This is a genomic window from Enterococcus quebecensis (genome assembly GCF_001730365.1).
Taxonomy (GTDB): Bacteria; Bacillota; Bacilli; order Lactobacillales; family Enterococcaceae; genus Enterococcus_L; species Enterococcus_L quebecensis.
Map to the genome: position 1 here is coordinate 173,015 of NZ_MIKB01000013.1, position 115,343 is coordinate 288,357.

Genomic DNA, 115,343 nt, shown 5'->3' on the forward strand with positions numbered 1-115,343 from the left:
AAAAACAAGCAGTAAATCGGTTTCTACTCCGATTTACTGCTTGTTTTTTATTACTACTTTAATTCATCTTCACTATATTTAAATTAAGCTGGTGGTATGAATTGGATAATTTTTTTGTTGAAATGTGAGTAACCACACGCAATTGACATAACAATTAATAGTAACTCCAACTCAAAGCCATCAACAAAACCACTTCCGGCCTTTAACATAAAAATTGCTGAGCCTAAAATAGCAATAAATCCCAGCGAAACCAATGGTACTAGTAAACCAATAATCATGAAAATACCACCGCCTACTTCAATTAGGGCAATAATTATAGGCATGAACGATGGTAATCCCAACCCAACAAAGAATTCTGTCGTTCCTTTCAGATCTGAAAACTTTGCCACACCATGTAAAACCATAGTGATACCTAATGTTATTCTTATTAGTAAAAGACTAGTACTTGTTGCATTTTTTAACTGCATTAATTTTGTAACCTCCTTTAATTGATGGTTAATTATATCATACACTAAATTCACTTACAATAAGTAAGTGAATATTTTTTATTTTTAATCGATTACAGTATTATTCATTCCTTCTATCAACTATTTACCTTATTGTATGTTCATTTTTCAGTATAATAAAAACACTTAACTAAATTGCTAAGTGTTTAATAATCATTTTTTATTTTGCTTTTCATCTTTTAATAAGCTCATCAATTCAAATCCAGTGTTCATTTTAGAATAAATCGAGCAAACGACAAACCGTTCTTTGCCTGCGAATTCCACCATTTTATAGCGTCCTGAAGATGCTGGTATATGATGATGACCATGAATCGCCCCAATGATGTTATATTCCTCAAATAACTGTTTAATTTTTGGATCTGAGCATACATAGTTTTTCTTATACGATTTGCTTTTTGGTGAAAGCATACTAAGTTCGTTGAACAAAGGCGCATGAGAAACGATTACTGTTGGTATATCGTAATCATTATTTAGTAAGTAGTTTAATGAATTTAGAATAAACTTTTGTTGTTCTTTTTTCCGTTTCACTAGTGCAACGGGGATTGTGAGTCCTATATATCGAATACCATTATGAACAATACTACTATTATTTAACACGTTCACTTTAGGAAAGCGTTTTCCAAGTTCTACTTTAACACATTCATAATAAATATGATTCCCTGTTGGTAACTTGTCCCAAGAATCATCTGGATTTCGCATAAGTTCTTTAAACCACTCGTTTTTGAAAAATGGTGTCCATTTTTCCCACTCTTGATCCTCTTTATTTGGACTGTCTGGCAATACAGCTGCTAATTCATGATTTCCTATAACGTAAAGCCCTTTGATTTCTTCGTTCACTACATGAGAATCAGCAATATCTCCAACTAAGATATTGAAGTTTTTATTATTGAATGGAAGTGTTCCGTCAATCGTATGAATGTCAGAAACAACATTGACTACATTTGGATTTTCTGTTGGAAGAACATTTTCAAAATATTGTTCTAGTTCTCTAGGATCAACACTATGTGCATTGTAATTTTTCCTAACCTCAGATAACTCTTTCCCAACTTCTGATCGTAAAAGCAACTTATTATTTGCAGGTGTGGTTTGTTTCGCAACAATAATTGAATTTTCTATTCTTTGTTTTATTTCTTGTGGTAGTAAATCTAAAGCAGGTTGAATATCTGATTCAATTGTTAAATGTTTATCCGAAATAAAATGATCTTTCCCGTTTGTTTCTAGTAAATATACATGCTTGCCATCAGTTGTTATTGGTAATTCTTGAGTAAGTTGGACAATAAAATTAAGGTATTCTGAAACATATCCGGATATTCCTGTTTTTACATTTTCACTAAATAAAAACTTACCTGGAAGATTAGCAGACAGTGCCCCAGTTTCATCATGCTGCAATAAGCGCCCTAAAATTTGAATCTCTAGCAAGGGATCTTCAAATATTGCATTATACGCTTGAATAACTTTAGCAGAGTTCTTATTCACTCGTTTGTTTGTCATTTGAAAAATACTTAGTTTAAGATAGGTTTCCAGATTGACTTTATGGGATCTGATATATTGATGAACCTCTTCTGGATGAAGCAGATATTGAATCGCTGCACGTTGGATATAATTTCTTGCTGTATCATAAGGAATGGCTGAATAGACAAGATCTCCTATGGAAGATACGTTTAACGAGTTTTCTTTTATGTTGTAAGTTAATTGGAAGTACTCGTTTTTGAATATTGTTTTGTTGACTGGACGTCGTTTGTTTTCTGGGTATAGATCCAGACGGCTTGCGAGTTTTGGTGGTAGTATAGTTTCTACTCTTGATGGTGAAAAAGATGTTTGTTTGCTTATACTTAAGGAATTTTTCTCTTTATTTGATTTCATTGTTGCACCTCCTTTGTCAAAGTGATTATTTCTCCTATCGGATGAATTATTTTTGTTTAGGATATCCAAACAGATACATTATTATCTATTGTCGATAATAGTAATTTTCTGCAGGATATGCTCCTCCTTGTTGCGCTAAAATAAGTCTTGGTTTTGTAGTATCTGAATTGTCTCCATCAGGATTTTCAAAACCGATCTTAAAAAATCCTATCGGAGTTGATCCTCCCATTTCTCCAGTTGATAAACTAGCATATGGGATTTTACTGGTTTTGTCAGAATCTTTTATTGTGTGAATTGTTTGATTTTTATTCGTTGTTCCATCAGCATTTATTACTAGAGTATCCCCAGTTCCGTTTTGCCAAGTTCCAACTAAGCTAGCAATGTCACCATTATTGATTGCTTCTATATCTAAATCTTCCTGAATAGAAGTTGATGACGTTGGCGTATTTTCAAGTTGATTCAAATAATCCTCATTAGCTTCAAAAAAAATAATAGCATCATCGAGCTGTACATTTGCTAAAACACTCTTTACTTCACTACTACACCAGAAATACATATAGCTTTGTGTGCCGTATGCATCATTTATGTTTGGGAGCAGTGTTGAATTTTCTAAAATGAACGATTGATTTGGATTTTTTGTGTCTGTTTTTAACACTGCGGAATAACCGTTATTTTTAAGATACTCATTGCCTTTTGTATTTGTGACAATCAAATACGTGTATACGTTGTTTGGCGCTTTTAATCCATATGGATTTTGTTCTGTAGAGCTGCTGCTTTGAGTAGATTCATTAGATTGGGAAGTTGTAGAATTATTTATAATTGGCTTTGCTGTTGAAGTAGATTGTGTAGAGAGCTCTTTGTTGCTCTTACAAGATACTAATATTAGTAATACAACTAAAATCCATCCAGAAATCTTCCATTTCATTTTCTCAACACTCCTATATTCATATGTTGTCTGTCTCTTTTACTCTTACATTATTTTTTTATACTTATCATAATCATTCACTGTACAACTATCCAATCGATTTTTTTTACAAAATTTATTGTTTCTTCTAGATCAAAAAACCTTTTAGCATAGATCTCATCTAATAACTCCTTAGGTAAATAATCAGAGTACTTTGTTTTAAAAGGCTCTATTTCTACTATTAGCTTTAAAAGCTCTCTCTCTGTTAAAGAAAAATCTTCTATTTGTTTTAATAATCCATGAATATTCTTGTCATAAGTAAACTTAATCCGACCATAATAATCTCTTCCTTTAACCGTTACTCCTAAATATTTCATCACCCAATAAATTGTCGTCGCAACTTCTGTTGAAGCAAAAGTTTCCATTATATATTCATTTCGATCATTAAATATCGCTCGATTTTTTCTAGTCAGACCTTTAAAATGATAAACTTTACGGCTATCCTTTAAGAGTAAAGATGCCTCTTCATCGATATACTCAAACTCTACATCATTACAGAGTAGCTCCATAATTTTCTCACCGATTTTCTCATGAAAACGACTTCCATCTCCCAAATAACTAGTTGCTCTTCCTTGCTTACCTGAGACTACATAACATTTATTCAACTTATCATCCAGTGAAATTATTTTCCAAATTTGACCTGCTAATATAATCTGATCATTTTCTCCCACAAATGGCGTCTTATGTATCTGACCAATTGCTTTAGAACCATGAAAAACCTGATATTCTTCTGGCGACATAAAAATTGCATAGAAATCTTTACCTCTAAGTAATTTCTCTCCTTCGATTCCAACAACAACCTCACTAGTTTTATCAAATAATTCTAAAATATCTATTTTAATCAAATGCTTAACTAGCAAGACCACTTTTTCTTCTTCTAAAGTATGAAAAGCTGGATTAGCCAAAATTCTTCTATAAAGTTCATTTCCGTTAATTCCATTACCTTGCGCACATATTGAGATTATCTGTTGAATAGCAATATCGTACGGTAAAATAAAATCTGTGGCAGGTTCTATCCATTTTTCTAAAACTAACTCCATAATTGCTAATGACTGAAGTAAATTATCTTCGTCTGTCGCATACAACTGTAAAGTTTGTTCAGATCCTGACTGTCTTCCTGAACGGCCTAGTCGTTGCTTCAAAGAAGAGACTGAAAAAGTACTATCAAGTTGAATAATCAAATCAACAGATCCGATATCAATTCCTAACTCTAATGTACTAGTTGAAACAATCGATTTAGGTACCTTTGCTTCTTGCATCATTTTCTCTACATACTCACGCTCTTTTTTATCAATAGATGAATGATGCGCATAATAAGTTTCTCCCACACCTTCCCTTTTGGCTAATCGATTCAAAAATACTTTAACTTCTTCCACTTTACTTCGGCTATTGCAAAAAATGATTGCTTTGGAATCTCGAGTGAGTTCACGAATATCTTCAAGTAAGTCAACTCTTAGCATCTTCGTCTCTTCGTTCTTAAATGCCATTAAAGAATACAGTAGCTTCTTATCTGAACCTTTTTCTTCAATAATTGTGACATTGTCTGGATCATAGTAATCTACCCATTTTTTGACAACTTCATAATCATCAATTGTTGCGGACAATCCAATCACTCTATAATTGGTTTCATTCAATTCTTTTACTCTTGAAAGCAAAGATTGTAGATGAACACCTCTATCTGATCCTATAAATGAATGGATCTCATCAATCACTACATATTCTACATACTTGAATATTTTCCCGACATCATTAGGATAATTAATAAATAGACTTTCAATTGATTCAGGCGTTATTTGTAAAATTTCTGTAGGCTTACTCCTAAATTTCTTCTTTATGGATGCGGAGACGTCTCCATGCCACTTTGTAATACCAACCCCTAAAGAATCGGAAAGTTCTGTTACACGTTCAAATTGATTGTTAATCAGCGCCTTCAAAGGAGAAACATAAATGACTCTTAATCCTGTTGTCTTATTTCTTTCAATATCAGATAAAATTGGAAGTAATGCAGCTTCTGTCTTACCAGATGCCGTGGCAGATGAAAGGATAATATTCTTTTTGGTCGTCAATATTGCAGGTATGGCTTTTTCCTGAATAGGAGTAAATTGCTTCCACTTCATCTCCCAAATTTTTTTCTGCATATTTTTTGATAATAGTTCAAATGTACTCATACTCTGCTATCCTTCACTAACTGAAAAACGTGACTTGTTTTTTTTAACTTTTTCTTCCTCAATTTGTTGAACAAAAATCGTTTCACGATCAAAAGTTGGATTTTGTTGTAGTATGTTTAAAGCACCTAGGAATCGACGAATAATATCTCCAACTGTTAGAAAGTCTTCTGCACCAGGTAAATTATACATTTCGATCATATAATTTTTTATCTCATTTTCAGTAATTGTTGTTTCATATGAATAATGAGCGGCATGGATATCGCGCAATCGTTGTAATAAAATAAACACCTCATCATTTTTTAAAGGGGTCAAACGAATAACAGGTTGTTCAAAATCTCGATACTCATCTGTTTCATATTGGTTTATTTCTAACCTTCTTTTTAACGCACCGTAGCTATACAGTCCTCGACGTTCATCCTCTAAAAACTCATTTGTCCCTGAAAAAGTGATGTAAAGTCCTTCAACATTTCCTTGAAGAATATCGTTATACATTTTCAAAATAGTTTCGTAATTTTTTTCTCTTGTCTGTACATGAGTGATCTTATATAAATTGATTGCTTCATCAAAATTCACGACTAGCCCACTATAGCCAATCAATTTGATGAATTGAGATAAAACTTTTAAATAGTTATACCAATTATCATCAGCAATAATTTCTCTTAATCCCAAATCATTTTTTGCTTCTGTTCTCGTTCCATATTCGCCCCGAAGCCATTTTAATGCGCATCTTTGGAGCTCAACATTTTCCTGTAAAAATCCTGTAAAATACTGAATCAATATTCTAGAAAACTCGAATCCACCAGTAAATTCATCAAGTTGATTTACAACATCCTTGATCTTTTCTTCAACTGCTTTTACAACCTCAAATGTTTCGATAGCATCAAAATCGAGTCCCATCTCATTTAATACTTCTTTTTGACATTCATTTATCCAACGATCAATAATTTTAGGCAATGCATTTCCTTCTGGTTGGGTTGCTGTTGATAAATTCTTGATCAACTCGGCATAAATAGATACCGCTTTACCTTCACTTCCATATAATCTTCTTTCGGGTGAAAAATCTGCTGATGCTACAACAAATTTCTCATTGAATGCCAATTGTTTAATGAAACCTTGGATAAAACTTTTCCCACTACCAAAAGAACCCACAAAAAAGCGAACAACTGATAATCCGCTTTTGATATTATCTAAATCTGTCATAATCTGCTTTGCTTCTTCCGTTCTTCCAACCATGATATGTTGAATACCCCTTGTAGGTACAACTCCTCCGTTAAGAGAATTTAAAATTACTAAGGAATCCCTTTTTCTAATATTCATACTTTTTCTATCTCCTTCATCTTAGTTATAATACTTTGGAATTCTTCATATAATTCAATTACACTATCTTTCTCCTCTATTAGATTATCATCTAAACGATCTAAACTTTTTTCATTTATATCTGTTATCAAAATACTAAGCATCTGACCATGTTTCTTGGCGAAGTGTTCGGCGTCCTTATTTTCAATTGTTAGATTTTTAAACAAACTGAGAAATGAACGTTCGATTGGATGAAGAGTTTCTGCAAACTCTTCAATTATTTTTTCATCGATTTCAACAGATTGAGCAAAAAAATCATTACTGTTAATGCTTGTTGTTTTTTCGACTTGAATTTTAGAGATTCTTTCCATATCATCTTGGCTATCATAGTCTTCAATCCGTTTGTTTACCTCGCTTACTAAAGCATCTGTTTCTTTTTGAAGTTGCTTGATTCTTTCATCATCAAACACAATTACAACTTGCTGCTTTTTCTCAACTTGTAAAGGTTGTGGAATTAAGCTTCCAAATGCAGATGTTTCTGGTTCCATCACTTGTTTAAATCTTTTTTTGTTTTTTAAAGTATTCATATATTCCAACATCTCATCATGAAGAGCAGTATGAAAAGGATTATTTTTTATTTCTAATTGACGTTTTTCTCCTTGAATTACTCGAGTAACATTTTCAGCTAACTTAAAGAACGCCGAAATATCTTCGTATGCTCTGTCCGTTGCATATATGTGTCGTTCTGAATATGTTTTTACAGAAGTCTCTCTTAAAATAACCATTCCAGAGAACAAATAGGCTTGTCGGCTTTCTGTTTTTTCTTCAAAATAAACATCTATGATTTTAAGAGACTCTTTTTCATAAAAGTCATTTAACAAAAACGTACACGTTTTAAATGTTTTGTAAATCTGAGAACGATTTGCCTTAAAGAACTTTGTTTCACGATAGTATTTTAAGTATGTTTTCCAAACGGACATAGATATAGTAGAAATCTCTTTTTCTTCTTTTAAATTTGAGTATAGAGGAGGAGTATAACGTTCATTTATCCATTTTTTAGTTAAATCAGTTTGATTTAGTTCAAGCAACATATCGAAGATGACTTCTTTTAAACGATCAACCCTATATTTTTCTTTATATGCTTCATGTAGGTGTACTAACATACTGACATTAAAAGCTGCATTTTCATTAAAAGAATAATTTAGCAATTCATAAGTAAATAAGTATATATATGACAAGTCCACATCTAAAAAGTTTAAATTCAAAGCGTTCGTTCTCCAATAAAAATACCAAGCTTTTTGTTCATTGTTCAAATCAGAAAAAGTAGTGTAATAACTCGTTAATTCAACTGGTTCACAATAACTACCTGAACTATTTTTATATTTCAATGAATCCCTAATGAATTCTTTTGCACCGAGTGTGCTATATGAATAACTATTCCGATTTGGATCAGCTATCGCTTTTAACAATTCTTCAGGTGTTGTTAGATGGCGATATTCAGCTAAAATGATGTCTGATTCATTGTAGAATAATTCTTTTTTACTAGAATAACGATTTGTATTGTATTGTTCTTCTTTCACAAAAATTTTGTCATCTATTTTATTTTGTACACCTTTCTTTTCCATTCGTATTTTTTCTTCTTTTGACGATTTTACTATTTCAGCCACTACTTGATTCTTAACGTTTCTTTGCTGAATTTTTATAGTTTCAGCAGGATCTATTTTTTTCTCCCTAATGATTTTTTCTGGCTTTACTTTCATTTTTTTATTTTTATCTTCCGAATTATGCTGAAAAGATTTGAAGTGAGTGAGTAGCTTTTTCTTGATAGCCAAAACTAGTGGGCTAATCTGGTTCCACCAACTAAAAATTGACTGCTTAATCTGGTCAATTTTGTCATAATCTAAATGAACTTTATTGATTGTATCTTCCCACAAAGTGGTTTTAGATTGTTTAATCTTATTTCCTAAAGAAAAAATGCCTAAACCTATCAAAGCTACTATGGTACCGGAAGTGAAATCATTGCTTGAAACAATTCCACCTAATACACCAAAAAAGAGCCAAAAACCGCCAAATAAATTAAGTATTATCCCTATTAATTTCTTCATCTTCAATCTCCTCAAAATAAATCGAATCAAAAAATTTCATATATTTATTAATATTATTGTAACAAATTTCGTAACAGAATACACGACAATTAGATTGATTTTAATTTCACTGAGTTTTACAATAGTGGTAATCCAATAGTTATCCACTTCATTTAGAAAGAAGGAACGTTTTATGAAAGATACTTTTATTGCTTTAGATGTAGAAACAGCCAATAACAACAGACAAAGTATATGCTCAATTGGACTTGTTAAATTTGAAAATGGTCTAATAACAGATGAGTTCTATAGTCTGATTAATCCTGAAGAAGAATTTGATTCTTTTAATACTAGTATTCATGGAATCGATTATGATCTGGTAAAAGAATCGCCTTCATATAAAATATTACGACCTAAACTAATTGAATTTATTGAAGATTCACCAATTGTTTGTCACTTTGCTCAGTTTGATACTGGTGCTATTCGTGACGCAAATAGTAAATATGATTTAGAAAATTTTGAATTTAACTATCTTTGCACTTACCAACTTTCTCGTGCTTTATTAACAAGGTTATCTTATAAACTAAAAAATTTGGCAAAAGAGTTTAATATTTCTTTTAAGCATCATGATGCATTAGAAGACGCCCGAGCATGTGGACTATTATTACTTGAGCTAGCTAAATTAAACTCTAGTATGACAATAGAAGAGCTTTTAGAGCATGCTAATTATAAACATTTAGGTAAAGTTACCCATTCTGATTTTAGCGGATTTAGAAAAAAAGCTAATTCATCTTCTAAAAATTTGACTCTTTCTCTTACTGAAGCTGATTCTAGTACTTTTAATCAAGATCATGAATTTTATCAAAAAAATATTGTTTTCACTGGAACTCTCGCTTCGATGAATAGACGTGATGCTATGCAGCTTGTAAAAAATATTGGCGGTACACCACAGAATGGTGTGAATCAACAAACCAATTTTTTAGTTATGGGTGAACAAGACTTATCGAAAGTTGATAGTTCCGGCAAAAGCTCTAAGATAAAGAAGGCTGAGGGAATGTTAGCTAGAGGGTTAGATGTTCAATTATTAGGAGAAAATGATTTTCTGAAACTAATGAATGAGTAATTTATTAATAAATTTTGATTTGAAAAAGGATTTCTCCTTGAGAAATCCTTTTTTTCTTTATCTAGAAAGTCTTCTAACTGAACCATCTTCCATTTCAAGAATAACTGTTTCTATTACTTTATCAACTATTTGTTGGACACTGATATATGAGGAGCAATGAAATAAAACAAAGAATTTACGATTATTACTATTATCAATCTTATCATTGATTACATTCAAACAAATTCGATTAGAAATTGTTACAATTTCAGGAAGGTTTACAATGGAGTCAACTCCAATTATGTTCTTAATCGGTTCCTCAGGACAAGAAAAATACTGAATGGAATAATAATCAGAACAATTAAGTTGATCTGTGTAAGTTTTTTTATGGACCAAATAATCAAAAATTGGTCTAACAATATCTTTTTTAAAAGCATATTGTATAAGTTCTACAATTTTGTCTCCACTGTATCTTGTATGAGCTTCAATTATAAATAAACCAAGATGATTAATTTTAACTTCTAAAAATGCTGGACCAAATTCAATTCCCAATACATCGACAATTTTTTCTATTTTCCCTTGATAGCTATTCAATATCATTTCACTTTGAGGTGCTGGAACAACATGTCCCGATTCAACTACTGTATCTTTAAAAAGAAACTTTTCTGTAATTCCGATAATATGAACATTTTTATCAAATACTAACATTTCAATTGAATACTCTTTTCCATCAATATATTGTTCCAATAATACCTCCCCAGTATTGCTCAATGTTTGAACTATTTCAAAGTATTCTTTTAGGTCGGTATCTTTTTCAATCACCTTTACTCCAACACTACCAGCAAGATTATTAGGTTTTAGAACGATTTTTTTATTATGTTTATGAAAAAAAGCCTGCGCTTCTTCAAGTGTTTTACACATTTCAAAATCTGTTTGATCTAGCCCAGCTTTACGTAGTATTTTTCTTGTTCTGTTTTTATCAATAGTCAATCGAACAACATCTTCTTTAACTCCAAATAACGCATATTTTTCAGCTATTTTACTGACGGAAAGTAACGCAACTTCTCTAAAACTAAAAATATAACGAATATTAGTCTTCGAATTATGTTTTTCAAAACAAGCTAAAAGATCATTATAATTACTGATATCTACATAATCTTTAGTAATTGTTTCCGGAACAAGTTTTTCATGTGTTTCAAACATCTCTTGTGTATCGACTATAATAACATCAAGATTCAGCTCTTTACAACTTTCTAACGTATTAGTAATTGTTGATGTTGCAATTCCTACAAGAAAAAGGCTTTCTTTCATAACTTAAATCCTCCTAAACTGCTTCAATTTCATAATAATTTTGGATGTATTCCAACGTTTTTTGAAGTTCTCTTAATGTTTTACATTGTAGATAGACTATAGCTGAAAAGAAAATAGAGGATCGTTCACCTTCCATTTTATCTCCTACATTGTAAAAATTTTCAACTTTTACAATTGAATTATTCTCATTTTTTGTAGGTATTTTCAATTTTTGAATCGTACCATTTTCACCAGGCAATCCGACCCAAGCAAAGAAACCACTCACTTCTTGTTTGTTTTTTATAGTTTCTAAGTCTCCAAAAATACAGCTTGAAAGTGAAACACCATATTTTTGGTAGATTGTTTCCTGAATGCCTGCCCCACCAATTCGAGTAGTAATTTCTCCAAAATACATTTTTCCCATTTGGTCTGTATAGGTCTCTAAATGAATTACTTCATTTTCCATATGCAACTGTTTTATAATTTCTTTCAGTATCTTTAAAATTTCTTTAACTTCTTTATTTTCTGAAGTTAAAATAACGGAACCGTTTAGCCCGCCTAAGTGACCCAGTAACGGAGAAAAATAGCGAGAAATAGATTGGAATACAATTTTTCCATTTGAAATTACTGCATCACAATGATATTCGTTTTGAATTTTGATAAATTCTTCTGCTATAACTGGCTCTTGATTGGAAAAAATTTCTTCGATATCTGGACTTTCAGGATCAAATGAGTTTTCTAGCTTTATTGTCTTTTTTGTTCCAGAACCAACTGCTGGTTTTACAACAATTGGATAATCCGACGTTTCAACAAGATAAGTTAATTCCTCTACATTAGCAATTGAAAAAAATTCGCCTATTTTGATATGCTGCTTTAAAAGATTTTTCATGGTTAGTTTGTTAGACGTTGCTAATCCAATCGTTATACTTGATCCAACGATGCCAAAGTATGAGCGAAGAAAACCAGCTGCAAACAAACTTTTTTCAGTAGTTGCTATAATCTCATCTATTTTTTGTTCTTGTTCTATCTGTAAAAATTTTTGTTTCAAAGTTTTAATATCAAAGTATGAACTAATTCCATAGAAACTACAATATGAGGAATCGTACAAAGGACGGTATTCTTCCTTTCCCAATATTGATATCTTAATATCTGATTTTTCATTGATATCAGCTAATTTATCAATAATTTTAGTTTTATCAGAATTTAAAACGAGAATATGCATTTTGCACCTCCTAATTAGTGGTAAAAAGTTATGATGTTATTTTTTGTATCAAGTATCACATATGACAGTGGATCATTTTTAATAGCTCCAACATTTATCAAATACTTCTTATTAGGATCTAAAAATATTGGTTTTGAATAGGTAAAATCTATTTTTATTGGTTGACTATCAACAACTTCAAAAAATGCGTCATGATGACTGTGACCATAAAATAAGCAAAAAGGATTCCGGATATCTACATTTGGGCACCATAAATCATAGTCAATTTCTTCCCACACAAATTGTTGACCATGGATAAATAAAAAACGTTCTTCTAATAGTACTGTTTCCTGCATATTGTTCAGTAGTTCGTATAGTTTTCTAGGCAACTTCTCAGAAGGAACTAACTGCTCCAGTCGTTCCTCCTGATTACCTTTAATCATCCTAACAGAATCTAATACTTCAGTCATTTTAGGATTATAGTAAAGAACTTGATCAAGAGTTTCAAAACGAAACGTTTCTAATTTTGATTTTGAAACAAGTACTTCAAAGATATCTCCCAAACAAATAACTGGCTTACTTATATATATAGATAACACTTTCAACAAATGCTCCAGATTATCATGAATATCAGATAGGATAATGTATTCTGTCATCGTTGATTTTCACTTCTGTCAAAATGAAGGTTCAAATAATCGAGAATATGCTGATTGAATTCTAATTTTCCAGGAATAACATTTTTCCCATCTATCAACGCCGGAATAAAATGGTTCCCTGTGATCTTTTGCATCACTACTCTCTCTGTTCTAGTTTTCGGTAAATTTATACAAATGTAATCCAAACCCAACTGAGTCATTCTTTCTCTCACACTTCTACAGTATGGACAGGTTTCACGTTGAAACAATGTCAGCATGTTATTTTCCTCCTCGCACAAAGACTTCTTGTATTGCTTTTGAACTGACGCCTAATGGAAATTCTGCACCTAGTTGGATAAGGGCACGTTCAATAGCTCCAAAAACTGCATATAGATCCAATTCATCGATATAGCCGATATGACCTACTCGAATCATCTTTCCTTTAAAAATACCTTGCCCTCCCGTAATTGACAAGTTAAACTCTGTTTCAAGTTGTGAAAGTAGCTTTTGTGTATCAATTCCTTCTGGGGCCAGGGCTGAAGTCACAGCATTACTTCGATAAATTGGTTTATCGACAAATAAAATAAAACCTAATGCATTTAATGCTCGCTGAGCTGCTAAAGCAATCTGCTTTTGTTGAACTAGCAAAGTACCACTTCCGATATCTTCAATCATAGACAAAGACTCCTCCAATGACAGTAGTAACGATACGCTAGCACTTGCGGAGGCGAATGGAAAGAACTGTTTCAATCTTGTAAACGAAAAATAATAAGCTGAAGAATTCGTTTGATCAATTTTTGACCATGCTTTATCCGAAATACCTACAAAAGTCAATCCTGGCGCCATCATGAAACCTTTATGAGATGCTGCAATAACAATATCCAGTCCCCATTCATCCATTAATAACTCATTGACAATCAAACCACTTATAGCATCGACAACGACTAAAACCTCTGTCTTCTTAAACAGTGCAGCAATTTCTTTAACAGGATTGATCATTCCCGTAGATGTCTCACTAAAAACAACAAATACACCTTTCAAATCAGGATTTTCTTTATATATTTCTGCAACTTCAGCTAGAGAAAATTCTGCTCCCCATTCCTTTTCATAAACAAGTGTATTCAAAGCATTGTGTTCACAAATTGTACGGAAACGTTCACCAAAATAGCCATTAGACAGAACCAAAACCTTATCATTTTTGTCAAAAGAATTCGTGACACTAGCTTCCATACCTCCTGTTCCTGAACATGAAATAGTATACACATCATTTTTTGTTTGAAAAATATTTTTTAATTTAGGATTTATCCGTTCCATCAACTCTTTCATATGTGAAGCGCGATGATGGATTAAATCTCTTGCACCAGCTAGACGAATATTACTTGGAGACGAGGTAGGTCCTGGCGTTGCCATTCTATATTTATACATATCTTCTTCCTTTCTTCCAGAGACACCATATAGTTTACATCAATAATTTAGATAAATTTCTCGTTGTGAGGTTCTTAAATCAAAATCAAAAAATACCAACCGATGCTTTTCAGGTAAAATGAGTTTTCTGTTCATATAAGCTAAGGATTGACTGTTGCCCAACAAAATATTTTTTATGTGAGCCATTCCATTAGGATCTCTTGTCAACTCAAAATGATTATCTTTGGTCCCAGAAGGGTATAATTTTTCTAAAAAGAAAAGCAAATCCTTTATAACACCCTTTTCAAATCGCATAGTAACTAGAGCTGTTGTACTTCCTTTAGCACATATTGAAACCATGCCATCTTTTTCTACACTTTGCATTAAATGCTCATTAACCATAGATGTAATATCCTGATAAAATTCAAATCCTTCTGAAAAAACTGAGATTTGTTTTAACATAATAATTCCGCCTTGATTTTGCCATTTCCAAAAAGATCGACAGTAGGTATTCCCTTCAAACAGGTTAAAACTTCTTTCAAGGATTGATCATAAACATTACGATCACTCATATCAAGATAGTTATTCCAATGATTTTTAACGATCTCAATATTTTTTTGTAACATTTCTATAGATGTAGGTGTTTCCAACATACGTAAGGCAATTTCTTTTTGAACACTTGGCATAATAATTTTCTTGAGTTGAGCTATTATTTCTGGCGAACTAAATGTGACAAAATCTGCTAGAATTTCTGGTGGAACTGGCATTTTATGTCTTGTTGACCAAATAGTTGCTTGATTTTTGCGAACCTCATCCTCTAAAGAAAGCTTAGTTACCAATTCAGGATATTTTGAAATCGTTCCTAATCCTAGATGAGGATAATCTGGCCACCCTTTTGCCATTAAACAATTATCTTTCACCCAAAGGAATGTTTTATCCCCACTGAAGAAATTGTAACCGTGATCTCTAACTAGTTCTAGAAGAACAGTTGATTTCCCAGCACCTTTTGGCCCAGTTATTAAAATCACCTCACCATTTTTTTCGGCACTTGCTGCATGTACAACAATACTTCCGTGCAACTCCTCATTTTTTAGAACCAAATCACGAATCAGTTCAATCAAAATCATTTCTTCTCTCTGATTTGGTTCCAAAGAGCAATAAACTTCAATGTTTTTCAATTCCTTATGGTAGATTAAAGAAACATCTGCTTCTTTAGAATAAAAGTATTCGATGGTACCAGTAGTTCGTTTTTCAACAAAAATGCTGAAAAAATCTGATGCACTTTTCCTAATATAAAGATTGTCAACTCTTTCTTCAGTTTGGAAAAACTGTTTTGGCTCTTTGGTTCTTGAGACTTTAATAGTTGCTAATGCTGATCCATCTTTTTTTCCAAAATCTGTGCTAAAATGTGTGCTAAAAAAATGAATTACCTTTCCCATTAAAACATCACTTTTCTCATCTGTTGTAATTGTCAATACTGTATTTAAAAACGTTAATGTACAATCCATCAAAAATCTTCCTTACTTATTGTATTTTTTATTTTTCTTTCATTTTCTAGCATATCATACATGCCTTGTAATCTAAATATCTCCGACATTGGAGCAATTTCATCTTCAACTACTGTTGTTTTTTCAAATTCAATAATTTTGTCAAAAGTGGCCTTAATAGAATTCACTGCACTTCGAAGTCCTTGATTCGCAAAAATAACCATACGAATTCCTAACTTATATAACTCATTCAAATCAATATCTGGATAAGTTGTTGGAACAATAATCAACGGCAGCTTTCCTATATACCCTTTGGCAAACTCTTTAATCTCTTTTGCATCCGTAGCTTTCGAATGAATCAATAAAGCATCTGCTCCAGCTTTTTCATAAAGTTCAGCTCTTTCTAATGCTTTTTCCATTCCCTCGCCAGCAATCAATGACTCGATACGAGCTACTGCGCAAAAATCAGGATTTTCTTGAGTTATTTTAATTGAACGAATTTTTTCACAGAAATCGATTCTATCGGCGAGAACTTGATTATTCTCAATAAATGAATTCATCTTAGGAAAAAGTTTGTCTTCAATACAAATAGCATCTACTCCTACACTCTCATATTTTTCGACCATTCTGACTGTATTATTTAGACCGCCATATCCTGAATCACAATCGCAAAGAACAGGTATCTTAGTTGATTCTCGGATGTTTTCGACTACTTGAAGATTTTCAGACATTGTTAATATATTGGCATCAGGCACTGCTTGACTAGCAGAAATTTCCAGTCCACTGGCCCAAACAGCATCATAGCCAGCTTCTTCTGCCAGCTTTGCAGTCAAACCGTTATGAACCCCCATCACTTTTGCCACTTTATTTCCATTTAATAATTCTTTAAATTTCTTCATATTTTCCTCCGTTTTTGTTTAATAATGACTCAATATATTCAGTACTGACCTTTTTTGGTTTTCGCTTTCCTAATTGGACTGCTAATGTTAATAATGCTTCCTTATTTTCAAAATTCTGCAAAAGATCATAATAATAATAATGCAAGTTACCTATTCCCGTAACTAGCTCTGGTTGTCCAATTTTTAGGTCTTTTTCTAAGATATCTGTTCTTACAAATTCAGCTATCACTATCAGCTCATGTAAATCAATTGTTGTAGTTCCTTTTCTAAATGCATAAGCCCCCAACTGTTCTGTGGCCAAATTTCCCGCCCCGCGAGCCATGGAGCATAAAGACGTATCTACAAAAGTTGCTCCCGCATTTATTGCCGCTAAAACATTAGCAAATGCTAGACCTAAGTTATTGTGTCCATGAAAGCCAAGATCAAAATGTGCAATTTTACTCAACTCAGTAAATATTTCAGTTACATCCTCTGGTAAAAAATGACCAAAAGAGTCTGCAATACATAGCAAATCAATATTTAATTGATTTAATTTTCCGACAATTCCTCGTAATAAATCAACCTCAATATAACTAGCGCTCATTAAATTAACAGAGATATTGAATCCCATTTGTTTGAATTTTGTCAACTTCTTATAAATTTTTTCAATATCATGAGGATAACTCGCAATTCTAAGCCATTCGATATTCGCTTTTTGTAAGTCCTCATAATCAATTTCTTCTAAATTAGATGCGACTATCATTGCAGCATATTTAGATTGTTTCAGTTTAGGCATGTTTTGAATAATTGATGCGGTTAAATGATTAAATATCCCGGTATTTGAACTTTGATTACTCCCAGAACCACCAATATATCCTATTTCGATAATATCAATACCGGATTTGTCCAATTTAGAAACAATATGTTTTGCATCCTTAGTAGAAAAATTCCAATTATTTTGATTCCCACCGTCTCGAAGAGTGCAATCGATTATCTTCATTGTCAATCCTCCCTTACTTTATAGTTTTAGAAAATCTAGCTACAATCTCCTGTGGTGTATGAACTACTCTATTTCCAACTCCCTCGGTTCGCTGCTTAATTTTGCAGTGAATAAAAGCTGGTAATAGGAGTTGCTCTGGCCACTGAGCGATAGAATGTTCCACTATAAAACCAGATCGATAACCTAAACTTTTTGTTGCTTCTACCTGATTCATTAAACCAATTGTTTTTTGACCACCTGTACTTTCATGAACACCATTATCAAGAACTACATGAAGCAAATTTTTTGGTTCAAAAAATCCAATCATTGTAGTAATTCCGTAATTCATCAAAAAAGATCCATCACCATCCAAGATAATAATCATTTTTTCTGGAAGACTTAACGCAAGCCCCAGTGCAATTGGTGCCGCCATTCCCATTGAACCGACTAAATAAAAATTTTCTATTCGATCTTTAAAATTATATAAGTCTCTTGTCACATAGCCATTTGAACTGACAATCAATGCATCTGGATACTTTGTTAAAAGCTTTGCTAAAATCGTTTCCTTCTCCATCTGTTCATTCTCCATTTCTTAATATTGATCCTTTACTAAAATAACAAACGTCTTATTTTTAGTATGCCACTTTTCAATTTGCTCTGTAAGCGAGGATAGATTTTCCTCATCCAATATAAAATATGGAATATTTACGGAGTCAAGTATAGATGTAATTTTATCTCCGATAATATTGTGCTCAACTGCATCATTTCCATATCCACGCCAACTCATAACAATCAAAAGTGGTACATCATAGATCAGATTAAAAGATGTCAAAACGTTCAAAGAGTAGCCTAATCCCGAGTTTTGCATAAATACAGCTGCCTTTTTCCCTGCAAGAACAGCTCCAGAAGCTAAACCTAAAGCAGAATCTTCTCGTATTGCAGGGTAATACTCTTTCTCTTCCTTTTCAAGAAAAGAAAAGGTCTCTTTCAACAAACTGCAAGGAACCCCTGTAAAAAAATTATAACCTTCAGACTCCAACTTTTTCATCAATATATTTGACCCTTTGTTCATAATCAACCTCATTTCGTGTTATTTTTATATTCTCATGAGAATGATTAAATTGTAACTTGATTTTGATTATAAAAAAAATTCGTTTTCGAATATTTCTAGGAGGCTTTCATGACCATAGGAGAAAATATTAGGTATTGGAGAAAAAAACGTAGACTGACACAAAAACAACTATGCAACCTTATTTGCTCACAGTCACAACTGAGTAAAATCGAACGAGATTGCGAAAAACCCAGTATTGACATTATCAGTGATATTGCAAAGAAGTTAAATATTTCTATCTTAAATTTAGTTCAAAATAACGATAGCTTTCTCAAGTCATTTTCTAATAAAAAAAAAGAAATTCTTTTATCACTATTACAAAATAACAAAAAAGAATATCATCATTTATTACAATGGTTTCTTCGATTTTCCTATAACAGAGAAGTAGAAGAAGCATATCTAATTCTGTATGGTTACATTCAAATTACCGAAGAGAAGCCATTTTCTATGAAAGATATTGAAAATATCCAGCTTCAAATTAGAGATAATCATTTTGAATCATCGGAAATCTCAAAAATCTTTGTTCTTGTATTTAAGCTCTATTATTCTAAACAAAGAAATTACTTAAACTTAGAACAAGAACTGGAGAAAATAAAACGCTTATTATTATACCAAAATAATTACGATGATCTTTTTATTTTTCTTTTAATACACCTTATCCTTAAGACTTTTGATGAAAGTGTTTATTCTATTAATCTACTAAATCAATTATTGATCCACACTTTATTATGTAATGAGATTGATTTTGATTCTTTAGTTATTTTATTAAACTTTGTCATAATAGTGACTAAAGAAAAACATCCAAAAAGCTCACAACACTATAAAAAGATTTTAGTTCTGTTGATTAAATTATACGCGGACTAATTCATTAATTTAATCATTCTCATGAACATAATCTCTTTTAGCAAAGACAAAGAAAACAACGCCTAGAATTGTAATAAAAAATAAGATAACAAAAATATTTGTATAATTTTTTACAGAATAATAATCAATTAGTTTTCCTCCAACAATTGGTCCAATCGCCCTACCTGTCCGAACAAAATCAGATAGACTAAAATAAATCCCTTTATTTTTACTAGGGGATATCTCATCAACTAATGAATCAAATCTAGAACCGAATAACAACTCACCAATGCTAAAAATACAAACTGCACTCACTAAAACGATTGTATTTACAAAAAAAGCAAAAAACAACAAACTAGAAGCAATAAGTACATTGCTTATCATCAAAACATGGTATGGATTCATATTCTTTGTCCATTTTAAAACTGCAAATTGGCAGACTAAAACTGTCCCTGCATTTAATGAAACTAAATAGGAATAAAGCTTAACTCCATTTTTTACTGAACCTGTTAGTGAAAGATATTGTGAAATAGTAGAAGTCAGTTGAGAATAGCCAAAGTAAATAAACATCATGGCAAAAATCAATAGAATAAACTGACTATTATTTTTAACCAGTTGCATAAAATTCAGTGAATATTTTTCTTCAACTAAATGATTTTTCCCCTTGCTCTTATGGTCTTCTTTTTCTACAATAACTAATAATAATAACCCATAAACAATGTAAACTATTCCGAGTAAAACAAATGCTACTAAAGACCTCTTGAAATCAAAAATCGTTCCTAAAAGTGGTCCCACTAATGCTCCAACATTGATTGCTGTATAGCGCAAATTGAATACTATTAATTTGTTTTCAGTAGTAACTTCTTTAGAAAGAATTGTTTTTAATGCCGGTTCAAAAAGTGAATAAAGCAACCCACTTAGACCATTTAATAAAAGAAAAGAATAGTAATTTCCTGCAAAGAAATATAGAATAAATATAGCTCCCCAAATTATAGGAACAATTTTTACGATTCTGCTCACACCAACCTTTTCTATTATCATCCCTGAAAATAAGCAAAAAAGAATATTAACGATTGGATTAATACTTAAAATAAATCCGATTTGTATCGCATCCATTGTTCCCAAATAGGATAAGTAAATAGCTAAAAATGGTGTACTCATATAGTAAGCTACACGTGTAACCAAAATACCACATAATATCGAATAAATTTTTTTACCCATTTTTACACCTCGTTCTTTTTTTTATTCATTTAATATAATATAATGTTCTCAATAAAAAAAACTTTTTTGTGTCTAATTAACACAAAAAAAAGGAGTTAAACATGAATTTTGGTCCTACTATTAAAAAAATTAGAGTAGCAAAAAATATTTCTCAGGAAACCTTATCTAAGGGAATCATGGAACGTTCCAATTTATCCCGATTCGAAAATGGTCACTATTCTCCATCCTATAATGTTATTCCTCTATTGCTAGAACGTTTGAATATGGATTACGAAGAGCTAATGTTTTTAGCAAAGAACTATCAAATATCATCACTAGAAAAATTAAATACCAAAATTATGCAAGCTATCAACACTTATGATAAAACAGCCTTAATCAGCCTAAGTCAAGAAACATATAAACAGAGTAAAATTTCCACTAATATTCAGTATCGGCACCTCTATCTTTTGACATTAGCCTTTTTACAAAAATATTTTAATGTTAAAGAACATGATTTCGATTTTGACATGCTAATAAATACAGAAATTTTAAGTTATTTCACAAAAACAGACAGTTGGTATATTTATGAATTTCGCTTACTGAACAATTTTTTGCATTATTTTAACCATGAAAGTATTCTTCATTTACTTCCTATGGCCGAACAGCAACTTATCAAGTATACGCATATGCAGAATACACATAGTCTTCACCAACACCTTTGGCAAAATGCAGGAATGTATTTTTTTGAAAAGAAAGAGTATAAGAATGCTTTGCATTACTTTGAAAAAGCAATCAGCTTATCTAACTCCAAAAGATTGCTATTTGAAAAAATAGAAGCTACAATATATCATCAATTATGTCTTAATACTCAATCAGATGAAACCTTTGATATCGACATATACCTATATATACTTGAACAATTTGGTTTTGATAAATCTGCTAGTCACTTAAAGAAAATTATGAATAGAATTAACTAAAATCTAGTTCTATTGCACAGTTAAAAAAATTGTATTACCCTATTTTGACTTTTATTTTAAACAAGTATAATCAATAACTCTTTAATTTAAGCTAGGCTTTTTTTAACAAACATAATCCTTTACAAAGATCAAATTATCTCCATTTCAATTTTATATTCTTAAAAATAATTAACTTTGTTAAAAAACGAAAAACAGCTATAAATGTTGATATTTCAACATTTATAGCTGTCATTAATTTCTAACTAGTTGATCCTTCCAATAACAATTTTTGATTGAGATAAATTGAAATATCAGTCACATCAACAGGTTTAAGTTTCGGTGTATAAAAATTGACTTTCGTGGGCGAACGTTTGGTAAGTATATTAGCAAATTTACTTCTTTCAAGAAATCTCATTTAATATTAATCACCCAGCATCTATATTTCTAAATTTTAGTCTATTTAAAAGAAATGATAAATCGGATATTTTTTCACAAAATCTTGCTGCTCTTTATCCATAGAATTATATTGAAGTTCCGCACCTAACTTATTATCAACTAAAACATATGCTCCAAATCTAATTTCATTAGGTAAATCTGAATTTTCAGCAATACTCAGCAGTTCAATTTGCTCATTTTTTTCAATTGTTCCTAATCGTTTCTTTATTTGATATAAATTCAATTTTTGGGTTATCTCATCAATAAAACCTGTTTCTAAATCTGATTCAATAATCCATTTTGCAAAGTCTAAAGCAGTATTTATAAGTTTTCCAGCTCTTTCTATATTACTTTTTTTTAATAAATCGAAAGCTTCAATGAGCTTTAACATAAATATATTTGCATCATCAATTATGCTAGTACTAAGTTCTAATTCTTTATATGACGGCAGAAATACATCAAATCTTACATTATCTGCATAAGCCAAAACATCAACACTTAAGAGTGAATAAATTGAAGCTTTCCTTCTAATCCCTTCCTCATCAATAGCTGTAACTATAAGGTCATTTTGAAAATGATCTTCAATTTGATATACGCCCTTAGTATCCTTAATCTGATTAAATATTAGTGCCAACTTCAATTTACCTATTACTAGCATAGCAATTGATGGTATATTTTCTTTTAGTGAACCTACGTTTTTTCCTTTTAAAAGAGCTACTTTTAATATATCCAAATCTCTTCTTTCTTGGTTAGTTAACTCAGATAAATCTAAATCTTCAGCAATCCCTAGATAATCTAAAAGCCTAACAATATCTTTAAAATATTGTAACCTTTTTTCTTCTGTATTCATATCAAATGTAGTAAAATCAAAATTTGCTTTCTCTAAATCTAACCAAAATTCATTAATATAAAATCCTTTATTTCTTATTAATTTAATTAAAAATTCTAAGCTGCGGGTCAATTCTCTTACTTTGTCTGTACCTTTAAAATCTATATTAAAAGTTTTCTTTTCATCACTTATAATTAAGCTTATATTACTTCCCAGATATAGAACTATTCCATCTTTTCTATATTCTCGAGTGGCTTCTTTATAATATATCTTATTATCTACAGAAAACACTAAATTATCTTTTTCAAGTAAAAATATTTCTTCCATTTCTCCATCTATAGGGATGGGGATAGCGTACCCCGGTACCTTCGCATAAATATAAATATTGTTTAACTCATTAAATTCAGCAATTTCCCTTACATTTTCTAGCCCTTTTCCAGAAATTGTTAACTCATAATTTTCATCTGGATATATATTTCTTAAGTCACTAATGGTTAAAGGCTTAATATGTGAAAAACTGGCTTGTTTTTTACTGTTCATTTGAAAATTACTAACAATTCCTAAAATCTTACTTTGATCTTTTGGGAGTGATTTCAATTGAATAGTTTTTGTATTTTGCGACTTCTTAGTGCCAGATAAATAGGTTCTTATTTTCAAAGGTTCTAAAGGAGCATAATAAATACGAGATTCTCCCAATTTATTGATATATATTACAAAATATATCACGCCACCATCGGATAAGTAGTTTTTTAAATCTACAATTTCTACAGCGTATTTAATGGTTTGTTCTGAAAGATTTTCACTAGCCTTTCCCTTAACCTGTACAGAAACCCGTCCTTCTAAATTTTTCTTCTGCTTTCCTTTCTCATTAAATATGATAATAGTACCATCCCAAGAAGGTTCTTTATCATTTTCATTAATGTAAGGAAGTAAATACTCATTCAAGGTAATGACTTTTTTTAGATCAGTTATAGAAAGCAACTCTATATCTATTGCATTCAATTCTTATATCACTCCTGTTCTAAACGATCAAATTTCTTTCACAACTCTCATTATAACAAAAGTCTGAACTAATAAATATCACTTAAAAAAAAAGCTTCTACATAAAAAAATACTTAATAAACATTACTCAAACCATTTTCTTACTTGTTCCATCATACGTCAATTGTAAGTTTTAGTGTATAAAAGAGGAACTTTCCTGAACCTATATTTGGACTGTATCATAAAATATTGCTACTTTTACCACAAATGATTAATAATATTTTTTTGATGTTATTTGAACATATTTAACTATTTCCACTTTTTTTCACTCGATTTACATTTGCCATAATAGTCTTCATTCCTAATATTTTTGCTAAAAATACTCTGTGGCTTCCATCTTCTGTTACAAAATATTTATCTTTATCTGAGTCATAAATAACGTACATATCCTTATATCTAGGATTTGAATATATATTATAAAATTCTGTTTCATCTTTTTCAAAAGTTCTTATCAAACGATCTATCTTCCCATGCTTTATTTCGGCAGAAGCTCTCCCCTCCATTACTATTTTAAAAGGTTGATACCAGTTGGAAAAACTACGAAATCTCATTATTCCACTAATTTTCTCTACTTCAATTTCTTCCCAAACCTCATTGGAATAATCCGAATGAAAGTATAGCTGTTCATCGAAATCCATCAATAAAGATTTTAATTGTTCCTCTGTTAACGGATTAAATTTAGAAAATATAAAATTAAGTCTATTGAGTCTTTTTTTTTCATCTAAAACTTTAAGATTTAAAGTATCTTTCTCTTCCTTATCACAGCCATCAAGAAAAGGAAGTCTCTGTAAATCATCTCTAAAAAAATCTCTTTTTTTCTTAAAATATTCAACCTTCACTAAAAACAAATTCGACGTCGGATTTGTTTTTGTTATATAATCTTTTACGATTTCTTTATCTGAATTACCAAAAATAATAACACCTTTATAGTTCCATGCTTTCATCATTTTAAACCTCCTTTTCAAGTTCTTTACTTAAAACTGCTAACACAATTTCTGCATTTTTTTCTTCTGTATATTGTTTTCTTTGGGACAAACGAAAGTTATTTTCTATAAATTTTTGAATAACTTTACTATTACCTTTTTTTGGAAAAGAAATAGTAAATAGAGGAAAATTGGTGTTTCTAACTCCATAACTAATTCCGACTGTTGCTTCATCGACCCCACTGGAATAAAGTAATTCACAACACCATTTCTTTAAAGCATTATACTTTTTCTGTTGTGCCTTATTTAAAGTCTTGTTAGTTGAAGGAGAAGTATATGACAATTTATCTCTGTTATCGATAAATTGTGTCAAATAGGTATATGTCAGACAAATTTCTTTTGAACCAATAAATAAATCTTCTACATCTGTATTCATATAATCACATAATTGACATACTGTAGTATAATCAAACGATCTTTCTCCTATTTCAAACTTATAAATATTTTGTGGTGCAATTCTCAAATAGTCAGCAATGTTCTTTTGCGTTAGTCCTACTGATTCTCTCATTCTTTTAAAATTAGTACCTATTTCCTTTTTCCCTTTGCATACTGGATCATTAATCTCAACAGTTGCTAAAAATTCTTGAATTGAGCTCTTTGTATATTTCATAAATACCTCCTCTAAGTTGTAAAAATAATCATATTTATATTAAATGCTATTTACCATTAAATACCTTATTTAGAAAAACTTCATCTACATTTTGGTCTATTTTCAAATCTTTAAACATAGCTGCATAAATATTTACCATACGCTCATTTGTTTGCATAGAATCAACCGCTCCATACTCCAAATATGCGTGAAATTTTTTCACAGCATCCATGACTTCTTTCGAATCATAAAAAGTTGCTGTGATTCCATTCATTGCTGCTGAATATTCTTCACATTTGACATCATATCTATAACTAATCATTTGAACTAAAGTATCATATTTTTTGCTCCATAAATCATATTCTCTATGTGACTTCTCCATTTGCTTTTGAAACTCTTTATTCTGCTTGTCTAGTCTCATGGAGTAAGCTAAGGATATAAATACACCAATCAATCCTAAAGCACCACCAATAATTCCATCAATTGTTACATTCATCAAAATACTCTCCTTCTCAGTTATTTGTAAGTTTCTATTGGCCACATAATCTCACCACTAAAGTCCAATTCTTCAGTGATTTCTTCATCTAATTCATAATCAAACAGCTTACATTCTTCTATTAATCTACTTATCATCAAGTTTCTTAATAATAAAATTGGCTTTTCTGAACAAATAGAATCTTTTAAGTACACTGTGATTTCTTCAGTATTGAAAGAAGCACTGTTCATAAGCAACATTTTAATCTTCAATTCTTTTGAGAGTAAGTATTTACCTTTATTATACTTATACCAAAAGAATAAAAAATGTTTCATATATTTTTGGATAGATTCTATCTCCTTACTATCTGAACGTTCAACATTCTTAATTCTTTCACCAACCTCTTCAATAAATTCCACAGCCAATTTTCTAGGAATTAACAAGCTAGGTTCTCTTGAACATATATAATAGTTTTGAATAAACTCAAGTGGATATTCTTCATCTACCAATTCAAGAACACTCTTCCCTAATTTCACATAGTTATCATATCTACTCTTTAATTCAATGTTATCCTTTAAAAGATAGTCTAAAGTAACCCCAAACTCTGTTCTTAATTTTTTAAATTTTCCAATGATGGCGTATACTTTTCGTTCTCCCACTGCACAATGATTTTTGTTGAAACACAAATTTTTTCAGCTAATTGCTCTTGTGTCATACCTTTAATTTTTCGTTCTTCTCTTATTTTTAAATGTACTCCCATCTGTCGAACCCTCCAATCTCAAAAAGTTCCAAATAGCCACCTATGTCATGTAATACAGCTTCTAGTTCTTCTAATAAATCTAAATGATTAACAGGATCCCTCTTTTCTTTAATCCCTAAATAACCTGCGCTATCATCATATATTCGTCTGTAGAATTGTTCCTCATTGTATGACCTATTATTATCTACCATCCAACGTTTACAAATGTCATAGGCTGCCTTACAATTATGGTAACTATCATCTTCAATTTTTAAATGATCCTCATAACAACGCATAATTAAATCATATTTTGGTGTTACAACCCAATCATTACTTCGTACAACTTCATATTTGTTAACAAACTCAGTAATATTTTCAACAGAGCAATCGTCACTTATATCTTTGCCAAACCTATAGTATCTCTCTCCATTGTTCATAGTTGGTTCTATTTCTTCAGAAACTAAATCCTCTATTGATACATCATATAATTCGCTTAGAAATGCCAAAACCTTTGGATCAATACTAGAAATTCCTGATTCCCAACGTTTAATTGTTTCCACTTGAAATGTTAATCCAATAGATTCCTCAATAATTTGCACTAACTTTTTCTTTGATAAACCTTTGTTTTTTCTCTCAATTTCAATTTGTTCATTTAATCTCATTCAATTTCCTCCCCTATTCACTATTCAATTCATAGATATATCTTACCAACATACGCGTATCTTATGAAGGAAGCTGAGTAGTGTAAAACACGTTATTTACTTCCTTTTCTAATATATTTATGGTGTTTCAGCTTTTAAATTTTATTGAATGACAATTCATTAGTCTTAAAAATAATACTTTACTCTATCTATTGAATTATATTTTCTCTTACGCGCTTTTATATACATATCTAATCCATCACCTTCTAGACGATCATTTAAAAATTCACTCCTCCATTTGGTACTAGATTCTACTTGTCCCTCAGTGAGCAATTTCTCAAATCCTCTGCTAAGAAGAATGCTGTGTATAAACTCAGCAGGTTGACTGGGATAAAAAAATTTATATTTTGTATATTCATCATTGCTTATAGGAAAAGCGATTAGCTCTATCCCTTTTAAAGTCAAATCATCTATTAAAAGATTTAACATTTGTGTAATCCAACCCCAAAAACAATAAAAATCTCTAACTATTTCACTATACTTATCGAAGTCGTTCATCATATTTCTTGAACTATTTAAATTTTTAAATTGTTTTTGCTCTTCTGATAACCTCTCAAATAGGTTATTTAACACTTTAGATTGTCTACCATATACTCTATGATAATCACAAAATTCTAAATAAATTTTTTCATTAGAGGAGATTAAATGATGAAGGTCATTTTCAAAATCTTGAACAGCTTTTCTTGGGAAAAGCACCATTTCTTCTCTTTGAACTAAATTATATTTGTTTAAAAACTCTTTACCGCTTACTTCATCAGTTAAGCTTAGCAACAGTTTCATCATTTCAATAAGTGATTCATTTTCTTTAATATGTACCTTACTATTATCTAATAAGTTGTCCATATCTATTTCAAGGATTGAACATAGCTCCTTCAATTTTCCAGTTGGAAAATTTCCTGTTCCTTGCTCACATTTCGCTATAATATTTTTATTTAAGCCTAATTTTTCGGCTAGCACATCCTGAGTTAAATTTTTATTTTTACGCGCTTCCCACAATTTATTGCCTAACCTTATCTTTCTCTCCTTCATAATTATTCTCCTCTCTATAAATAACGATACTTCTTAACATATTCATGACCAAATAGATTATTTGCTATTTTTTCCTCATACATTGCTTGACCAATATTATTTGTAAACCAATACAATTCTTCACTCAAACTTTCCTTAACTAATAGTAACTCTTGTGTGTCAAATATTAATCTCGGATCTAGTAAACTTCTTGTACCTATTGAATCATCTTCAATCTTAACTTTTGCTATCCAATTAATATCATCATCTTCTCTACCTTGTTCTATCCATTCAAATAAAAGATACACCATCGGAAAAATTGAACGATTTTTATAATTAGATAAATATGAATTCATACCTTTAAGCTCCAAATCATATCTAGGAACCATGTCTATATTATTTATTGGACTAATAAAATATAATGATAATAAATCATAATAATTGTTCATATGAGTATAGTCCTGAACGTCTTTTCCCAAGTTTAAAAGTTCTTCATCAGAATCAATAAGAGGACTAACTTCTTCATTTAACAACTCTGAACTACTGATGCGAAATACTTCGCTTAAGCACTGAATTTCTATAATTTTAGGAGGTTTTACTTGATTTTCCCATCTTTGAATTGTCCTTTCAGATACATTCAATTGTGTAATTTCAGAAAGCTTTTCTACTAAGTCTAATTGCGTCCACCCATTTCTCTTTCTTTCATACCTTATTTTGTCATTTATTTTCATAAAATCGCTCCTTTCAAGTCATAACTATATTTTAAAATAAAAAAGTTTTTATAAGAAGCATCCCATTGACCTAAATACCGGACAAAAAACAATAATTTTTATTAAAAAAAGCCAGAGCCCAAACAAGGCTTCTGGCTTCTATTCAAAAAATTATTCACAACTGCCTTCCGGCAATAATTTTTTATTGATACAGTCCCAATAATCAGCCACAATAAGATTTTTGACTAGTCAATTTCAAAGTGACTTCCTCTTAGCTTTTACAATGATGCAGATTATTATTGGTCTTTCGCAGTGAAGGCTTGTTTACCAATACTAATAATTTTAGTCTTTTTCTTCTTAAGCTCATCAATAATATTAATGGCATCGATATCTTTTGCGGTATATCCCATTATCACTTGTTCGTTTGATGTAACATTCGAAATTTTTGTGAATAAAGCTTCCATATCTTGCTCTATAATGCTATGTTGATTTGGTTCATCAAAGATAATTAATCCTGGATGATTTCCTTTGTTTTTATTTGAGGTTTCTAACAAAGCAATTGTAAACGCCCAAATTCCTCTAATATGATCACTTGCAGAAGAATCAAATTTCATATCATAACCCATAACTTCTGGAAGAAGTGTCTTATCCGAAATTTGTATTTTATCATAATCGTTTGTACTCTTGTAACCAAAAGCTTTAAGATTACTCACAAATTTTACTCGCAGATCATTCAATATTAGTTTGTCATTTGTAGATAGAACCTCTTTGTCTTGATTGCTTCTATCTTCTAAATATTGTTTCCATTGAATTCCAAGGTCATTAAAAAAATTTTTTATTTCTGCAAATTCTTGCTTCACAAATTTTAATTTTCGAACTTCCTCAGTCAAAATAACTTTTTTATATACGTCGCTCTCAGAGTATTCTCCACTAAGACTGTATATATCATTCCTAAGAGTCTTAATTAAAACTCTTAATTGTTTTCCTTTGAGCTCTAATTCTTTCTTTTTATATTCTAATTGGCTTACTTTATTTTTTTTCTGTTCTACTATTGCTTGAAATAAGACCAATTGAGATTTTAAGTGGCTTATATTTTCCTCTGAACTCATGACATTAGTTGGAACATCAACATCTAGCAATGTATCCTCTATACTCTGATGACATGTCGGACAAATTTTCTCAAATACAGAAAATTTTTCTTTTGAACCAAATTCTACTAGCTTAGAAATATCCTGATTATTTCGAATATCATCTTGAATAATTTCTATACCATTTATCAATTTTTTTATTTCATATTTTTCTAAGGTAATGTCTTTATTGATTAATGAAACTTTTTTTTCAAATTCTTGCAAATCCTCCAAGGTAGAGTTTAATTCATTCTGTAACCCTGCCTCATCTTTCAAATTTATTTTTTTTCCAAGTTCAATTTGATTTATTTTTGCTTCTTTATCAAGTATACTTTTTTCAAGTGAAATATCATCATTTTTGTCAACCAATTTAAGATTGTCAGAAACAATCATTTCAGGCTTATTATTAACACCAAAAAGAGCTAGCCCATTACTTTCACATAGCAAATTTGCCTTCATAAATAATTCTTTCCACTCAGATTCAATATTTTTTTTAGTATTATTCAATGTTATAAGTGCTTTTTCATTATTTAATGAATCTAAGTTTAAGATATATTCAATTACTCTTTTTTTAGGTGAAACTACACCATAGTTAGGAACTCTGGATAATATATCACTCCACCCTCTTTTTTGTTCTATAAACATAGACGCAAAAATAAACTGTAAGTACAGTTTTCGTTCATCTCTATCCTGACTAGGCACCCTTGGAAGCGTTAGTCCCATAAAATTTTCCAAGAATGTATAAAAACCTTTAGCACTTTGAGCTGAATTTTTTACGTGAAGGTACATATCTTCTTGCTTAACTTCAGTAGAATAGATGTCTTTCAAATTTGAATAATAAATTGTTATCAAATTCGTGCTACGATCTTCATCATTAGTTGATCTATATAAAGTAACTGTCTCATTACCATTGAAAATTTCTAAATATATTTTTCCACCAATAACTTTGTGATTGTTTTCTTTCTCATCTTTAATGGTATTATTAAATGCTGCACTTAAAACCTTTGAGCCCTTACCACCAATTATTTCTTCCATGCCTAGAGCATATATTATCGCTGAGATAACAGAGCTTTTCCCACTAGTATTTTCTTCACTTGTAATAATATTCACACCACTATTGAATTCCGATTTAAAGAAAAAAATCCTTTTATCGGTAAAAATTTCTATGTTTAAATTCCTTATACGCAACATCAAATCACCCCAATAAAGACTTCTCTATATTTGTAATTATTTTTTCTGTCAATTTTCCTGCCAAACTTGTTAAGAATATTTTTTCATCAATCAAAATATTTTCTTCAGATAAAATATCTTCAGAAAATTTTTTCCCTTTTTCAGTTAATCTAAAACATCCATTTTGTTGCTGTTCAATTATTTTATCTGCATGCATAAACTTCAGTGTTTTTGTAACTGTGGGATCATACCTTAATATTATCAAGCTATTCTCTTTATTCTCTACATAATTAAGTAGCTCAATCTTACTATTTTTAGAATACATATAATTATTTATCAAATGCAATTTTGTAACTGAACATCCTCTACCTCTACAACACATTTTTATTATTAAACTACAAACAGCAATTTTATAGCTTATCCTATATTTATACGGTACTGACTCTGCTTTTGAAGAGAACACTATGCCTTCTATTCCCTCAATATCTTCAACATATTCATTCTTCTTCATTTTTATCTGATCCTCCATAAAATTCCATTGAGCAATCTGCTAGCCATTTAGCTACTGTATGGTCTTGGATTCTCATAATTGTATCAGGAGTTAAGTAATCTACACTGTTTTCTAAGACCTCTCCATATTCTTTAGATAATTTTTTGTAGACCTCATTATTTAAGCTACTATCCGAATTCATTAATGTTTCTTCTTCAACTCTATTTTTAAATATAGTAGTAATCTTGTAAATATCATCTCGAATATCCGGAAATTCCTCTCCTAAATATTCCATTTCAAGGTTTCCACTAACATATCTTTTCATTTGAATATCTAAGAGTCTATTTTCCCTATCCTTATTTTGTGAAATTTCTGGAGATATAGCTCTAATTTTTCTTTTTACATTTTCCAATTTTTCAGACTCCACGTCATTCCAATCTACTTCCTCTGAAATAGCTGTATCTAATTTAACATCTGTTATTCCCAATCTTATCATCTGAGCCATCTCAACTTTAAAATCTGAGGCAACTTTTATAATAATCTGAAAATCATCTGAAATATAGCTTAGTTCAGAAGGCTTATTTTTTTTACAGCTCAAAACAAATTTTTCCTTTTTAGTAATATGCTCTAGTATTCTCCTATCTTTATAAGTTGGCACCATAAAAAGCCATTTACTAATATTACATAAACCTATCTTTTTCAAGACTTTATGGTTTTCTACAAACTTATTTATGTCTTCAGTCATTTTATCTCTCTGTGCTTCATATAATTGATTTATTGAAAGATTTGGATCGTCTGGACAATAACATTGTATTACAATTCCCTCTCCAGTTTTTGTAAAACCTTCAATACCACCATCTCCCTTATGATAGGCTGGAACTTCTTGAAAATGCTCATTTTGGAATCGTAATCTACAACATTTAACACATAAATCTTCCCAACTCGAACCGTCTAATTTTATATCTAATAATTCTAACATTTAACTCATCTCCTAACCAAGGCTTTAACAGAAATAAAGTTACCTCTATTTGGCTTTTCTCTTACAAGTTTAGAATTTATGGGGAAAATTTTATCATTCTCAATATATCTGACAAAGCTAATATTGAAATCTGGTTCAGAATCAACTAAAATTATTTCATTATCTAAATAATAATATTTTTTTTCAGTCATAATCTCCTCCCCTATTCATCTTTATATTAAGAAAATTTTTAATTAATTATTTATACATATTTATGTTATAGGGAATCACTGTCTATAAAAGCTTATACATTATTTATAATACAACATATATAAACTTTTTGGTAGATATATATTAGTTAATTATCTAAATTCCTTTATTTGACTATCTTAAAATTTAATAATGGCATTACTAAAATTCTTACAAAGCTGAGTATGACTATTATTTAGAATTTTACAAGCAACCAAAATCTCAATTTACTATTTTTCTTTCATTACAGGTTCAGTTTCTCCCTAAATTTACTTTAATATAACATGCTTTCTGTTCAAAAAAGCATTTTGTGTAATAAATTCACACAACTATTCTCACTCAAAACAAAAAATAAGCCATTCTCATTTTTAGAGAATAGCGCATTTTCTATATTTAATGACTTTTTAAAACAACTATTTCAGCTTCATTTTATTTTTTATCAACAACTCATATGGATTCACTTCTAACGCAAGAGCTATTTTTTCTATATTATCAATTGAAACATTTCGTTTTCCTCGTTCAATATCAGAGATATAGGTACGATGTAAATTACACGCAAAAGCAAGTCCTTCTTGGGATAGATTTTTATCTTGTCGAATCGCTTTAACATTATTCGCAAAAGTAACTCTCAATGAAGTCATATTGGCTCGTTTCCTTTCTCTTATTGACTGCGTTCTAACGTCATGATATAATCTTTGTATACTTTAAGTCTACAGACTATAAGTTACGTTTTTTTAATATCTAAATAAAAAATACTTTATTATTTAGCGCCAACTAAATAATAAAGTAATGATGGATAGCGTACACTATCAACCAAAAGAACTTTTTCCTAATCAATTAATAGGTTTATTTGCAATACTTTTCTATTGTAATAGACCTTGAAAATATAGGTGAAAAGCGGTGTTGGAGTGTATCCAATACCGCTTTTTATTTGCATATCGAGAAATAATAATAGTCAAGTTTAGATTTAAAGCAACAAAAAAAGTGGCTCTTCAAAGTTTAGCGCCAACCAAACAATGAAGACTTGTATGAATAGCGTACACTAAACATACAAGTTGCCACAAATATTGATGCATAATGCACCAATATCTCTTATTTTACCTAATTGTAAATAAATTATCTACTACTTTCTTTATTTGCTAGGTAAAATTTGAAAATTAGATGAGGAGGATTTTTTATGAACCAAGAAAACGGAACAGTACTTAAAACAAAAAATAAACAACCAGTCAAAGCAATTTCTTATCCAGACTTGTATCTTCTGAAAGAAACCCTTGAGCAACTCAAATCATGGACAGCTGTACTCGAATTGTTAGACGAGTTTTTTTCCAATAGACTGCTTCCAATAGACAAGAAAAAAATCATTAAAGAATTCTATTTTTTATCTCGGATCTATGGCATGCTTATCGATGATTTTTCAACTTGTACTGATGATTTGGAAAATCAAGTTGAGAAGTTGATGGTGAAAGAAAAAGTCAAAATCTCACAATAATTTATTTGCTATTTTGCTAGATTTTTAAGGATGAAAATAGAGTTTATTTACAGTAGCATCCTCGAACGGTGGCACGTTACGTTGAAAATTCTACGAGAACTAGGTAAAGTATTTGCTATTTTATGAGTCCTCAGGCACTGATAAAAGTACATGATCAATAAAAGAAATCAACAGCGACGTTAAGAAAACTTAGTGATCTGTTGATTTCTTATATAGTGTTCTATTTCTTTACAACGAACTTACTTAATTATTTCGATAAGATAGAGTTTTGCAACTTACATATCTCATCCATCATTCTTTTAATATCTCCTAATCTCTTGATAAAATACACGATTTGTAGGATTTCATCTCTTAGAAATTTAATTGATTTTTAAACTATTTTTATTAAACCTAAGTATAACAATGATATATTTTTTATTTCTAGATAAAGAAAAAAGACAGAAACGCCTTAATTAAAACGTTTCTGTCCTATAGCTCTAAATTTAACCAACTGACCCTTCCATCTCATAACTAATCAATCGATTCAACTCAACCGCATACTCCATCGGCAATTCCTTCGTAAACGGCTCCACAAATCCCATAACAATCATCTCAGTCGCTTCAACCTCAGTCAAACCACGACTCATCAAGTAATAAAGCTGCTCTTCCGAAATTTTCGAAACCTTCGCTTCATGCTCCAACGCTACTTGACTGTTATGAATCTCATTAAACGGAATCGTATCCGATTTCGATTTATCATCCATAATGATCGTATCACACTCAATATGTGAAATCGAGCCAGCACTATCTTTCCCAAAGGTTACTTGACCACGGTAATTCACTTCGCCGCCGTCTTTTGCAATTGATTTAGAAACGATCGAACTTGATGTGTTTGGTGCGTTATGAATCATTTTCGCACCTGTATCTTGAATTTGGTTTTCCCCAGCAAATGCAATTGAAAGCATTGTGCCGCGAGCGCCTTTTCCATCAAGATAAACACTTGGGTATTTCATCGTTGTTTTGGCACCTAAGTTACCATCAATCCACTCAACTGTTGCGCCTTCGTAAGCTTTGGCACGTTTTGTTACCAAGTTATAAACGTTGTCCGACCAGTTTTGGATCGTTGTATAACGTGTATACGCATCTTTATGGGTAAAGATCTCAACGATCGCAGCGTGTAGGCTATTGCTTGTATACGTAGGTGCTGTACAGCCTTCTACGTAGTGAACACTTGCGCCTTCATCCACGATAATCAGTGTACGTTCAAATTGTCCTGTGTTTTCCGCATTGATACGGAAATATGTTTGTAATGGCACATCCACACGAACACCTTTTGGTACATAGATAAACGTTCCACCAGACCAAACCGCTGAGTTTAATGCAGCTAATTTGTTATCTGTTGGTGGGACTAATTTTGCGAAGTATTTTTTGAATATATCTGGATACTCTTTCAACGCTGAATCTGTATCTGTAAAGATGATTCCTAATTTTTGGAATTCTTCTTTCATATTGTGGTAAACCACTTCTGATTCATATTGCGCTGAAGCTCCAGCTAGATACGCACGTTCTGCTTCTGGAATTCCGATTCTTTCAAAAGTTTCTTTGATTTTATCTGGTACATCATCCCAGTCACGAGCGGGTTTGTCGCTAGCTCTTTGGAAATATTTGATTTTTTCAAAATCGATATCAGATAAATCAGGTCCCCATTCTTGCATGGCCATTTTGTTGAATTGTTCCAATGATTTCAAACGGAACTCTAACATCCATTCTGGTTCTTCTTTCTTACGTGAAATTTCTCTAACGACTTCCTCTGTTAGTCCATTTCCCGTACTGAAAATTGGTTTCACATCATCATGAAAACCAAATTGATATTCTTCTAACTCAGGTACAGTACTCAAATTATCTCACGTCCTTTTCTTAGGTTGAGAATCAAGCGTTTAGGTTCGAGCTGTTGGACTAAAATAAGCACAATCCGTTTTTTTAGATTTTGATTATTTTAGGAAACAGCCGAGAACCTGCTTGACTTCTCACTGATTGGTTTAGGTTGAGAATCAGGTGTTTTGATTTGAGCAACTGGAGCTAGCAGCTTTAAATCCGCTTTTTGGATTAAAAGATGATAGGGAAGTTGCCGAAAATCAGCCTGATTTCTCACTGATTACTTAGGTTGAGAATCAGGCGGTTAGGTTCGAGCTGTTGGACTAAAATAAGCACAATCCGTTTTTTGGATTTTGATTATTTTGGGAAATAGCCGAGAACCTGCTTGACTTCTCACCGATTCAATTTATTCTTATTCTTCGCAGTGTAATTGTCCTGCGGTTCCTTGTCCGTCATTTTCAACTGCTTGTTCTAACGCTTTCCAAGCAAGTGTCGCACATTTAATCCGTGCTGGGAATTTTGCCACGCCGCTAAGCATCGCTGCATCACCTAATTTTTCTTCTTCTGGTACGTCATTTCCTTGTACCAATTGAGAAAAATCTTCTGCCAATTGTTCTGCTTCGGCTAGCGTCTTCCCAATCACTGCATCTGTCATCATACTGGCACTCGCTGTACTAATCGAACAACCACTTCCGCTAAAGGCAATATCTTTAATGACATTATCCTGAATAGCTACTTGCAATTCGATCACATCACCACAAGTCGGGTTATTCATTTCGATTTTCTTGCTTGATTCTGCCAACGTCCCATGATGATGAGGATGGCTAGAATGATCTAAGATCACTTGACGGTATAAATTATCTAATCTAGATAGAGCCATGTTGGAAAAACTCCTTTGTCGCTAAAATTGCTTCGATCAATCGATCCGCATCTGCTTTGGTATTATATAGGTAGAAACTCGCACGAGCTGTTGCTGGCACATTTAAATACTTCAATAATGGCTGCGCACAATGATGTCCTGCACGAACTGCCACCCCTTCCATATCTAATGCCGTCGCTGTATCATGAGGGTGTAATCCATCTAAGTTAAACGCCAAAACACCTGTATGATGCGCTGGATCTTGCGGTCCGTAAACAGTCAAACCTTCTATGGCCAATAGTTTTGGTAAAACATAAGCCACTAATTCAGCTTCATGCTGATGAATTTCTTCTAAACCAATTTCCGTTAGAAAATCAATTGACGCACCTAGAGCGATCGCTCCAGCAATATTTGGTGTTCCTGCCTCAAATTTCCAAGGCAGTTCTTTCCAAGTACTATCATACAAATTCACGAAATCGATCATTTCACCACCGGATTCTACTGGTTCCATTTGATCTAGTAATTCACGTTTTCCATATAATACACCAATTCCAGTTGGACCACACATTTTATGCCCGCTAAATGCGTAAAAGTCAGCATCAATTGCTTGAACATCCACTGGCATATGCGGTACTGCTTGGGCACCATCTACCACTAGAACAGCACCTTGATTGTGAGCTAATTCAGCTAGTTCTTTAACTGGATTGATCACACCTAAAACATTCGATACATGAGTGATAGAAACAATCTTGGTTTTATCCGTGATTTGTTTTTTCGCACTTTCCATATCTAAAAAGCCGTCTGCTGTGATCTCGATATATTTTAACGTTGCACCTTTACGTTCAGCCAACTGTTGCCAAGGAATGATATTGGAGTGATGTTCCATGTAGGAAATCACGATTTCATCCCCTGCTTCAACAGCTAAATCACCATAGCTTTTTGCAACCCAGTTTAAACTAGTGGTTGTCCCTCGTGTAAAGAGCGTTTCCGCTGTTTCTTTGGCATTGATAAAGGCTCTGACTTTTTCACGGGCGTCTTCGTAATCTTTTGTCGCTCGTTCTGCCAATGTATGCACACCACGGTGGACATTGGCGTTATCGTGTTCATAATAATAAGTCAGTGTATCTAAAACTGCTTTAGGCTTTTGAGTTGTTGCTGCATTATCCAGATAAACAAGCGGCTCGTCATTTACTTCTTGAAACAAGATGGGAAACTGCTGCCGAATCTTATCTGCGTTTATCATGCATTCAACTTCCCTTCAATTACGTCTACAAATTCTTTTTGAACATCTTTAACAGGAATCGCTGTGATTACTGAACCTAAGAAGCCACGAATAACCAAACGTTCCGCATCATCTTTACGTAGACCACGGCTCATTAAGTAGTACATTTCTTCTGGATCAACACGACCAACACTGGCTGCGTGTCCTGCTGTTACTTCATTTTCATCGATCAATAAAATCGGATTGGCATCACCACGTGCTTTGTCAGAAAGCATTAAGACACGACTTTCTTGTTGGGCATCTGCCCCTTTAGCACCTCTTAAGATATGACCGATTCCGTTGAATGTTAACGTACCACGTTCACGAATAACCCCATGTTGTAAAATGTGTCCCACTGAGTGAGATGCTTTATTTGTCACACGAGTATCTATTCCTTGTGTTTGTTTACCTGCACTGATTGCCACAACTTTAACTTCTGAATGAGAGCCTTCGCCCACTAAATCAGAATCAAAATCAGCAACCACGTCACCGTCATTCATCACGCCAAGCGCCCAATCGATAGAAGCATCACGCATGATATGACCACGACGGTTCATATAAGTTGAAACATTTTCGCCTAATTGATCCACAGCAGAATATTTCACTTTTGAACCAGCTTTTGCAATCACTTCAACCACGATATTCGCTGAAACTTTGACTTTTTGCTCACCAATTGTTTGGAATCGTTCTAAATAGCTAAACTCACTATGTTCGTCTGCTACGATCAATACATGTTTGAAAAATGATTCTTCGCTTTCTGAATCTTGAATAAAGATTGCTTCGATTGGTTCTTCAACGACAACATTTTTCGGTACATATAAGAACACACCGCTATTCATAAAGGCTGTATGGAAGGCTGTTAATTTATCTTCATCCATCTCAACCGCTTTGTTCATATAATATTCTTTGACTAAATCACCATGTTCTTGCAATGCTGTGAACATATCAGTGAAAATCACGCCTTGATCGGCTAATTTTGCTGAAAGTTGTTCAAAAGCTGTAATCGATCCTTGTTGTACAATTACTGGATTGTCTTTCATTGCATCAAAGCTTGGGATGTTCATTGTGTCAGGTGAATACTCTTCAGTATTCACATTAAACAAAGGCCAACGGTGAAATTTCACACGCTCGATCTTTGGTAATTCTAAGTTTCCAGCTTTTTCTAAAGCCGCTACACGTAAGTCCGTCATCCAAGTAGGCTCTTCGTTACGGGCTGAAAAAGCGTTGATGTCGTCAAGATAATTCGCTGTTGTTATTTCCTTCATTTATCTTGTCCTCCTTATGCTTCTTCTTTGTATTCGATACCTAATTCTTGGCTGATTCCAGCATAGCCTTCTGCTTCTAAACGTTTTGCTAGTTCGGCACCGCCAGTTTTAACCACACGGCCTTCCATCATGATATGCACAACATCTGGTGTAATGTAGTTTAATAGACGTTGGTAGTGAGTGATGATTAACGCACCAAAGTTTTCACCGCGCATTTCGTTTACGCCTTTTGACACAACTTTCAATGCATCGATATCTAGACCAGAATCGATTTCATCTAAAATCGCAAATGTTGGTTCCAACATCAATAATTGTAGGATTTCGTTACGTTTTTTCTCCCCACCAGAGAAGCCTTCGTTTAAGTAACGTTCAGCCATTTCTTCGGGCATATTTAAAAGTTCCATTTTTTTATCTAATTTTTTAATGAATTCCATTACTGAAATTTTGTCATCTTCGCCACGTTTGGCATTGATTGCCGCACGCATGAATTCAGCATTTGTAATTCCTGGAATTTCACTTGGGTATTGCATGGCAAGGAATAAACCTAAACGGGCACGTTCGTCCACTTCAAGGTCTAAAACATTTTCTCCGTCAAACAAGATTTCGCCTTCTGTGACTTCGTAATTAGGATTTCCCATGATCGCAGCTGATAAAGTAGATTTACCTGTTCCGTTTGGCCCCATGATTGCGTGGATTTCACCTGTTTTCATTGTCAGGTTCACACCTTTTAAAATCTTTTTATCTTCGATTGATACGTGTAAATTTTTAATTTCTAAAACGGACATGTACAATTCCCTCCAACTTAAAATAATTATTATCGTTCTCATTCATTTTAGCCTAATTGAGAATGATAAGCAATCTCTTTGCTAGAATAATTCTTGTTTAAACTAGGTTTTCTTTGTGAAAAAATGGACTTGTTTAGAATCTTTCTAAATTGACTATTGTTCTTCTATCTTCCTAATTCATTCTAATTCTTGCGTTTTATTTGTTAAAATTAATTTTTCCGTCAATATATAGAAACTTTATTAACGTTTACTCACACTTTTTGATTTCCAGTTTCCATTGTGAGATAATTTACAATGATTTTAGAATTGTTTTTACAAATGGAAAAGAGGTCTTTTAATGTCTAAAAAGGGAATTATCATCGTCAATCTGGGTACACCAGATAAACCAGAAACCAAGGAAGTTAGAGCTTATCTGAAACGTTTTTTAGGTGATAAACGGGTGATTGATACCCACCGTTTGATTTGGCTACCTATTTTACATGGAATTATTTTACGAACTAGACCTAAAAAGTCAGCCGCCTTGTACCAGAAAATCTGGCAAGAAGATGGTTCACCTTTACTTATCTATACCCAATCACAAACTAAACAATTACAAGAACGCTTCCCAAATCATGTAGTTCGCTATGCAATGTCTTATAGCCAACCATTGATTCCGGAAGTACTAAAAGAAATGCAGGATTTGGGTGTTACTGATTTAACGATCATCCCGCTTTATCCCCAATACTCAACAACAACAACTGCTCCGATTTTTGATGAAGTAGCTAAATTTTATTTGAAAGCTGAATCTATACCTAGCTTACATTTTATTCAATCATTTTATGATGAGCCCTTATATATTGAAGCATTAGCTAATCAAATCAAAAATGCCTTGGAAGAAAAGCCGATCGATAAAATTGTTTTTTCTTATCACGGGATTCCAGTTTCTTATGTGAAAAAAGGGGATCATTATTTAGAACACTGTAACCAAACAACACAAGCTGTAATGAAACAAGTCGGTGAAGTTCCTTTCATCAGCACGTTCCAATCAAAATTTGGCCCCGCTGAATGGCTAACTCCTGCTACTGATCAAACGTTAAAAGAGCTACCTAAACAAGGGGCTAAAAATATTTTGATCATCACACCAGGATTCGTTTCAGATTGTTTAGAAACAGTAGAAGAAATTGAACAAGAAAATTACGAGTATTTTATGGAAAATGGCGGTGAACATTTCCATTACATTCACCCATTTAATGCTGATCCGGTTTTTGTTGATATTTTGGAAAGCCTCATAGACTAAAATACTTATTACTTAATGACAAAAAATACTCTATAAAACCAAAAAAATGGTTTTATAGAGTATTTTTTATTCTTTAATTTATTTTACTGGTGTAATTGAACCATTCCACTTTTCTAAAATCCAATCTTGTATTTCTTTACTTTGTAGTGCAGACACTAATTTCTTTACACTCTCTTTGTCTTTATCTTCTTCACGCACTGCAATAATATTTGCAAACGGAGAATTTTCTTTTTCTATTAAAACGGCATCTTCTTTAGGTTCCAAACCTGCTTGATACGCAAAATTTGCATTAATAGCAACTAAATCTCCTTCTTCATTTTGATACGTAGTTGCAAGTAATTCTGGATTAACATCATGAACAAATTTTAAATTTTTAGGATTTTTTTCAATATCGTCAAAAGTTGCTGTAGCTAAATTCACACCACTCTTAACTTCAACTAGTCCTGCATCTTGTAGAATTGTGATGATTCTACCCCAATCAGATTTTGAATTAGACGTAATAATAGTTGCACCGTCTTTCAATTCTTTAATGTCTTTAATTTTTTTAGAATATAAGCCCATTAACTCAATGTGAATTTTACCAGCATTTGCAAACTTATACCCATTATCTTTGACTTGCTCATTAAAATATTGAATGTGTTGAAAATAGTTCGCATCTATTTCTCCTTCAGCTAAAGACTTGTTTGGTAGAATGTAATCACTAAATTTAACAATCTCCAAATCAATCCCTTCTTTTTTCAATATTGGTTTGACCTGTTCTAAAATTTCTGCATGGGGTGTTGGTGAAGCCCCAACTTTTAATACTGTATCATCTTTTTTGGTTGAACCGCCACATGCAGCTAAACCAAGAGTTAAAGCAACAACCGCCGCAAATCCAATTAGTTTCTTTTTCATAAAAAATCCTCCGTCTCTATTTATCTTTTATCTGTTCTTTTGGCAAAGAAATCTCCTAACCCTTGAACAATAAATACAATAACTAAAATAATAAGTGTTGCAACTAAAGTCACCGTAAGATTACCTAACTGATAGCCTTCTTGCCACGCTAAACCACCTAATCCGCCAGCACCAATTGCTCCAGCCATCGCCGTATAACCGATCATCGAAACACTTGTTACTGTCAGCCCTGAAATTAATGCTGGAATACTTTCAGGAATTAAAACTTTCCAAATCACTTGCCAATAATTAGCGCCCATAGCTTCGGCAGCCTCTAGAACCCCCGCATCTACTTCACGAAATGCAATTTCTACTAAACGAGCATAAAATGGAGCTGCTGATAAAACTAATGCAGGTATAGCCGCAGTTGCCCCAAGCATCGTCCCAACAATCATTTTTGTAAAAGGAATGATCAACACCATTAAAATCATAAAAGGTGTGGATCGAAAAATATTACTGATTAGCGAAATTACTGTGTACAAGATTTTAGCATACGTAGCTTCTTTCCTACGAGTAGTATATAGCAATAATCCTAATAATAACCCAATGACTAAAACAAATATCATTGAAATTAAAGTCATATACAATGTATCAAAAAATGCTTTTTGCATCGTTTCAACATTGATTTCCTCAAAATTGAAATACGTTTCTGAAAAACTTTTATTCATGAGTGAGCACCTCCACTCCTAACTCCCGTTTTTTAAAAAATTCAATCGCTCGTTCAACTTCAACAGGTTCTCCAAGTAAAATCACAGTAAGTGTTCCAAACGATCCTTCTTTTGTTTGCTTGACATCACCATGTAAAATTGAAATATCAATATTGAATTCACGAATGGCTTGAGAAATGACAGGTTCATTTGTACTTTCATTATCAAAATGTAATCCTAAAATTTTACTGTTTGGATTTTCTTTAATCAATTCTTCCAACAATTCTTCTGTGTCTTCTCTTGGTTCAAGTTCTTGTTGAACAAAACGTTTCGTCACAGCTTGCTTAGGGTTTCTAAAGACCTCTAAAACGTCGCCTTCTTCAACGATTTGACCAAGTTCCATTACAGCAACTTTATTACAAATCTTGCGAATAACATGCATTTCATGAGTAATCAATACAATCGTTAAGTTTAATGTTTTATTGATTTCTAACAACAGATCCAGTACTTCATCTGTCGTTTGTGGATCCAAAGCACTAGTTGCTTCATCACACAAAAGAATTTCTGGGTTGTTGGCTAATGCCCGAGCAATCCCCACACGTTGCTTTTGACCACCAGATAATTGACTTGGATAAGCATCTCCTCGGCCTTCCAAACCAACTAAGGTTAAAAGTTCTTGTGCTCGTTCTTTTCTCATATTCTTTGGGACATTCGCTAATTCTAAAGGCAACATGATGTTTTCCAAAATTGTTCTTGACCATAATAGGTTAAAGTGCTGGAAGATCATGCCGATTTTCTTACGAAACTGACGTAGATCTCGGTTAGCCATCTGAGCAATATTTTGACCTTGAATGATGACTTCTCCTTGTGTTGGTAATTCTAAACCGTTCAATAAACGGACTAAGGTACTTTTTCCTGCGCCGGAATAACCAACAATGCCGTAGATATCTCCTTGGTTAACAGTTAAAGAAATGTCATTAACTGCCGTTACTTGTCCGCTTTTGCCGGAAAATTGTTTTTTTACGTGTTGAAGTTCGATTAGAGGCATTTTCTTCCCTCCGCTTTCTTTTGTTTTGCTTCTTTTTTATTATACTACATGGTTTGTATTCTGTTGTGAAATAATCGATAGATTAATTTTTTTATCTATAATCTGGCAATTATTTCACCAAGCACTGTTCAACATCCATTTACTTTACAAATTGTGTTGAACATGCAAAAAGCTTCCGCCCTATGTCATTAATCTGACAAAAGGACGAAAGCTTGTCTTTCGTGTTACCACCTTGATTTACTATTATTTCACAATAATAGCCTTATACAGTACTTGAACTTCGTATACTGTTGTGCTGTAACGGGCACTCCCGTAATAAGTTCACATCCGCTCACTTATTCCGCTCAAAGACCATCTTCCATCTCAATCGTGTTACCCATTTTCAGCAAACAGGGCTCTCTTCAAACAGTTTTGACATGTACTCTTCTTTTCAAAGCTTTCACTTTATATTGATGAAATTATAGCAACATCCAAATGCCTTGTCAATGATTTTTACGCTTGTTCCAATTCTTCTTCATTCACATTTGTTAAAATGGCGATCCAAGCATTGTTTTGATCTGTGTCATCTAAAAGACTAGGATTATTTTCTGCTGCTTCATTTATAGCAACAATCGTTCCACTGACTGGTGAACTAAATTCACTGACAGCTTTTTCAGCTTCCAATTCAATCAGTGAATCACCTTTTTCCAATGTTTGACCAACTTTTGGCATTGTTGCAAAAGTAATATTTCCTAAATCTTCTTGGGCCTCATTTGTCAAACCAATTTTATAGCCCTCACTTGTTTTTAAGAGCCATAAACTATCAATAATCTTTAATTCTTCAGCCATTATTTAATAGCTCCTTCATAATCAGATTCTTTAAATCCGTTTGCTAAAAATTGGTCTCCCTTAACAAAAATCGGACGTTTGATCAACATACCGTCAGTCGCTAGTAATTCACTTGCTTCTTTGATTGAAAAATCATTGACTTTGTCTTTCAAACCTTGCTCTCTATAGCGGATACCACTTGTATTAAAGAAGCGGCGAACTGGCAAATCACTTTGTTCCATCCAACTTGCTAATTGTTTCGCTGTTGGAGGATTTTCGATCATATCAATCGTTTCGTATTTCACTTGATGCTCATCTAACCAAACCTTTGCTTTTTTACAAGTTGAACATTTGGGATACCAGAAAAATGTATACATTTAAACGCCTTCTTTCAATTAATATTCTTTAATTGTTGCTTCTTTTTGATACTTCATTGACATAATTAATCCTACTCCAAGCATATTGCCCAAGACCGAAGAACCACCTTGGCTGATAAATGGCAACGGAATCCCTGTTAAAGGTAAAAGTCCAATATTAGCACCAATATTCTCAAATACATGGAATAAAATCATCATAATAATCCCAGTTGCAATATAAGAATAAAACTCATTATTTGTGTCAAAACAAACACGAATCATGCGGTAAATCAAGATAAAGTATAGCAAAATGATAAAGCAACCGCCAATAAAACCAAAGTTTTCTCCTACAACGGTAAAGATCATATCAGATTCTCTTACAGGGACATAAACATCACTTACATTAAATCCTTTACCGAATAAGCCTCCTGAACCAATTGCTGTTAATGCCAATGCAGGTTGTTGAGAACGATTAGGATCATGATGGAAAGGTTTCATCCATAAATCGATTCGGTCAAACTGATAAGGTTTAAATCCAACAGAATAAAGAAAATCACGTCCCGCAGTTGTTGTCACTAAATAGATCGTCCCAGCGCCTATCAGAATCGCCACTAAAAATGTCGGTATAATAATCTTCCAGGAAATACCAGACATCAAAAATACACCGCCGAAAATAGCAAGAAAGACTAACATCGTTCCAAAATCATCTTGTAATAATATTAGAATGATAACCGGCATTGTAACTAAAAGCATCTTACCAATCAACCAAAAATCCGATTTTAATGTCCGATTGACATTCTTCACATTATGCAAGGTCACAACATAAGCCAACATCAAGATAAATGCAATTTTCATTAATTCTGAAGGCTGAAACGTTGTCCCTCCGAAACTGATCCAGTTTTTAGAACCAGTCTGAGCTTCAAGATAGGGGTCATAAAACTTTAACAATAGCCCCATCATAATCAATCCGATTACATAAAAAACAGGGGTTAGCCGCCAAAGCAACTTGGAATTAAAGTGCATCACAACCACAATACTCGCACCACCTACCAAATACCATAACCCTTGTTTAAACAACATAGGCACAATATCTGGTCGAAGCGGGTCATTACTTAATGCTACATATAGTGAAAGTATTCCAATAATCGAAAGAAGAAACACGGGTAAAATCACACCGTAATCAATTCTGTTATCTAAACTATTTCTTAATTTATTTTTATTCATTCGTCATCCCTTTTCCTTAAATCATACGCCTTTTATTATAACTTTCAATAGAAAGAAAAGAAAGTATAGACTGGATGATTTTGGAAAAACTTTAGGTAATTGACAAAAATCCGCCTAATCTATCTTTATCTAGATTAAAATACTAAAGTTTTATATTTTCCAGATAGAAAAATAAGGCGTATTTCACAAAATTCATTATGAAATACGCCTTATTAATTCTCGCTGTATTAAGCAATTCTGACCCAAATATAAACAGTTTTATATGGTTGTAGATTGTTCGCTAAATCAGTATAACCTGCAAGTCTAGTTCCTAATTTAAATTCTTCATTATTAGCTAATGCTTTAAAATCGACCGCTTTGGTAGTACCTTTATATGCTGGTATTTCTCCAATACTATTATTAGCCAAAACAGAGCCTGAGATTTGCAATTGAGCATACCCTTGACTTAATCCATGGATATGTTCCTTCTTACCACCTATTTTCCCTGCAGTGAAATCACTATCTCCCTCATCTACTCCCACTAATACTTTTCCTTTAATTCGTTCCCAAGTTCCACCAAATAAAGTTGATGGATCACTATCATTTACACTTTGAAATACACTGCCTACTGGATACAATGCTTTTGCTAAGATAGAGAAATTCTCCTGAATCGCTTCCGCTCCGTTTTCCATTCCTCTATAAATTTTTTCTAAATCCATATTTTTTTCCTCCTTTTTTATCTACGTAATTCAAAAATAATTGAACGTAAATTATCTTCGTCTATGATCAGATAATGCAGGTCATCCAACATTATCATTTTTGCATCTGTTTTGTAATCAATTGGTAAAGAGATAATACTTGTTCTTGAATCAATATGCGTCACCTGACTAGGAATCGATTGACTAGCTGAACCACCAAATAATCCTTCTGGCTCTGTTCCTAACTTCATTACTCCAATACCATGGGTCCAAGTTCTCACATTAATTTCAGGCTGAAGGCCTAGTTCATGATTGATCGTTACATCAAAACCCACTGGTAAAAATTTAACAAGTAATTGTTCTATATTCTCTAGTCGATCATCTAATACTGGAAATTTTCCATATATATCACTGTTTCGTGCATTGATGACTTCACTGTCGACTGTTGCATTTTGCTGAACGTCTCTAAACTGATCTTCTATTTTGGTTTGACGTTGCTCAACTTGAGTTTGTCTTTTTTCTGTTTTCTCAGCAATCTCTTTAATTCGGTTGAATAAAACACTTGAATATTCGGAGATTCTGGCAATTGATTCTCTTACATGGCGGCGCCACATTTTTGTTCTAACCCATAAGGCATATTTTTGGGTCAACGGGTCGATGACACCAAACTTGATGGCTTCTTCAATTTCTTCCACATCTGTAGGGTCTTTGTAGTCCACCTCATGATTTTCACCTGTGGGTTGTGTATCGTAAAATTTTTGTTCCGACATTGATTATTCACCTACTTTTTCTGTAATTCTTTTATTAATGTAAACAGCTCTTCTATTTTGATTTGCTGCTCTGTCAATTTGATGTCTTGTGTTTGAATCATCTCTGCTTGTTCGACAAGTTTATTCCCTTGTTCTTCTAAGCCTTGTTTTTGTTCATTAATCGTTTGTTCAAACTCTGGTAATACAGCTGTTTTCTCTTGTAATTCTTGTGTATGTTGCTTTAGACCATCTATCGTCCTAGTACTAATACCAACATTATTTTTTACTACTTCTAATGTTTCTTGCATCCCTTTATACTCTAGCTGATATTGAGAGAGTGTTTTTTTCCCGCTGCCGATTGTTAGTCTGATTTTTTGTGGATTTAAAATGTCGATTTTTTTCTCTATCACTTGCAACGTTTCCTTCTCATACAGGAAAGGATTAGCTACTGAGTAGGAGTTGCCAAGTTGGATGATTTCATAGCGCTTATCTAATAATCCAAGTTCAATTACCTCAGCTGTCCAAGTAATCAGCAACAAACGTTGGTTATTCAAAAATTCTTGACCTTTACGCTTTAATGTATTTTTGTCCGCTATATTAGGAAACTCAATCGTTGTTTGAATTACACCAAATTTCTTAACAAGGGCTTGATCTTCTAGATAGTTTTTGCCATTATTAACAGTTTCAATCGTAGTCTTTGGTCGAAACTGATCTGTTTCTGTACCTGTGGATTCACTTAGCTCTAAATCTTTCCCTAAAGGAACAATTCTTGTGGCTAATTCAGAAATATCGATTTCACGGCTGGCACTTTTTAAATTACGAGCAATTTGTAAAGGTGTTGTAGAGACGGAGCCATATTCTGCTAAATAGTCTAAATATAAAGTCTCGTCTTTTTCTCTAAGAACTAAATAACCGCCTAATCGATCTAACAATTGATTTTTGATAATATCAGCTGTTTTTCCATAACCCGATCCACGATAAACCTTGTCAGACTCTGTTACTGTCACCGTTCCTAAATATATTTTTTTGTGATTCTCTACTTGATCGTTATGTTCATTTAATAGTTTTCCTAAAAATTGGCTAACAGACATTATCGTAGATTTTATATATTTTTGCGTACTATCATATAGATAGGCTTTTTGGTCTTCACATAGAATTTTTTCGATGAAATGACCTTCACCACTCATAGTATTTGAAATTTTTGCTACTCTGCCTTTAAAAATTTGTCCATTCCGATCAGAAACAGTGACTAGGTTTACGATGGGTTCTGCTTTTCTATATAAAGGATTGTTGACATTAATGGAAAATTCAAACGTACTAATGCCCAATCCTTCTAAAGAAAGTTCTAAATTACCAGCATTTACTTTATTTCCGTAATTTGCTGGTTCATGCAGTACTATACCTTTTTTATCTTGAGAGTCTTCAAAAAGTGTAACACGGTACATTAGACCATCACCTCAGTTTCAGTATTGAAACGAATATGACCGTTTCCAACTATTGTAAGATGATTTTCTCCTCTTTTTAATTTAAAAAATAAATCTTGGTTTTGACCTTTTTCAATGTCTAAAGTCTCACCATCTTCAGTAATCAATACCATTTTTTCTGTAGCAGTGATAACTGGACTTGTCGCATTCACGCCTTCATTGATCAACAAAATCTGCCTTTGTCCTTTTACAAAAAATCCTGTCCACTGATCCACACCGTCCACAAAATAATCAAGATCAAATGCATCGTTATACCCTGCCGCATTTTTCAATGCAAAAGGATAACAATCAAAAACTAACGTCAACGTTAATGAATTTTTATTTTGATCATCATCGGCAGTAACGCTTGTACATTTTCCTAACCAATGAGAACCATCCAACCATGAATCTGTAATTGGAGAAATTTCATTTAACATCAATTGTTCCTTGGCTTCTTGTTCAAATCGTTTACGGTTTTCATATATGGTCAACGGTCGATATAATTTTACGGTGACCTTGCGATTATCAAAAACTTTTTCACCTAATAACATCGAAAAATCATACACGCCCTGCATAAATGGAATACTTTCCATAATTTCTTGTTCATCTGGACTAGGAGCATCGTGTTCTAAAACATAATAGCCCGAATCTTTACTATTAAAGCGTCCCATTTCAATATATTCAGTTATTTCAATAGCCATTAACGATACCTCCCTGCATATCCAGCTTGATTTCCTAAAAAGCCATCCATTTGATTGCCGATTCCGCCAACTAAGGCACCACTTTCTAGAACAACTTTCATATTTTTAATTGTTTCGATCATTTCATGCATTTGATTAACCATGCTGTTTTGTACATCATGCTCCACTTTTAAGGTTGTTGTCGATGAAGTAGTATTTTTATCTGTAACAGCGTGTTGGATCTCATTAATCATATTTCTAGCACTTGCTACTGCAACTTCCGTGTCTTCTTCGATTCCAACTGCCACACCTTGTGCAATAAATTTACCTACAGTATCTCTGAAAAGTCTTGATGGCGATTTGATAATTGCTTTTTTCTTCGCCTCTTCATTGACTTCAGTTACTAGTTCTCTCATTGCTCCAACAGCAGATTCTTTTCCAGCTGTGATTCCTGTAGCGACTCCTGCTGACATATCATATCCAACAGGATTAAAATCTACAGTCGCAGCTTGGTTTTTTGCAGCTTCTCCAAGAGCAAGTCCTGCATTCCCTGCATTTCCTACTTGTTTGAAAACTCCTACTGCATAAGCTCCAGAGTTTCCCGAACCAGTTGCTGTAAATTCCGTATCTTGTTGTTTCAAAGCATCTGTTCCAGCTTTGGCAATCGCTTTGTTGGCAGTTTGTACCTCTCCCATTTTGGAAGTTGAACCGTTAGTCATCGACCCGATCAGCATAGACCCCACTTCGGAAGCGTCCAACTCTCCTGATTTCAGCCCTTCAATCAATTTCTGTTTACCAACGTCTCCTTGCAAGAATAGTTCATTAGGCAAATTACTGATTCCATCGACAGCATTTTGACTCAATTGTGTACCAACCTGTGTCAAATCACCACTTTGTAAAGCAGTTAAAAGACTATCACTCGCTTCAAGACCTCTGCTTTGCAAAATACCAGCAAGTACTGTCATTTGATCATTGACACTATTGTTTGACTCGTTATATTTACCTACAATATTTGCTAACTCTTGACCAGTCATTTCTCCCATGCCTTTTAAACCATTAGCAACCGTCTCTGATTTTAATTGTTCGTTTTGCTGCAACATGGTTAGCATATCTATCCCTGCTTGAGTTTGTTGTTCTTTTGCTTGCTCATTGTGTAAAGATAAGGCTGTGAGTTGTTGATTTAGATTTGCTTTTTGCACTTCATCTGACGTTTCAGCGATTTGTTGTTTTAGTCCAGCCATTTCTTCTTCATTTGTAACCATTTGTTCTTTTCTATTTTGATAAAGTGCTTGTGTAGCACTGACAGAAGCTTGTAGTTCCGTTTCGCTTAATTGTTCGCCTAGCTCTAATTTATGTTTAGCTGCTTCAACAATTAGTTGTTGTTGTTCCATTAACCCTTCACGAACAGCGTTGTTTTGATCTTGTAAGGCTTTACGTTGTTCTTCAGATAATGCTTCACCTTCCAAGGTTTTATTGGCTACTAACATCTCTTTGTTTGCATTTACAATTGTCAACATCTCACCAGCTCCAGAACCTGCTTGAGTGATCATTGTTGAATAGGCTTTACTTTGAGCAGCTATTTGCTTCTCACCAGTTAATTCCTCTGATTTAGCAAGTTCCTCACTAGTTTTTTCCTTCATTAATTTCATGTTGTCAGCATGTCGGCCCATAATTTGCTCTGCTGCTTCAAATCGTGTCGTTGACTGTTCCATTCCTTCACCAGAAAAAGCATTTATTGCTGCTCTTCCCACCTCAGAATATTTGGTTTTTAAACTATCAATTTTAGTGCCCGCTTCATCTAAACTAGTTTTGTACGCTTCGCCCATTTCTTTAACTTTCTCGCCGGAAATAGCTGTCTCTTTCCCTAATTCTTTTGTTGATTCTGTCAATACACCTTTTACAGCTGAATTTTCTCCTAAGTTCTTGAAACCATCAACGATACCGCCAATATTCTCTTTTACTTTATTAAATTCTTCACCTGCACCTTTAAAGTCACCAGTTAATAGTTTGCCCACGCTTTTTCCTAGAGTAAGCAATGTCAGAAATCCATTGACGACTGACATAACCGTAACTACTAAAAATCTGAATACATCAACTACGGCCGCACCAGCAACTACTAAACCTTCAATTAAAAATGCACCAACTGGTTTTAAAACAGACATCAACTGGTCAAAAACGGGTGCTAAACTTGTGACTGATCCTTTGATCACATTAAATGCAGAAGATACAAACCCTTGGATGTTATTAAAATTTGATTTCCAAGCAACAGTCATAGCAACCACGGCCCCAACAATCAGAGCTAAAGCTGCACCAATAGGATTTGTTAATAAAAAAACACTTAAGGTCTGAAATGCACCCATTACTCCTGTTAACATAGTGACGACCTGACTTTGAAAAAATGGAACAATTCCACCTGCACTTGCAATAGAAAGTTTAAATCCATTCATTCCTATTGAAGCAGACTGACCTAAACCTTTCATTGATTCCATCGCACCTGTCGCCATTGTACTAACCTTATTTTGAAACAAAGGCAACACACCACCAGATGTTTCAATAACTGATTGAAAATTAAGCATTGCAGCTGATGCATTTGGACCTAATGTTGAAAAAAAGGTAGATACTGCTTCCGTTGAGCTTGTAAGATTTGTCATAAGCTTTTGACCAAGACTATTATTGAAGTCTTCCAAATTATTTTTTATTCCCGAAAATACTTCACTATAATTTTGAAAATTATCAAGTACAGTCATAGCTAATCCACCAGAGGCCACTAACAAGTCCATAGAACTAGTAAGCAAACCCAAATCAGCTCCCAGTTGTGCACTAAATTGACCGACGCTTTGCATCGTACTTCCAAATGAGTCTAAAAGTTCCGTTGCACTATTGATTTTTTCTTTAAATTCGTTATCATCCAATTGTAGCTTGGTTGTTTTAGTATCTTTCTCTTCCATTTATTTACCTCCTTTCTGATTCTTTTTAGATACGATTTCTTTTGCTCGTATCAGTCGTTGGCGCATTTCATACAAGTCCTCAGTATCCTCCTGTTTTTGAATACCTTTCTGTTTGAAATCCGCTAAAATTGTTTGTTCATTTTTTTCGTAGTCGTAAATACTTTTGACATCTTTTATAACAAAACGACCTTTCTTTTCAGCTTTAAATAAGCGATTCGCAAAAGCTGTTGTGTAAACTCTTCGTTCTGCTTCATTTTGGTTAAGCAAATAAGCCTTCGTTCTTAACGTGTATTCCCATGGTGTCATTCGATCAATTTCTTTCAATGTGATTCCTGGAAAATACCGAAAACAGCTAAGAACTATTTCGTCATAGCTTGCTCCAAACTTGCTTTGGCTTGTGCTTCTACGGTTTTCATCATTTGCTCGATGTTGTTCTTGATTTTCATTGCTCGCTTTTTCAACAATGGCGCCGATGTTAAGTACTCGATAAAATTTTCAAATAATGCTTCAACCTCATCAGACGTTTCTAAGTAATGGATAATGTCTTTTTCTTCCAACTCTTCATAAGTGCTTAAACTAGCCATTAAGACTGATTTTAAAGCATTAGGATCACCATCAATTAATCCGCCGATCAATAAGGTTAAATTATCTACTTGCTCTGAATCTTTTGGCAACGCATTAATCTCATTTAAAAATTTAAATCCAAAAATTAAAGGATATTTTTTTTCTCCTATTGTTACTACTGCTTTCGTTGTTTTTTTACTCATTATTCATTCCTCCAATTATCTTTCTTCAAAAGATGAGAGACAAAACTGTATAGGTCTTGTCTCGACATCATTATGTTCAGCTAAATCAAGCTTTATTCAGCAGGTTTTGCTGTTGTTTGTGGTTCGTAAATTGCTTTTGGCTCTTCTGGTTTTGCATCTACTACTGTATCGTAGAAGAAGGCTTTGGCTAATTCATCATTTTCAGCGTCAACGGTTGCTTCCCCATTTACTAATAAACCGTTTAAATTCAACATTGTTGACACAGAAGCGTTACTTTCAGCTTCAGCCGCATCAGGAAAGTTTCCTAAGATACCTGTACCATATTGCGCTTTGTATTTACGTTTTTCACCTTCAACAGGGTTATCGAAAAAGATTCGCCAAACTTCGATTTCTTCTCCATTTTCATAGGCATATTCCAACATACTGAACACATCTGTATTCGTTTTTAAAAATTCCATTTCAATATTTGACTCGATGCTGCCGCCAGTAGCAACACTTCCATCTTTAGTTGCTTGTGTTTCTACATTTGTTTCACGATTATAAGTATGACTCATTTCTAAAGCTAATAGACCTGCTTTTTTGTGTGCACGTTCCTTTAACAAACGAAACATTAATTTGACATTTTTACCATGAATTGCTTTTTCCATAATTGATTCTCTCCTCTTGGTTGATTATTTTTTGATGTATCATAATTGTTTGTCCAGATCTTTTTACGTGAATAAATGCTTGCACGTTCCCATTGCTTTTAGTGTCTTCAATGCTTGGACCATAACGCTCAGGTTTTTATTCTAATTATTTTTTATGTCTTTAACCTTTCAAAATACTCCCATTATACTTTCAATAAAAAGTGATCCTTTTTCTCTTGATATTACCGGATGTCTGTTTTTCCTTTTTTAACGGAAAAAACAAAATTTACAATTGCTTGTGCATTTTTTCTAGTAACATCTATATTTTCATTTGTTACACATTCAATAACATCCATATCAAAAGGTAGATGATGACTCAAAAAAATTTTAGCTGCTTCTTTATATGAACTAGTAGAATTTTTTTCCTCTTCAAAAGCGGCCATTTCTGACTTTCTTTTTTTTCGCCATCTATTGAGTTTTTGTCTAACGATTCTATCTACGTCAGCATCAGTGTATTTATATTCTTGATCTTTTTTTATTTTATTTTTCCTCCTTTTGTACACATAGGATTGTCTGTGATTACTGTGTCTTTATAATAAGTTATTTTTTTAAGTCCTCCCCTTCAAAATTCTCCCAACATTCTTTCACAATTCTTCTTTAGTATATTTTGGGAACAAAAATAGATCATACAAAACGATGACCGTTTCGTATGACCTATTATCTTGTTATAAAAAAGGAATTCTTTGTTATCCTAGTTACACATAGATGATGCTTACTTTACAATATCCAGGACTTTCTCATAAGCTTCAATTTGAGCATATAAACGTTGGACTTGCAATTCATTTTCAATATAATTGATTGAGTTTCCAAGTCTTTCTTGACGTTTATCTTCTAAACGTTCGACTTCTTTTTTAGCTTCATTCGCTAATTGATTGATTTTATCAATTTTTTCTGACATGATGCATTCCTCCTATAATATACTTAGTTGTACTATTAGTGTAGGCTCTTTTTTGCAAATACACAAAGATTACGTATTAGCATTAGGAGACACATTCTTTGTGTACTTAAATATCAGAGAAATTATATGGATCGAATTGCGGAGTTGTCTAATAAAAAGATATACTTATAGTGAAAGAAGTTTGTTATGTCTATTAAAAGTATTATCGGTTTATTTTTGTTATTAGCATTAGCACTTAATTTTTTCATACGAACCATTCGTTTTTATACGAAAGTTGTAATGACTCCTACCAATTAGATGGGCTAAATACTAAGAAAAAAATAAAATTTGTTCCTACAAAAAAGAGTTCATCTCTCAAAAAATCAAAAACAATGTATAAATTCACTTGCCCAAAATGCGGGAAATATGCGTATTAAGAGAAAATTTTTGACTTAAATATTAACAAAGGGTTGGGCTTGATCCATTTCCAAGCAGACCATATACAGCTAGAGATCTTTAAAGAATTTCTAGTTAATTGTATATCACCTACACTTGTAGGAGCTATTATATTAAGAACATTTCTATTTTAAGCTTCTTAAAAAGAATATTTTATCGTAAGTTATTTTTATTATCTGTTACAAAAGAATCCCACCTCAAATAAGATGGGGACAATTTAAGGATTTACATTTTGTATTGACTCGATCACTTGTGTATTATCAATCGTATAATCAATATAAAACGCCATAGGTCGAGAGTTGTCAGCATAATTAAGCGTAACTTTTAGCTTTACCTGTTGACCTTTAACCACAGCATCAGCCCACTTATTTTCAAGTTTTTTATAGCTGCTTAAATTTACATGACTAGCCTGAGATACTAAATTGTCTAATTTGGGAGATCCACCAAAGCGATCTCCGGTCAAATGCCCTGCATGATCTCCTAACAACTTATCAGGAGTATTCGGATCATGTGGTAGTCTCACTTTACGAGTCGTCATTTTCAACTTGCCAATATCGACAGCCACTATACGACCTCTGTGGTCTGTCCTATATTTATAATCGTATTCTCCGGTGATATACTCCATGTTGGGTTTAAGCACTCTATCTTTAATCAACCAATGATCATTATCAACTAATGGTGGTATATTATCACTAACACTAGCAATCCTCTGTTGCTTAATTTTATCTAGCGTCTTTGGGCCAATCCCTTTTGCCTTGATTAAATCATCAAGTTTATTGTATGGACGACTGTCAATAATCGATTGCGCAATAACTGGACCTACTCCGGTAATTTTTGTTAACTCATCAATAGATGCAGTGTTTACATTTACAATTACACTTGCATTAGCAGACGTCGGCAAAGTAAAAATAACCACCAGCATAATGGATACTAAAGATTTTTTTATTTTATCCATAAAATTCTCCTCCATTCTAAATAAAAACATTCGTATGAGCAAAAAACGCTTTACACTTAATCCTTTCATAGATATACTCTTAAACAAATAAAAAATAACACAGCAGAGGAAAAATATGAAGTGAATAAGAGAACGGAAGCCTAATTGCCGAGATTTTAACAGCTCAATTACTATATATGACGAAGTTCCCTCATAAAAAAGATTCCTCAACAGATTTCAATCATTTTTTTACTTCAATTTTAAAAGAAATAAAAAATTACAATAATTCATAAGATAGTATGCTTGAAGATACTTTTTATAATACTTTCTATCTTTATAAAATAACTTACCATGTCTAGGTACTTTAGGAGTGTGACTCTCATAAAGCATAATAAATTATTAACAATAATACTTAGTTGCTTATTTTTAATTTTACGAGGAATTGGCATTTTTCTAACGCTTAATTTTTTACCCATTCAAGAGCCAGAAACATTTACTAAAAAAGAGCTGTTAGAAATCCAAAAACAGTTTTCCATCAACTATGATTTAGGTGTGCTTTTGATAAAAACAAGTAACTTAGTACTATTTTTTTCAGTAGTAATCATTGTACTGTGGCTTATTCGTAGAATAGTCAAACAAAAATCTATTTCTAAATAATGAGATAGATTTTTATTTTGTACTATAGAAGATAAAACAGTCTCTTTTAAATGCTTTATCTGTTCTTTCATCAACTCTATCTATTGTGGTGAATTTTGGGTGCAAAAAAAAATAGCCAGATACACCAACGTCTGAGAACATTGATATATTGGGCTTTACACTATGCCAGCTGCAGGGATCGAACCTGTGACCTATGCGTTACGAGTGCATTGCTCTACCAACTGAGCTAAGCTGGCAATACAAAAAAATTATAGAACTAAACCTCCCTTTTGTAAAGCCAAAAATACCTCTTTTTTTAAAATAAGATTAGTTTTCTGAAATTTTTCTTCATTTATGGTATAATAGTAATTAGTTAGGAAAGGAAGTTTTGTTGAATGTCTAATTTCGGTAACTTTAATCGTCCTGTTGAGCCTTCTGCTGAGGGGGATTTATTCACTGTCGATACTCAGGTCACTTTCTTGATGCATGGTCAGCCGCAAACAGGGATTATCACTAAACAATTGAATAATTCTGCTGTTGTGGAAATTGATGAAAATTCTGATAACACTGATTTAATGGTTAAAAGTAATGGTGTGATTGTCATCAATTACAAAAAACTAAAAAAAGTATAGATTTTTCCATCCATTATTATTGGATGGATTTTTTTATTTATTAAAATAGCTGGGTCAAAACATAAAGATGTCTTGACCCAGCTATTTTTAATTTTACTTATTTAGTTCCAAACAAACGGTCACCAGCATCGCCCAAACCTGGAACGATATAGCCGTCTTTATCTAAATATTCATCTAATGCTGCAGTATAAATATCAATATCCGGATGTGCTTCTTGTAATGCTTTCACACCTTCTGGAGCCGCAACGAGACAAACAAATTTAATGTTGCTACCACCACGTGCTTTTAATGCATCAATGGCCATGATTGCTGAACCACCTGTAGCTAACATTGGATCAACCACGAATAATTGACGTGCATCAATATCTTCAGGCATTTTCACAAAGTATTCTACCGGCTCTAATGTATCGTGATCACGGTATAAACCGATATGTCCAACTTTTGCTGCTGGAATCAATTCCAAAATACCATCTACCATTCCAATACCTGCACGTAAAATTGGTACAATTGCTACCTTTTTACCAGATAATGTTTTTTGTGTTGTTTCACAGATTGGTGTCTCAATAACAACATCTTCTAAAGGCATATCTCTTGAAACTTCATATGCCATAAGCATTGCAATCTCATTTACAACTTCACGAAAAACCTTTGTACCACAGGCCTTATCTCTAATGATTGTTAATTTGTGTTGGATCAGTGGATGATCAATAACTTGGAATTTTCCCATGTTCATTCTCCTTCATTAATTTATTCCTTCCTATTGTAAAACAAAAACGAGCGATTGACTAGTCAATCACTCGAATCTTTTACTTATATAGTGGATATTTTTTTGTCAGCTCACTAACAGATGCACGAACCTCTGAAAGTGTCGTCTCATTTTCATGATCATTTAAGACTTTCACGATTAGTTTTGCGACTTCCACACAGTCATCTTCTTTAAATCCTCGAGTTGTGATTGCAGGAGTTCCAATACGAATACCACTCGTTTTGAACGGGCTAAGTTGTTCAAAGGGAATAGAATTTTTGTTTGCAGTAATGTTTACACTATCTAAAATTGCTTCTGCTTCTTTTCCGTTCAAACCAAAACCACTTACATCAATCAATAATAAATGATTGTCTGTTGAACCGCTCACTAAACGAGCTTCTGGTGTTTGATTAAATATCTTCGTCATTGCTTTAGCATTTTCAATAACTTGTTCGCTATATTCTTTAAAACTGATATCTAACGCTTCTTTAAAAGCAACTGCTTTACCAGCAATTACATGTTCTAGTGGTCCGCCCTGAATACCAGGGAAAATATTGCTATTGATTTTTTTAGCTAACTCTTCATCATTCGTTAAGATAAGTCCGCCTCTTGGGCCACGTAACGTTTTATGTGTTGTTGAAGTTGTAATATCAGCATATGGTACTGGGTTGGGATGGAGGCCTGCTGCTACGAGTCCCGCAATATGAGCCATATCTACCATTAATTTTGCGCCAACTTCATCTGCGATTTCACGGAATTTTTCAAAATCTATTGTACGTGAATAAGCACTGGCTCCTGCCACGATCAATTTCGGCTGATGTTCACGAGCCAAAATACGGACAACATTATAATCGATCACTTCCGTTGTTGGATCAACGCCATAACTAACAAAATTATAGGTTTTACCACTAAAATTCACTGGTGAACCATGGGTTAAATGTCCTCCCGCAGACAAATCCATCCCTAAAACGGTATCACCTGGTTCAATCAATGAAAGATAAGCGGCTGTATTTGCTTGTGAACCTGAATGCGGCTGAACATTGGCAAATTTTGCACCGAATAATAATTTTGCACGATCAATCGCTAAATCCTCAACGATATCAATAAATTCGCAACCCCCATAGTAGCGTTTACCAGGATACCCTTCTGCATACTTATTAGTAAGAATACTTCCTTGAGCTGCCATAACACCTTCTGAAACAACGTTCTCTGACGCAATCAGCTCCAAGTTGTTTTCCTGACGATCGTTCTCTTTTGCAATTGCGTCCCATAAATCAGGATCAAATGTTTTATAATCCATTAAACAAGCCTCCATTTCATTTGTTTGTACCGATTGTAACATACTTAAAAGCTCTCTACTCGAAAATAGAATTAATTTTTAAAATATTTTGATTTGCTGCCTTTTTCAAGCGATTCATGTAAGCGATCCCTAACCCTGTTTCTGGAAAAGCTTGAGCAAAAATAACATCGATATTCTTCTCATCTAGTGATCGAAGCCCTGCAAATAACAATCTAGTCGCTTCTTCTACTGAATGTTCGCCAAATGAAAAAACTTCGTCTACTTCATTAGAAAACATACTAACCACTTGCTCATCAGCAAATAAGCCAATTCGTTTATTTTTAATTTTTGCCCAATTGATTGCTTTTTCAAACACTTGTTGATCGCCATCTATGATCCAAACAGGAACATCTGGAGAATAGTGTTTGTATTTCATTCCAGGGGCTTTGGGTGCTTCTTTTTCACTGACTAAATGTTGATCCACCCTTACCTTTCCAACCACTTGTTCCAGTTGTTGTTTAGTGATTGCTCCTGGTCTTAAAATAACTGGAACACCATCTGCAGCAGTTAAATCAAGTACTGTTGATTCTACACCAATTTGAGTGGGTCCGTCTTCTAAAATACCAGCGATTTTCCCCTGTAGATCATGATAGACATGCTGAGGAGTTGTTGGACTGGGTTTTCCAGAAGTATTGGCACTTGGTCCTACCAATGGTATATTAGCGATCTCAATCAAGTCTAATGTTGCTTTATTATTGGGCATGCGAAAAGCAACGGTCTTTAATCCGCCAGTAACCGTCGTTGAAAAGGTATCTGGCTTTACTTTAAAGATCAGTGTTAGAGGTCCTGGCCAAAAAGTATCCACTAACTTCTTGGTATGTTCTGGAAACTCTGTTACGTATTGTTTGACCATCTCAAAATCACTCACATGAACAATCAACGGATTATCACTTGGACGTCCTTTCACTGCGTAGACTTGTTTTACGGCTTGTTCGTCTAGGGCATTTGCGCCAAGCCCATAAACCGTTTCAGTTGGAAAAGCGATCAGTTCTCCTTGCCGAATTAACGCTGAGGCTTGATCGATTTCTGTGGCAGTAAATTTTTTTGTTTCCATTTTCACCCCTCCTCTTTTTTTGGTGAAACGATCACCATACGATCATTTCCCGATAGGTCTTGGGCAACTTGTACTTGTTTTTCTGGAAAGGCTTGTTGGAACAGTTGTTTTACAGCGTTTCCTTGTTGAAAACCAATTTCTAAATAGATTTTACTGGCTACATTTAGTTTCTCTTTTGCTTCTTCAGCTAATTGTTGATAGATAGCTAAGCCGTCATTTTCAGCAAATAATGCCGTTTTCGGCTCGAAAGTCCGAACACTTTCGTCCATCAAATTCCATTCTGCATTACTAATATAAGGTGGATTAGAAATCAGAATATCGATTTTTTGGTCTTTCATTGGCTTGAGTCCATCTCCATGTATAAAATGAACGTCCGCTTTTAATTGTTCGGCATTTTTTTCTGCCACTTTCAAGGCTTCATCAGAAATATCAATTGCAGTTACTTGCCAAGCTGGTCTTGCTAGTTTTAGACTAATTCCAATTGCACCTGTTCCAGTCCCAACATCAACAACATTCAACTCGTTATTTGGATTTTCTCTCAAGCAACGATCAACTAATTCTTCAGTCTCAGGTCTAGGAATCAAGGTGTGTTCATTCACACTAAAGCGATTCTCATAAAAATCGCTATAGCCTAATAAATATTGCGGGGGATAATTTTGAACTAGCTGCTTTAAATCTTCATTAACTTGCTCTTCTTCTTCAGGCGTTATTTCTTCCTTTAGATGAAGCAACCAATCTGTTTTACTCCAGCCTTTTCTTTCCAAGAAAACAAAAAGAATACTGTAGCCTTCTTTTCCCTGTTTTTCTAAAAAAGAAGAAGCCCGTTCAAGGACTTCAAAATAACGGTTACCCATTTTGCATCTCTTCTAATTTTGATGTTTGATCGTATAAGACTAAAGCATCAACGATTTCATCTAATTTCCCTGCTAAAATTTGATCCAACTTTTGAATCGTTAAACCAATACGGTGATCCGTTACACGGTTTTGCGGGAAGTTATAAGTACGGATACGCTCAGAGCGATCACCTGTACCGACTGCTGATTTGCGGTTTGCATCATATTCACTTTGTGCTTCTTGTTGCATTTGATCATATACTCTTGCTCGTAAAATTTTCATTGCTTTTTCACGGTTTTTGATTTGTGAGCGTTCATCTTGCATAGCCACGGCAATACCCGTTGGAATATGTGTCAAACGAACAGCAGACGCAGTTTTGTTGACGTGCTGACCTCCAGCGCCACTAGCATGGTAAATATCTGTACGAATGTCTTTATCCGCAAGATCTAGTTCTACTTCTTCTGCTTCTGGTAAAACAACTACCGTTGCTGTTGATGTATGAATACGTCCTTGTGATTCCGTTGAAGGAACACGCTGCACACGGTGCGCACCACTTTCATATTTTAGTTTAGAAAAGACATTGTCTCCTGAGATCATCATGATAACTTCTTTATATCCACCGATTCCAGTGATGCTTGCTTCCATCACATCAGTTTTCCACCCTTGGGATTCTGCATATTTTTGATACATGCCGAATAAATCACCTGCAAATAAGGCTGCTTCATCTCCACCAGCTGCACCACGGATTTCCATGATGATATTCTTGTCATCGTTTGGATCTGTCGGTAATAATAAAATTTTGATTCGCTCTTCTAGAACTTCTTTTTCTTTTTTCAATTCTGAAAGTTCTTCTTTGGCCATTTCAGCCATTTCAGCATCCAATTTTTCGCCTAATAATTCTTCAGTGTCGCTGATTCCTTCGACAACTGTTTTATAGCGACGATATACTTCTACTGTTTCACGGGTGTTGGCTTCCTCTTTAGATAATTGCATAAATCGTTTTGTATCACTAATAACCTCTGGGTCACTGAGTAACTCACCAAGTTCCTCATAGCGATCTTCAATTGATTGTAACTGATCGTACATAGTTAATTGCTCCTCTTTTTATTTAATTAAGTATTGTTTATTTTTCACTTTGCTCTAGCTAATTATTTTTTTCTTGTTCACCATCAATTGGTGGATGGAAATAGTGATTTCGGCATACTGGATAATAGGCTTTATTACCGCCAATTTGAACTTGAGTTCCTTCGTAAACAGGTTGTCCATCAATATAATGTAAGTTCATAGTAGCTTTTTTGTGGCAGAACCAGCAAATTGTTTTTAATTCTTCTAGTTTATCAGCATACAACATCAAGTATTTTGATCCTTCAAATAATTCATTACGGAAATCATTCTTCAAACCAAACGCCATTACAGGGATATTTAATTCATCCACAACTTTGGCAAATTCGATCACGTGTTTCTTTTCTAGAAATTGTGATTCATCTACTAGGATACAATAAGGTTTATAATCCAAGTTTTGAATCACTTCATAGACATTTGTTTCTTTAAAAATAGGTGTAGCTTCTCGTCTAAGGCCGATACGGCTTGAAACGACACCAACGCCATCTCTAGTATCAAGTCCGCTTGTCATAATAACAACAGGTTTATCTTGTTCTTCGTAATTGTGAGCTACTTTTAATATCTCAATTGTTTTTCCACTATTCATTGCGCCATATTTAAAAAATAATTGTGCCATTCGTCCGTCGTCACCTTTCGTTTTGTCCCTCTCGTATTTTACTATATTTTCGATAAAAAAGCAGTATTTTTGAAAAATTGCCTTCTTAGTTTTTAATGAACAATCATTTTACACAAAAAATAAACCAACAGACAACCACTAAGGTTTTGTCTATTGGTTTAATATAGATCACTTATTTTTGAACAGCTGCAAAATTTGCTGATTCTGTTCCTGATTGACGACCAAAAATGATGATATCTGCTACTGCATTTCCGCCAATTCGATTTGCACCGTGTAATCCGCCTGTTAATTCGCCAGCAGCGTATAATCCTTTAATTGGTGAACCATCTTCTTTGAGTACTTCTGTCTTGGTATTGATTTTCACACCACCCATTGTATGATGGATACCAGGTGCTATTTTAATAGCGTAAAAAGGACCTTTTGACAAATCATTGTCCATACCTGTTTTACGGCCAAATTGAGTGTCTGATTTGCCTTGAACATTTTTATTCCACTGCTCTAAGGTTTCTTTTAATTTAGCTTCAGGCATATCGATTTTTTTTGCAAGTTCTTCGATTGTGTTACCTTCAACAACAAATCCTTGTTCATCATAAAAATCGATAGCTTTAGCACGATCACGAACGCCTTGGTCAAATACTAAGTACGCTGATTTGTCTGGAAGTGCAGTAATTGCAGCAGAGACTTTATCACGTGTATCCATTTCATTGACAAAACGAACACCTTCTTTAGAAGCCAAGATAGCTCCTTCCCCACGAACGACTTCACCGATCAAGAATGATTTGTCTTGTTGAACGGTTGGATGAATTTGGATTTCTTTCATATCAACAGTTGCCCCACCAAGTTTTTCAATCATTTTAATCCCATCACCTGTGCTGCCTTCTTGGTTTGTTGTAACATAATCTTTTAATTTTGGATCGTATTCTTCCAACATTTCTTTGTTTGCACCGAAACCGCCGGTTGTAACGATAACTGCACCTGCTTTAATTTCTTTTGTTTCTTTATCATTTAGTTTTACTTTAACACCATCCACTTGACCATTTTTTTCCATTAATTCTGTTACGTTTGCATTCACAAACAGTGGAATTTTCTCTTCTTTAACATTACGAACAAGGCCATCTACTAAATAACCACCAATTGCAGAACCATCTGCTGGTCGATGGGTACGTTTTTCACTCATACCGCCAGTAATCGTTAAATTGCTAAGCTCGATTCCTTTACTGTCTAACCAATCAATCGCATCGGCTGAATGATCAACGAAATAGCGTAGTAGCTCTTTATCATTCGTACCTTTTCCACCTTTTAATGTTTCTTCAAAGAATTTATCATTACTATCTGTGATTCCTTCTTCTTTTTGGAACTTTGTTTGTGATGCGTTCATTCCAGAAGAAGATTTAATTGTATTTCCTCCAGCCACTGGCATTTTTTCTAGAATCACTGGATTCATTCCGGATTCTTTTGCTTGCAGTGCTGCCGTCATACCTGAACCACCTGCACCAATGATTACAATATCGTAGTTGTCTTCTAGCTCGCTTAAGTCTGTATAGCCATTAGACGATGCCCCTGAAGTTACTTCTGTACTCTCTTTTGTTGCTTTATTTTTCTTCGCCGCCTTTTCTTGATCACTTGTACACCCAGCAGCAATTCCTAGAACCAAACTTAACGATAAAACACTCATGATTACTTTTTTCATTTTTTTCCCCACCTCATGTGAATTTTAACCAATATTCCCTTTACTTTTCACTTGAATTTGATAAATTACTCAAAAATGTGAATTAATGAACATACAAAAACAAATGATATTTACCAAATTAAAACATTTCTACCTTTAGATTTCTATTTAAAATAAAATTTTGCTCTTTTATTCACAAATGAAAAATCAACCAGTAACCTACTCCTTCCAATAAATTAACATGTTCTGTTTTGTTTGTACCATATTCTTGTTTTTTTTAATCAATTTCTTATTTCTTTTAGGGAGTTATTCTTTATTTGCCCATCTTTTGTTTTCTGCTATACTGGTTTTATTGATATTCAGGAGGTCAGGTCCATTATGAGTCAAATACGTTTTTTATGGCTAGCTCAACGAAAAGGAAGGCATTTTATTGCTAAAAATTTATCATCTATTCAAATTATTGTTTCGTATTACATTATTATGACTCTGATTTCTTATATACTTTTTTGTTTGCCCATTTTTCGGGAACCAGGCTCTCATGTGGGATTCATCGATATGTTATTTATGGCAGTCAGCACTGTAAGTGTTACTGGTTTATCCACCTTTGATATCAATTCTGTTTTTAATGATCGCGGCATCATTTTGATGGAGATTCTTTTTCAAATTGGCGGGTTAGGCATTATGATGATTTCTACAGCTTTTATTATCTTATCTAAGCGCCGAATTTCTTTAAAACAGCGGCAATTAATCATGACTGATATGAATCAGCCGAAACTGAGCGGTATCGTCCGCTTGATTCGCATTACCTTTACGATCATTTTGTGGTTCCAAATGATTTTTGGCCTATTTTTTTCCATTTATTTTTATTTTGCAGGTTATTATCAAAGTTGGCCTAAAGCCATTTTCTTCGGTTTTTATCAATCGATTTCTGCCGTTACAAACTCAGGTTTTGACGTTACGGGCGATTCTATTATCCCCTTTGCTAATGACTATATCTTTTTGATTGCAATCATGTTTTTGATTTTTGTAGGTGGGATTGGTTTTCCTGTATTGATGGAAATTCGTGAATGGTTGTTTTTTAAAAAGAAAAAGAAAGGCATACCTTTCCGTTTTTCATTATTTAGTAAGATTGCTTTATTGGCTTTTGTGATTTTATTTATTGGTGGAACACTTCTAATCTACTTATTAGAAAAAGATCATTTATTTGTTGGTATGGATGAAGTACAACGCTGGATTACATCGATGTTCTATTCTATAACAACACGAAATGCGGGTTTACAAATCAATGATTTAGGTGATTTTCAAATCACCACACTGATGGTTTTCTCTTTATTGATGTTTATCGGCTGTAGCCCAAGTTCTGTTGGCGGTGGAATACGAACAACAACTGTTGCCATCATTGGTTTATATTTGTACGCATTTTTAAAAAGTGAAGACAAGATCAATGTTTTTGGTAGACGAATCGATGAAGATGATGTAAAAAAATCAATCGTTGTCTTTATGCTTTCCCTGATTATGTGTTTCTTTGCGGTATTATTTTTAACTGCGACAGAAGATCATCCCCTGATCGCAATCATTGTTGAAGTCGCCTCTGCTTTTGGTACAACAGGTTTATCTTTGGGGATTACTTCTGATTTAACCACAGTAGGCAAATTGATGATTGCACTGTTGATGTTTATTGGACGAATAGGTATGCTTTATACGTTGATGTTATTTGTCCCGAAAGAAACACGGGATATTGGTTATGAGTATCCTTCTGAAAAAATTATTATTGGGTAAAAAAATCGGAATCAAAAACAGATTAAACTGCTTTTGATTCCGCCTTTTTTATTTATATCAGTACATTGACGATTAAATAAATCAAAAATAAACCAGAAATCAACCATAATGGTAAAGAAAGATCAGCTTTTTTTCCAGCAATCCATTTTGTCATTGGATAAGCCACAAATCCAAAAGCCATTCCATCTGAAATATTCATAGTAAATGGAATCAAAACAATCATCAACATCGCAGGAAAATACTCACTAAAATCATCAAAATGCAACGTTTTAATCTGTTGGATCATCAAGAACCCTGTAATAATAATTGCTGGAGCTAACGCCGAATCTGGAATATAAGACAACAACGGCAAGGCTAACAAAGCCAAAAAGAAAAAAATACCACTTGTAATTGAAGTAACCCCCGTCTTACCACCTTCCTCAATCCCAGTGGCACTTTCGGCAGCAGCGACAGTGGGACTTGTTCCAAAAATACCCGACAATAACGTCACAAATCCTGTCACCCGATATGCTCGTAAATATTTCTGTTCATCTGCTTCTGGCATCAATCCTTTGAGCAACCCCATTGATTCAAAAATAAGGATCATTGACAACGCAAAAACACCTAATAAGAAATTTTTAGAAAAAAATGAACTAAAATCTAATTGTAAAAAAATGTTAGAATAATTGCCTAGTGCGCCTAACGAAAAATGTTCTGTAGGTGTAACCATTCCCATAATATTTGCGATCAGGGTCACAACAACAATACCTATAAAAAAGCTGCCTTGAACCCCTTTTACAAATAAAAATACTGTCAAAATCAATGAAAATAAGGTAAGCAATGTCAAATGATTGCTTAATGAAGCTAACTGTAAAAAAGTATGCTCTCCTCTCAAAATCAAGTGTCCTTTTTCCAAACCAATCAATACCAGAAAAAAACCAATTCCTACAGTAATTCCTGTTTTTAAGGTTTCGGGAACAACTTCAGCAAATAATTTACTTAACTTCGTAAAAGCTACTAATAAATAAACGATACCCGCACAAAAACTAACTGCCAGAGCTTGTTGCCACGTTAATCCTAAGGAAAATACTAATGTGTAAGTGAAGAAGGAATTGACCCCCATTCCCGTGGTCAAAACAATTGGTGCATCCGCAACGAGTCCCATCAAAATAGATCCGATAATTGAAATAAAAATCGTGCCAAAAATTGTTAACTCTTTAGGCATACCTGCCTCTGCTAAGATAACTGTATTCACCATTATTATATAAGAAATGGCGAAAAATGAGGTTGTTCCTGCCAGTATTTCCCGTTTTAACTCTTCTTTACTAAGCTTCTTTCTTTGAAACATCTAATCCCTCCTTGTTGATCAAACAAATGTATAGACGATTTGTTCATTTTTTGTACATTTTACTTAAAGTTTAATACCGTAAGAATAACACATTGGAAGCGCTTTTTGGAATTTCTGAAAATTTTTTTATTTTTGAGTTTATTCAATTACTTTTAATCATTTTATAGTTACCCTAATCCGCCAAAATACTTATTTCATTCCTAAAAATAGCAATAGACAATTTTTCCCATGGATCTTAGTTATTTATAATATAGTAAGAAAAGGTAAAAGGAATTAATTTTTTTTTTTAATTGTGGTATTATAGGTTGAGTTTATTGTTGCGTTTAACAACGATAATTGATGGAAATTGGAGGGCACTTTATGGGAATCAGAAGTCAAGTAGCGATTATGGCTGGAAAAACTTCTCAATGGGTATTACAAACTTTTTTCAAAGGCGGCAGCAGCTACCCTGGAAAATTAGCATTAAAAATCGATCCGAAAATTTTAGATACATTAGCTAAAGATTACGAGATCGTTGTTGTCACTGGAACCAATGGAAAAACATTGACAACAGCCTTAACTGTTAATATTTTAAGACAAGAGTTTGATCATGTCTTGACAAATCCGACAGGTGCAAACATGGAGCAAGGAATCGTTTCAACGTTTTTATCTGCCAAAAACAAAGGCGCAAAGAAAAAATTTGCTGTTTTAGAAATTGATGAAGCTAGCTTAAGTCGGGTCACAAAATATATTGAACCAAAATTATTTTTATTCACCAATATTTTCAGAGACCAAATGGATCGCTACGGAGAAATATACACTACCTATAAATTAATTGTTGATGGTGCCTCTGCAGCTCCAAATGCACCTATTTTGTGCAATGGTGACTCACCTATTTTCAATTCAGTTGAAACGATCAACCCAAGAAAATATTACGGTTTTAATCATCAACCAGATGAAGAACAAATGGCTCATTATAATACAGATGGATTACTTTGTCCCAAATGTCATCACATTTTACACTACAAAATGATCACCTATGCCAACCTTGGCAAATATTATTGCCCTAACTGCGGATTCCATCGTCCTGAATTGGATGTTCAATTGACAGAGATGGTCAAGATGGACAATACTTCAGCGAATTTTGTGATTGATGGTGCAGAGTATAGTATTGCCGTTGGCGGTATGTATAATGTCTATAATGCCTTAGCTGCCACAGCAGTTGCTGAACACTATGGTGTAACACCTGAAAAAATCAGAGCAGGTTTAAGCTATGATGAAAAAGTCTTTGGACGTCAAGAAACAATCAATATTGAGGGTAAATTGTGTACATTGATCCTAGTAAAAAATCCTGTTGGGCTCAACCAAGTAATTGATATGATGAAACTTGCGCCTTATTCGTTCTCTCTTGTTTCATTATTAAATGCTAATTATGCTGATGGGATCGATATTAGCTGGATTTGGGATGGTGATCACGAAGCCTTTGCACAAATGGACATTCCAGAGGTAATTGCTGGTGGTGATCGTCATAAAGATATGGCTTTACGATTGAAAGTAGCAGGTATTGCTGAAGATAACTTAAAAGAAATACCAAATCTTGACGATGTGATTACAGCAATTAAAGAAGTACCAACAGAGCATGTGTACATTTTGGCTACCTACACAGCCGTTTTACAATTACGTAAATCCTTAACTGCACAAGGTTATATTAATAGCTAACTTTAAGAGCTTGCCTTTCAGAAAAAGATTAACGAGACTATCCCGCTTTATCTTATCCAGTTGCATGGGCTACTCTCTCGGAAAAAAGATAAAACTATAAGAGGCACAATACCCCTCTTCTATGTTTTCCTATTTTTCTGTCGAGACTTAACGAGCCCATTCCGCTTTTATCTTATCCAGTTGCATGGGCTACTCTCTCGGAAAAAAGATAAAACATAAAGGAGGCACAATACTCCTCTTCTATGTTTTCCTATTTTTCTGTCGAGACTTAACGAGCCCATTCCGCTTTTATCTTATCCAGTTGCATGGGCTACTCTCTCGGAAAAAAGATAAAACATAAAGGAGGCACAATACTCCTCTTCTATGTTTTCCTATTTTTCTGTCGAGACTTAACGAGCCCATTCCGCTTTTATCTTATCCAGTTGCATGGGCTACTCTCTCGGAAAAAAGATAAAACATAGAGGAGGCACAATACTCCTCTTCTATGTTTTCCTATTTTTCTGTCGAGACTTAACGAGCCCATTCCACTTTTATCTTAAGGAGGAATAAACAGTGTCTAAAGAATTAGTCGTTTGTCATTTATACGGAAATTTACTGAATACTTATGGCGATAATGGTAATCTACTGATGTTAAAATATTTATCTGAAAAAATGAATGTTACCTTTCGATCTGAAATTATCAGTATTTATGAACCTTTTGATCCAAATAAATATGATTTAGTTTTTGTCGGAGGGGGTCAAGATTTCGAGCAATTGATCATCTCAGATGATATCCAAACGAAAAAAGAAACGTTAACTGAATACATTGAAAATGAGGGTGTAATGTTAGCCATTTGTGGTGGGTTCCAATTATTAGGGCACTATTATATGGGAGCTAAAGGTGAAAAAATCCATGGAATTGGTGCATTAGATCATTACACTTTGAGTCAAGATAATAATCGTTACATCGGAGATATTGTTATTCATAATGAAGAATTCAACGAAACCTATTATGGTTTTGAAAATCATAACGGTCGAACTTTCCTTGGTAAAGGAGAACGTCCTTTAGGGAAAGTTTTACAGGGTAAAGGAAATAACAATGAAGATAATTCTGAGGGTGTCATTTATAAAAATGTCTTTGGTTCTTATTTCCATGGGCCAATTCTTGCTCGGAATGAAAATCTAGGTATTCGCTTAATCAAAATAGCTTTAGAAAAAAAATACAACGAGCCTTTCGATGTGCCTAAAGAAATGTTGGTTGGTGAATAAATAAAAAAGTGTTAGGATTAAAATTCCTAACACTTTTTTATTTATGCTATGCATCTACTCCAGGTTCTGAAGCAATGATTGTTAAATCTCCTTCAACACGCCATTTAGCGATATCATCAGGCAAAATAAAACTTGCTCCTTTAGTCAGCTCATAACTCTTAGTTTTAATTGTTCCTTCATCTTCAATAATCAAATGCCCCGTGCCATCAATCACCGTAGCTAATGTATATGGCGCATTTTTCTTTAACTTCAATATACCTTTAACTTGCCATTCATACACATTGAAAAATGGTGTTTTCAGATAGGTAATGATACTTGATTGTCCTTGATTTTGTTGTTGAATAGACAATTCAGCGTCTTTAGCTGGGACTGTTGTTACATCCACTGATTGTTGGATATGGAGTTCTCTTGCTTGGCCTTGATCGTCTTTTCTATCGTAATCATATACACGATAGGTTGTATCACTGCTTTGTTGTGTTTCTAAGATCATGATCCCCTTACCAATAGCATGAATTGTTCCGCTTGGTACATAGAAAAAATCACCTTTTTTAACAGGAACTTTTCTCAATAAATCGTCCCAACGTTCTTCTTTGATCATTGACTCAAGTTCTTCACGACTTTTTGCATTATGCCCATAAATAATCGTTGATCCTGGTTCAGCATCTATGATGTACCAACATTCAGTTTTTCCAAGTTCACCTTCGTGAGCTAACCCATAAGCATCGTCTGGATGTACTTGTACAGATAAATCATCTTCTGCATCTAATATCTTTGTCAATAAAGGAAACACATCTCCTTTAGCATTACCAAACAATTCACGGTGATTCACCCAAAGTTCATCTAGTTTTTGACCAGAAAATTCACCATTTTCCACGGTACTAACCCCATGAGGATGAGCACTAATTGCCCAATCTTCACCAATCTTATTACTCGGTAGATCAAATCCGAAAACAGTCTGTAATCGGTCACCACCCCAAATTTTTTCTTGAAATACTGGTTTTAAAAATAAAGGTTCCTGCATAGTTAGAGACTCCCTTCCATTTATACTCGTCAATTATACCACTAAAAAGAAAGCGATTCATCTATGTTTGTTATTTTTTCGTTCAAATAAATAGCAATCAGTTGATCTCTTTTCTCAATATACTCTGCTCTTTTATCAATGGGATGAACACGGTTAGAAAGAAAGACAAATCCTTCTTTATTCACAGGATCAATCAATAAAAACGTACCTGTATACCCCGTATGAAATAACAATGGATTTCCTGCCAGATCACTCTTCAAATCCCAACCTAACGAGCGATGTCCTTTTCTATTAGGTGTTTGATCAAGTAGTAATGATTGAATCGTCATTTTTTCCAGTACTCTATTCGTCTTATACATGCCTTCATTTAAATACATTGTTACAAATTTTTTGATATCCTTTAAATTAGTAAACAATCCAGCATTCCCTGCATGCTCTGCCAAAATAAAAGCCTTTGGATCATGCGTTTGACCTCTAATCAGTCCCCTTAAAGGATGTATTTCAGTTGGAACAGTTTGAAAAGGATCTGCAGGTAAAAAGAGACTATCTGACATATCTAACGGTTGTAAGACTCTCTCTTTAAAGATTTCAATAACATCTTTCCCTAATAATTCTTCCAACATAAATCCAAGTAAAATCGTTCCAGTATCTGTATAAGCAACTTGTTTCCCCAAGTTTTCACCAGATTTCACTTGAGAATATGCTTTTCGCAATTCTTCTTTTGTCAAAGTATCCCTATTTTTAATATAACTTTGGATATCAGATGTATGAGTCAGAAGATGACGAATCGTTATTTTTTCATCTTCAAATGCTGGATAATATTTTTTGAATGACATGTCAATATCTATCCTATTTGTTTCCATTAGCTGTAAAACAACCGTTGTAGTACAAATCACCTTGGTCAAAGAAGCCACATCAAAAAGCAGCGAAACATCCATTGATTCGACTGTTGGTAATATTTGAGCATTTCCCCAAGTATAGTCATCAGATTTAGCTTCTGTCATAAAAGAAAAACTGACTCCTGGAAAAACACCATCGTTCATAAATTCTTTGATTTTTTTTCTCGTTTCTTTATACATCATCGTTTTTCCTCATCCAAGCTTTGCTTCATGATTTTTTAAGACTACTTTTTAATTTCTTACAAACCACCATTCAATTTGACTAGGATCATAGATTGTTAAGATTGTTAATTTCTTATCCACAAAAAATTCTTGTTCATTTTTTTCTAGATGTTTTTTTAGTCTGGTCATTTCTTCTTCTTGATCTAATGTTAAAACGAAAAAATCCACACCTAAAGCTTCTTTACCGTCTTTTTTTTCATTAATAGGTCTTACCCATTTATCTAAGTGAACTAGGAACTGACCGTCATTCATTGATAATTTATCTGTTGTATCATTCTCAGAAGTCATGCCCAAAACATCTTGGTAAAAATAATGGTGTTCAGCTTTGTCTTCAACGCTCAACTTGATTTGATCAAAACGAACATCTGCTGAAAGACTTGAATACAAAATTTTACTTTGTTGGATTAGTGCATCTATATCCAGTACTTCAGTTTCTGCCTCACTCTGATCCGCAGCTCCTTCTTGATAACTGATTTCAAGTTCATTTCCTTCAGGGTCTTTTAAAAAGACGCTTTTTCTTGTTCCTTGTTTTACTGATTTATTTATTGGATAGTTATGCGCAGTAATTCTTCTTAAAACACTGCCAAACTCTTCTTCTGTTGGAATCAATATAGAAAAACTGACAGACTTCTCAAAAGATTGTACTTGATCTTCGTTAGAATCTGTTTCTTCTAATATCAACAATCGACTTTCTTTTTTTTGCGAGCCGAATATTGATAAATTATTTTCTTCTAACTTTAAAATAAAACCTAATACATTCTTATAGAAGCTAACCATTTTCTCTACATCGTTCACGTGAAGCGCAATTGTTTTCACGTATACATCTTGTGATAGTCGAAACTTTTCCATCCGTCTTCCCCCTCCGAATGTCTTCCTCTATTTATTCTAAACATATCAAGTGATTTCGGCAAGCAAATGCTCTTTCAAAAAATACATAAATATAAGAAATATTTGAGAAATCCATCTTCTATACACCTATACCAATTACATTGCTTTAATTATTATTTTTCTTTTTATACAAACTTTACCAATTTAAATAAAATAACTTATCTAGATATTTTTCAGATAAGTTTATCTTCAACAATAAAAAAAGATGCTGAATTTCTTTTTCAAACATCTTTTTCTGCATATTTTTCACGAATCCTTATAGTATAATCGCTGTAACGAGATCTAATAGCGGTGGGCTAATCATCTAAATATTTTATTTTTACATTTTAACATAAATAAATTAAAAAATTGTATTATAAATTACTACTGACTAAAAAATCATAAAATTATTTGCTATTTATATACGCCATTTTTTAACCAGTTTAACTTAGCTTTAAAATTTTGGAGCGTTTGATCAATATCATATGATGGATCTTTTTCAAGTTCTCTATAGCCTTCAGTAATTGAAGAATAGACCGCATTCATAAGTATTTCCATTAACATTTTGAACTCTTGTTTATTCTGGATTTTAAACTTAGAATGGTCAATCAGTTTATAAAGTTTATATCCATGACGCCTTTTCTGATATGCTGCTCCTTTTATATCATCTAATGTAAATTGAGGAGAAATACGACTGGTTGATTGATAATCCATATTCATAAAAAACTGTTTATAAAATGAAGCATTTTCTCCCGTCAATACATTAAAAATCATTTTTGTAAAATAACTATCCATTCCTATAAATAAGTCTCCGTTGGCCTCTAGAACATACTTTTCAATATTTGTTTTACTATCTTTCCGTAAAAAATCAAAATAATAAAAATACAAATCTTCCTTATTTTCAAAATATTGATAGAAACTTCCTCTAGGTATTTCAGCTAATGTAACTATATTTGCGATCGAAGCTTCTTTTAACGATGTTCTTGAAAATTCGGTTTTAGCAGCGTCCAATAATCTTTGCTGCTTCTCTTTAGTTAGATGAAAAAAAGTAGCTTTCGGCATCAATTGCACCCCTTCCACAATAATGACAATCCGTCATATGACACGATGTCATTATAGCACCATGAAATGAAAAATCAATAGAATTTATTTAGGTTATTTTTTCAAACAAAAAAGAAGGGTTCGTTATCCCTTCTTTTTGACACTTCTCGAAGATTATAATTTTCATCAATGTTTATTCTCTTTACTTATTACGTCATTCACTACCTGTTCCACATCTTTGATAACCTCTTCAAACGTTTGGTTTGCATCAATAACGAAGTGGTTTGGATAATCCATTATCTTATTTTTATTCTGAGATTCTTGATCGTATAACGCTACGCGTTCCTCTATAATCGTCGCATCATCTTCTCGATTCTGTAATCTGGATAATACATTAGCCTTGGATACTTCTAAAAAAATTGGTATAACTACTTGCCCAAATCTTTTTTCTATTTCCTGAAAACCTTTAATCGTCAATACATCATAAGCATAATGATCATTGGTTTTTTGAATTAACTCATCAATTCCCACTCCATATTGATTACCATGATACGTATCATGCTCCGCCAAAGCATGAGTGTTTAAAAGATGTTTAAATTGCTCCTTCGTTTGGAAATAATAATCGATGCCCTCTTTTTCTTCTTTTCGCCTTGGTCGAGTTGTATGAGAAATCACCTTATATTCAGCGGGAAAAACAGCTTCTGCAACTTTGGTTTTCCCTGAACCACTTGGACCTATGAGAACAAAAAAAGGATGAATTAGTTTTTTTCTTTTCATTAGTTGTTCCCCCTTTACAAATTCACTATACAACAAGAAGTACTTCTCTTCAATATATAAGAAAATAAGACCCAAAGATGAAAATGTCCCTTCATCCTTAAGTCTTATTCGTTTTTATTTCAGGTTTTGACCGTTTGTTTCAATCACTTGTTTATACCAATTGAATGATTTTTTCTCATAACGATCCATTGTACCTTCGCCGTTATCATCTAAATCAACATAAATGAAGCCGTAACGCTTACTCATTTCACCTGTCGAAGCACTAACTAGATCAATACAACCCCAAGGTGTATACCCCATCAGATCAACACCATCTTTCACGGCATCTGACATCGCTTCAATATGTCGACGTAAGTAATCAATGCGGTAATCATCTTCCACATAAAAGTTTTCATCTACTTTATCAATCGCACCTAAGCCATTTTCAACAATAAACAATGGTTTTTGATAACGATCGTATAATTCGTTTAAAGCAATCCTTAAACCTTCTGGGTCAATCTGCCAACCCCATTCACTTGCTTCTAAGAATGGATTGCGTACCCCACCTAATAAGTTTCCAATTACTGTATCCTCTTCATCAGCTGTTTCATTAACAGCAGAAGACATATAGTAACTAAAACCGATATAATCTACCGCATATTTTTTCATTAACTCTAAATCATCGGCGCCGATTTCTAGCTCAGTTACACCATATTTTTCAAAAATTCGTTGTTGGTATGCTGGATACTCTCCACGAACTTGGGCATCTGTACAATAAAAATTGAATTCTTGATTTTGTGCAAGTGTTGCCATTTGATTCACTGGATTAGCATCGATGCTATATGTTGTAGCATAAATGATCATACAGCCAATTTGCATATCTGGGTTAATTTCATGTCCAATCTTCACTGCTTTAGCACTAGCCACAAATTGATTATGCCACGCTTGGAAAACATTTTGATAATCACCAGCACCAGTTGCTTTGACCATTCCTTGGCTTAAAGCTGGGAAATGAAACGCTGAATTGATCTCATTAAATGTCATCCAATATTTGACTTTCTTACCATAGCGAGTTAAAACGATTGTTGCATAGTTTTCAAAGAAATCGATTAATTTTCGGTTTTTCCAACCGCCATATTCTCTAGCCAAATGTAACGGCATTTCATAATGAGAAATTGTAATTACAGGTTCAATTCCATGTTTCAAACATTCATCAATTACTTGATCGTAAAATTTCAACCCAGCTTCATTAGGCGTTGCTTCGTCGCCCTTAGGAAAAATTCTTGTCCAAGCAATTGAGAATCTATAACACTTAAATCCCATTTTCGCAAACAAAGCAATATCTTCTTTAAAACGATGATAATGATCAATTCCGTGATGGTTTGGATAAATAAACTTATCTTCATCAATTTCCCAATTAAACGTATCGCTGCCTAAAACCTGAAATCGTTGTTTTCCTCCTGGCATTGCATCAGCTACTGATAAACCTTTACCATCTGAAAGATAGGCACCTTCCAATTGATTGGCTGCAGTTGCTCCGCCCCATAAGAATCCATCTGGAAATACTGTTGTTTTATTTGACATTCGTTTTTCCTCCCTATTTTATAAACATAAAATACTTGTTCAGACTCAATACCTTCAATTCTTATCTTTTTCAAAAAGCTAGCTCATAAGGCCAGATAATAGTAGCTCTGAACAAGATAGTTTAGCCCTTAATGAAAATGAGACCCTTCGATTAACGTACGATCGCTAAGAAATCTTCACCATGTAAAACATCTGCTTGATCCATATCTAATACATCTAAATAATCAGCACTATTAGTAACTACAATTGGAGTTACGATTGGATGCCCTGCTGCTTTGATTTTTTCAATATCAAATTTGACTAGTAGATCGCCTTTTTTTACTTTGTCTCCTTGTTTAGCAAATAACTCAAAACCATCGCCTTCCATCTCAACTGTATCCATACCGATATGCATTAATACTTCTGCACCGTCTTCTGTTGTGATTCCTACTGCGTGACCTGTTGGAAACAATGTTGTGATTTCTCCATTAGCGGGGGCATATAGTTCGCCAACTTTTGGTTCGATTGCAATACCCTTACCTAAAGCACCCGATGAAAACACCTGATCTTCCACTTTATCTAAAGGAACAATTGTCCCTGTTAATGGACTTGCTAAAACAATTTTATCATTTTTTTTACTAGTTTGTACATCTGAGTTAGAGTTATTTTCATTTACAGGAGTTTCACTACCAGATTCTGGTTTATCCTCAAATTTTAGAATAAATGTTAATACAAAAGCAATTACAAACGCAATTACTGTTCCAATTACTGCTGCAATCAAGCCCGATGTATCTTTTGTCTCTTGAGGAATGAATCCTGGTAAACTCAATAAACTAATCAAACCAAACACATAGTTTTGAACGTGGCTAAAGCCAATAAATGCGCCACCGACAGCCCCACCGATACAAGCTGCAATAAATGGTTTTTTAAGTGGTAATGTAACACCGTAAACAGTTGGTTCTGTAATACCAAAGATTGATGTAATCGTTGAAGACAAAGCTAAACCTTTTAGTTTCACATTTTTTGTCATAAAGAAAACTGCTAATGCTGCTCCACCTTGTGCTAAAACTGCTGGTAAAAGCATCGGTGCCATTGTATCCACACCGCCACCTGCCGCTGATAGATTTAACAACATAATTGGAACAAAGCCCCAATGCATACCAAACATTACGAATACTTGCCATAAACCACCCATAACTGCACCAGCAATAATTGGGCTAAAACCATAAATACCGTCATATCCTTTTCCAAGTAAATCTCCTAAAATCGTTCCGATTGGGCCAATCGCAATAAAAGTAACTGGCGCCATCACAAGAAAAACAGCTAACGGAACACAGATGATTTGTAAGAAAGAAGGAATTACCTTCTTAAAGAAACGTTCCACATGACTTTGAACATAAACTGCTAGAATAATCGGAATAACTGATGATGTATAGGCACTTGCTCCGATAATCACTGGAATTCCAGCAAAACTTAACGTTTGACCTGCTAAAGCAGTGATACTTGGATGAACTAATGCCATCGCTAGACAGACTGCCAAAAACTCATTTGTTTTAAATTTCTTAGCTGCAGTAAATGCTAAGATAATCGGTAGGAATGTGAAAATTCCGTCAGCAATTGCAAAGAGCACCACATATACACCAGATTCAACTGTTAACCAACTCAATGTAACAGCCAGAGTTAAAAATCCTTTTAAAACCCCAGCTCCAGCCATTGCACCTAAGAAAGGTGTGAAAATAGAAGAAATAATATCGATTAGCTGATTGAAAATATTCCCTTTTGGCCCTTCATCTTTTTCACTATTATCATCCCCAAGTCCACTATGGGCCATCAGTTCTTTATAAACATCACTGACATGACTACCAATAACAACCTGATATTGACCACCACTTCGAACAACTTGAATCACGTCTGGATCTTGATTTAATTTTTCAGTATCCGCTTTTTTCTCATCTTTTAATTTGAAACGTAGGCGTGTTGCACAATGGACTACGCTATTCACATTCTCTTCTCCGCCAACTAACGTTAAAACGCGTTCAGCTATCTCTTGATTTTTGCTCATTTTATATGCCTCTTTTCCTTAATTTTTTATATAAAAAAACCTAAACTGAAAAAACAATAATCTACTATACTTAAAAAACATAAATATAGATAAAACGTTTGTTTTTTCAATCTAGGTTTTGCCTGCTAATCAGTAACAATCCGCTTCGATTGAATGTTAAATTATAAAATACGTTGTTAGAAGTGCTATATTTTTTTCTCTCCAACGACTCGTTGAATATGAATCGTAAGATAAATTTGTTCTGCTTTATCAATTGGTTTTTGGTATTTTTTAACGAGATAGTCATTGATTCTCTGTACCGCTTGATACGCTTTAGGATATTTGCTTTGAATCAATTCATAAAGAAAATCATCTTCTTCATCATGTGCTTCATTTTGTAAATAACGTTGTGCAAAATATTGTAAGTGAGTCACAATTCTTTGATAGTTTAACGAATCTTCATCAAATGGTTTACCAAAATAACGACTGATAATTGTTAGAATATCTCGCACCATTTCTGTAGCTGACATCGTCATCTCCATATTTCCATTTGCCTGTTCACTATTCACAATATGGAAAGCAATAAACCCTGCTTCACTTTCTGAAAAATTAATGTCCAACTTTTCCTTAATTAAAGCTACTGCTTTTTTAGCAATCGCAAATTCTTTAGGATAGAACTTTTTTGTCTCAAACATCAATGGATTGGGCATTTCAAGACCTTCTTTAGCTCGCATAATTGCATAGTGCACATGGTCAGTCAATGTTAAATAGATATTTGATGAAAGTTCAATTCCTAAATCTTCTTCTGCTATATCTACAATTCTTTTGACAAGCTCAACTTCTTCTAAAGGTATGTCTGCAAACAACTGCTGAAACTGTCCTGAAGTAATAGAATCTTTAAGGACAAACTCTTTCTCAATAAAAGTTGGATCAATCACATCACCAATTTTTTTCTGAAATGCCAGTCCTCGCCCCATACAGACGATTTCTTCACCTGATTCATTTTTTGTCATAACGACATTGTTGTTTAAAATTTTTTCAATATTCATGATGAACCTCACTTTTGCAAATACAAATGAAAAAAACCTAGAATCCACCCAAACACAAATTATGGAAGATTCAGGTTTTGCCTGCCGAACAGTAACAATCCTTATTGCATGCATAGCATAACATTATTCCAATCCATTTGCAAGCCTTTTCAAAAAAACAACTGGGAATTATTTGTTAAACAACTATTAAGAATTCTCAATACTCAATTGTAAACTTTCTGAAAAAGCGTTACAATCTATCCCATAGTTTAAAAAATATATATCTTCAAAGGATGAGTTACATGTTTGAATCAATTTCAACACCCGATTTTGAAATGCTTTATACTGAAAAGGAACTTAACGTCATCGATATCCGTGAAACTGACAGTTTTTTACAAGGTCACTTAGCTCACTCCATGTCACTACCTGCTACTGTTTTACCAAATATGTTAAAACAGCTGAATAAAGAAAAAACCTATCATATCATTAGCTACAGCGGACGCCGTTCAGAAGTAATTGCTTCATTTATGGCAGCTAAAGGCTTTCATGCTGTTCACGTTATTGGTGGTATGCAGCAACTATCTAACGCTTCTTAAAACTTAAAGGCAAGTATTCAGCAACTCGATACTTGCTTTTTTTTATCAACTCAAATGATAAATTTTTAATTTTATGGAATTTTTACAAAAACATTGCATTTCTTACTTTTTATTAGTAAAATGGTTTTGTTTATAAATAATTGATACTTAGGTATTTAAAGGAGATTTCACATGTCAAAATTACTCGTTGTTAAAGCACACCCACTTACCAAGGAAGAATCTCGTTCTGTCCGCGCTTTAGAAACATTTTTAGAAAGCTACCAAGCACAAAATCCAACAGATGAAATTGATTTTCTTGATGTCTACTCCGACTTTATTCCAGAAATCGATGAAGATTTACTATCTGGCTGGGGTGCATTACGCACTGGTACTGAATTCACTGAATTAAATGAAAACCAACAAACAAAAGTTGCTCGTTTCAACGAATTATCCGACCAATTCCTAAGTGCTGATAAAGTGGTTATTGCCAATGCATTATGGAATTTAAATGTTCCAACTCGTTTAAAAGCTTGGATTGATACAATCAATGTCGCTGGGAAAACATTTAAATATACTGAAGAAGGACCTAAAGGTTTAACTACTGGTAAAAAAGCTTTGCATATTCAATCAAATGGCGGTTTTTATGAAGGGCAAGATTTTGCATCGCAATACGTAAAAGGAATTTTAAACTTTATCGGTGTTTCTGAAATTGATCAGTTATTCATCGAAGGGATTGATCATCACCCAGAAAAAGCAGAAGAATTATTAGCTGCAGCGATGGATCAAGCAGCAACTATTGGAAAAAGATTTTAAAAAAAGCAGTTGGTACTATCAGAACCAACAAGCTACTGTGCAATGTGTTTTACAGCAATAAGAGGGAATTCACCGAAATTGTTCTTCAAATTTTTGTGAATTTCAGCTTATTTCCGAAACCTTCAAATCTTAGTGCTTTAGCATGGTAAAAAGCATAGTAGTTGCTTCTGATTCCACCGTTTATAAAAAATCAAACAGACTAGGATATAACTCGTAAGTTATGTCCTAGTCTGTTCTTTTACTCTTCTAGCTTCTTTAATTCCTCTTCTTCATGATACAAACTTGATACATCCTTATACCATTCAAAAATGTGGGTAATAAGAACCTTAGCCGCAGCGTAAACGGGTATTCCTAGAATAACCCCTACTACTCCAAATAACTTTCCAGAAGTCAACAGCACCAATAAAATTGTGACTGGATGGATATCTAGCTGGCTCCCCAATACTAAAGGTGAAATCACTCGTCCTTCAATCGTTTGTTCAATAACAAAAACAACTAAAACTTTAGCTAGCAAAACAGGTCCGCCTACAATCCCTAAAAAGACAGCTGGAACCATCGCTAAAAATGACCCTAGATAAGGAATTAAATTAAGAAAACCCGCTGAGATCCCTAACGTAATCGCATAGTCTAATCCAATAAATGAAAAGCCTAAAATAAACATCACAGCTACTGCAAAAGCTACTGTTAATTGACCACGGATGTAAGAAGATACTTGAGAATTCACTTCACCTAATACTTTTAATGTAGGTTTACGCATCTTATTAGGTAAAAATTTCATCAAATACGGTGCTAACTGCTTTCCATCTTTCAAAAGATAAAATAAGATGAACGGCATTGTAATAATTGCTACTACAACTGTTGCCACAGCACCAACAAAACTACCTAATCCTTGAACAGTAAACGTAGAGATATTACGAATAATGTCACCTAAAGAACTAGTTAATTTATCCCCCATATCTTCTAATTGACTTCTAAATTGAGCAAAGAAAGGATCACTTAAAATCTCTTGCATTTTTTTATCAATAGTATCGATATATTGAGGGAAATGATTCCCAAAACTGATCGTTTGTTCTTGAATTTTAGGAACGATCACAAAAAGTCCCCAAATAATCAATGCGATGACAAGAATAAATAACCCAATAATACTCCAAATACGCGGGACTTGCTTTTTTTCTAAATAATCAACAACCGGATTCATTAAATAATACAAAATCCCTGCCATGATTAACGGTAAACCAACAACACCAACAAATTGCCAAACAGGTTTAAATAAATAAGACACTTTAGTAAAAACCAACAGTATCAATAAAATTAATAATACGATCAATAATGCTGTTACTACTTGATTATTTAAAAACCAACGCCAAAACCATGAAAAGCGTTTCTCTTTATCTTTTTCCATTTACTCACACTCCATTGGATATATATTCTAAGGTTGTCCCAACCTTGATCGTTGGAAAAGCATTCGGAGTAAGATAGATTCCATTAACAATTGCATCTTCTTCAGGAACGTTATCAAAAACTAGTGTTACGTGAGCAATGCTATTTAAGTTATTATTAGCAAATGATCCCACATAAAGAATTTTATATTCTTGTTTATCAATCTTTAACGAATCGCCTTTTCGCATTTCTAAAGACTGTGTTCCTTGAAACTTTTGAATCACGGAATACTCTTTTAATCCTTCTGTTGCACTTTCACCAAAAAGTATGATCATTGGCTCTTTTTCATCTAACGCTCGAGCCCCAATTTCAGTAACTACAGCTTTCATCTCACAATCGCTCCCTCTCCCATTAATCCTCCCTATTATAACATATAACTTTTTTTCATATTCAATAATTTGAGTTTCACAACTGGGTAAAAAAAAGACGAACAAGAATGTAATCATCCCGTTCATCTTTTAATATATACTTATTTTTTTATAAATAATCGGCTTACGATAAAATCGTTACCTTAACTTGTCTTCTTCCCCACTCAATACATTGTGATACATCAGAAAAGTGTAAATCGATGATATTACCTTTAATCGCACCTCCTGTATCACTGGCAATCGCTTCACCATATCCTTCTACATGCAATTTCGTACCTAATGGAATTACTGACGGATCAACTGCAATCGCCATTGGATCAACTCGAAGATCTTGTCCCATAGCTGTTAAATTTCCACCGCCAATGAATCCTTCATTACATGAATAAGCAGTAGCTTCCATCATCATTGTTTGTCCATTTGACTTCGATTTTTCTGCTTGTTTTTTCTGAGCTTCTTCTTTTTCCTTAGCTACTTTCTCAGCTTGAGCTTTTTTATCAGCTTCAATTTTCGCTTGTTCAGCCTTTTCTTTTTCAATTTTTTCTTTATTTAAAATAGTTGTTTTTACTAGTTGAAATGCCTGACCTTCTGCTAATGAATGAATCATTGAATGAGATAATTTTTTTACACTATCTTCTGAAACCACTGTGTAGCTAGTTAACCCTTCTAATTCACTACTTTTATTTTCTGCTGCATATACAGGAATAACTGATCCAGTAATAAAACAGGTAATGATAAACAAAATTGGTAACCATCTTTTCTTCATTAAATTGTTCCTCCCTAAAATTCGTACGAGAGCAATCATAGCACGGAGGAAAACACAGATGGTTACTGTTAAATTAAAGCTAAGTTACAGTATCCAAGTAAGCGGTTTATTGATTGTCACATTGGAAATATTTTCATTTTATTAATAAAAAATATCAATTTTTTTATTAATAAAATCCCTTTACATCGCGATTCTTATTTTTTCCATTAGAAAATCAAAAAAATAGCTAGTTTCACTTTTTTTGTTATATTTATATGTTTTATCTTCAATATCTTCTTCATGGAAATCATGAAATCCGCTTACATTACAGTATGTTTACAATGAAAAATAGAAATTTAATTAAAAACTTTCGTTATTTAATTGCAATAAAAAACCATTACACATTGAAAACAACATGTAATGGTTTTATTTTATACTTATCCTTATTTAAAAAAGTCTAGAATATGAGTCCAAATTTCTTCTTTGAACACATCTTTTGCATGCCCTCCGCCAATCACTCCATAGCCGATCATCGTTCCGGCAACAAATAAAATAATCACTAAGGCAATTACTACTAAAACTTTCAACAAAGTCACTATAATATAGCGTGTCGAACTCATATCACTTTCCCCTTTTAACTAACAGTTGACGTTTTCTTTTCTACAACTTTTTCGTCATTTACTCGCTCCACTTTTGCTCCTAATTTTTGAAGTTTTTCATGGAACTTATAGTACCCACGATCCAAATATTCTAAGTGGGATACACGTGTAATACCTTCAGCACGCAAACCTACTAAAATCAATGCAGCGGCAGCTCGTAAATCTGTAGCTGCTACAGCAGCACCTTGCAATGACTGACTACCATTAATAATAGCGATATTCCCATCTATTTTCACATCAGCATTCATACGTTGCATTTCTTCTAAATGTTGGAAACGATTTTCAAAAACAGTTTCAGTAACAACACTTGAGCCTTCAGCGACCATTTGTATTGCAGTCATTTGAGCTTGCATATCTGTCGGGAAGCCAGGATGCGGTAATGTTTTGACATCAGTTGGTTTGACTACTTTAGGACCAACTACACGTAAACCGCCTCTTTCTTCACGGATAACAGCACCCATTTCAGTTAATTTAGAAATAAGTGGACGATTGTGTTCTGGAATAGCTTCTTCAATCAATACGTCCCCTTCAGTCATTGCTGCTGCAACCATGAAAGTTCCTGCTTCAATACGATCTTGAACAATTGAATGCTCAACTGCATGGAGTTTTTCAACGCCTTCAATACGCATCATTTCAGTACCTGCACCAACGATTTTAGCACCCATCTTGTTAAGGATATTCGCTAAGTCAACAATTTCTGGTTCTCTTGCAACGTTCTCAATAATAGTCATGCCTTTAGCTTTAACAGCAGCCATCATGATATTTTGAGTTGCGCCCACACTTGGGAAATCCAAATAAATCGTATTACCGATCAATTCCTCAGCAATAGCTTCGATGTATCCATTCTTTTGAATGATTTTAGCACCTAGTGCTTGGAAACCTTTCAAATGTAAATCAATTGGTCGTTTACCAATCGCACATCCACCTGGCATAGCAACTTTTGCATGACCATTACGAGCCAATAATGGACCCATAACAACGATTGAAGCTCTCATTTGACTAACATACTCATAATTTGCTTCAATTCCCAATGGTTGAGTCGCATCTATTGTTACTTGGTTCAGGCCTTCATTAAATTCAATATCTACATTTAAATGTTTGATTACTTGATTCATTGTAAACACATCAGAAAGGATTGGCACATTATTTAAAGTTGTTGTTCCTTCTTCAGCTAAAAGGGTTGCTGCTAAAATTGGTAATACTGCATTTTTAGCCCCTTCGATTTTCACAGTTCCTTTTAATTGGTTACCACCATGAACAATAATCTGTTCCATTTTGTTCCCCCCAAAAAAGTTAGAGTTGGATATTATAATCCAAAATCTTTTCTATTATACCACTATTCATCAACAATTAGTATCTTTTCTTTTTATTATCTATCATTATGAGAAAAACACAATAAATACGTTACGGCATAATGCAATAAACTCTAAAAAAAATGAACTTGCAGTGAAACCTATAACAATTGAAAAAAGGACGATCAGTAAACGCACTTGTGAGGTTTGATGGGCTTTAAAAAATTGTTCTACTCGGATGGATTGCATCGCCCAAAAACTAACGTAAATAAACATTATATGACTAATGATGCGAACCACTGCATCAATACCAAAAAATTGCATACATTGTATCTCCTTAATTTAAAAGCATAATGGATCGTTCAACCTCGAATGAAAAATAGCAAAATTTGGAGGTGGCACTTTTCGCCAGATACAGATTTTATCTTTTTTCCGAGAGATTAGTCCATAGAGCTAAATAAGTAATATAAGCATAGTTTATCATAAATCGTTTGAAACAAAAAATAAAGATTCTTAATTCTCATAAAAAGAACGTATGTACGCTTTAATAATTTAATATAAACAGATGACTAAACCAATTCATATAGTATTGGTTTAGTCATCTCTAATTTTACGTATGTTTTGATACATTGATACGATTAATTGCTCGGTGAAGTGCAACAGTTGCACGTCTTAAATCATCCTTATTCGCATTTTCTTTTGCTTTTTCAATCATGCGTTCAGCACGTTGTTTTGCACGTTCTGCACGAGACACATCAATGTCACGTTCACGCTCTGCACTATCTGCAATAATCGAAATAACATTATCACGTACTTCCATAATACCGCCATTAACAGCGATCCAATCGACATGCGTTTCAGAATCCGTTCTTTTCACTCGAACTTCGTCAATTGCTAGAGGTACAATGATTGGTGCATGTTTAGGCAAAATACCGATTTCACCATCTGTCGTTTTAGCAACAACAATTGTTGCACGATGATCATAAACTAAACCATCAGGAGTTACCACATTTACAGTTAACCAATCCATTCTGGGTCTCCTCCTTCTAGTAGTTCAATGTTTTTGCTTTTTCTACGACGTCTTCAATTTTACCTACACTACGGAAAGCTTCCTCTGGTAAGTCATCATATTTTCCGTCAAGAATTTCTCTAAACCCTCTAACTGTATCAGCAACTGGAACGTAAGAACCAGGTTGTCCAGTAAATTGTTCAGCCACATTGAAGTTTTGTGATAAGAAGAACTGGATACGACGAGCACGTCCAACCAAGATTTTTTCTTGATCAGATAACTCATCCATCCCTAAAATAGCAATAATGTCTTGTAGTTCACGATAACGCTGCAAGACGTGTTGAACCTCTGTTGCTACAGCGTAGTGTTCTTCCCCAACAACTTCAGGTGCAAGCGCACTAGAAGACGATGCCAAAGGATCTACTGCTGGATATATTCCTTGTTCAGTCAAACGACGTTCTAAGTTCGTCGTTGCATCTAAATGGGCAAAGGCTGTAGCCGGAGCCGGGTCAGTATAGTCATCGGCTGGCACATAGATTGCTTGGATTGATGTGATGGAACCTTTTTTAGTAGAAGTAATCCGTTCTTGCAATTGTCCCATTTCAGTAGCAAGTGTTGGTTGATACCCAACAGCAGAAGGCATCCGACCTAGTAAAGCAGAAACTTCAGAACCTGCTTGAGTGAAACGGAAAATATTATCAATAAATAATAATACATCTTGACCTTCAACATCACGGAAATATTCCGCAATCGTCAAACCAGTTAAAGCTACACGCATACGCGCACCAGGAGGCTCATTCATTTGACCAAAGACCATGGCAGTTTTTTCAATAACGCCAGAATCTTTCATTTCAAAATAAAGGTCATTCCCTTCACGAGTTCGTTCACCAACACCGGTAAACACAGAGATACCACCGTGTTCTTGGGCAATGTTATGAATCAATTCTTGGATCAAAACAGTTTTACCAACACCGGCTCCACCGAAAAGTCCGACTTTACCACCTTTTAAATAAGGGGCTAATAAATCGATTACTTTGATCCCTGTTTCTAAGATTTCGTTACTTGTACTTAATTCGTCAAACGCAGGTGCTTTTTTATGGATACCACTGCGTTCAGCATCTTCTGGAAAAGGCTCTTCCAAATCGATCGTATCGCCTAAAACATTAAATACTCGCCCTAGTGTTTCTTTTCCTACAGGTACAGAAATTGGTTTTCCAGTGTCGATAACTTCCATCCCACGTTGAAGACCATCAGTAGACTCCATTGCGATAGAACGGATAACACCGTCACCTAATTCTAAAGCTACTTCTAGAACAACTTTTTGTTTTTCTTCACCGTTTTTATAAACGACTAATGCATTATTTATATCTGGTAAGGATTGATCTAGTGAAAATTCCACGTCAACAACGGGTCCAATTACTTCAACAATCTTTCCTGAACTCATGTTTCTTTCCTCCGTTTCGTCTAAAAGAGGTTGTGAAAAACTAAGAGTATACAGTTTTTATAAAGCTGATAAAACTCTTACTATTTTCATACCGCTAAAGAGGTTGTAATAAAAACTTGTTTCCTCTATTACTTTATAAGAACTTCAAGCCAAACTGACTCTGATTCTAATGATTATTCTAGTGCAGCAGCACCAGCAACAATTTCTGTGATTTCTTGGGTAATAGCACCTTGACGAGCACGATTATACGAAATCGTCAAATCACTAATAATATTTTGCGCATTATCAGTCGCTGTTTTCATTGCTGTCATTCCAGCCGCATGTTCTGCTGTTTTTGCATCAATAATTGCACCATAAATTAAGCTTTCCGCATACTGAGGTAATAAGTTATCTAAGATGGCTTCTTTTGAAGGCTCTAAGATATACTCTTGTTCAAACGTTGTCGCTTCATCTGGATCTAAATCTGAAATCGGCAGCATTTTCTCTACTCGAAATTGACTTGTCAATGAATTGATGTGGTGATTATAACAAACATACAACTCATCAAACACTTCATTTTCATACATTGTAGTAGCTGTTGAAACGATTTTTCTAACTTCATCAAAACTAGGTTGATCCGTCAACCCTCGAAGTTCATATGCTACATTGATACCTCGAGCTTTAAAAAAGTCTGCTCCAGTTCCACCAATAGCAATCAAAACGAATTCATTTTGAGATCCATGATCATCCGTCATCATTTTCATGGTTTGTTTTAAAATTGAGCTATTATAACCGCCAACTAGTCCCTTATCAGAGGTGATGACGATATAACCTGTTTTCTTCACAGGTCGTGATTTAAGCATCATATGATAGTTTCCAGTTTCTGAACTGTCGTCTGAATCCACTTCTGCCAGATCGCTCAATTGAGCAGCAACAAGATGAGTAACAATAGAACGGATTTTTGACGCATATTCTTGAAAACTTCTAGAAGCTGCTTCTGATTTTGTCAGTTTAGCGCCCGAAACCATTTGCATGGCATTAGTAATTTGGCTTGTTTTTTTAGTTGAAGCAATGCGTTGTTTGATTTCATTTAATGAAGCACCCAATTCTCGTCACCTCTCTTACGCATTTTGAATAGATTCAATTGTCTCTTCAGTTGCAGATCCTTCTGAATTAGATGCACTGAAAATCTCTTTGAATTCACCGATTGCCGCATCTAAATCTTCTGATTTTGGTAAATCTTTAGTTGTGCGAATCGTTTCAAATAGTTCTGGATGTTTGCCATCTAAAAAGTCGAATAATTCCGCTTCAAAATCCAAAATTTTGGCAACACTGATACTGTCTAAAAAGCCATGTGTCAATGCATATAAAATTACTACTTGTTTTTCAACTGCTAATGGCGCATGTAATTTTTGTTTTAAAATTTCAACAGTACGGCGACCACGATTTAATTTTGCTTGTGTTGCCGCATCTAAATCAGAACCAAATTGTGTAAATGCTTCTAATTCACGATAACTTGCTAAATCTAAACGAAGTGTACCAGCTACTTTTTTCATTGCTTTGATTTGAGCTGAACCACCAACACGGGATACTGAAAGTCCGGCATCAACAGCTGGACGAGTACCTGCATAAAACAAATCACTTTCTAAGAAGATTTGTCCATCGGTGATTGAAATAACGTTGGTTGGAATATAAGCTGAGATATCTCCCGCTTGTGTTTCAACGAATGGTAAAGCAGTCATTGAACCGCCGCCTAATTCATCACTTAATTTTGCCGCACGTTCTAATAAACGTGAATGTAGATAGAAAACATCTCCTGGATATGCTTCCCGACCTGGAGGACGACGTAGTAGTAATGATAGTTCACGATAAGCCACCGCTTGTTTTGACAAATCATCAAAAATGATCAAAACGTGCTTGCCGTTATACATGAATTCTTCACCCATCGCAGCTCCTGCATAAGGCGCAATATATAGTAATGGAGCTGGTTGAGATGCTCCTGCATTCACAATAATCGTATAATCTAATGCGCCATAAGATCTTAACGTTTCAACTTGGTTACGCACCGTAGATTCTTTTTGACCAATGGCAACATAAATACAAATTACATCTTGGCCTTTTTGATTGATAATCGTATCAATGGCAATTGATGTTTTACCTGTCTTACGGTCTCCGATAACCAATTCACGTTGACCACGACCAATCGGTACAAGTGCGTCAATTGCTTTAAGACCTGTTTGCATTGGCTGATCAACTGATTTTCTTTGCATAACGCCTGGCGCTGCTGCTTCTACTGGACGAGTTTTTTCTGTTTTGATCTCGCCTAGACCATCGATTGGTTGTCCCAAAGGATTCACCACACGACCAATCATTGCTTCACCTACAGGTACTTCCATGATTTTACCAGTACGTTTTACTTTGTCGCCTTCTCGAATGGTTTCAAAATCACCTAAAATAATGATACCTACATCATTGGTTTCCAGATTTTGTGCCATACCATATGAACCATTAGAAAACTCAAGCAGTTCCCCACTCATTGCATTTTCCAACCCATGGGCACGAGCAATCCCATCCCCTACATATGTGACAGTTCCAATTTCTTCAACGGCTAATTCTTGTTGATAATTCTTTATTTGTTCCTTAATCAAGGCACTGATTTCTTCTGCTTTGATAGCCATTCAATTCACCTCTTTATTGTGCTGAACGTTATTTTAATAACAATTCTTGGATTCGTTCTAATTGTTTATGGATACTGCCATCGATCACTTTATTGTTTGCTTCAACTACTACACCGCCAACAATAGCTGGATCAATTAAATTAATTAAATGTGCTTCTTCATACCCTAAAAGTTTAGCTGCTTTTTCTTCCAACAATTGATGTTGTTCTTTTGTTAATGGAATAGCAGTCAAAGCTGTTCCCAAAAGCAAACTTTTATGTTCATCGTAACGTCTTTCATATTCATCGATCATTAGTAACAGATCATTCATACGTGAATAATTGTAAACAACATATAAAAAGTGCTCAACCGTTCCTTCAAAACCATTAGTCAATTGTTTCATGATTTCATCTTTTTCATAAGGTTCAAGACGCACATCACTTAAAATATCTCCCAAACCTGGAACTTCGTGAAAAACTTCTCTAAGTGTTAATAGTTCTTGATAAATACTATCGGCTTCTTGCTTTTCAATTGCCAACTCAAACAAAGCTTTGCCGTAGCGTTTACCTACAGTATACTTATCTAACTTCATTAGATTTACCTAAACCTTCGATATAAGAATTGATCAACGATTCATGTGCATCTGGAGTCAATTCTTTGTTTAAAATTTTCTCTGCAATTTGTAAAGATAAATTAGCTACTTCATCTTTAACAGATGCCATTGCTTCTTCATGTTCTTGAGAAATATCTTGACGTGCTTTTTCTCTTAAACGTGCAACTTCATCATTGGTTTCTGTTAAGATTTTTTGACGGTTTTTATCTCCACTCTCTTTCGCATCTTTTATGATTCCTGCTGCTTCTGATTTAGAAGAAAGTAATTTTTTTTGACGTTCTTCTTGCATCTTAGCCGCTGCTATTCGAGATTGTTCTGCAGAATCTAAATCGTTGGCAATTTTCTCTTCACGTTTTTTTAACATATCAGTGATTGCTTCCCAAGCGAATTTCTTGATTAGAAGCATCAAAATTAGAAAAGCACCACTGACAACAATCATTGTTCCTAATGTTGTGCTAGGGTCTGCTTCGCCGACTACTAAATAATCTAGCATGAAGTTTCAACTTCCTTTCTCTGCAATTCTCGGTGGTGATGTTGTTTAAACATTTGATAAATTATTTTTATTTACTTTAGTTTGTCAAAACTCTATGCAATAAACTTTTTTGCTTGCAGATCATAATTATTCAATGTTTTGTTTATGCTCTGGCAAGTACTGCTCAACATCTGCTTTGCTTGAGGCAATCGCCGTGTTTCGCAGCAAAGAAAGCAGTAACGCGTGGCGTTATAAAACTCAGCGTCCTGCCTTCTAAAGAGATTATTTAAACACTAATAATAATGCAATAACTACACCTAGAATAGGAACCGCTTCGATTAAGGCTACCCCGATAAACATTGTAGTTCTTAGTTGTCCAGCCATTTCTGGTTGGCGTGTCATTGATTCGATTGTTTTTGAGATAACTTTTCCGTTGCCGTATGCTGCTCCGACTGCTGCTCCGAAAATTGCGATTGCTGCTGCGATATAATTCATTATTGTTTTCCTCCTAAGAAATAGATGTTTTTATTTATTTTTTATTCTTCGACTTCAATTTTATGAGCCATGTAAACCATTGATAATGTTACGAATATAAATGCTTGAATCCCGCCGATAAATAATGAAAAGGCTAACCAGATCATCTCTAATGGTATTGCTAATGGTATTGACCATAAACCCACACTAGATACGATTCCGGCAATCAGTCCCAATAATACCTCGCCGGCAAAAATATTCCCGTATAAACGTAGCGCTAAAGTAAGCAAGTTCGTAAATTCTTCCATCAACTTGATTGGCATTAGAAAAGCTACCGGGCTTAAAAAGCTATTCTTGAAATATCCTTTTAATCCAAAGCGGCTAACACTGAAAAAGTGTGTTAAAGCAATCATGATCAATGCTAATGTCAAGGTAACCATTGGATCGGCTGTCGGGCTTTTCCAATAAGTATAATCACCGATAGACACCTTAGTCACTAAACCAATGATATTAGCAACTAAAACAAACAGAAACATGGTAAATGCTAGTAGGTGAAAATTCGTTACTTCTTTACTTGGCATATTGTCGGTAATGATTCCCCGAATAAAATCAATGAGATACTCAATGACATTTTGTTTGCCTTTAGGTTTCAGCTGAAGATTCCTTGTGCAGAAATATACTATCCCAAAGACAATGACACATGTTAACAGAACCATTAAGCAAATAGTCCCATCAAACCAAATTGGCCCAACCTTGAAGAGTAGTGTCTTCTCTTCCAAATTATTTCACCTCTTTTCCAACAAACTTGCGAGAAGCTTAAAAGGCTTCTATTTCTTAACCACACGTATCATACCACCAACAATAAATAATTTCAAAAAAAATTCATGAAAATTGGACACTTCTTTTAATGTGACAAAATATTAAAAGAACAGAGTCTTATTAGTATACAGCGGCATAAAGATTGGTTACTGAAAAAATGATGAAAACTCATCAGTTCCATTACACTCTATCAAATTTTTCACATAATATAAAGCAAAGAAACGAAATATGCAAAAAAGAATAAAATGAAGAACGAAACTGATCTCTTTCATTCAAAAGATAACTAAAATTTGACTATTTTATCTCAAATTATTTTTCAGCGTTCGGCTGATTTCACGATTGATCTCTTTACGTTTTAAATCTTCTCGTTTGTCGTATTGCTTCTTCCCTTTAGCAAGTCCTATCAGCACTTTTGCATAGCCGTTTCGAATATAAACTTTTAGAGGAACGATTGTGATGCCGGTATTTTTTGTTTCAGTAATTAATTTAGCTATTTGTTTCTTATGCAATAACAACTTTCTCGTCCGTAAGGGATCATGGTTAAAAATATTTCCCTGCTCATACGGGCTGATATGCACATTAAGCAGGTAGGCTTCACCATTTCTGATTCTAGCAAAGCCATCCTTTAAATTGATGCGTCCATTACGGATTGATTTGATCTCTGTTCCTTGTAAAACAATTCCTGCTTCCATTGTATCAACAACAGTATAGTCATGCCTAGCTTTACGATTTTGGGCAATCAGCTTGCCTTCTCCTTTTGGCATAGCCATTCCTCCATTTTCTATTTTTTCTTCTGTTTTTTACCTTTTTTCTTTTTCGCTACTTCCTTATAAAACGGTTTTTTGCCTTTTTTCTTATTTTTCTTTTGAGTATATGGTTTTTTCTCATCATCCTTACGACCTGATGTTTGTTTGCGGCGATTGTCTTGACGTCTTTTTTGTTTTGGTGCTTCAAGTCGTTCTACTTCTTCCGCTTCAAGAAACTCAAAATCGATTTCTTTCGTTTCAGGGTCAGCTTTTTCTACCTTGACTTTGACTTTTTGACCAATCTTTAAAGTCATCCCAGTGCGTTCTCCCACTAGTGCCATGTGGTTTTCTATAAAATGGAAATAGTCTTGTTTTAAGCTATTGACATGAATCAAGCCCTCAATTGTGTTTGGTAATTCTACGAAGAAACCAAAACGGGTAACTGAGCTAATTACACCATCATACTCTTCACCAATTTTATCTGCCATAAATTCGGCTTTTTTCATAGAATCAACTTCACGTTCTGTCTCAACCGCTCGACGTTCCATTTTCGAACTATGATCTGCAATATCTGGCAAATCTTGTTCCCATTTTTCTTTTAATTTTTCCGAAACGTTTCCTTCATAGCTGCGAATCAATCTATGAACGATTAAATCTGGATAGCGTCTAATTGGTGAAGTAAAGTGGGTATAATATTCAGCAGCTAAACCATAGTGCCCATAGTTATCTTCTGAATAACGTGCTTGCTGCATACTACGTAATAACATAGTATTAATTACCGCTTCTTCTGGTTTATCAGCTACTTGTTCTAAAACTTTTTGCAAGTCTTTTGGTGTAATATCGGTCTTGGTTCCTTTGACTAGAATTCCTAATACAGCGGCAAAATCGAAGAAGCGTTGCATTTTTTCTTCTTTAGGCTGTTCGTGTATCCGATAAATAAAAGGTAACTTCAAATCGTTGTAATGCTTAGCGACCGTTTCATTAGCAGCTAACATAAATGATTCGATCAAGCGTTCACCTACACCACGCGTTCTCAATAAAATATCATGAGGATGACCATTTGAATCAACTAAAACTTTGGCTTCTCGATCTTCAAAAGAAATTGCTCCGCGGTTTTCACGCATTTGTTCAAGAATATGGTGTAACTCTCCCATTTCTTTAAACATCGGTAATAATTCCTTGTAACGAGCCATTGTTTCTACATTTTGTTCTTCTAAAATTTCATTAACTGCCGTATATGTCATACGTTCCGTAGTTTGAATCACACTTTGGAAAATATCATGCTTTACAACATGACCTTCTGGCGTAATCTCCATTTCACAACTCATAGTCAATCGTGGAACATTAGGATTTAATGAACATATACCGTTAGACAACCGTTGTGGAATCATCGGCACAACACGGTCTGTTAAGTAAACACTAGTACCACGTTCATAGGCTTCTTGATCTAATTCGCTACCTTCAGTCACATAATAAGATACATCTGCAATGTGCACACCTAAAAAGTAATTGCCGTTCTCTAATTTACGGACTGTTACGGCATCATCCAAATCTTTTGCATCTTCCCCATCAATCGTTACAATCTGCTGATCTCTTAAATCTCTGCGACCTTTGATATCTGCTTCTGAAATTGTATCTGGTACTTTATCCGCTTCAGCAAGCACTTCATCAGGAAAACTAGTTGGGATACCATGAGCCACTACGATAGATAAAATATCCATGCCTGGATCATTTTTGTGACCAACCACTTTTTTTACTAATCCTTCTAAGCTTTTTGGGTATTCTTTTTCAGGATAATGAGTGACTTCTACAATCACAATGCTGCCGTCAACTGGTTTAATTCCTTGTGCAGCAATATTGAATGTTAAACCAGTCATTTTTTTGTCTTTAGGAACAGCGTAACCATAAAGGTCTGTTTCGCTGACTTCTTTTTCATCATAAGCAATGAATTCACCTACGACTTGTGTAATCGCTCGTGTTCTGATTTCTATTACTTTACCTTCAGCACCTCTATCAGAAAAAGGATCCGCTGGTTGAACGATATCAATTGCAACGATATCTCCGTCCATTGCAAAATTAACAGCTTCTTTTGGAATATAGACATCGGCTTCTTCTGGATCGATGGTCACAAATCCAAAGCCTCGTTCATTGGCACGAAACGTTCCTTCGATAGCACTATTTTTTTGCGGCAGACGAATCTTGCCTTTTTTATTAAATTCTACTGTTTTTTCTCGCTCCATCGCCGCAATTGTTTGAACCAACAGTTTAAAATCTGCGCTCTTTTGCAATTGCAACCCTTCAGCGATTTCTTCCATGGAAAAACTTTTCTTTGTGTGGTTTTCCATAAAGAATAGGATTTTCTCCTTAATTGTTTGTTTTGTCATTCTTTCTCCTCATTCCAAGACAACGTATCTAAAAACGCTACTACGTCTTGTTCTAATTGTTTATGATCTGGTCCAACAGTTAACACGTGTCCGCTGTCTGGATACCAGTTTAATGTAAATCGTGTTTGAGCTAAGGCTAACGCCGTTTTATAAACACCCATCGGGTCGATCATTTCATCTTTTCCAGCTTGTCCCATAAATACAGGAACCTTGACTTGTCCAAGTTTACTTGCTGTTTGTTCAGCAAAAGACTCGATGTCTTTTAATTGGTTGTATGATCCTTCTTTGATTTTTACTATTCGTTGCGCTCGTTCCTGTTCTGAAACACCGGCCATTTTCAATACCCCTTCAGAGTAAAGTACGAAATTTTCCGGCACATTATTTTTTACAGGGAAAATGGGTGAACAAAAAAATCCACCGCCAACGATTCCTTCCAATTGGCTAGTTAAAGCTACCATTGTAAAAATTCCACCCATTGAAAGTCCGAAAACAGCTATTTCATGATAGCCTTTCTCTTTTAAAAATTGAAAAGCATCAAGGGTGTCTTGCCACCAATCTTTTGTTGTTTTCTCCAAAATACTTTCTGGTGATGTTGTTGCATGACCAGAAAAATTTGGGGAATACACGGTATAATTTTCTTTTTCTAAATAACGACTCAGCATGCGTACATCATTGCTGCTTCCAGAATAAGCGTGCAAAAGCAGAACTGCACGAGTACCACTTTGTGTAAATAATGGTTTAGGTAGACTTATTTTTTTCACTGTTCCATTCACCTCATCCCCATTTTAGCACATTATTCCTTTAAAACCTTGCGAAAAGAAAGATGTTTACAGAACTTTTCACAGATTATTATTGATTCGTTTACAGAAAAAAAAGCCCCTCAGTAAATGAGGGACTTCAAAGGTCTTACTTTGATGATAACAATACTAAAATAAATAATAGTAACATCCAAACAGCACCAATAACCGCTGTTGCTCGTTGCATAACAGCTTCAAATCCACGTGCTTTTTGTTTACCGAAAAGTTTGTCAGCACCACCAGTGAATGCACTTGCTGCACTGTTTTGCTTACTTGGTTGCATCATTACGGCAATAACCATCACTACAGATAGGATGATTACAAGTGTTAAAATAAAATTATACATAGTCTAATTCTCCCTTATTCACAAAATACATCTACTATACTGTAGCATATTTTTCATACAAATACCAGTTGTATTTGTATAAGTACTCAAAAAAACGATCTGAGTTGTCTGTGTCTCACTCAGATCGTTTGTTCTTATTTTCTTAGTACGTCTCCATATTCAGGTTTTGTATCGAACTCTTTTTTAGCAAATGGACATAACGGAATAATTTTTTTCCCTTCACGACGAGCCTTTTCTACACCATTGTAAACTAATTTTTCTGCTAGTTTTTGTCCTCTGTAGGCAGGATCCACAAACGTATGATCAATAATCATCATTTCAGTTCCTGCATCTGACCACGTCATTTCACCAATTTCTTGGTTTTCATCGTTGAACAATACAAAACGATTGCTTTCTTCTATAATTTCCATGATTATCTTCCATCCTTTCGAATATACTTTAATGCACCACTTGGACAGGTGTTAATTACACGAATATCCTCTTCAACGTCGCCGTTATCTGTGATGATCCACGGACGTCGTCCCACTTCGAAAACATCTGGGTTACCACGAACACAATTACCAATATGAGCACAAATATCCTTACTATAATAAATATCCAACTCTTCACCTGAGTATTTGCGATAGCCTTCTTCTAAAAGAGTTTCTTCAGTAACTGTTTTTCCGTTAATTTTACTTCCATCCATCTCTTTTCCTCCTTCATTCAACTATTCATGATTTTTATAAACTGATTCTAACAAGTAAAAAAGATAGTTGCAACCAACTCTTCTCACAGTGTATCAAAAATACTTTAAGAATCTCAATCATTTTTTGCTCGTAATGAAGAAAGAATCGAAACAGTGTCTACCACTTCTTGTAAAACAGCTCCAAATAAAGCTGGGATGATTCCTGTACTTGCTATTAACATCAATACCGTGCAAATCGCAATACCGATCAAAACAGATTGTTTGGCAATTTTCATTGTATCTTTGGAGATTTTTACAGCTGTACTGACTTTTTCCAAATCATCCTTTAAAATCACCGCATCCGCTGTTTCACTCGCTGCAGTTGCACCATGAGCCCCCATCGCAATACCTATATCAGCTATCGCCAAAGAAGGCGCATCATTGACTCCGTCGCCAACCATAATTACAGGCCTTTTAGAATCAGGTAGTTTCTTTAATACATCGATTTTATCTTGTGGTAAACATTCAGCATGAACATCTGTGATACCGACTTCTTTTGCAATCTCGTTCGCTATTTTTTTGTGGTCTCCTGTTAACATCAACAGTTGATCCACGTGAAGATTACGAAGTTTGGTCATTGTTTCTTTTGCTTCTGGACGAATACTGTCAGTAAAGGTAATATAGCCTAAATACTGGTCATCTCGGGAAATGTAAATGGCTGTTTTATCAGCTATTTCCGTGATTTGGTTTTGTGTAGAAACAAAGTCGCGTTTTCCAACTTTAATTACTTTCCCATCAATGATTGCTTTTACACCAGAGCCTGTAATCTCTTCTAAACTAGAAACTTTTTTCAATGTATAACGTGACGAAGAATAAGCTATGATTGAACGAGCTAATATATGACTAGATTCTTGCTCAGCACTTGCTTCTAAGATCACTAACTCCTCTTCTTGTATTCCATTTACAGGGATAATTTCATCTAAAGATAGTTCTCCTTTGGTGATGGTTCCAGTTTTGTCAAAAGCAACAGACTTCACTTCTGCCATTTTTTCTAATGTCGTCCCTGTTTTAACGATGATACCATTTCTGCTCGAACGGCTCATACCAGCAACTAAAGCAATCGGTGCAGCTAAAATCAAAGGACACGGTGAGGCTACAACTAAAACTTCCGCAAATCTAGTCGGGTCTTTCGAGAAAAACCAAGCTAATCCTGCAATTACGTATGCAACTATTGTAAATGGAACAGCATAGCGATCTGCCATTCGAACAAAATTAGCGGGTTGTGCTTCTGATTCTTTTACTAATTTAACAATTGTTTGATACTGACTGTCTGCTGCACTTTTTTCGGCTTCCATTGTTAACGAATTATCTCCATTGACAGAACCAGACATTAAGTTATCACCTGTTTTTTTACTTACAGGACGCGACTCTCCTGTTAAAGATGATTCATCTACCGTTGAGGTTCCCTTTGTTATTCGACCATCAACTGGGACTGTTTCTCCCGGTTTAACAACTAATAGATTGCCAACACTCACTTTTTCTACTGGAATATCCACTAACCCATCATTGACTAACTGATGCGCTTTTTGAGGAGAATTATCTAATAATGATTTCAGCTCTTTATTTGCTCGTTTAGCCGCATAATCTTCAAGCGAATCACCACCTGTCAACATGATTAAAATCATTAAGCTGGCCCAATATTCACCAACAGCTAATGTTGCTACAATCGCTGTGATCGCCAAAATATCAACACCATATCGACCTGATTTTAAGGTTCGAACCATTTCCACTAACATCGATAAGGTCATTACTGAACCAGTGATAATAATAATGCCGTAGGCAAACGTTGCTTGGTGCAAGATAAACTCAAAGAATAAAGCTAAAATCCCAGTTACTACGGTAATAACCAATTTTGTTAAATGCTTCATTTTCATCCACCCCTTTATCCTAAGATTAACCTCAGAATAAGAAATATAAAAGACAAAAGACTCAAATGAAAATGATTGTCATTCTTTATTGGCTTTACATTCAAAAAAACAGCTAGGATCGTTATTTCGTCCTAGCTGTAACTATTTAAATCACACGTTTTTTCTTCTTATTTTTTCTGTTTTCTTTCCTTTTTTCAACTTCATAGACAGCTCTCGTCATAAATAAAGAGATATAATTGAAAATCGAACGACTACCAAGAATCAACGGTAAGTAGAATAAAACGTTTCTTGTAAATAATGATGTCAACATAAAGAAATCACCGAAAAATAGGAAACAAGCAAGAAAGGCAACTAGCAAAAGTCCCACCATGATCTGTTTTTTCAGATCTAGTGGTCGTGCAGCTCTTAATAATACCTGAAATCCTACACAACCTGTAAGTAATACAGACATAGTAGAGACCTCTTGATGGGGCAAATTAAACCAAATGCCTGCCGCCTGTAACACTAAAATATTGAAAACCACCGTTAAAGCCCCTGGTACTGAGATTCGCAATATATTCGTCAAAAAGTGCCCTTTGATTCGTTGATAATTCGGTTCTAACGCCAAAATAAAAGAAGGGATTCCAACTGTTAAAGTATTGATTGGTGTTAATTGTAACGGCGCAAATGGATATGGCAAGAATAAGAAAATAAAGGTTACAGCAAGAATAGCTGAATAAATCGTTTTTACCATGTACATTGACGCTACACGTTCAATATTGTTAATCACTCTGCGGCCTTCATTCAATACTTGAATCATTGAGCTGAAATCAGAATTCAATAAAACAACATCTGATACCGCACGGGCTGCATCACTTCCACTAGCCATTGCCACACTAACATCTGCTTCTCTTAAAGAAAGAATATCATTGACACCGTCACCAGTCATACATGTGGTATGACCATTTTGTTTTAGCGCTTGGATTAACTCTCTTTTTTGATAAGGGGTTACTCGTCCAAAAACCGTTGTGTTTTCAACCAATTCATTAAAGTGCGTTGAATCAGAGATAGTACTCATATCGACAAAATTTTCTGCTCCAGCAATTCCAGCTTGTTTCGCTATTTGTGACACGGTAATTGGATTATCTCCTGAAATCACCTTTAGGGTTACATCTTGTTTTGCAAAGTAAGAAAATGTATCAACGGCATTTTCACGAATCGTATCAGAAATAATGAAAATAGCAACTGTTTCCTTTCTTTGCGGTAACTGAGGACTTGTTAATTCTTCAGAGAAATGAACTAGAATCAACACGCGATCTCCTTGTTCATTATAGGGAGCTAGCTTTTCCCGTAACTCCTCTGGAACTTCAGAATAGATAAACTCTGGGGCTCCCATTACAAAGGAGCCCTTTTCTTCAAAGGTCACACCACTCCATTTACGATCAGATGAAAATGGAATAACTTCTTTAACTTTCCATGCCGACTGATGCAATGGAAATCTCGCTCTAAGGACTTTGGCCGTTGCGTTTTGGTCAGATAATCCAGCCATCATTTCACTCATGGCACGCTCGATTTCACTCGCTGGAAAACCAGCTTGGGGTATTAGTTCTTTAAAGGTTAAGCTACCGTCTGTAATGGTTCCTGTTTTATCCAAACAAATGGTATCCACTCGAGCAAGTGTCTCGATACATGCTAAGCGCTGAATCAAGGTTTGTTTTCTAGCTAAATTAGCTGCCCCAACAGCAAATGCGACACTTGTTAACAGCATTAACCCTTCTGGAATCATGCTAATTAAAGCTCCCGAAACTCCTAAAACGGTCTTTGGAAAAGACTGTGTGGATTGATACTGCGACCAAAATAATAGCAATCCTATTGGAACGATCGCAAAAGTTAAGCCTTTAATCAAAAGATTCAAAGAGTTCATCAGCTCAGAAGTGGATTTTTTCTCTGTTTTTGCTTCTTTGGATAACTTGGAAACAAAATTGTCTTCCCCAACCGCAGTGATTTTTACAAAACCTAATCCAGAAGTGATGAAACTTCCACTCATAATTTTATCGCCATTTTGTTTTGTGATCTTATCAGATTCACCAGTCAATAAAGATTCATCAACTTCCATACCATCTGCTTGAATCACAATTCCATCGGAAGGTACTTGATTACCTAAAGTAAGAACCAACACATCGCCTAAAACAATTTCGTCTTGAAAGATTTTTGTTAGTCGATCCTCTCTTAAAACCAATACTTCAGTTTTATTGACGATTGATAACCTATCAATTGTTTTCTTCGCATGAATTTCTTGGATCACACCAATTGCTGTATTAATAATGATTATCCAAAAAAATAACGCATTTTTAGGATAGCCAACTGCAAAAACAGCAACTGCTAAAAATAAGTTGATAAAATTGAACAGTGTCAATGAATTATCGAGAATAATTTGTTTCGTCGTTCTAGATAAATCCTCAACCTCCATATTGTATTTACCTTGTGCATAAAGTTCTTCTACTTCTTGATTTGTCAGACCTTTAATATTGTCTGGGATTCGTATGCTATTATGATCTATCGTTTCCTTTGTGTCATCAGATGAAAGAAACACTTCGTTGTCAACGTCTCTTTTTTTCCTAAATAATTTTTTCATTTTCCATTCACCTTCTTATATAGGTATCACTACAGTGATTGTAAAACATTTTCTTACTTATGTTTGATAACAAGTTTACACTTTTTTAACCATTTGAGCAAAATGAAGGTATTTTTAATTGAAATTAGACGTAAAAAAAAGACTAGTTTAGTCTTTTTTTTAGATTTGATTTTGATAGGTTAATTTATGACTCACTGCATAACAGAGTGAGACACTAAAGTAAAACCAGTGACATTTGATCAAGTTATTTCAATCCACTCACTCCATAACAGAGTGAGACTAAAAAAATCAAGGGCATGGGAAAAAGTGCCATATTTCAATCCACTCACTCCATAACAGAGTGAGACATCCAAAAATCAATTGAGGATGTAGGAGTGGTTATTTCAATCCACTCACTCCATAACAGAGTGAGACGCGGGTTTGCAAATTATGTGAAACGTGAAGAATCATTTCAATCCACTCACTCCATAACAGAGTGAGACTCCTAATTCCTTGACTAATATCTCCTCAAAAATGATTTCAATCCACTCACTCCATAACAGAGTGAGACTCCTAATTCCTTGACTAATATCTCCTCAAAAATGATTTCAATCCACTCACTCCATAACAGAGTGAGACTCCTAATTCCTTGACTAATATCTCCTCAAAAATGATTTCAATCCACTCACTCCATAACAGAGTGAGACAAAAATGGACGATAATTTTAAATCAATTTTAAATTATTTCAATCCACTCACTCCATAACAGAGTGAGACTGTGAAAAAGTAGTATTATCTGACTAAAATCAGCAAAACCTACTATTTTTTCCACACAAATCAGCAAAAACATTAAAATAAAATGAGAAAAAAGAACTATTTTAGCTCTTTTCAGCCCAAAATCTGGTGCGAATCTCCCAGTGATTTCATGGGCACTTGGGGTTCGCACCAAGAAATCATTTAACTTTCTTTTTATAAGCTCTTACTTCCAAAAATCATCAAAAAACGAAATAGGCATATGTCTTTTATGTTGTGTTTTTTTATACCAAGACTCAATTGTTTCTTTTGCTTCATTTGAGACTTCTTTTCCTTCAACATAATCATCAATGTCATCATAAGTTACGCCAAGAGCTACTTCATCTGCTACTAATGGTTTATCATCTTCTAAATCAGCGGTTGGAATCTTTGTATACAATTCAGCTGGGGCACCTAATTTTTTCAGTAAAGCTTTCCCTTGACGCTTGTTTAAGCGGAATAATGGTAAGATGTCTGCTCCACCATCTCCATATTTTGTGTAAAAACCAGTAATGTTTTCAGCGGCATGATCTGTTCCAATCACAGCACCAGATTTTTCTCCCGCAATCGCATATTGAACAATCATTCGTTGACGGGCTTTCATATTCCCTTTATTGAAATCACTGATGGAAACACCTGTTTCACTGAGAGAAAGAACACATGCATCCACTGCAGGTTTAATATTTACACGTAAAGAAAGATCCGGCTGAATAAAGTCTAGTGCCTTTTTTGCATCTGCTTCGTCTGCTTGTTCGCCATACGGCAAACGAACAGCGATAAATTGATACTGCTCATCTTTAGTCTCAACACGCATTTCTTCTATAGTCAGTTGAGCAAGTCGCCCTGCTAATGTAGAATCCTGTCCTCCGCTAATACCTAATACTAGTGTTTTTAAAAAAGGATATTTATATAAATAGCTCTTCATAAAATCGATGCTTTTGCGAATTTCTTCTTGTGGATCGATTTGTGGTTTTACGCCTAATTCTTCAATAATTGCTTTTTGCAATGGCTCCATCAAAAAACCTCCAATTTATTTATCTTCAATCAATGCTTTTACATCCACCCGAACTTTTTCAAGTAAACGCATTTTATGATTCCAACATTCAGTTGACAGATCCACTGGATACTTTTGCGGATTAAGGTCACGTTTATATTCTTCCCAAAGCGAATCAAGATTTTCTTTGGCATAGCTTTTGATTTCTTCTAAGGTCGGCATATCATATACTCGCTTTCCTTCAACGAAAATATCTTGTAAAACAGCTCTTGCATCAAAATCTCGAACCGTTTTATTGATGAATGTATGCACTGGATGGAACATATAAATTTCATCTTGCTCACGAGGATCTTCATCCCACAATGTGACATAGTCACCTTCTGATTTTTTGTCTGATTTACGAGTGATTCTCCAAACCTGTTTTTTTCCTGGTGTTGTCACTTTTTCGGCATTACTAGAAAGTTTGATGGTGTCTTTCATTTGACCATTCTCATCTTCAATCGAAACTAATTTAAACACAGCACCTAAAGCAGGTTGATCATATGCTGTGATCAGCTTCGTTCCAACACCCCAAACGTCAATTTTCGCTTTTTGCATTTTCAAGCTTAAGATCGTATTTTCATCTAAGTCATTTGATGCATAGATTTTAGCCTCTGTATATCCAGCTTCATCTAGTTGTTCACGAACTCGTTTGGAAATATATGCCATGTCTCCACTATCAAGACGGACGCCTAAGAAATTGATCTTATCTCCCATTTCATTCGCCACACGAATTGCACTTGGAACACCTGATTTTAATGTATCGTAGGTATCAACTAGAAAGACACAATCTTTGTGGGTTTTTGCGTATGCTGCAAAAGCATCATAATCATTTCCATAGGATTGTACAAGGGAATGAGCATGAGTTCCACTCACTGGAATACCAAAAATTTTTCCTGCCCGAACATTACTTGTCGCATCCGCTCCACCAATATAAGCTGCCCGAGTTCCCCAAACAGCTGCATCTAGTTCTTGTGCTCGACGAGTTCCGAACTCCATCAAAGGATCTTCTCCAATAACAGATTTGATTCGGGCTGCTTTCGTTGCAATCAGGGTTTGAAAATTAACCATATTCAACAAAGCCGTTTCAATCAATTGACACTGCGCCAAGGGTCCTTCAACCTGAATTAATGGTTCATTATTAAAAACTAAATCTCCCTCTAAAGCTGAACGAACCGTACACTTGAATTCAAACTCTTTCAAGTAAGTTAAAAAGTCCTCTGGATATTCCTCTACTTCTCTAAGATATGCGATATCCGTTTCAGTAAAGGTTAGGTTTTCTAAATAGTTCACTAGCCTTTCCAATCCAGCAAAAATAGCATAACCATGATTAAAAGGCATTTCTCGGAAATAACATTCAAAAACAGAATGTAAATCCGCGCGCCCTAATTCCCAATACGTTTGCATCATATTGATTTGATATAAATCCGTATGTAATGTTAAGCTATCATCATCATATACTTTCTTCATTTAACTTATACCATCCTTTACTTTTTTATAAACGTTACTCCATTATAACAAAAAAATGGTTTTAACTTCCCTTTATGGTGCTTTTTTCTTGAAAATAAGAAATTTACTGAAAAAGTAATTCAATACAACAACTGCCACTTGAGTCACTATTTTCGCCCAAAAATCTGAAATATGCAGCACTTCTATCATTAAAATCATTAGCGCCATATCAACAACAAAAGACAAGACACGATACCAATAAAATAGTAGCATTTCTCTAATAAAAGACAATATATCCTGATGATTACTGGCAAAAACAAAATACTTATTTGTAAAAAATGCGAAAAGCACTGATAAGAACCAGCCAATAGCGTTACTTACTTTATAGTCTATTCCTAATACATCTTTGCAGATAAAGAAAACAACTAAATTGACAATCGTTGTTGCCACACCAAAAACTAAATAAGAAATCACTTCTCTATATTTATAAAATAATTCTTTCAACATTCACGCTTCCTTTCGAGTCTATTAATATTTTATCAAAGATAGAATAAAAAGCCTACTGCTTTTCTACTTTCTCATAATTCATACTAAGTTGACGAGTCAAAGCAATAACTATTTATCATAGGAGAAGTAACCGTTAAAAAAATAAATAAGAACCCCCAGAAAATACAACCATTAGTTTTTTCTGGGGGTTCTTATTTTTATGATGGATTTACCGTTTGTTGGATCACAATAATATCTTTTCTTGGCGCACTAAACGAATAACCTTTTTTCTGCATTTCGTTTTTAACACCAATATGAACAGTTACTGATTCTCTTGAAGTATTTAAAAGCTTCTTGATAACATAATCCACTTCATTTTTAGTAATTTTCTTTTTTGTATTGATCATGATTATATCGATCTTGTCAAAAGCATCTGCATAGACAATCTGAGTGCGATCCAATGCATATAGTTTGAAAAATTTAATTGCTTTTGTTCCAAAAACAAATTTAGTGATATTCGGGTAAAAATATTCCAAATCTAAGTTCTTATTGATGGGTGTTTCGATTAATTTCATTCTATCAACTCCTTATTCTTTCGATTGATGTCCTAATGACTTTACATAAAAATTTTACTATTTCCATCTCTTTTTGTAAATCAAATAATGAACATTCGTAAAAAAAATAAAAATATACTATGCTAGTAAAAACACTTGACCTTTACGTTAGGTAAAGGTTTATACTTACTCATACAGGAGGGAAGCCGATGGAGTACACAATAAAAAAAGTCGCTGAATTATCCGGAATCAGCACTAGAACCCTGCGCTATTATGATGAGATTGATTTATTAAAGCCTGCGCGTATCAATTCTTCTGGTTATCGTATTTATGGAACAAAAGAAATCGATAAACTGCAGCAAATTCTTTTTTACCGTTCACTGGATATGAAATTAGAAGACATCCAAAAATTGCTAAATACTCCCAACTACAATCCACATTGTGCGTTACAGGATCATTACCAGCAGTTACTGGAGAAACGTCAACAAATCGAGCATCAGATTCTGACTGTAGAAAAAACATTACGCTATCAAAAAGGAGAACTAACTATGACCGATAAAGAAAAATTTGTAGGATTCAAACAAGACAAACTTAGGAAAAATGAACAGACTTATGGAAAAGAAATACGAGAAAAATATGGGGAAGAAATAGTGGAATCATCTAATCAAAAATGGTTGAATCTAAGTAAGGAAGACTTCAGCAGCATGGAGCTTGCTGAAAAAGAAATGATTGAAGCTTTAAAAATCGTGATTCAGACCAAAGACTATCAATCAACAGAAGCTGAGTCTGTTTTCTATCACCATAAACAATGGCTAAGCTATACATCACCTAATTATTCAGTGGAGATGCACAAAAATCTTGGTCAAATGTATGTTGGTGATGAACGATTTGCAGCTTATTATAATGATCGTGCAGGTGAAGGTGCTGCTGAAACATTAAATCAGATCATTCAAACTTTTGCAAAATGAATTGTCACTATCCTACTTTTGGTTTTGACATTAGATTACTAGAACAAAAAAGCTGGCAGTTGAAAGAAACTGTCAGCTCTTTTTTTGTTTAGTCTAAATGATACTTTCTTCTCGATCAAATTTTAATGACTTCAAAATGAATGAAGCAGCTTTGTCAGGAGCGATCAATTGGTCATTCTGTTTATTGTTGACCCTCAAGGCTACTGTTCCATAATTTCCCTCTGATTCAAAATAATAAACATAGACGATTCTATGGCTATTCTCCGAACCGTTACCTTTATTCACTTTTGTTTGTTCCGAGTACTCATGTTTGAAAAAGTCTGGATGCAACGTCTCTTCCTTTTTATCTACAGAAGAATCATCTCTTATTTGAGTAGCTGTTTTTAAATACGCAGCAAAATCCGAATAGGCTGATATTTCAATCATACTTACCTCAAAAGAAAACGCATCACTTATAAACGACTGATAAGAGCGTCCCTTCTCATCATCTACTTTTACATGATAGCCTTCTTTAGTTTGAAAATCTTTTGGCAAGTCGATTTCGATCGTTTCTTCCCCTCTAGAAATAGTGACATGTTTGATCATCGTTTTTTGTTCATTAATTTCTTCTTCTAGCACTTCTCTTGCTTGTTTTTCAACTAATGCCCAGCGATGCTCTTTTACATATGTTTGCCAACTAAAATACAATATCGTACCAACTAAAGCCAGACCAATCAAAGACAGTATAATTGTTTTGATTCTTCTTTTTTTACGTTTGGCAATAAAATTGGTATTTTTTAATACCTCTTTTTTGTAATTCTCGGAATGAGTGATCTGGGTGATATCATAATAATAAAAATGAAGCGGCTGTTCAAACCGAACCTTATCTGTCTCAAAGTTAAAACCTACAAGTAAGGTATATTGACGAATCTTTGAAGGGAAATTTCGAATATTTTTCTTATTCAACTTCACCAATTCACCTTGACTGTCAAGAAAATAATAGGCTTGATTATCTTCTTGTATTTGTTGTTCTTCCATTGTTGGAAATGCCTGAATCAATTTATCTGGAATTGTTTGATAATATGCCTCAAATGACGTCTCTCGTAGAAATCTTAGTAAATAAATCAAGCCTCCAATTTCTGCCACGAAAATCAATAACAATAACCCTCTGAATACGGATACTGAAACATTGATTCCTGTCACCGTCAATAACATCATTGCGATTAAACCCATTATATACATCTGATAACTTTTTACGTACAATTGTCTGATTCCAGATTTATAATATTCTAGGTCATGTTTGATGTCTTCATTTCTTTCTTCCATCAGTAAACCTCCTAACTTTTAGTCTTACTCCCAAAAAAACTTATTATATTTCTTAATTCTTATCATTTTACAGGAACCTAACATAAATAACAATCTTGCTCATATGCTAATTGTCTTATAAAGTAAAATAAACAAAAATAGTTCACTAGATTATTTATCTGTAATCAACTGATTAAAAATAAATTCTCCAACACCACCATCTTTACACTCACTCACAATATGGGCAGATTTTTCTTTGACGATGTCTTTTGCATTACCAACCGCTACCGCAACATCTACCACATCAAGCATTGCAAGGTCATTTTCGCCATCACCAATTCCATAACTTTTAGCTTTAGGATATTTCCTCATAAACTCTTTGATTGCATAGCCTTTACTGCTCAATGGATTGACCATTTCCATGCATTGAATAAAAGATGAAAAAACGTACATTGTATCACTTGTCAATAACTCACGTAATGCTTCAAGTTCTTGGTCATCAGCTTCCATTATCTCTATTTTTACAACCTTTACTTCTGGATGCGTCTTTAAGTATTCGATTGGCTCTTCAACATGTTGGCACTCTTCTTTGAAATAGCCTTCTTTAAAGTCCATAATTTTCCCACCAGTTTCTCCTAGTGGTTTCAACTTCTCTCTCAAAGCTAAAAGTTGTTTTTCGTACTGCTGAACTGGTTTTAAAATAACGCCCGTATTAGTATGGATATGATAAAAAATAGTCCGTTCTTCTAGAACGTTGATTGCTTTTTGACATTCTTCAATGGATAGGTCATGTTGATAAACAGGCTCTTCTCCAATCAATTTGTACCCTGCACCATTACTGAAAATAACATCACAATCATTTGTTAGTGACTCCATTAACTCTGTCAGCTGACTATAGCCTCGACCACTGATAAAAACAAAGTGATCTCCTTGCTTTTGCAAAGCATCAATAGCATCATAATTTATTTTTGGTACATCTACACCAATATCTTGAAATGTCCCATCTATGTCACAAAAAACTACATTCATCCCTATGTCTCCTTTTCATTTCTCTTCAACATAGTATAGCATAAAAGAATTTAGCCAAAAGATTACTTTTCAGTTTTTAGTTAACGTACTCTTCTTCTATGGTAAAATGATGTATTAAAGTAATCTATTGAAAGGAGCACTCTTTATTGGAAACAAAAAACTTTTTTTCCGGCAGTCAATTAAAATGGATCGCAATTATTGCTATGCTGCTAGATCATACAGCTAAAATCATTTCCTTTCAATCAACGACCCAGTCTGTTCCATATGCTGCTGAACCTAATCAATTACTTGAATCAATTCAAAATGTGTTTCCTATCTTTATTACGATTGGACGTTTGGCTTTTCCACTATTCTGCTTTTTACTAGTAGAGGGATTTATCCACACATCCAATACCACGAAGTATCTGGTACGTTTATTTCTTTTTGCTCTAATTTCGGAAATCCCATATGACTTGGCCTTTTCCCATCAGCTAATTGATTTAGAAAGTCAAAATGTATTTTTTACTCTGTTAATTGGCTTATTAGTTATTATTGGATTGAAGAAATTTAGCACATTTACTGTAAAAAATGTCCTTATTTCTCTGACAATCGTTGGATCTGGTATCTTTTTAGCAGAATGGATGCAAACTGATTATGGCGGTTGGATTGGTGTTTTATTGATTGTTAGTCTGTATTTATTTAGAAATTTTCCTCTATTGAAATCTATTTTAGGGGGATTGATTCTTTTACAAAATAGTCTTTTCGGCCCTTTTGCTTTCATACTCATCTATTTTTACAATGGCAAACGTGGAAGACAGTGGAAATATTTTTTCTATTGGTTTTATCCGGTTCATTTATTGATTTTAGTAGGAATTCAGCAGTTTTTGATTGAGCCTTTTTTGAATAACATGTACTAAACAGTAGCAAAATAACATGTTGGTATGTTACCCTGCCACTGTTTTTTGCTATACTTTTTTTGTATGCACAGTGTAGTAATGCATTAAACTATTTTTCAGACTTCTTTTAATTATATCGACAAATAAGTAATTAATTGAATCTATTTTTCTTTTATTAGCTGTATTTGATAAATTCCTTATTTCAAAAAGAGTATGATTTGTAATAAAAAAACTATGTTTTAATAATTCTATTTGATCCCTATTTTTAACTGATTGTAACTTTAAACTCCCTCATACTCGATAGTTGAGTATGAGGGAGTTCTCTCGTTTTCTTTTACATAACTTTACGGCTAACATTCTTCCCGACTTGGTATATTATTTCCAAACCACTTCATTTATTTCTACTTTACTATTAGTTTTGAAAGAACTATCAAAAAAGATAAGGATAAATAGGCGTTAGTCTTATTATCCTAAAAATGAATATTTCTAACAAAGAATTCAAAACTTACTAAATTAGTTTTTGTCCGGTTTATTATTTCACTTTTCGATTTCTTCTAAAATAATCCCCACATACCAAAAGGAGAAATAAAATCCCAATCATCATCATTTTACTATTTCTATTTTCTCCTGTTTGAGGAAAATCACTCCGTTGTTTTTTCCCTTGATACGTTGTAGATTTAGAATTCAATGAACTATTTGCGGGAATTTGTGTGGTTGACTGACGAGAGAGCGATTCGTCAGTCTCTTGTTTGTCAACTTGTTTAGATGGTTCCGTTTGTTCCGTTCCCGTTGGTTTCTCCGTTGATGGTTGATCAGGTTTTGAATTTTCTGTAGGCTCTTTTGGTTTTTCCTGTTCTTTAAACTGTACAACGGTTTTGATAATCTCACTTTCATTTCCAGCATCATCATAACTTTGAGCCCAAACTTCTGTGGCTGTTGTTTGTTCAAATGGCGTGGTATATACTTGATAGGTTTGTCCCTTATCTAGACTATACCGAAGGTGAGTGTAGCTCTCTTGCTCTTTTGTTAACTCTTTTTCATACGTAATAGTAACTTGAACAGGTGGGGTAAAACCTAATACTCGTGTTTTCGAAGCAACATTAATCACTGGTTTTGCAGCTATTTCATTTTGAATGTTGGTGACTTCATAAGTTGTTACCTCAGATTTATTTCCATGGCGATCCACAGCATTAAAATATACTTTTTGATTTACTGCAACGGCGATTCCATCTGTATAACGTTCATAATGCTCACCATCAAAACTATAAAAAATCGTTGTATTATCTTCAGCCACAGCCTTTAGTGTAACTGCTTGATTGGTTAACGTAGTAGGATTTGCTGTAATTGTCGGTGCTTTGGGCAGCTCATTTTTATAAAAGACTGTAATGGCTTTACTTGTTGTATTTCCCGTACTGTCCGTCAGTCCCACTTGTACATGATTTTCTCCATCAGTCACAGGAACTTTATAGTCGAAAGGAGCCGCTGGTTTTCCTTCAAAGAATTTTTCATCAAATGTATGGTAATCAATATCCGTATGAATATTTTCGTTGTTCACAAATAGTTTATAGCCAGAGAAATTATCTGAAATCAGACCTTTTAAATGAAATGGATTTTCATTAGTGTAAATGAAATAGTTTCCCTTTTCATCAACATCCAAATTTTCCATTTGCAATGTTGGCAAAACAGTATCAACGATTACATAATAACCTTCATTAAGAAGGGGCTTGCCATCATTTGCTTGATCTGATTGAACATAAAAAGCGATGCTGTGTTTTCCTTGTTTTAGTTCAACGGGGAAACTAAAGGTCAACGTTTTAGGATCATAAGGTACTTCTTGCTTATTGATTGTAAAATGATCAACTTTTTCACGTAAACGCCCTTTGATCGTATAGATTCCAGTAGTTGAATCGTAATTTGGATTACCTACACCAACAGTGGTAACTCCACTGACAGTGATATTTTCTAGTAAAAGAACATTGGTTTGTTGATAGCCAGTGGTCGTAATGATTCTTTTTTCTACTGTCTGATTCCCGTGTTCGTCTGTTGCACGAATTGAAATCAAATTTTGACCATGAACGAGTTCAAGGGTTGTTTTAAAGTGTCCGTCGGTTTGAATCAAAGGTGTTAAATCGACTGGGTTACTATTACTTGTTTGCACTAGTTCCAATTTTGCTGTCGTTACACCTGTCGTTCCAGTCAAAGTATAAGTCACTTGATCAGTTGTACTATTTTCTTGACTTGGGTCAGTGATGACTAAGTCAGGCTTTTTACTATACACAGTGATTGGTACTTGTCTGATAATAGAATGACCTTCAGAATCGTTAGAGAATTTGATTGTTTTAGTTTCATTGGTTAATGGTACGGCTACTTTAAATAACTTTTCGTTGATTGTTGCTTTAATGCCATTGACAAAT

At 34.0% G+C, this 115,343-nt stretch carries 112 protein-coding genes, 1 tRNA gene, 1 CRISPR repeat array and 1 other annotated feature (1 of these 115 cut by a window edge); of the genes, 13 read left to right on the forward strand and 100 right to left on the reverse strand.

Annotation, left to right across the window (positions count from 1 at the left end):
* Nucleotides 1–83 precede the first annotated feature (83 nt).
* The 6 genes from BCR23_RS07060 to BCR23_RS07085 all read right to left on the reverse strand — a co-directional run bounded on the left by BCR23_RS07060 (nt 84) and on the right by BCR23_RS07085 (nt 8,902).
* Entirely contained in the window at nt 84–467 is a 384-nt protein-coding gene (locus tag BCR23_RS07060) for a DoxX family protein (RefSeq protein WP_069634787.1), read from the reverse strand.
* A gap of 192 nt (nt 468–659) precedes the next feature.
* Entirely contained in the window at nt 660–2,369 is a 1,710-nt protein-coding gene (locus BCR23_RS07065) for a metallophosphoesterase (RefSeq protein ID WP_069634788.1), read from the reverse strand.
* An 85-nt stretch (nt 2,370–2,454) separates the two neighbouring features.
* The gene (locus tag BCR23_RS07070) at nt 2,455–3,294 is read right to left on the reverse strand and encodes a DUF6287 domain-containing protein (protein WP_069634789.1); all 840 of its coding nucleotides are present in this window, start codon (nt 3,292–3,294) and stop codon (nt 2,455–2,457) included.
* Nucleotides 3,295–3,371: 77 nt separating this feature from the next.
* The gene (locus tag BCR23_RS07075) at nt 3,372–5,501 is read right to left on the reverse strand and encodes a DEAD/DEAH box helicase (protein ID WP_069634790.1); all 2,130 of its coding nucleotides are present in this window, start codon (nt 5,499–5,501) and stop codon (nt 3,372–3,374) included.
* 6 nt (nt 5,502–5,507) lie between these two features.
* Nucleotides 5,508–6,818, reverse strand: a complete 1,311-nt coding sequence (locus BCR23_RS07080) for an ATP-binding protein (RefSeq protein WP_069634791.1) — start codon at nt 6,816–6,818, stop codon at nt 5,508–5,510.
* Nucleotides 6,815–8,902: a TerB N-terminal domain-containing protein gene (locus BCR23_RS07085; protein ID WP_069634792.1), complete on the reverse strand. Its 2,088-nt coding sequence runs from the start codon at nt 8,900–8,902 to the stop codon at nt 6,815–6,817. Before BCR23_RS07085 ends, BCR23_RS07080 begins: the two co-directional genes overlap by 4 nt.
* A gap of 172 nt (nt 8,903–9,074) precedes the next feature.
* Here BCR23_RS07085 and BCR23_RS07090 point away from each other — a divergent pair, with 172 nt between their 5' ends.
* Nucleotides 9,075–10,001 (forward strand): exonuclease domain-containing protein, encoded by a 927-nt coding sequence (locus BCR23_RS07090; RefSeq protein WP_069634793.1) that lies wholly within the window; start codon nt 9,075–9,077, stop codon nt 9,999–10,001.
* A gap of 57 nt (nt 10,002–10,058) precedes the next feature.
* On the opposite strand, the gene BCR23_RS07095 is transcribed toward BCR23_RS07090, so the two are convergent.
* The 11 genes from BCR23_RS07095 to BCR23_RS07145 are packed head-to-tail and all read right to left on the reverse strand — an operon-like array spanning nt 10,059 to nt 18,926.
* The gene (locus BCR23_RS07095; protein ID WP_069634794.1) at nt 10,059–11,291 is read right to left on the reverse strand and encodes an ATP-grasp domain-containing protein; all 1,233 of its coding nucleotides are present in this window, start codon (nt 11,289–11,291) and stop codon (nt 10,059–10,061) included.
* A 13-nt stretch (nt 11,292–11,304) separates the two neighbouring features.
* Entirely contained in the window at nt 11,305–12,492 is a 1,188-nt protein-coding gene (locus BCR23_RS07100; protein WP_069634795.1) for an ATP-grasp domain-containing protein, read from the reverse strand.
* Between the two features lie 14 nt (nt 12,493–12,506).
* The gene (locus BCR23_RS07105; protein WP_069634796.1) at nt 12,507–13,127 is read right to left on the reverse strand and encodes a metallophosphoesterase family protein; all 621 of its coding nucleotides are present in this window, start codon (nt 13,125–13,127) and stop codon (nt 12,507–12,509) included.
* On the reverse strand, nt 13,124–13,384 hold the full coding sequence (locus BCR23_RS07110; RefSeq protein ID WP_069634797.1) for a glutaredoxin domain-containing protein: 261 nt from the start codon (nt 13,382–13,384) through the stop codon (nt 13,124–13,126). Before BCR23_RS07110 ends, BCR23_RS07105 begins: the two co-directional genes overlap by 4 nt.
* A gap of 1 nt (nt 13,385) precedes the next feature.
* Nucleotides 13,386–14,531: a pyridoxal-phosphate-dependent aminotransferase family protein gene (locus BCR23_RS07115; protein ID WP_205688499.1), complete on the reverse strand. Its 1,146-nt coding sequence runs from the start codon at nt 14,529–14,531 to the stop codon at nt 13,386–13,388.
* A 39-nt stretch (nt 14,532–14,570) separates the two neighbouring features.
* Nucleotides 14,571–14,972: a YjbQ family protein gene (locus tag BCR23_RS07120; protein ID WP_069634798.1), complete on the reverse strand. Its 402-nt coding sequence runs from the start codon at nt 14,970–14,972 to the stop codon at nt 14,571–14,573.
* The gene (locus tag BCR23_RS07125; RefSeq protein WP_069634799.1) at nt 14,966–16,018 is read right to left on the reverse strand and encodes a phosphoenolpyruvate carboxykinase (ATP); all 1,053 of its coding nucleotides are present in this window, start codon (nt 16,016–16,018) and stop codon (nt 14,966–14,968) included. The genes BCR23_RS07120 and BCR23_RS07125 overlap by 7 nt, the downstream gene beginning before the upstream one ends.
* On the reverse strand, nt 16,018–16,896 hold the full coding sequence (locus BCR23_RS07130) for an isocitrate lyase/phosphoenolpyruvate mutase family protein (RefSeq protein WP_069634800.1): 879 nt from the start codon (nt 16,894–16,896) through the stop codon (nt 16,018–16,020). Before BCR23_RS07130 ends, BCR23_RS07125 begins: the two co-directional genes overlap by 1 nt.
* A complete protein-coding gene (locus BCR23_RS07135; RefSeq protein ID WP_083241910.1) occupies nt 16,883–17,875 on the reverse strand; it encodes a beta/alpha barrel domain-containing protein in 993 nt (330 codons plus the stop codon). The genes BCR23_RS07130 and BCR23_RS07135 overlap by 14 nt, the downstream gene beginning before the upstream one ends.
* 13 nt (nt 17,876–17,888) lie before the next feature.
* Nucleotides 17,889–18,428: a thiamine pyrophosphate-dependent enzyme gene (locus BCR23_RS07140; RefSeq protein WP_069634802.1), complete on the reverse strand. Its 540-nt coding sequence runs from the start codon at nt 18,426–18,428 to the stop codon at nt 17,889–17,891.
* A gap of 18 nt (nt 18,429–18,446) precedes the next feature.
* Nucleotides 18,447–18,926 carry a thiamine pyrophosphate-binding protein gene (locus tag BCR23_RS07145; protein WP_069634803.1) on the reverse strand — a complete coding sequence of 160 codons (480 nt, stop codon included), beginning with the start codon at nt 18,924–18,926 and terminating at the stop codon, nt 18,447–18,449.
* Nucleotides 18,927–19,034: 108 nt separating this feature from the next.
* On the opposite strand from BCR23_RS07145, the gene BCR23_RS07150 reads away from it, so the two are divergent.
* A complete protein-coding gene (locus BCR23_RS07150; RefSeq protein ID WP_069634804.1) occupies nt 19,035–19,829 on the forward strand; it encodes a helix-turn-helix domain-containing protein in 795 nt (264 codons plus the stop codon).
* A 9-nt stretch (nt 19,830–19,838) separates the two neighbouring features.
* Here BCR23_RS07150 and BCR23_RS07155 read toward each other — a convergent pair whose 3' ends face one another.
* The gene (locus tag BCR23_RS07155; protein WP_069634805.1) at nt 19,839–21,029 is read right to left on the reverse strand and encodes an MFS transporter; all 1,191 of its coding nucleotides are present in this window, start codon (nt 21,027–21,029) and stop codon (nt 19,839–19,841) included.
* Nucleotides 21,030–21,130: 101 nt separating this feature from the next.
* Between BCR23_RS07155 and BCR23_RS07160 the strand changes: the two genes are divergently transcribed.
* A complete protein-coding gene (locus BCR23_RS07160; protein ID WP_069634806.1) occupies nt 21,131–21,985 on the forward strand; it encodes a helix-turn-helix domain-containing protein in 855 nt (284 codons plus the stop codon).
* A 439-nt stretch (nt 21,986–22,424) separates the two neighbouring features.
* On the opposite strand, the gene BCR23_RS07165 is transcribed toward BCR23_RS07160, so the two are convergent.
* The 14 genes from BCR23_RS07165 to BCR23_RS07225 form a co-directional block, all read right to left on the reverse strand.
* Nucleotides 22,425–24,230, reverse strand: a complete 1,806-nt coding sequence (locus BCR23_RS07165) for a DUF4365 domain-containing protein (protein ID WP_069634807.1) — start codon at nt 24,228–24,230, stop codon at nt 22,425–22,427.
* Between the two features lie 284 nt (nt 24,231–24,514).
* The gene (locus BCR23_RS07170; protein ID WP_069634808.1) at nt 24,515–25,216 is read right to left on the reverse strand and encodes a hypothetical protein; all 702 of its coding nucleotides are present in this window, start codon (nt 25,214–25,216) and stop codon (nt 24,515–24,517) included.
* Nucleotide 25,217: 1 nt separating this feature from the next.
* On the reverse strand, nt 25,218–25,862 hold the full coding sequence (locus BCR23_RS07175) for a helix-turn-helix domain-containing protein (protein WP_069634809.1): 645 nt from the start codon (nt 25,860–25,862) through the stop codon (nt 25,218–25,220).
* 46 nt (nt 25,863–25,908) lie between these two features.
* A complete protein-coding gene (locus BCR23_RS07180) occupies nt 25,909–26,337 on the reverse strand; it encodes a hypothetical protein (protein ID WP_069634810.1) in 429 nt (142 codons plus the stop codon).
* A 20-nt stretch (nt 26,338–26,357) separates the two neighbouring features.
* Nucleotides 26,358–26,975 (reverse strand): hypothetical protein, encoded by a 618-nt coding sequence (locus BCR23_RS07185; RefSeq protein WP_143140068.1) that lies wholly within the window; start codon nt 26,973–26,975, stop codon nt 26,358–26,360.
* On the reverse strand, nt 26,927–27,076 hold the full coding sequence (locus BCR23_RS14485) for a helix-turn-helix transcriptional regulator (protein WP_083241912.1): 150 nt from the start codon (nt 27,074–27,076) through the stop codon (nt 26,927–26,929). Before BCR23_RS14485 ends, BCR23_RS07185 begins: the two co-directional genes overlap by 49 nt.
* Complete coding sequence (locus BCR23_RS07190) at nt 27,061–27,717, reverse strand: helix-turn-helix domain-containing protein (protein ID WP_069634812.1); 657 nt, start codon at nt 27,715–27,717, stop codon at nt 27,061–27,063. Before BCR23_RS07190 ends, BCR23_RS14485 begins: the two co-directional genes overlap by 16 nt.
* Nucleotides 27,718–27,882: 165 nt before the next feature.
* The gene (locus BCR23_RS07195) at nt 27,883–28,785 is read right to left on the reverse strand and encodes a helix-turn-helix domain-containing protein (RefSeq protein ID WP_069634813.1); all 903 of its coding nucleotides are present in this window, start codon (nt 28,783–28,785) and stop codon (nt 27,883–27,885) included.
* A gap of 14 nt (nt 28,786–28,799) precedes the next feature.
* Nucleotides 28,800–29,495: a helix-turn-helix domain-containing protein gene (locus BCR23_RS07200; RefSeq protein ID WP_069634814.1), complete on the reverse strand. Its 696-nt coding sequence runs from the start codon at nt 29,493–29,495 to the stop codon at nt 28,800–28,802.
* A gap of 275 nt (nt 29,496–29,770) precedes the next feature.
* A complete protein-coding gene (locus BCR23_RS07205) occupies nt 29,771–31,792 on the reverse strand; it encodes a hypothetical protein (RefSeq protein WP_069634815.1) in 2,022 nt (673 codons plus the stop codon).
* Nucleotides 31,793–31,796: 4 nt separating this feature from the next.
* On the reverse strand, nt 31,797–32,282 hold the full coding sequence (locus BCR23_RS07210) for a hypothetical protein (RefSeq protein WP_069634816.1): 486 nt from the start codon (nt 32,280–32,282) through the stop codon (nt 31,797–31,799).
* A complete protein-coding gene (locus BCR23_RS07215; protein WP_069634817.1) occupies nt 32,269–33,240 on the reverse strand; it encodes a hypothetical protein in 972 nt (323 codons plus the stop codon). The genes BCR23_RS07210 and BCR23_RS07215 overlap by 14 nt, the downstream gene beginning before the upstream one ends.
* Before the next feature lie 5 nt (nt 33,241–33,245).
* Complete coding sequence (locus tag BCR23_RS07220; protein ID WP_069634818.1) at nt 33,246–33,431, reverse strand: hypothetical protein; 186 nt, start codon at nt 33,429–33,431, stop codon at nt 33,246–33,248.
* 450 nt (nt 33,432–33,881) lie between these two features.
* Nucleotides 33,882–34,109 carry a helix-turn-helix domain-containing protein gene (locus BCR23_RS07225; protein ID WP_069634819.1) on the reverse strand — a complete coding sequence of 76 codons (228 nt, stop codon included), beginning with the start codon at nt 34,107–34,109 and terminating at the stop codon, nt 33,882–33,884.
* A 536-nt stretch (nt 34,110–34,645) separates the two neighbouring features.
* Between BCR23_RS07225 and BCR23_RS07230 the strand changes: the two genes are divergently transcribed.
* Entirely contained in the window at nt 34,646–34,957 is a 312-nt protein-coding gene (locus BCR23_RS07230; RefSeq protein WP_069634820.1) for a hypothetical protein, read from the forward strand.
* Nucleotides 34,958–35,439: 482 nt separating this feature from the next.
* On the opposite strand, the gene sufB is transcribed toward BCR23_RS07230, so the two are convergent.
* The 5 genes from sufB to sufC form a co-directional block, all read right to left on the reverse strand.
* On the reverse strand, nt 35,440–36,834 hold the full coding sequence (gene sufB, locus BCR23_RS07235; protein ID WP_010772886.1) for a Fe-S cluster assembly protein SufB: 1,395 nt from the start codon (nt 36,832–36,834) through the stop codon (nt 35,440–35,442).
* Between the two features lie 389 nt (nt 36,835–37,223).
* A complete protein-coding gene (gene sufU / locus BCR23_RS07240) occupies nt 37,224–37,691 on the reverse strand; it encodes a Fe-S cluster assembly sulfur transfer protein SufU (protein ID WP_069634821.1) in 468 nt (155 codons plus the stop codon).
* On the reverse strand, nt 37,678–38,913 hold the full coding sequence (locus tag BCR23_RS07245; protein WP_069634822.1) for a cysteine desulfurase: 1,236 nt from the start codon (nt 38,911–38,913) through the stop codon (nt 37,678–37,680). Before BCR23_RS07245 ends, sufU begins: the two co-directional genes overlap by 14 nt.
* Nucleotides 38,910–40,196 carry a Fe-S cluster assembly protein SufD gene (gene sufD, locus BCR23_RS07250; protein WP_069634823.1) on the reverse strand — a complete coding sequence of 429 codons (1,287 nt, stop codon included), beginning with the start codon at nt 40,194–40,196 and terminating at the stop codon, nt 38,910–38,912. Before sufD ends, BCR23_RS07245 begins: the two co-directional genes overlap by 4 nt.
* 14 nt (nt 40,197–40,210) lie before the next feature.
* The gene (gene sufC / locus BCR23_RS07255; protein ID WP_069634824.1) at nt 40,211–40,981 is read right to left on the reverse strand and encodes a Fe-S cluster assembly ATPase SufC; all 771 of its coding nucleotides are present in this window, start codon (nt 40,979–40,981) and stop codon (nt 40,211–40,213) included.
* A 337-nt stretch (nt 40,982–41,318) separates the two neighbouring features.
* Here sufC and hemH point away from each other — a divergent pair, with 337 nt between their 5' ends.
* On the forward strand, nt 41,319–42,257 hold the full coding sequence (gene hemH / locus BCR23_RS07260; protein WP_069634825.1) for a ferrochelatase: 939 nt from the start codon (nt 41,319–41,321) through the stop codon (nt 42,255–42,257).
* A gap of 78 nt (nt 42,258–42,335) precedes the next feature.
* Here the strand turns inward: hemH and BCR23_RS07265 are convergent, their stop codons facing one another.
* The 18 genes from BCR23_RS07265 to BCR23_RS07350 all read right to left on the reverse strand — a co-directional run bounded on the left by BCR23_RS07265 (nt 42,336) and on the right by BCR23_RS07350 (nt 58,402).
* The gene (locus tag BCR23_RS07265; protein WP_069634826.1) at nt 42,336–43,151 is read right to left on the reverse strand and encodes a MetQ/NlpA family ABC transporter substrate-binding protein; all 816 of its coding nucleotides are present in this window, start codon (nt 43,149–43,151) and stop codon (nt 42,336–42,338) included.
* Nucleotides 43,152–43,171: 20 nt separating this feature from the next.
* Nucleotides 43,172–43,858 (reverse strand): methionine ABC transporter permease, encoded by a 687-nt coding sequence (locus BCR23_RS07270; protein ID WP_069634827.1) that lies wholly within the window; start codon nt 43,856–43,858, stop codon nt 43,172–43,174.
* Entirely contained in the window at nt 43,851–44,885 is a 1,035-nt protein-coding gene (locus tag BCR23_RS07275; RefSeq protein ID WP_069634828.1) for a methionine ABC transporter ATP-binding protein, read from the reverse strand. Before BCR23_RS07275 ends, BCR23_RS07270 begins: the two co-directional genes overlap by 8 nt.
* Nucleotides 44,886–45,082: 197 nt before the next feature.
* Nucleotides 45,083–45,328, reverse strand: a binding site (T-box leader).
* 49 nt (nt 45,329–45,377) lie between these two features.
* A complete protein-coding gene (locus BCR23_RS07280; RefSeq protein ID WP_069634829.1) occupies nt 45,378–45,713 on the reverse strand; it encodes a glycine cleavage system H family protein in 336 nt (111 codons plus the stop codon).
* Complete coding sequence (locus BCR23_RS07285; protein ID WP_069634830.1) at nt 45,713–46,069, reverse strand: arsenate reductase family protein; 357 nt, start codon at nt 46,067–46,069, stop codon at nt 45,713–45,715. The genes BCR23_RS07280 and BCR23_RS07285 overlap by 1 nt, the downstream gene beginning before the upstream one ends.
* Before the next feature lie 18 nt (nt 46,070–46,087).
* Nucleotides 46,088–47,272, reverse strand: a complete 1,185-nt coding sequence (locus BCR23_RS07290; protein ID WP_069634831.1) for an FtsW/RodA/SpoVE family cell cycle protein — start codon at nt 47,270–47,272, stop codon at nt 46,088–46,090.
* Nucleotides 47,273–47,499: 227 nt separating this feature from the next.
* The gene (locus BCR23_RS07295) at nt 47,500–47,970 is read right to left on the reverse strand and encodes a phage baseplate protein (RefSeq protein WP_069634832.1); all 471 of its coding nucleotides are present in this window, start codon (nt 47,968–47,970) and stop codon (nt 47,500–47,502) included.
* Between the two features lie 17 nt (nt 47,971–47,987).
* A complete protein-coding gene (locus tag BCR23_RS07300) occupies nt 47,988–48,719 on the reverse strand; it encodes a hypothetical protein (RefSeq protein ID WP_069634833.1) in 732 nt (243 codons plus the stop codon).
* An 11-nt stretch (nt 48,720–48,730) separates the two neighbouring features.
* Nucleotides 48,731–50,143 carry a phage tail protein gene (locus tag BCR23_RS07305; RefSeq protein WP_069634834.1) on the reverse strand — a complete coding sequence of 471 codons (1,413 nt, stop codon included), beginning with the start codon at nt 50,141–50,143 and terminating at the stop codon, nt 48,731–48,733.
* A complete protein-coding gene (locus BCR23_RS07310) occupies nt 50,143–50,862 on the reverse strand; it encodes a hypothetical protein (RefSeq protein ID WP_069634835.1) in 720 nt (239 codons plus the stop codon). The genes BCR23_RS07305 and BCR23_RS07310 overlap by 1 nt, the downstream gene beginning before the upstream one ends.
* Nucleotides 50,862–53,789, reverse strand: coding sequence for a hypothetical protein (locus tag BCR23_RS07315; RefSeq protein ID WP_069634836.1), 2,928 nt, complete (start codon nt 53,787–53,789; stop codon nt 50,862–50,864). The genes BCR23_RS07310 and BCR23_RS07315 overlap by 1 nt, the downstream gene beginning before the upstream one ends.
* A complete protein-coding gene (locus BCR23_RS07320) occupies nt 53,790–54,113 on the reverse strand; it encodes a hypothetical protein (protein ID WP_069634837.1) in 324 nt (107 codons plus the stop codon).
* A gap of 35 nt (nt 54,114–54,148) precedes the next feature.
* Nucleotides 54,149–54,556: a tail assembly chaperone gene (locus BCR23_RS07325; RefSeq protein WP_069634838.1), complete on the reverse strand. Its 408-nt coding sequence runs from the start codon at nt 54,554–54,556 to the stop codon at nt 54,149–54,151.
* 92 nt (nt 54,557–54,648) lie between these two features.
* Nucleotides 54,649–55,203: a phage major tail protein, TP901-1 family gene (locus BCR23_RS07330; protein ID WP_069634839.1), complete on the reverse strand. Its 555-nt coding sequence runs from the start codon at nt 55,201–55,203 to the stop codon at nt 54,649–54,651.
* Nucleotides 55,204–55,424: 221 nt separating this feature from the next.
* Nucleotides 55,425–55,625, reverse strand: coding sequence for a hypothetical protein (locus tag BCR23_RS07335; protein WP_069634840.1), 201 nt, complete (start codon nt 55,623–55,625; stop codon nt 55,425–55,427).
* 329 nt (nt 55,626–55,954) lie between these two features.
* Nucleotides 55,955–56,140 (reverse strand): hypothetical protein, encoded by a 186-nt coding sequence (locus tag BCR23_RS07340; protein WP_069634841.1) that lies wholly within the window; start codon nt 56,138–56,140, stop codon nt 55,955–55,957.
* 652 nt (nt 56,141–56,792) lie between these two features.
* Nucleotides 56,793–57,530 carry a DNA/RNA non-specific endonuclease gene (locus tag BCR23_RS14490; protein ID WP_167352160.1) on the reverse strand — a complete coding sequence of 246 codons (738 nt, stop codon included), beginning with the start codon at nt 57,528–57,530 and terminating at the stop codon, nt 56,793–56,795.
* A gap of 799 nt (nt 57,531–58,329) precedes the next feature.
* Nucleotides 58,330–58,402, reverse strand: a tRNA-Thr gene (locus BCR23_RS07350).
* 138 nt (nt 58,403–58,540) lie between these two features.
* Here BCR23_RS07350 and BCR23_RS07355 point away from each other — a divergent pair.
* The gene (locus tag BCR23_RS07355) at nt 58,541–58,777 is read left to right on the forward strand and encodes a hypothetical protein (protein ID WP_010763354.1); all 237 of its coding nucleotides are present in this window, start codon (nt 58,541–58,543) and stop codon (nt 58,775–58,777) included.
* A gap of 97 nt (nt 58,778–58,874) precedes the next feature.
* On the opposite strand, the gene upp is transcribed toward BCR23_RS07355, so the two are convergent.
* The 7 genes from upp to BCR23_RS07390 all read right to left on the reverse strand — a co-directional run bounded on the left by upp (nt 58,875) and on the right by BCR23_RS07390 (nt 66,177).
* On the reverse strand, nt 58,875–59,504 hold the full coding sequence (gene upp, locus BCR23_RS07360; protein ID WP_069634842.1) for a uracil phosphoribosyltransferase: 630 nt from the start codon (nt 59,502–59,504) through the stop codon (nt 58,875–58,877).
* Nucleotides 59,505–59,583: 79 nt separating this feature from the next.
* Nucleotides 59,584–60,822: a serine hydroxymethyltransferase gene (gene glyA / locus BCR23_RS07365; protein ID WP_069634843.1), complete on the reverse strand. Its 1,239-nt coding sequence runs from the start codon at nt 60,820–60,822 to the stop codon at nt 59,584–59,586.
* 55 nt (nt 60,823–60,877) lie between these two features.
* On the reverse strand, nt 60,878–61,915 hold the full coding sequence (locus BCR23_RS07370) for an L-threonylcarbamoyladenylate synthase (RefSeq protein WP_069634844.1): 1,038 nt from the start codon (nt 61,913–61,915) through the stop codon (nt 60,878–60,880).
* 2 nt (nt 61,916–61,917) lie between these two features.
* Complete coding sequence (gene prmC, locus BCR23_RS07375) at nt 61,918–62,769, reverse strand: peptide chain release factor N(5)-glutamine methyltransferase (protein ID WP_069634845.1); 852 nt, start codon at nt 62,767–62,769, stop codon at nt 61,918–61,920.
* A complete protein-coding gene (prfA, locus tag BCR23_RS07380; protein ID WP_069634846.1) occupies nt 62,762–63,835 on the reverse strand; it encodes a peptide chain release factor 1 in 1,074 nt (357 codons plus the stop codon). The genes prmC and prfA overlap by 8 nt, the downstream gene beginning before the upstream one ends.
* A 58-nt stretch (nt 63,836–63,893) precedes the next feature.
* On the reverse strand, nt 63,894–64,487 hold the full coding sequence (locus BCR23_RS07385) for a thymidine kinase (protein WP_069634847.1): 594 nt from the start codon (nt 64,485–64,487) through the stop codon (nt 63,894–63,896).
* Between the two features lie 172 nt (nt 64,488–64,659).
* Nucleotides 64,660–66,177, reverse strand: coding sequence for a flavocytochrome c (locus BCR23_RS07390; protein WP_069634848.1), 1,518 nt, complete (start codon nt 66,175–66,177; stop codon nt 64,660–64,662).
* 357 nt (nt 66,178–66,534) lie between these two features.
* On the opposite strand from BCR23_RS07390, the gene BCR23_RS07395 reads away from it, so the two are divergent.
* On the forward strand, nt 66,535–67,935 hold the full coding sequence (locus BCR23_RS07395; RefSeq protein WP_069634849.1) for a TrkH family potassium uptake protein: 1,401 nt from the start codon (nt 66,535–66,537) through the stop codon (nt 67,933–67,935).
* A 52-nt stretch (nt 67,936–67,987) separates the two neighbouring features.
* On the opposite strand, the gene BCR23_RS07400 is transcribed toward BCR23_RS07395, so the two are convergent.
* Entirely contained in the window at nt 67,988–69,262 is a 1,275-nt protein-coding gene (locus tag BCR23_RS07400; RefSeq protein WP_069634850.1) for an NCS2 family permease, read from the reverse strand.
* 360 nt (nt 69,263–69,622) lie between these two features.
* Here BCR23_RS07400 and BCR23_RS07405 point away from each other — a divergent pair, with 360 nt between their 5' ends.
* Both BCR23_RS07405 and BCR23_RS07410 read left to right on the forward strand, forming a co-directional pair.
* Nucleotides 69,623–70,960, forward strand: coding sequence for a Mur ligase family protein (locus BCR23_RS07405; protein WP_069634851.1), 1,338 nt, complete (start codon nt 69,623–69,625; stop codon nt 70,958–70,960).
* Between the two features lie 552 nt (nt 70,961–71,512).
* Nucleotides 71,513–72,208 carry a type 1 glutamine amidotransferase gene (locus BCR23_RS07410; protein WP_069634852.1) on the forward strand — a complete coding sequence of 232 codons (696 nt, stop codon included), beginning with the start codon at nt 71,513–71,515 and terminating at the stop codon, nt 72,206–72,208.
* A 46-nt stretch (nt 72,209–72,254) separates the two neighbouring features.
* Here the strand turns inward: BCR23_RS07410 and manA are convergent, their stop codons facing one another.
* From manA to licT, 8 genes are all read right to left on the reverse strand, one after another.
* Nucleotides 72,255–73,229: a mannose-6-phosphate isomerase, class I gene (gene manA, locus BCR23_RS07415; protein ID WP_069634853.1), complete on the reverse strand. Its 975-nt coding sequence runs from the start codon at nt 73,227–73,229 to the stop codon at nt 72,255–72,257.
* 41 nt (nt 73,230–73,270) lie between these two features.
* On the reverse strand, nt 73,271–74,308 hold the full coding sequence (locus tag BCR23_RS07420) for a serine hydrolase domain-containing protein (RefSeq protein ID WP_069634979.1): 1,038 nt from the start codon (nt 74,306–74,308) through the stop codon (nt 73,271–73,273).
* A gap of 51 nt (nt 74,309–74,359) precedes the next feature.
* A complete protein-coding gene (locus BCR23_RS07425) occupies nt 74,360–75,199 on the reverse strand; it encodes a VOC family protein (protein ID WP_069634854.1) in 840 nt (279 codons plus the stop codon).
* Between the two features lie 432 nt (nt 75,200–75,631).
* Nucleotides 75,632–76,279: a TetR/AcrR family transcriptional regulator gene (locus BCR23_RS07430; RefSeq protein ID WP_069634855.1), complete on the reverse strand. Its 648-nt coding sequence runs from the start codon at nt 76,277–76,279 to the stop codon at nt 75,632–75,634.
* A gap of 165 nt (nt 76,280–76,444) precedes the next feature.
* Entirely contained in the window at nt 76,445–77,035 is a 591-nt protein-coding gene (locus BCR23_RS07435; protein ID WP_069634856.1) for a guanylate kinase, read from the reverse strand.
* 114 nt (nt 77,036–77,149) lie between these two features.
* Nucleotides 77,150–78,598, reverse strand: a complete 1,449-nt coding sequence (locus tag BCR23_RS07440) for a glycoside hydrolase family 1 protein (RefSeq protein WP_069634857.1) — start codon at nt 78,596–78,598, stop codon at nt 77,150–77,152.
* A 151-nt stretch (nt 78,599–78,749) separates the two neighbouring features.
* The gene (locus BCR23_RS07445) at nt 78,750–80,639 is read right to left on the reverse strand and encodes a beta-glucoside-specific PTS transporter subunit IIABC (protein ID WP_069634858.1); all 1,890 of its coding nucleotides are present in this window, start codon (nt 80,637–80,639) and stop codon (nt 78,750–78,752) included.
* A 185-nt stretch (nt 80,640–80,824) separates the two neighbouring features.
* A complete protein-coding gene (gene licT, locus BCR23_RS07450) occupies nt 80,825–81,667 on the reverse strand; it encodes a BglG family transcription antiterminator LicT (RefSeq protein WP_069634859.1) in 843 nt (280 codons plus the stop codon).
* Nucleotides 81,668–81,948: 281 nt separating this feature from the next.
* On the opposite strand from licT, the gene BCR23_RS07455 reads away from it, so the two are divergent.
* Nucleotides 81,949–82,242: a rhodanese-like domain-containing protein gene (locus BCR23_RS07455; protein WP_069634860.1), complete on the forward strand. Its 294-nt coding sequence runs from the start codon at nt 81,949–81,951 to the stop codon at nt 82,240–82,242.
* 171 nt (nt 82,243–82,413) lie between these two features.
* Complete coding sequence (locus tag BCR23_RS07460) at nt 82,414–83,034, forward strand: FMN-dependent NADH-azoreductase (protein WP_069634861.1); 621 nt, start codon at nt 82,414–82,416, stop codon at nt 83,032–83,034.
* Between the two features lie 238 nt (nt 83,035–83,272).
* Here BCR23_RS07460 and BCR23_RS07465 read toward each other — a convergent pair whose 3' ends face one another.
* The 26 genes from BCR23_RS07465 to BCR23_RS07590 all read right to left on the reverse strand — a co-directional run bounded on the left by BCR23_RS07465 (nt 83,273) and on the right by BCR23_RS07590 (nt 108,794).
* Nucleotides 83,273–84,436, reverse strand: coding sequence for an AI-2E family transporter (locus tag BCR23_RS07465; protein ID WP_069634862.1), 1,164 nt, complete (start codon nt 84,434–84,436; stop codon nt 83,273–83,275).
* A gap of 4 nt (nt 84,437–84,440) precedes the next feature.
* Complete coding sequence (locus BCR23_RS07470) at nt 84,441–84,803, reverse strand: PTS glucitol/sorbitol transporter subunit IIA (RefSeq protein WP_069634863.1); 363 nt, start codon at nt 84,801–84,803, stop codon at nt 84,441–84,443.
* A 163-nt stretch (nt 84,804–84,966) separates the two neighbouring features.
* Nucleotides 84,967–85,605 (reverse strand): 3D domain-containing protein, encoded by a 639-nt coding sequence (locus tag BCR23_RS07475; protein WP_069634864.1) that lies wholly within the window; start codon nt 85,603–85,605, stop codon nt 84,967–84,969.
* A gap of 422 nt (nt 85,606–86,027) precedes the next feature.
* The gene (locus BCR23_RS07480) at nt 86,028–86,204 is read right to left on the reverse strand and encodes a DNA-directed RNA polymerase subunit beta (protein WP_069634865.1); all 177 of its coding nucleotides are present in this window, start codon (nt 86,202–86,204) and stop codon (nt 86,028–86,030) included.
* A 14-nt stretch (nt 86,205–86,218) separates the two neighbouring features.
* Nucleotides 86,219–87,517 (reverse strand): UDP-N-acetylglucosamine 1-carboxyvinyltransferase, encoded by a 1,299-nt coding sequence (gene murA, locus BCR23_RS07485; RefSeq protein WP_069634866.1) that lies wholly within the window; start codon nt 87,515–87,517, stop codon nt 86,219–86,221.
* A 105-nt stretch (nt 87,518–87,622) separates the two neighbouring features.
* Nucleotides 87,623–87,859, reverse strand: a complete 237-nt coding sequence (locus tag BCR23_RS07490; RefSeq protein WP_069634867.1) for a DUF1146 family protein — start codon at nt 87,857–87,859, stop codon at nt 87,623–87,625.
* A gap of 286 nt (nt 87,860–88,145) precedes the next feature.
* The gene (locus BCR23_RS07495; RefSeq protein WP_069634868.1) at nt 88,146–88,565 is read right to left on the reverse strand and encodes a F0F1 ATP synthase subunit epsilon; all 420 of its coding nucleotides are present in this window, start codon (nt 88,563–88,565) and stop codon (nt 88,146–88,148) included.
* Nucleotides 88,566–88,581: 16 nt separating this feature from the next.
* Nucleotides 88,582–89,988, reverse strand: a complete 1,407-nt coding sequence (gene atpD / locus BCR23_RS07500; protein ID WP_069634869.1) for a F0F1 ATP synthase subunit beta — start codon at nt 89,986–89,988, stop codon at nt 88,582–88,584.
* Nucleotides 89,989–90,161: 173 nt separating this feature from the next.
* Nucleotides 90,162–91,073 (reverse strand): F0F1 ATP synthase subunit gamma, encoded by a 912-nt coding sequence (locus BCR23_RS07505; protein ID WP_069634870.1) that lies wholly within the window; start codon nt 91,071–91,073, stop codon nt 90,162–90,164.
* Nucleotides 91,074–91,088: 15 nt separating this feature from the next.
* Nucleotides 91,089–92,645: a F0F1 ATP synthase subunit alpha gene (gene atpA, locus BCR23_RS07510; RefSeq protein WP_069634871.1), complete on the reverse strand. Its 1,557-nt coding sequence runs from the start codon at nt 92,643–92,645 to the stop codon at nt 91,089–91,091.
* Nucleotides 92,646–92,673: 28 nt separating this feature from the next.
* Nucleotides 92,674–93,216 carry an ATP synthase F1 subunit delta gene (atpH, locus tag BCR23_RS07515; RefSeq protein ID WP_069634872.1) on the reverse strand — a complete coding sequence of 181 codons (543 nt, stop codon included), beginning with the start codon at nt 93,214–93,216 and terminating at the stop codon, nt 92,674–92,676.
* A complete protein-coding gene (gene atpF / locus BCR23_RS07520) occupies nt 93,203–93,730 on the reverse strand; it encodes a F0F1 ATP synthase subunit B (protein WP_069634873.1) in 528 nt (175 codons plus the stop codon). The genes atpH and atpF overlap by 14 nt, the downstream gene beginning before the upstream one ends.
* 261 nt (nt 93,731–93,991) lie before the next feature.
* Complete coding sequence (gene atpE, locus BCR23_RS07525) at nt 93,992–94,204, reverse strand: F0F1 ATP synthase subunit C (protein WP_069634874.1); 213 nt, start codon at nt 94,202–94,204, stop codon at nt 93,992–93,994.
* A 41-nt stretch (nt 94,205–94,245) separates the two neighbouring features.
* Complete coding sequence (atpB, locus tag BCR23_RS07530) at nt 94,246–94,962, reverse strand: F0F1 ATP synthase subunit A (protein ID WP_069634875.1); 717 nt, start codon at nt 94,960–94,962, stop codon at nt 94,246–94,248.
* A 339-nt stretch (nt 94,963–95,301) separates the two neighbouring features.
* Nucleotides 95,302–95,766, reverse strand: coding sequence for an SsrA-binding protein SmpB (smpB, locus tag BCR23_RS07535; RefSeq protein WP_069634876.1), 465 nt, complete (start codon nt 95,764–95,766; stop codon nt 95,302–95,304).
* Nucleotides 95,767–95,783: 17 nt separating this feature from the next.
* Nucleotides 95,784–98,132: a ribonuclease R gene (gene rnr / locus BCR23_RS07540; RefSeq protein ID WP_069634877.1), complete on the reverse strand. Its 2,349-nt coding sequence runs from the start codon at nt 98,130–98,132 to the stop codon at nt 95,784–95,786.
* Nucleotides 98,129–98,905 carry an alpha/beta hydrolase gene (locus BCR23_RS07545; RefSeq protein ID WP_069634878.1) on the reverse strand — a complete coding sequence of 259 codons (777 nt, stop codon included), beginning with the start codon at nt 98,903–98,905 and terminating at the stop codon, nt 98,129–98,131. The genes rnr and BCR23_RS07545 overlap by 4 nt, the downstream gene beginning before the upstream one ends.
* A gap of 133 nt (nt 98,906–99,038) precedes the next feature.
* Nucleotides 99,039–99,275 (reverse strand): preprotein translocase subunit SecG, encoded by a 237-nt coding sequence (gene secG / locus BCR23_RS07550; RefSeq protein ID WP_069634879.1) that lies wholly within the window; start codon nt 99,273–99,275, stop codon nt 99,039–99,041.
* 134 nt (nt 99,276–99,409) lie between these two features.
* Complete coding sequence (locus tag BCR23_RS07555; RefSeq protein WP_069634880.1) at nt 99,410–99,685, reverse strand: GNAT family N-acetyltransferase; 276 nt, start codon at nt 99,683–99,685, stop codon at nt 99,410–99,412.
* A gap of 2 nt (nt 99,686–99,687) precedes the next feature.
* On the reverse strand, nt 99,688–99,960 hold the full coding sequence (locus BCR23_RS07560) for a (4Fe-4S)-binding protein (protein ID WP_069634881.1): 273 nt from the start codon (nt 99,958–99,960) through the stop codon (nt 99,688–99,690).
* A gap of 113 nt (nt 99,961–100,073) precedes the next feature.
* Nucleotides 100,074–101,867 (reverse strand): heavy metal translocating P-type ATPase, encoded by a 1,794-nt coding sequence (locus BCR23_RS07565; RefSeq protein ID WP_069634882.1) that lies wholly within the window; start codon nt 101,865–101,867, stop codon nt 100,074–100,076.
* 145 nt (nt 101,868–102,012) lie between these two features.
* On the reverse strand, nt 102,013–104,481 hold the full coding sequence (locus BCR23_RS07570; RefSeq protein WP_083241914.1) for an HAD-IC family P-type ATPase: 2,469 nt from the start codon (nt 104,479–104,481) through the stop codon (nt 102,013–102,015).
* A 246-nt stretch (nt 104,482–104,727) separates the two neighbouring features.
* Nucleotides 104,728–105,236: a CRISPR direct-repeat array (repeat unit 34 nt; unit sequence ATTTCAATCCACTCACTCCATAACAGAGTGAGAC).
* Between the two features lie 202 nt (nt 105,237–105,438).
* The gene (gene nadE, locus BCR23_RS07575; protein ID WP_069634883.1) at nt 105,439–106,266 is read right to left on the reverse strand and encodes an ammonia-dependent NAD(+) synthetase; all 828 of its coding nucleotides are present in this window, start codon (nt 106,264–106,266) and stop codon (nt 105,439–105,441) included.
* A gap of 15 nt (nt 106,267–106,281) precedes the next feature.
* A complete protein-coding gene (locus tag BCR23_RS07580; protein ID WP_069634884.1) occupies nt 106,282–107,754 on the reverse strand; it encodes a nicotinate phosphoribosyltransferase in 1,473 nt (490 codons plus the stop codon).
* Between the two features lie 72 nt (nt 107,755–107,826).
* Entirely contained in the window at nt 107,827–108,237 is a 411-nt protein-coding gene (locus BCR23_RS07585; RefSeq protein WP_083241920.1) for a GtrA family protein, read from the reverse strand.
* A gap of 200 nt (nt 108,238–108,437) precedes the next feature.
* Nucleotides 108,438–108,794 carry a DUF1827 family protein gene (locus tag BCR23_RS07590; RefSeq protein ID WP_069634886.1) on the reverse strand — a complete coding sequence of 119 codons (357 nt, stop codon included), beginning with the start codon at nt 108,792–108,794 and terminating at the stop codon, nt 108,438–108,440.
* Nucleotides 108,795–108,982: 188 nt separating this feature from the next.
* Between BCR23_RS07590 and BCR23_RS07595 the strand changes: the two genes are divergently transcribed.
* Nucleotides 108,983–109,741, forward strand: a complete 759-nt coding sequence (locus BCR23_RS07595; RefSeq protein WP_069634887.1) for a MerR family transcriptional regulator — start codon at nt 108,983–108,985, stop codon at nt 109,739–109,741.
* A 93-nt stretch (nt 109,742–109,834) separates the two neighbouring features.
* On the opposite strand, the gene BCR23_RS07600 is transcribed toward BCR23_RS07595, so the two are convergent.
* Both BCR23_RS07600 and BCR23_RS07605 read right to left on the reverse strand, forming a co-directional pair.
* A complete protein-coding gene (locus tag BCR23_RS07600; protein WP_069634888.1) occupies nt 109,835–111,046 on the reverse strand; it encodes a hypothetical protein in 1,212 nt (403 codons plus the stop codon).
* A 150-nt stretch (nt 111,047–111,196) separates the two neighbouring features.
* On the reverse strand, nt 111,197–112,054 hold the full coding sequence (locus BCR23_RS07605; RefSeq protein WP_069634889.1) for an HAD-IIB family hydrolase: 858 nt from the start codon (nt 112,052–112,054) through the stop codon (nt 111,197–111,199).
* Between the two features lie 146 nt (nt 112,055–112,200).
* Here BCR23_RS07605 and BCR23_RS07610 point away from each other — a divergent pair, with 146 nt between their 5' ends.
* Nucleotides 112,201–112,950 carry a TraX family protein gene (locus BCR23_RS07610; protein WP_069634890.1) on the forward strand — a complete coding sequence of 250 codons (750 nt, stop codon included), beginning with the start codon at nt 112,201–112,203 and terminating at the stop codon, nt 112,948–112,950.
* A 511-nt stretch (nt 112,951–113,461) separates the two neighbouring features.
* Here the strand turns inward: BCR23_RS07610 and BCR23_RS07615 are convergent.
* Nucleotides 113,462–115,343, reverse strand: partial view of a S8 family serine peptidase gene (locus tag BCR23_RS07615; RefSeq protein ID WP_069634891.1) — the final stretch only. It continues 3,371 nt past the right edge of the window; only the last 1,882 of its 5,253 coding nucleotides appear in the window; its start codon lies off the right edge, out of view; its stop codon occupies nt 113,462–113,464.

Excerpts from the sequence above, each read along its gene's own strand:
- BCR23_RS07090 (WP_069634793.1), top strand. The coding sequence starts at position 9,075 with ATGAAAGATACTTTTATTGCTTTAGATGTAGAAACAGCCAATAACAAC.
- upp (WP_069634842.1), bottom strand. The coding sequence starts at position 59,504 with ATGGGAAAATTCCAAGTTATTGATCATCCACTGATCCAACACAAATTA.
- atpH (WP_069634872.1), bottom strand. The coding sequence starts at position 93,216 with ATGAAGTTAGATAAGTATACTGTAGGTAAACGCTACGGCAAAGCTTTG.
- BCR23_RS07470 (WP_069634863.1), bottom strand. The coding sequence starts at position 84,803 with ATGAAAGCTGTAGTTACTGAAATTGGGGCTCGAGCGTTAGATGAAAAA.
- BCR23_RS07330 (WP_069634839.1), bottom strand. The coding sequence starts at position 55,203 with ATGGAAAAAGCAATTCATGGTAAAAATGTCAAATTAATGTTTCGTTTG.
- BCR23_RS07455 (WP_069634860.1), top strand. The coding sequence starts at position 81,949 with ATGTTTGAATCAATTTCAACACCCGATTTTGAAATGCTTTATACTGAA.
- BCR23_RS07200 (WP_069634814.1), bottom strand. The coding sequence starts at position 29,495 with ATGAAAATAAATGACAAAATAAGGTATGAAAGAAAGAGAAATGGGTGG.
- BCR23_RS07390 (WP_069634848.1), bottom strand. The coding sequence starts at position 66,177 with ATGAAAAAAGTAATCATGAGTGTTTTATCGTTAAGTTTGGTTCTAGGA.
- BCR23_RS07395 (WP_069634849.1), top strand. The coding sequence starts at position 66,535 with ATGAGTCAAATACGTTTTTTATGGCTAGCTCAACGAAAAGGAAGGCAT.
- BCR23_RS07275 (WP_069634828.1), bottom strand. The coding sequence starts at position 44,885 with ATGCCTCTAATCGAACTTCAACACGTAAAAAAACAATTTTCCGGCAAA.
- hemH (WP_069634825.1), top strand. The coding sequence starts at position 41,319 with ATGTCTAAAAAGGGAATTATCATCGTCAATCTGGGTACACCAGATAAA.
- BCR23_RS07285 (WP_069634830.1), bottom strand. The coding sequence starts at position 46,069 with ATGTATACATTTTTCTGGTATCCCAAATGTTCAACTTGTAAAAAAGCA.
- BCR23_RS07160 (WP_069634806.1), top strand. The coding sequence starts at position 21,131 with ATGAATTTTGGTCCTACTATTAAAAAAATTAGAGTAGCAAAAAATATT.
- BCR23_RS07170 (WP_069634808.1), bottom strand. The coding sequence starts at position 25,216 with ATGATGAAAGCATGGAACTATAAAGGTGTTATTATTTTTGGTAATTCA.
- BCR23_RS07400 (WP_069634850.1), bottom strand. The coding sequence starts at position 69,262 with ATGTTTCAAAGAAAGAAGCTTAGTAAAGAAGAGTTAAAACGGGAAATA.
- nadE (WP_069634883.1), bottom strand. The coding sequence starts at position 106,266 with ATGGAGCCATTGCAAAAAGCAATTATTGAAGAATTAGGCGTAAAACCA.
- BCR23_RS07580 (WP_069634884.1), bottom strand. The coding sequence starts at position 107,754 with ATGAAGAAAGTATATGATGATGATAGCTTAACATTACATACGGATTTA.
- BCR23_RS14485 (WP_083241912.1), bottom strand. The coding sequence starts at position 27,076 with ATGGGAGTACATTTAAAAATAAGAGAAGAACGAAAAATTAAAGGTATG.
- BCR23_RS07175 (WP_069634809.1), bottom strand. The coding sequence starts at position 25,862 with ATGAAATATACAAAGAGCTCAATTCAAGAATTTTTAGCAACTGTTGAG.
- sufD (WP_069634823.1), bottom strand. The coding sequence starts at position 40,196 with ATGAAGGAAATAACAACAGCGAATTATCTTGACGACATCAACGCTTTT.
- BCR23_RS07425 (WP_069634854.1), bottom strand. The coding sequence starts at position 75,199 with ATGGAAAAGTTTCGACTATCACAAGATGTATACGTGAAAACAATTGCG.
- BCR23_RS07605 (WP_069634889.1), bottom strand. The coding sequence starts at position 112,054 with ATGAATGTAGTTTTTTGTGACATAGATGGGACATTTCAAGATATTGGT.
- rnr (WP_069634877.1), bottom strand. The coding sequence starts at position 98,132 with ATGACAAAACAAACAATTAAGGAGAAAATCCTATTCTTTATGGAAAAC.
- BCR23_RS07065 (WP_069634788.1), bottom strand. The coding sequence starts at position 2,369 with ATGAAATCAAATAAAGAGAAAAATTCCTTAAGTATAAGCAAACAAACA.
- manA (WP_069634853.1), bottom strand. The coding sequence starts at position 73,229 with ATGCAGGAACCTTTATTTTTAAAACCAGTATTTCAAGAAAAAATTTGG.
- BCR23_RS07225 (WP_069634819.1), bottom strand. The coding sequence starts at position 34,109 with ATGACTTCATTGAGAGTTACTTTTGCGAATAATGTTAAAGCGATTCGA.
- BCR23_RS07590 (WP_069634886.1), bottom strand. The coding sequence starts at position 108,794 with ATGAAATTAATCGAAACACCCATCAATAAGAACTTAGATTTGGAATAT.
- BCR23_RS07155 (WP_069634805.1), bottom strand. The coding sequence starts at position 21,029 with ATGGGTAAAAAAATTTATTCGATATTATGTGGTATTTTGGTTACACGT.
- BCR23_RS07135 (WP_083241910.1), bottom strand. The coding sequence starts at position 17,875 with ATGAAGATAATCGATTGCACTCTTCGAGACGGTGGGAATCAAAATAAT.
- BCR23_RS07385 (WP_069634847.1), bottom strand. The coding sequence starts at position 64,487 with ATGGCACAATTATTTTTTAAATATGGCGCAATGAATAGTGGAAAAACA.
- BCR23_RS07140 (WP_069634802.1), bottom strand. The coding sequence starts at position 18,428 with ATGGAGAAGGAAACGATTTTAGCAAAGCTTTTAACAAAGTATCCAGAT.
- smpB (WP_069634876.1), bottom strand. The coding sequence starts at position 95,766 with ATGCCAAAAGGAGAAGGCAAGCTGATTGCCCAAAATCGTAAAGCTAGG.
- BCR23_RS07180 (WP_069634810.1), bottom strand. The coding sequence starts at position 26,337 with ATGAATGTAACAATTGATGGAATTATTGGTGGTGCTTTAGGATTGATT.
- BCR23_RS07095 (WP_069634794.1), bottom strand. The coding sequence starts at position 11,291 with ATGAAAGAAAGCCTTTTTCTTGTAGGAATTGCAACATCAACAATTACT.
- BCR23_RS07210 (WP_069634816.1), bottom strand. The coding sequence starts at position 32,282 with ATGAAGAAGAATGAATATGTTGAAGATATTGAGGGAATAGAAGGCATA.
- BCR23_RS07295 (WP_069634832.1), bottom strand. The coding sequence starts at position 47,970 with ATGGATTTAGAAAAAATTTATAGAGGAATGGAAAACGGAGCGGAAGCG.
- BCR23_RS07120 (WP_069634798.1), bottom strand. The coding sequence starts at position 14,972 with ATGTTAAAACAAATCTCAGTTTTTTCAGAAGGATTTGAATTTTATCAG.
- atpE (WP_069634874.1), bottom strand. The coding sequence starts at position 94,204 with ATGAATTATATCGCAGCAGCAATCGCAATTTTCGGAGCAGCAGTCGGA.
- BCR23_RS14490 (WP_167352160.1), bottom strand. The coding sequence starts at position 57,530 with ATGGATAAAATAAAAAAATCTTTAGTATCCATTATGCTGGTGGTTATT.
- BCR23_RS07220 (WP_069634818.1), bottom strand. The coding sequence starts at position 33,431 with ATGACTGAAAAAAAATATTATTATTTAGATAATGAAATAATTTTAGTT.
- BCR23_RS07480 (WP_069634865.1), bottom strand. The coding sequence starts at position 86,204 with ATGAGTTCGACACGCTATATTATAGTGACTTTGTTGAAAGTTTTAGTA.
- BCR23_RS07435 (WP_069634856.1), bottom strand. The coding sequence starts at position 77,035 with ATGAAAAGAAAAAAACTAATTCATCCTTTTTTTGTTCTCATAGGTCCA.
- BCR23_RS07475 (WP_069634864.1), bottom strand. The coding sequence starts at position 85,605 with ATGAAGAAAAGATGGTTACCAATTTTGTTTATCATTACCTGTTTTATT.
- BCR23_RS07445 (WP_069634858.1), bottom strand. The coding sequence starts at position 80,639 with ATGAGCAAAAATCAAGAGATAGCTGAACGCGTTTTAACGTTAGTTGGC.
- BCR23_RS07080 (WP_069634791.1), bottom strand. The coding sequence starts at position 6,818 with ATGAATATTAGAAAAAGGGATTCCTTAGTAATTTTAAATTCTCTTAAC.
- BCR23_RS07060 (WP_069634787.1), bottom strand. The coding sequence starts at position 467 with ATGCAGTTAAAAAATGCAACAAGTACTAGTCTTTTACTAATAAGAATA.
- BCR23_RS07465 (WP_069634862.1), bottom strand. The coding sequence starts at position 84,436 with ATGGAAAAAGATAAAGAGAAACGCTTTTCATGGTTTTGGCGTTGGTTT.
- BCR23_RS07280 (WP_069634829.1), bottom strand. The coding sequence starts at position 45,713 with ATGGCTGAAGAATTAAAGATTATTGATAGTTTATGGCTCTTAAAAACA.
- BCR23_RS07555 (WP_069634880.1), bottom strand. The coding sequence starts at position 99,685 with ATGGAAATTATAGAAGAAAGCAATCGTTTTGTATTGTTCAACGATGAA.
- secG (WP_069634879.1), bottom strand. The coding sequence starts at position 99,275 with ATGTATAATTTTATTTTAACACTTGTAATCATCCTATCTGTAGTGATG.
- sufC (WP_069634824.1), bottom strand. The coding sequence starts at position 40,981 with ATGTCCGTTTTAGAAATTAAAAATTTACACGTATCAATCGAAGATAAA.
- BCR23_RS07075 (WP_069634790.1), bottom strand. The coding sequence starts at position 5,501 with ATGAGTACATTTGAACTATTATCAAAAAATATGCAGAAAAAAATTTGG.
- BCR23_RS07070 (WP_069634789.1), bottom strand. The coding sequence starts at position 3,294 with ATGAAATGGAAGATTTCTGGATGGATTTTAGTTGTATTACTAATATTA.
- BCR23_RS07085 (WP_069634792.1), bottom strand. The coding sequence starts at position 8,902 with ATGAAGAAATTAATAGGGATAATACTTAATTTATTTGGCGGTTTTTGG.
- BCR23_RS07245 (WP_069634822.1), bottom strand. The coding sequence starts at position 38,913 with ATGATAAACGCAGATAAGATTCGGCAGCAGTTTCCCATCTTGTTTCAA.
- BCR23_RS07325 (WP_069634838.1), bottom strand. The coding sequence starts at position 54,556 with ATGAGTAAAAAAACAACGAAAGCAGTAGTAACAATAGGAGAAAAAAAA.
- BCR23_RS07150 (WP_069634804.1), top strand. The coding sequence starts at position 19,035 with ATGACCATAGGAGAAAATATTAGGTATTGGAGAAAAAAACGTAGACTG.
- glyA (WP_069634843.1), bottom strand. The coding sequence starts at position 60,822 with ATGGATTATAAAACATTTGATCCTGATTTATGGGACGCAATTGCAAAA.
- BCR23_RS07440 (WP_069634857.1), bottom strand. The coding sequence starts at position 78,598 with ATGTCAAATAAAACAACAGTATTTCCAGATGGATTCTTATGGGGCGGA.
- BCR23_RS07600 (WP_069634888.1), bottom strand. The coding sequence starts at position 111,046 with ATGGAAGAAAGAAATGAAGACATCAAACATGACCTAGAATATTATAAA.
- BCR23_RS07595 (WP_069634887.1), top strand. The coding sequence starts at position 108,983 with ATGGAGTACACAATAAAAAAAGTCGCTGAATTATCCGGAATCAGCACT.
- BCR23_RS07430 (WP_069634855.1), bottom strand. The coding sequence starts at position 76,279 with ATGCCGAAAGCTACTTTTTTTCATCTAACTAAAGAGAAGCAGCAAAGA.
- atpF (WP_069634873.1), bottom strand. The coding sequence starts at position 93,730 with ATGCTAGATTATTTAGTAGTCGGCGAAGCAGACCCTAGCACAACATTA.
- BCR23_RS07460 (WP_069634861.1), top strand. The coding sequence starts at position 82,414 with ATGTCAAAATTACTCGTTGTTAAAGCACACCCACTTACCAAGGAAGAA.
- BCR23_RS07265 (WP_069634826.1), bottom strand. The coding sequence starts at position 43,151 with ATGAAAAAGAAACTAATTGGATTTGCGGCGGTTGTTGCTTTAACTCTT.
- BCR23_RS07105 (WP_069634796.1), bottom strand. The coding sequence starts at position 13,127 with ATGACAGAATACATTATCCTATCTGATATTCATGATAATCTGGAGCAT.
- BCR23_RS07355 (WP_010763354.1), top strand. The coding sequence starts at position 58,541 with ATGTCTAATTTCGGTAACTTTAATCGTCCTGTTGAGCCTTCTGCTGAG.
- BCR23_RS07195 (WP_069634813.1), bottom strand. The coding sequence starts at position 28,785 with ATGAAGGAGAGAAAGATAAGGTTAGGCAATAAATTGTGGGAAGCGCGT.
- BCR23_RS07145 (WP_069634803.1), bottom strand. The coding sequence starts at position 18,926 with ATGAACAAAGGGTCAAATATATTGATGAAAAAGTTGGAGTCTGAAGGT.
- BCR23_RS07125 (WP_069634799.1), bottom strand. The coding sequence starts at position 16,018 with ATGGATTGTACATTAACGTTTTTAAATACAGTATTGACAATTACAACA.
- BCR23_RS07490 (WP_069634867.1), bottom strand. The coding sequence starts at position 87,859 with ATGCAATTTTTTGGTATTGATGCAGTGGTTCGCATCATTAGTCATATA.
- BCR23_RS07230 (WP_069634820.1), top strand. The coding sequence starts at position 34,646 with ATGAACCAAGAAAACGGAACAGTACTTAAAACAAAAAATAAACAACCA.
- BCR23_RS07420 (WP_069634979.1), bottom strand. The coding sequence starts at position 74,308 with ATGTATAAAGAAACGAGAAAAAAAATCAAAGAATTTATGAACGATGGT.
- BCR23_RS07335 (WP_069634840.1), bottom strand. The coding sequence starts at position 55,625 with ATGGCCGCTTTTGAAGAGGAAAAAAATTCTACTAGTTCATATAAAGAA.
- BCR23_RS07205 (WP_069634815.1), bottom strand. The coding sequence starts at position 31,792 with ATGTTGCGTATAAGGAATTTAAACATAGAAATTTTTACCGATAAAAGG.
- BCR23_RS07290 (WP_069634831.1), bottom strand. The coding sequence starts at position 47,272 with ATGAATAAAAATAAATTAAGAAATAGTTTAGATAACAGAATTGATTAC.
- BCR23_RS07190 (WP_069634812.1), bottom strand. The coding sequence starts at position 27,717 with ATGAGATTAAATGAACAAATTGAAATTGAGAGAAAAAACAAAGGTTTA.
- BCR23_RS07300 (WP_069634833.1), bottom strand. The coding sequence starts at position 48,719 with ATGTCGGAACAAAAATTTTACGATACACAACCCACAGGTGAAAATCAT.
- BCR23_RS07570 (WP_083241914.1), bottom strand. The coding sequence starts at position 104,481 with ATGAAAAAATTATTTAGGAAAAAAAGAGACGTTGACAACGAAGTGTTT.
- BCR23_RS07565 (WP_069634882.1), bottom strand. The coding sequence starts at position 101,867 with ATGAAGCATTTAACAAAATTGGTTATTACCGTAGTAACTGGGATTTTA.
- atpA (WP_069634871.1), bottom strand. The coding sequence starts at position 92,645 with ATGGCTATCAAAGCAGAAGAAATCAGTGCCTTGATTAAGGAACAAATA.
- BCR23_RS07215 (WP_069634817.1), bottom strand. The coding sequence starts at position 33,240 with ATGTTAGAATTATTAGATATAAAATTAGACGGTTCGAGTTGGGAAGAT.
- prfA (WP_069634846.1), bottom strand. The coding sequence starts at position 63,835 with ATGTACGATCAGTTACAATCAATTGAAGATCGCTATGAGGAACTTGGT.
- BCR23_RS07270 (WP_069634827.1), bottom strand. The coding sequence starts at position 43,858 with ATGAATAAAAGTTTTTCAGAAACGTATTTCAATTTTGAGGAAATCAAT.
- BCR23_RS07310 (WP_069634835.1), bottom strand. The coding sequence starts at position 50,862 with ATGGCTATTGAAATAACTGAATATATTGAAATGGGACGCTTTAATAGT.
- BCR23_RS07340 (WP_069634841.1), bottom strand. The coding sequence starts at position 56,140 with ATGTCAGAAAAAATTGATAAAATCAATCAATTAGCGAATGAAGCTAAA.
- BCR23_RS07315 (WP_069634836.1), bottom strand. The coding sequence starts at position 53,789 with ATGGAAGAGAAAGATACTAAAACAACCAAGCTACAATTGGATGATAAC.
- BCR23_RS07560 (WP_069634881.1), bottom strand. The coding sequence starts at position 99,960 with ATGGATGGAAGTAAAATTAACGGAAAAACAGTTACTGAAGAAACTCTT.
- BCR23_RS07370 (WP_069634844.1), bottom strand. The coding sequence starts at position 61,915 with ATGGAAACAAAAAAATTTACTGCCACAGAAATCGATCAAGCCTCAGCG.
- murA (WP_069634866.1), bottom strand. The coding sequence starts at position 87,517 with ATGGAACAGATTATTGTTCATGGTGGTAACCAATTAAAAGGAACTGTG.
- sufU (WP_069634821.1), bottom strand. The coding sequence starts at position 37,691 with ATGGCTCTATCTAGATTAGATAATTTATACCGTCAAGTGATCTTAGAT.
- BCR23_RS07130 (WP_069634800.1), bottom strand. The coding sequence starts at position 16,896 with ATGAAGAAATTTAAAGAATTATTAAATGGAAATAAAGTGGCAAAAGTG.
- prmC (WP_069634845.1), bottom strand. The coding sequence starts at position 62,769 with ATGGGTAACCGTTATTTTGAAGTCCTTGAACGGGCTTCTTCTTTTTTA.
- BCR23_RS07495 (WP_069634868.1), bottom strand. The coding sequence starts at position 88,565 with ATGGATTGGTTAACTGTAAATGTGGTAACTCCTGATGGTTTAGTTTAT.
- BCR23_RS07110 (WP_069634797.1), bottom strand. The coding sequence starts at position 13,384 with ATGCTGACATTGTTTCAACGTGAAACCTGTCCATACTGTAGAAGTGTG.
- licT (WP_069634859.1), bottom strand. The coding sequence starts at position 81,667 with ATGAATATTGAAAAAATTTTAAACAACAATGTCGTTATGACAAAAAAT.
- atpD (WP_069634869.1), bottom strand. The coding sequence starts at position 89,988 with ATGAGTTCAGGAAAGATTGTTGAAGTAATTGGACCCGTTGTTGACGTG.
- BCR23_RS07405 (WP_069634851.1), top strand. The coding sequence starts at position 69,623 with ATGGGAATCAGAAGTCAAGTAGCGATTATGGCTGGAAAAACTTCTCAA.
- BCR23_RS07115 (WP_205688499.1), bottom strand. The coding sequence starts at position 14,531 with ATGTATAAATATAGAATGGCAACGCCAGGACCTACCTCGTCTCCAAGT.
- BCR23_RS07305 (WP_069634834.1), bottom strand. The coding sequence starts at position 50,143 with ATGTACCGTGTTACACTTTTTGAAGACTCTCAAGATAAAAAAGGTATA.
- BCR23_RS07100 (WP_069634795.1), bottom strand. The coding sequence starts at position 12,492 with ATGCATATTCTCGTTTTAAATTCTGATAAAACTAAAATTATTGATAAA.